The organism is Parasedimentitalea nitratireducens (assembly GCF_057444295.1).
Window position 1 is genome coordinate 396956 of sequence record NZ_JBYAXC010000003.1, and the last position, 109411, is coordinate 506366.

Annotated in this window: 122 protein-coding genes, 6 tRNA genes, 1 pseudogene and 2 riboswitches (2 of these 131 cut by a window edge); of the genes and pseudogenes, 75 read left to right on the plus strand and 54 right to left on the minus strand. The window is 57.8% G+C overall.

Annotated features, from left to right (window positions below; genetic code table 11):
• A protein-coding gene (locus AC2T28_RS12520; protein WP_486749329.1) for a YHYH protein crosses the window boundary here: on the minus strand, positions 1-618 show its 5' portion. 282 nt of this gene lie to the left of the window's left edge; the window shows 618 of its 900 coding nt (coding positions 1-618); it begins with the start codon at positions 616-618; the stop codon falls past the left edge of the window.
• Between the two features lie 151 nt (positions 619-769).
• On the opposite strand from AC2T28_RS12520, the gene AC2T28_RS12525 reads away from it, so the two are divergent.
• From AC2T28_RS12525 to AC2T28_RS12550, 6 genes are all read left to right on the plus strand, one after another.
• Positions 770-844, plus strand: a tRNA-Gly gene (locus tag AC2T28_RS12525).
• A 143-nt stretch (positions 845-987) separates the two neighbouring features.
• Positions 988-1947, plus strand: coding sequence for a DNA cytosine methyltransferase (locus tag AC2T28_RS12530; protein ID WP_486749330.1), 960 nt, complete (start codon positions 988-990; stop codon positions 1945-1947).
• Between the two features lie 105 nt (positions 1948-2052).
• Positions 2053-2955, plus strand: a complete 903-nt coding sequence (locus tag AC2T28_RS12535; protein ID WP_486749331.1) for a NaeI family type II restriction endonuclease — start codon at positions 2053-2055, stop codon at positions 2953-2955.
• 89 nt (positions 2956-3044) lie between these two features.
• Positions 3045-3119, plus strand: a tRNA-Gly gene (locus tag AC2T28_RS12540).
• 161 nt (positions 3120-3280) lie between these two features.
• Positions 3281-3355, plus strand: a tRNA-Gly gene (locus AC2T28_RS12545).
• Between the two features lie 172 nt (positions 3356-3527).
• A complete protein-coding gene (locus AC2T28_RS12550) occupies positions 3528-4883 on the plus strand; it encodes an aminotransferase (RefSeq protein WP_486749332.1) in 1356 nt (451 codons plus the stop codon).
• A 49-nt stretch (positions 4884-4932) separates the two neighbouring features.
• On the opposite strand, the gene AC2T28_RS12555 is transcribed toward AC2T28_RS12550, so the two are convergent.
• A complete protein-coding gene (locus AC2T28_RS12555) occupies positions 4933-5172 on the minus strand; it encodes an Lrp/AsnC ligand binding domain-containing protein (protein ID WP_486749333.1) in 240 nt (79 codons plus the stop codon).
• A 170-nt stretch (positions 5173-5342) separates the two neighbouring features.
• Here AC2T28_RS12555 and hisB point away from each other — a divergent pair, with 170 nt between their 5' ends.
• The 3 genes and pseudogenes from hisB to AC2T28_RS12570 form a co-directional block, all read left to right on the plus strand.
• Positions 5343-5930: an imidazoleglycerol-phosphate dehydratase HisB gene (hisB, locus tag AC2T28_RS12560; protein ID WP_486749334.1), complete on the plus strand. Its 588-nt coding sequence runs from the start codon at positions 5343-5345 to the stop codon at positions 5928-5930.
• Between the two features lie 94 nt (positions 5931-6024).
• Entirely contained in the window at positions 6025-6666 is a 642-nt protein-coding gene (locus tag AC2T28_RS12565) for an imm11 family protein (protein ID WP_486749335.1), read from the plus strand.
• Positions 6667-6701: 35 nt separating this feature from the next.
• Positions 6702-6785, plus strand: a pseudogene (locus AC2T28_RS12570) (imidazoleglycerol-phosphate dehydratase); the annotation flags it as partial.
• A 19-nt stretch (positions 6786-6804) separates the two neighbouring features.
• On the opposite strand, the gene AC2T28_RS12575 reads toward AC2T28_RS12570, so the two are convergent.
• The gene (locus AC2T28_RS12575; RefSeq protein ID WP_486749336.1) at positions 6805-7422 is read right to left on the minus strand and encodes a DUF2306 domain-containing protein; all 618 of its coding nucleotides are present in this window, start codon (positions 7420-7422) and stop codon (positions 6805-6807) included.
• Between the two features lie 86 nt (positions 7423-7508).
• Between AC2T28_RS12575 and AC2T28_RS12580 the strand changes: the two genes are divergently transcribed.
• The 3 genes from AC2T28_RS12580 to AC2T28_RS12590 all read left to right on the plus strand — a co-directional run bounded on the left by AC2T28_RS12580 (position 7509) and on the right by AC2T28_RS12590 (position 9240).
• Positions 7509-8120: a TetR/AcrR family transcriptional regulator gene (locus AC2T28_RS12580; protein ID WP_486749337.1), complete on the plus strand. Its 612-nt coding sequence runs from the start codon at positions 7509-7511 to the stop codon at positions 8118-8120.
• A 55-nt stretch (positions 8121-8175) separates the two neighbouring features.
• Positions 8176-8814, plus strand: coding sequence for an imidazole glycerol phosphate synthase subunit HisH (hisH, locus tag AC2T28_RS12585; protein ID WP_486749338.1), 639 nt, complete (start codon positions 8176-8178; stop codon positions 8812-8814).
• Between the two features lie 192 nt (positions 8815-9006).
• Positions 9007-9240, plus strand: coding sequence for a hypothetical protein (locus tag AC2T28_RS12590; protein WP_486749339.1), 234 nt, complete (start codon positions 9007-9009; stop codon positions 9238-9240).
• A gap of 11 nt (positions 9241-9251) precedes the next feature.
• Here AC2T28_RS12590 and AC2T28_RS12595 read toward each other — a convergent pair whose 3' ends face one another.
• The gene (locus AC2T28_RS12595; RefSeq protein WP_486749340.1) at positions 9252-9989 is read right to left on the minus strand and encodes a helix-turn-helix domain-containing protein; all 738 of its coding nucleotides are present in this window, start codon (positions 9987-9989) and stop codon (positions 9252-9254) included.
• An 86-nt stretch (positions 9990-10075) separates the two neighbouring features.
• Between AC2T28_RS12595 and AC2T28_RS12600 the strand changes: the two genes are divergently transcribed.
• Together AC2T28_RS12600 and AC2T28_RS12605 are read left to right on the plus strand one after the other, a co-directional pair.
• Complete coding sequence (locus AC2T28_RS12600; protein WP_486749341.1) at positions 10076-10612, plus strand: peroxiredoxin-like family protein; 537 nt, start codon at positions 10076-10078, stop codon at positions 10610-10612.
• 78 nt (positions 10613-10690) lie between these two features.
• Positions 10691-10942, plus strand: coding sequence for a WGR domain-containing protein (locus tag AC2T28_RS12605; RefSeq protein WP_486749342.1), 252 nt, complete (start codon positions 10691-10693; stop codon positions 10940-10942).
• A gap of 5 nt (positions 10943-10947) precedes the next feature.
• On the opposite strand, the gene AC2T28_RS12610 is transcribed toward AC2T28_RS12605, so the two are convergent.
• The gene (locus AC2T28_RS12610; RefSeq protein ID WP_486749343.1) at positions 10948-11346 is read right to left on the minus strand and encodes a DUF2147 domain-containing protein; all 399 of its coding nucleotides are present in this window, start codon (positions 11344-11346) and stop codon (positions 10948-10950) included.
• A gap of 132 nt (positions 11347-11478) precedes the next feature.
• Here AC2T28_RS12610 and hisA point away from each other — a divergent pair, with 132 nt between their 5' ends.
• From hisA to AC2T28_RS12635, 5 genes are all read left to right on the plus strand, one after another.
• Positions 11479-12201: a 1-(5-phosphoribosyl)-5-[(5-phosphoribosylamino)methylideneamino]imidazole-4-carboxamide isomerase gene (gene hisA, locus AC2T28_RS12615; protein ID WP_486749523.1), complete on the plus strand. Its 723-nt coding sequence runs from the start codon at positions 11479-11481 to the stop codon at positions 12199-12201.
• Between the two features lie 409 nt (positions 12202-12610).
• Complete coding sequence (locus AC2T28_RS12620; RefSeq protein ID WP_486749344.1) at positions 12611-13069, plus strand: DUF2867 domain-containing protein; 459 nt, start codon at positions 12611-12613, stop codon at positions 13067-13069.
• Positions 13066-13497 (plus strand): YqaA family protein, encoded by a 432-nt coding sequence (locus AC2T28_RS12625; RefSeq protein WP_486749345.1) that lies wholly within the window; start codon positions 13066-13068, stop codon positions 13495-13497. Before AC2T28_RS12620 ends, AC2T28_RS12625 begins: the two co-directional genes overlap by 4 nt.
• A gap of 56 nt (positions 13498-13553) precedes the next feature.
• Entirely contained in the window at positions 13554-14315 is a 762-nt protein-coding gene (hisF, locus tag AC2T28_RS12630) for an imidazole glycerol phosphate synthase subunit HisF (protein ID WP_486749346.1), read from the plus strand.
• A complete protein-coding gene (locus tag AC2T28_RS12635; protein ID WP_486749347.1) occupies positions 14312-14629 on the plus strand; it encodes a phosphoribosyl-ATP diphosphatase in 318 nt (105 codons plus the stop codon). The genes hisF and AC2T28_RS12635 overlap by 4 nt, the downstream gene beginning before the upstream one ends.
• A gap of 68 nt (positions 14630-14697) precedes the next feature.
• Here the strand turns inward: AC2T28_RS12635 and AC2T28_RS12640 are convergent, their stop codons facing one another.
• The 3 genes from AC2T28_RS12640 to rlmB all read right to left on the minus strand — a co-directional run bounded on the left by AC2T28_RS12640 (position 14698) and on the right by rlmB (position 16694).
• Complete coding sequence (locus AC2T28_RS12640; RefSeq protein WP_486749348.1) at positions 14698-15168, minus strand: CoA-binding protein; 471 nt, start codon at positions 15166-15168, stop codon at positions 14698-14700.
• A gap of 186 nt (positions 15169-15354) precedes the next feature.
• Positions 15355-15819 carry a YHS domain-containing (seleno)protein gene (locus AC2T28_RS12645; protein ID WP_486749349.1) on the minus strand — a complete coding sequence of 155 codons (465 nt, stop codon included), beginning with the start codon at positions 15817-15819 and terminating at the stop codon, positions 15355-15357.
• Between the two features lie 98 nt (positions 15820-15917).
• Positions 15918-16694 (minus strand): 23S rRNA (guanosine(2251)-2'-O)-methyltransferase RlmB, encoded by a 777-nt coding sequence (rlmB, locus tag AC2T28_RS12650; protein ID WP_486749350.1) that lies wholly within the window; start codon positions 16692-16694, stop codon positions 15918-15920.
• Positions 16695-16813: 119 nt separating this feature from the next.
• Between rlmB and AC2T28_RS12655 the strand changes: the two genes are divergently transcribed.
• The 7 genes from AC2T28_RS12655 to AC2T28_RS12685 all read left to right on the plus strand — a co-directional run bounded on the left by AC2T28_RS12655 (position 16814) and on the right by AC2T28_RS12685 (position 22011).
• Positions 16814-16897, plus strand: a tRNA-Tyr gene (locus AC2T28_RS12655).
• A gap of 526 nt (positions 16898-17423) precedes the next feature.
• A complete protein-coding gene (gene napE / locus AC2T28_RS12660) occupies positions 17424-17600 on the plus strand; it encodes a periplasmic nitrate reductase, NapE protein (RefSeq protein ID WP_486749351.1) in 177 nt (58 codons plus the stop codon).
• A 4-nt stretch (positions 17601-17604) separates the two neighbouring features.
• Positions 17605-18135 (plus strand): ferredoxin-type protein NapF, encoded by a 531-nt coding sequence (locus tag AC2T28_RS12665; RefSeq protein WP_486749352.1) that lies wholly within the window; start codon positions 17605-17607, stop codon positions 18133-18135.
• Positions 18128-18388, plus strand: a complete 261-nt coding sequence (locus AC2T28_RS12670) for a chaperone NapD (RefSeq protein ID WP_486749353.1) — start codon at positions 18128-18130, stop codon at positions 18386-18388. Before AC2T28_RS12665 ends, AC2T28_RS12670 begins: the two co-directional genes overlap by 8 nt.
• Before the next feature lie 40 nt (positions 18389-18428).
• On the plus strand, positions 18429-20930 hold the full coding sequence (gene napA, locus AC2T28_RS12675; RefSeq protein ID WP_486749354.1) for a periplasmic nitrate reductase subunit alpha: 2502 nt from the start codon (positions 18429-18431) through the stop codon (positions 20928-20930).
• 2 nt (positions 20931-20932) lie between these two features.
• Entirely contained in the window at positions 20933-21412 is a 480-nt protein-coding gene (locus AC2T28_RS12680) for a nitrate reductase cytochrome c-type subunit (protein WP_486749355.1), read from the plus strand.
• A complete protein-coding gene (locus AC2T28_RS12685) occupies positions 21412-22011 on the plus strand; it encodes a NapC/NirT family cytochrome c (protein WP_486749356.1) in 600 nt (199 codons plus the stop codon). Before AC2T28_RS12680 ends, AC2T28_RS12685 begins: the two co-directional genes overlap by 1 nt.
• Positions 22012-22094: 83 nt before the next feature.
• Here AC2T28_RS12685 and AC2T28_RS12690 read toward each other — a convergent pair whose 3' ends face one another.
• The 8 genes from AC2T28_RS12690 to AC2T28_RS12725 all read right to left on the minus strand — a co-directional run bounded on the left by AC2T28_RS12690 (position 22095) and on the right by AC2T28_RS12725 (position 30049).
• Positions 22095-23513, minus strand: a complete 1419-nt coding sequence (locus AC2T28_RS12690) for a pilus assembly protein TadG-related protein (protein WP_486749357.1) — start codon at positions 23511-23513, stop codon at positions 22095-22097.
• An 11-nt stretch (positions 23514-23524) separates the two neighbouring features.
• On the minus strand, positions 23525-23986 hold the full coding sequence (locus AC2T28_RS12695; protein ID WP_486749358.1) for a TadE/TadG family type IV pilus assembly protein: 462 nt from the start codon (positions 23984-23986) through the stop codon (positions 23525-23527).
• A 2-nt stretch (positions 23987-23988) separates the two neighbouring features.
• Positions 23989-24480, minus strand: coding sequence for a TadE/TadG family type IV pilus assembly protein (locus AC2T28_RS12700; protein ID WP_486749359.1), 492 nt, complete (start codon positions 24478-24480; stop codon positions 23989-23991).
• A gap of 137 nt (positions 24481-24617) precedes the next feature.
• Positions 24618-25136 (minus strand): DUF2478 domain-containing protein, encoded by a 519-nt coding sequence (locus tag AC2T28_RS12705; RefSeq protein WP_486749360.1) that lies wholly within the window; start codon positions 25134-25136, stop codon positions 24618-24620.
• Between the two features lie 19 nt (positions 25137-25155).
• Positions 25156-25821, minus strand: coding sequence for an NnrU family protein (locus tag AC2T28_RS12710; protein ID WP_486749361.1), 666 nt, complete (start codon positions 25819-25821; stop codon positions 25156-25158).
• Positions 25822-25984: 163 nt separating this feature from the next.
• Positions 25985-28024 (minus strand): ABC transporter permease, encoded by a 2040-nt coding sequence (locus AC2T28_RS12715; RefSeq protein WP_486749362.1) that lies wholly within the window; start codon positions 28022-28024, stop codon positions 25985-25987.
• Positions 28021-29073, minus strand: a complete 1053-nt coding sequence (locus AC2T28_RS12720) for a quaternary amine ABC transporter ATP-binding protein (protein WP_486749363.1) — start codon at positions 29071-29073, stop codon at positions 28021-28023. The genes AC2T28_RS12715 and AC2T28_RS12720 overlap by 4 nt, the downstream gene beginning before the upstream one ends.
• Positions 29074-29083: 10 nt before the next feature.
• Complete coding sequence (locus tag AC2T28_RS12725; protein WP_486749364.1) at positions 29084-30049, minus strand: ABC transporter substrate-binding protein; 966 nt, start codon at positions 30047-30049, stop codon at positions 29084-29086.
• Positions 30050-30421: 372 nt separating this feature from the next.
• Between AC2T28_RS12725 and AC2T28_RS12730 the strand changes: the two genes are divergently transcribed.
• The gene (locus AC2T28_RS12730; RefSeq protein ID WP_486749365.1) at positions 30422-31057 is read left to right on the plus strand and encodes a hypothetical protein; all 636 of its coding nucleotides are present in this window, start codon (positions 30422-30424) and stop codon (positions 31055-31057) included.
• Positions 31058-31103: 46 nt separating this feature from the next.
• Here the strand turns inward: AC2T28_RS12730 and bioC are convergent, their stop codons facing one another.
• Genes bioC through bioB form a run of 6 tightly spaced genes read right to left on the minus strand, consistent with a single transcriptional unit; the run spans position 31104 to position 36642 of the window.
• Complete coding sequence (bioC, locus tag AC2T28_RS12735) at positions 31104-31895, minus strand: malonyl-ACP O-methyltransferase BioC (protein WP_486749366.1); 792 nt, start codon at positions 31893-31895, stop codon at positions 31104-31106.
• Complete coding sequence (locus AC2T28_RS12740) at positions 31892-32509, minus strand: pimeloyl-ACP methyl esterase BioG family protein (RefSeq protein ID WP_486749367.1); 618 nt, start codon at positions 32507-32509, stop codon at positions 31892-31894. The genes bioC and AC2T28_RS12740 overlap by 4 nt, the downstream gene beginning before the upstream one ends.
• The gene (gene bioA, locus AC2T28_RS12745; protein WP_486749368.1) at positions 32509-33807 is read right to left on the minus strand and encodes an adenosylmethionine--8-amino-7-oxononanoate transaminase; all 1299 of its coding nucleotides are present in this window, start codon (positions 33805-33807) and stop codon (positions 32509-32511) included. Before bioA ends, AC2T28_RS12740 begins: the two co-directional genes overlap by 1 nt.
• A complete protein-coding gene (bioD, locus tag AC2T28_RS12750) occupies positions 33804-34529 on the minus strand; it encodes a dethiobiotin synthase (RefSeq protein ID WP_486749369.1) in 726 nt (241 codons plus the stop codon). The genes bioA and bioD overlap by 4 nt, the downstream gene beginning before the upstream one ends.
• Positions 34526-35668: an 8-amino-7-oxononanoate synthase gene (locus tag AC2T28_RS12755; RefSeq protein WP_486749370.1), complete on the minus strand. Its 1143-nt coding sequence runs from the start codon at positions 35666-35668 to the stop codon at positions 34526-34528. Before AC2T28_RS12755 ends, bioD begins: the two co-directional genes overlap by 4 nt.
• On the minus strand, positions 35665-36642 hold the full coding sequence (gene bioB / locus AC2T28_RS12760; RefSeq protein ID WP_486749371.1) for a biotin synthase BioB: 978 nt from the start codon (positions 36640-36642) through the stop codon (positions 35665-35667). The genes AC2T28_RS12755 and bioB overlap by 4 nt, the downstream gene beginning before the upstream one ends.
• A 234-nt stretch (positions 36643-36876) precedes the next feature.
• On the opposite strand from bioB, the gene AC2T28_RS12765 reads away from it, so the two are divergent.
• Complete coding sequence (locus AC2T28_RS12765) at positions 36877-37788, plus strand: pirin family protein (protein ID WP_486749372.1); 912 nt, start codon at positions 36877-36879, stop codon at positions 37786-37788.
• A 203-nt stretch (positions 37789-37991) separates the two neighbouring features.
• A complete protein-coding gene (locus AC2T28_RS12770) occupies positions 37992-38828 on the plus strand; it encodes a 1-acyl-sn-glycerol-3-phosphate acyltransferase (protein WP_486749373.1) in 837 nt (278 codons plus the stop codon).
• 63 nt (positions 38829-38891) lie between these two features.
• Here the strand turns inward: AC2T28_RS12770 and AC2T28_RS12775 are convergent, their stop codons facing one another.
• Together AC2T28_RS12775 and AC2T28_RS12780 are read right to left on the minus strand one after the other, a co-directional pair.
• A complete protein-coding gene (locus tag AC2T28_RS12775) occupies positions 38892-39392 on the minus strand; it encodes a GNAT family N-acetyltransferase (RefSeq protein WP_486749374.1) in 501 nt (166 codons plus the stop codon).
• Positions 39389-39976, minus strand: a complete 588-nt coding sequence (locus AC2T28_RS12780) for a TetR/AcrR family transcriptional regulator (RefSeq protein WP_486749375.1) — start codon at positions 39974-39976, stop codon at positions 39389-39391. Before AC2T28_RS12780 ends, AC2T28_RS12775 begins: the two co-directional genes overlap by 4 nt.
• 95 nt (positions 39977-40071) lie before the next feature.
• On the opposite strand from AC2T28_RS12780, the gene AC2T28_RS12785 reads away from it, so the two are divergent.
• The 6 genes from AC2T28_RS12785 to AC2T28_RS12810 all read left to right on the plus strand — a co-directional run bounded on the left by AC2T28_RS12785 (position 40072) and on the right by AC2T28_RS12810 (position 45391).
• Positions 40072-40332: a hypothetical protein gene (locus tag AC2T28_RS12785; RefSeq protein ID WP_486749376.1), complete on the plus strand. Its 261-nt coding sequence runs from the start codon at positions 40072-40074 to the stop codon at positions 40330-40332.
• Positions 40333-40639: 307 nt separating this feature from the next.
• Positions 40640-41926, plus strand: coding sequence for a homoserine dehydrogenase (locus AC2T28_RS12790; protein ID WP_486749377.1), 1287 nt, complete (start codon positions 40640-40642; stop codon positions 41924-41926).
• Positions 41927-42069: 143 nt separating this feature from the next.
• Positions 42070-43053 carry a class II fructose-bisphosphatase gene (gene glpX, locus AC2T28_RS12795; protein ID WP_486749378.1) on the plus strand — a complete coding sequence of 328 codons (984 nt, stop codon included), beginning with the start codon at positions 42070-42072 and terminating at the stop codon, positions 43051-43053.
• Positions 43054-43159: 106 nt separating this feature from the next.
• Positions 43160-44902, plus strand: a complete 1743-nt coding sequence (gene recJ / locus AC2T28_RS12800) for a single-stranded-DNA-specific exonuclease RecJ (protein ID WP_486749379.1) — start codon at positions 43160-43162, stop codon at positions 44900-44902.
• Between the two features lie 102 nt (positions 44903-45004).
• A tRNA-Glu gene (locus AC2T28_RS12805) sits at positions 45005-45079 on the plus strand.
• 237 nt (positions 45080-45316) lie between these two features.
• Positions 45317-45391, plus strand: a tRNA-Glu gene (locus AC2T28_RS12810).
• Positions 45392-45611: 220 nt separating this feature from the next.
• Here the strand turns inward: AC2T28_RS12810 and AC2T28_RS12815 are convergent.
• From AC2T28_RS12815 to AC2T28_RS12840, 6 genes are all read right to left on the minus strand, one after another.
• Positions 45612-46694, minus strand: coding sequence for a diguanylate cyclase domain-containing protein (locus tag AC2T28_RS12815; protein ID WP_486749380.1), 1083 nt, complete (start codon positions 46692-46694; stop codon positions 45612-45614).
• Complete coding sequence (locus AC2T28_RS12820; RefSeq protein ID WP_486749381.1) at positions 46684-47277, minus strand: heme NO-binding domain-containing protein; 594 nt, start codon at positions 47275-47277, stop codon at positions 46684-46686. The genes AC2T28_RS12815 and AC2T28_RS12820 overlap by 11 nt, the downstream gene beginning before the upstream one ends.
• A 103-nt stretch (positions 47278-47380) precedes the next feature.
• Positions 47381-49156, minus strand: a complete 1776-nt coding sequence (locus AC2T28_RS12825) for a DUF4153 domain-containing protein (protein ID WP_486749382.1) — start codon at positions 49154-49156, stop codon at positions 47381-47383.
• 77 nt (positions 49157-49233) lie between these two features.
• Positions 49234-50790, minus strand: a complete 1557-nt coding sequence (locus tag AC2T28_RS12830) for a trimethylamine methyltransferase family protein (RefSeq protein ID WP_486749383.1) — start codon at positions 50788-50790, stop codon at positions 49234-49236.
• A gap of 180 nt (positions 50791-50970) precedes the next feature.
• Complete coding sequence (locus AC2T28_RS12835) at positions 50971-51660, minus strand: HAD family hydrolase (protein ID WP_486749384.1); 690 nt, start codon at positions 51658-51660, stop codon at positions 50971-50973.
• Between the two features lie 40 nt (positions 51661-51700).
• On the minus strand, positions 51701-51985 hold the full coding sequence (locus AC2T28_RS12840; RefSeq protein WP_486749385.1) for a DUF3572 domain-containing protein: 285 nt from the start codon (positions 51983-51985) through the stop codon (positions 51701-51703).
• A 93-nt stretch (positions 51986-52078) separates the two neighbouring features.
• On the opposite strand from AC2T28_RS12840, the gene AC2T28_RS12845 reads away from it, so the two are divergent.
• Complete coding sequence (locus AC2T28_RS12845; RefSeq protein WP_486749386.1) at positions 52079-53527, plus strand: diguanylate cyclase; 1449 nt, start codon at positions 52079-52081, stop codon at positions 53525-53527.
• 211 nt (positions 53528-53738) lie between these two features.
• Here the strand turns inward: AC2T28_RS12845 and AC2T28_RS12850 are convergent, their stop codons facing one another.
• From AC2T28_RS12850 to AC2T28_RS12865, 4 genes are all read right to left on the minus strand, one after another.
• Positions 53739-54221: a periplasmic heavy metal sensor gene (locus AC2T28_RS12850; RefSeq protein ID WP_486749387.1), complete on the minus strand. Its 483-nt coding sequence runs from the start codon at positions 54219-54221 to the stop codon at positions 53739-53741.
• Positions 54218-54601 carry a hypothetical protein gene (locus tag AC2T28_RS12855; protein ID WP_486749388.1) on the minus strand — a complete coding sequence of 128 codons (384 nt, stop codon included), beginning with the start codon at positions 54599-54601 and terminating at the stop codon, positions 54218-54220. The genes AC2T28_RS12850 and AC2T28_RS12855 overlap by 4 nt, the downstream gene beginning before the upstream one ends.
• Positions 54594-55175: an RNA polymerase sigma factor gene (locus tag AC2T28_RS12860; protein ID WP_486749524.1), complete on the minus strand. Its 582-nt coding sequence runs from the start codon at positions 55173-55175 to the stop codon at positions 54594-54596. Before AC2T28_RS12860 ends, AC2T28_RS12855 begins: the two co-directional genes overlap by 8 nt.
• Before the next feature lie 67 nt (positions 55176-55242).
• Positions 55243-55728: an EF-hand domain-containing protein gene (locus AC2T28_RS12865; protein WP_486749389.1), complete on the minus strand. Its 486-nt coding sequence runs from the start codon at positions 55726-55728 to the stop codon at positions 55243-55245.
• Between the two features lie 226 nt (positions 55729-55954).
• Between AC2T28_RS12865 and AC2T28_RS12870 the strand changes: the two genes are divergently transcribed.
• Together AC2T28_RS12870 and AC2T28_RS12875 are read left to right on the plus strand one after the other, a co-directional pair.
• Positions 55955-56359: a DUF983 domain-containing protein gene (locus AC2T28_RS12870; protein ID WP_486749390.1), complete on the plus strand. Its 405-nt coding sequence runs from the start codon at positions 55955-55957 to the stop codon at positions 56357-56359.
• 25 nt (positions 56360-56384) lie between these two features.
• The gene (locus AC2T28_RS12875) at positions 56385-57113 is read left to right on the plus strand and encodes an NUDIX hydrolase (protein WP_486749391.1); all 729 of its coding nucleotides are present in this window, start codon (positions 56385-56387) and stop codon (positions 57111-57113) included.
• 64 nt (positions 57114-57177) lie between these two features.
• On the opposite strand, the gene AC2T28_RS12880 is transcribed toward AC2T28_RS12875, so the two are convergent.
• The 3 genes from AC2T28_RS12880 to AC2T28_RS12890 are packed head-to-tail and all read right to left on the minus strand — an operon-like array spanning position 57178 to position 59200.
• Positions 57178-58080, minus strand: a complete 903-nt coding sequence (locus AC2T28_RS12880) for an EamA family transporter (protein WP_486749392.1) — start codon at positions 58078-58080, stop codon at positions 57178-57180.
• A gap of 18 nt (positions 58081-58098) precedes the next feature.
• Positions 58099-59001, minus strand: coding sequence for a fatty acid desaturase (locus AC2T28_RS12885; protein WP_486749393.1), 903 nt, complete (start codon positions 58999-59001; stop codon positions 58099-58101).
• Positions 58994-59200: a DUF2061 domain-containing protein gene (locus tag AC2T28_RS12890; protein ID WP_486749394.1), complete on the minus strand. Its 207-nt coding sequence runs from the start codon at positions 59198-59200 to the stop codon at positions 58994-58996. Before AC2T28_RS12890 ends, AC2T28_RS12885 begins: the two co-directional genes overlap by 8 nt.
• Positions 59201-59307: 107 nt before the next feature.
• On the opposite strand from AC2T28_RS12890, the gene AC2T28_RS12895 reads away from it, so the two are divergent.
• A complete protein-coding gene (locus AC2T28_RS12895; protein ID WP_486749395.1) occupies positions 59308-60171 on the plus strand; it encodes a helix-turn-helix domain-containing protein in 864 nt (287 codons plus the stop codon).
• Between the two features lie 67 nt (positions 60172-60238).
• Here the strand turns inward: AC2T28_RS12895 and AC2T28_RS12900 are convergent, their stop codons facing one another.
• The 5 genes from AC2T28_RS12900 to bcoG form a co-directional block, all read right to left on the minus strand.
• Entirely contained in the window at positions 60239-60994 is a 756-nt protein-coding gene (locus AC2T28_RS12900; RefSeq protein ID WP_486749396.1) for an SDR family oxidoreductase, read from the minus strand.
• The gene (locus AC2T28_RS12905) at positions 60994-62466 is read right to left on the minus strand and encodes a carnitine 3-dehydrogenase (RefSeq protein WP_486749397.1); all 1473 of its coding nucleotides are present in this window, start codon (positions 62464-62466) and stop codon (positions 60994-60996) included. Before AC2T28_RS12905 ends, AC2T28_RS12900 begins: the two co-directional genes overlap by 1 nt.
• Positions 62467-62611: 145 nt before the next feature.
• The gene (locus AC2T28_RS12910; RefSeq protein WP_486749398.1) at positions 62612-62950 is read right to left on the minus strand and encodes a hypothetical protein; all 339 of its coding nucleotides are present in this window, start codon (positions 62948-62950) and stop codon (positions 62612-62614) included.
• Between the two features lie 139 nt (positions 62951-63089).
• Positions 63090-63410 (minus strand): hypothetical protein, encoded by a 321-nt coding sequence (locus AC2T28_RS12915; protein ID WP_486749399.1) that lies wholly within the window; start codon positions 63408-63410, stop codon positions 63090-63092.
• 59 nt (positions 63411-63469) lie between these two features.
• The gene (gene bcoG / locus AC2T28_RS12920; RefSeq protein WP_486749400.1) at positions 63470-64384 is read right to left on the minus strand and encodes a 3-dehydrocarnitine:acetyl-CoA trimethylamine transferase BcoG; all 915 of its coding nucleotides are present in this window, start codon (positions 64382-64384) and stop codon (positions 63470-63472) included.
• Between the two features lie 133 nt (positions 64385-64517).
• On the opposite strand from bcoG, the gene AC2T28_RS12925 reads away from it, so the two are divergent.
• Positions 64518-65501 carry a GlxA family transcriptional regulator gene (locus tag AC2T28_RS12925; protein WP_486749401.1) on the plus strand — a complete coding sequence of 328 codons (984 nt, stop codon included), beginning with the start codon at positions 64518-64520 and terminating at the stop codon, positions 65499-65501.
• A 108-nt stretch (positions 65502-65609) separates the two neighbouring features.
• Here the strand turns inward: AC2T28_RS12925 and AC2T28_RS12930 are convergent, their stop codons facing one another.
• Positions 65610-66653, minus strand: a complete 1044-nt coding sequence (locus AC2T28_RS12930; RefSeq protein ID WP_486749402.1) for an aldo/keto reductase — start codon at positions 66651-66653, stop codon at positions 65610-65612.
• Between the two features lie 131 nt (positions 66654-66784).
• On the opposite strand from AC2T28_RS12930, the gene AC2T28_RS12935 reads away from it, so the two are divergent.
• The 5 genes from AC2T28_RS12935 to AC2T28_RS12955 all read left to right on the plus strand — a co-directional run bounded on the left by AC2T28_RS12935 (position 66785) and on the right by AC2T28_RS12955 (position 71345).
• Positions 66785-67186, plus strand: coding sequence for a rhodanese-like domain-containing protein (locus AC2T28_RS12935; protein ID WP_486749403.1), 402 nt, complete (start codon positions 66785-66787; stop codon positions 67184-67186).
• Between the two features lie 77 nt (positions 67187-67263).
• On the plus strand, positions 67264-67854 hold the full coding sequence (locus AC2T28_RS12940; RefSeq protein ID WP_486749404.1) for a YceI family protein: 591 nt from the start codon (positions 67264-67266) through the stop codon (positions 67852-67854).
• Between the two features lie 83 nt (positions 67855-67937).
• Positions 67938-69161, plus strand: coding sequence for an MFS transporter (locus AC2T28_RS12945; RefSeq protein ID WP_486749405.1), 1224 nt, complete (start codon positions 67938-67940; stop codon positions 69159-69161).
• A gap of 64 nt (positions 69162-69225) precedes the next feature.
• Positions 69226-69684 carry a thiol-disulfide oxidoreductase DCC family protein gene (locus AC2T28_RS12950; RefSeq protein WP_486749406.1) on the plus strand — a complete coding sequence of 153 codons (459 nt, stop codon included), beginning with the start codon at positions 69226-69228 and terminating at the stop codon, positions 69682-69684.
• Positions 69681-71345, plus strand: a complete 1665-nt coding sequence (locus tag AC2T28_RS12955) for a saccharopine dehydrogenase family protein (protein WP_486749407.1) — start codon at positions 69681-69683, stop codon at positions 71343-71345. Before AC2T28_RS12950 ends, AC2T28_RS12955 begins: the two co-directional genes overlap by 4 nt.
• A gap of 142 nt (positions 71346-71487) precedes the next feature.
• Here AC2T28_RS12955 and AC2T28_RS12960 read toward each other — a convergent pair whose 3' ends face one another.
• Together AC2T28_RS12960 and AC2T28_RS12965 are read right to left on the minus strand one after the other, a co-directional pair.
• A complete protein-coding gene (locus AC2T28_RS12960; RefSeq protein ID WP_486749408.1) occupies positions 71488-73170 on the minus strand; it encodes a flotillin family protein in 1683 nt (560 codons plus the stop codon).
• Between the two features lie 35 nt (positions 73171-73205).
• On the minus strand, positions 73206-73937 hold the full coding sequence (locus tag AC2T28_RS12965; protein WP_486749409.1) for an OB-fold-containig protein: 732 nt from the start codon (positions 73935-73937) through the stop codon (positions 73206-73208).
• Between the two features lie 257 nt (positions 73938-74194).
• Between AC2T28_RS12965 and metG the strand changes: the two genes are divergently transcribed.
• The 4 genes from metG (at position 74195) to AC2T28_RS12985 (ending at position 78244) form a co-directional block, all read left to right on the plus strand.
• Entirely contained in the window at positions 74195-75913 is a 1719-nt protein-coding gene (gene metG / locus AC2T28_RS12970) for a methionine--tRNA ligase (protein WP_486749410.1), read from the plus strand.
• Between the two features lie 396 nt (positions 75914-76309).
• Complete coding sequence (gene hemP / locus AC2T28_RS12975) at positions 76310-76474, plus strand: hemin uptake protein HemP (protein ID WP_486749411.1); 165 nt, start codon at positions 76310-76312, stop codon at positions 76472-76474.
• On the plus strand, positions 76471-76947 hold the full coding sequence (locus AC2T28_RS12980) for a hypothetical protein (protein WP_486749412.1): 477 nt from the start codon (positions 76471-76473) through the stop codon (positions 76945-76947). The genes hemP and AC2T28_RS12980 overlap by 4 nt, the downstream gene beginning before the upstream one ends.
• 28 nt (positions 76948-76975) lie before the next feature.
• Positions 76976-78244: an imelysin family protein gene (locus AC2T28_RS12985; RefSeq protein WP_486749413.1), complete on the plus strand. Its 1269-nt coding sequence runs from the start codon at positions 76976-76978 to the stop codon at positions 78242-78244.
• A 152-nt stretch (positions 78245-78396) separates the two neighbouring features.
• Here AC2T28_RS12985 and AC2T28_RS12990 read toward each other — a convergent pair whose 3' ends face one another.
• Positions 78397-79005, minus strand: coding sequence for a hypothetical protein (locus AC2T28_RS12990; protein WP_486749414.1), 609 nt, complete (start codon positions 79003-79005; stop codon positions 78397-78399).
• A gap of 253 nt (positions 79006-79258) precedes the next feature.
• Here AC2T28_RS12990 and AC2T28_RS12995 point away from each other — a divergent pair, with 253 nt between their 5' ends.
• The 7 genes from AC2T28_RS12995 to glpD all read left to right on the plus strand — a co-directional run bounded on the left by AC2T28_RS12995 (position 79259) and on the right by glpD (position 86136).
• Entirely contained in the window at positions 79259-79552 is a 294-nt protein-coding gene (locus AC2T28_RS12995; RefSeq protein WP_486749415.1) for a (2Fe-2S)-binding protein, read from the plus strand.
• The gene (gene bfr, locus AC2T28_RS13000) at positions 79500-79985 is read left to right on the plus strand and encodes a bacterioferritin (RefSeq protein WP_486749416.1); all 486 of its coding nucleotides are present in this window, start codon (positions 79500-79502) and stop codon (positions 79983-79985) included. Before AC2T28_RS12995 ends, bfr begins: the two co-directional genes overlap by 53 nt.
• On the plus strand, positions 79975-81504 hold the full coding sequence (locus AC2T28_RS13005) for a di-heme oxidoreductase family protein (RefSeq protein WP_486749417.1): 1530 nt from the start codon (positions 79975-79977) through the stop codon (positions 81502-81504). The genes bfr and AC2T28_RS13005 overlap by 11 nt, the downstream gene beginning before the upstream one ends.
• Before the next feature lies 1 nt (position 81505).
• Positions 81506-82504: an imelysin family protein gene (locus AC2T28_RS13010; RefSeq protein WP_486749418.1), complete on the plus strand. Its 999-nt coding sequence runs from the start codon at positions 81506-81508 to the stop codon at positions 82502-82504.
• Position 82505: 1 nt separating this feature from the next.
• The gene (locus AC2T28_RS13015) at positions 82506-83585 is read left to right on the plus strand and encodes a DUF1513 domain-containing protein (RefSeq protein WP_486749419.1); all 1080 of its coding nucleotides are present in this window, start codon (positions 82506-82508) and stop codon (positions 83583-83585) included.
• A gap of 180 nt (positions 83586-83765) precedes the next feature.
• Positions 83766-84566, plus strand: a complete 801-nt coding sequence (locus AC2T28_RS13020; protein ID WP_486749420.1) for a DeoR/GlpR family DNA-binding transcription regulator — start codon at positions 83766-83768, stop codon at positions 84564-84566.
• A complete protein-coding gene (gene glpD / locus AC2T28_RS13025) occupies positions 84559-86136 on the plus strand; it encodes a glycerol-3-phosphate dehydrogenase (protein WP_486749421.1) in 1578 nt (525 codons plus the stop codon). Before AC2T28_RS13020 ends, glpD begins: the two co-directional genes overlap by 8 nt.
• A gap of 177 nt (positions 86137-86313) precedes the next feature.
• Here glpD and cobO read toward each other — a convergent pair whose 3' ends face one another.
• Positions 86314-86949 carry a cob(I)yrinic acid a,c-diamide adenosyltransferase gene (cobO, locus tag AC2T28_RS13030; RefSeq protein WP_158979164.1) on the minus strand — a complete coding sequence of 212 codons (636 nt, stop codon included), beginning with the start codon at positions 86947-86949 and terminating at the stop codon, positions 86314-86316.
• A gap of 51 nt (positions 86950-87000) precedes the next feature.
• Positions 87001-87208: riboswitch (cobalamin riboswitch) on the plus strand.
• A gap of 96 nt (positions 87209-87304) precedes the next feature.
• On the opposite strand from cobO, the gene AC2T28_RS13035 reads away from it, so the two are divergent.
• From AC2T28_RS13035 to cobJ, 7 genes are all read left to right on the plus strand, one after another.
• On the plus strand, positions 87305-87679 hold the full coding sequence (locus tag AC2T28_RS13035; RefSeq protein ID WP_486749422.1) for a DUF1636 family protein: 375 nt from the start codon (positions 87305-87307) through the stop codon (positions 87677-87679).
• 4 nt (positions 87680-87683) lie between these two features.
• Positions 87684-88718, plus strand: coding sequence for a cobalamin biosynthesis protein CobW (cobW, locus tag AC2T28_RS13040; RefSeq protein ID WP_486749423.1), 1035 nt, complete (start codon positions 87684-87686; stop codon positions 88716-88718).
• A gap of 157 nt (positions 88719-88875) precedes the next feature.
• Positions 88876-92121 carry a cobaltochelatase subunit CobN gene (gene cobN, locus AC2T28_RS13045; protein ID WP_486749424.1) on the plus strand — a complete coding sequence of 1082 codons (3246 nt, stop codon included), beginning with the start codon at positions 88876-88878 and terminating at the stop codon, positions 92119-92121.
• The gene (gene cobG, locus AC2T28_RS13050) at positions 92118-93278 is read left to right on the plus strand and encodes a precorrin-3B synthase (RefSeq protein ID WP_486749425.1); all 1161 of its coding nucleotides are present in this window, start codon (positions 92118-92120) and stop codon (positions 93276-93278) included. The genes cobN and cobG overlap by 4 nt, the downstream gene beginning before the upstream one ends.
• A 1-nt stretch (position 93279) precedes the next feature.
• Complete coding sequence (locus AC2T28_RS13055) at positions 93280-93909, plus strand: precorrin-8X methylmutase (RefSeq protein WP_486749426.1); 630 nt, start codon at positions 93280-93282, stop codon at positions 93907-93909.
• Between the two features lie 2 nt (positions 93910-93911).
• A complete protein-coding gene (locus AC2T28_RS13060) occupies positions 93912-94628 on the plus strand; it encodes a precorrin-2 C(20)-methyltransferase (RefSeq protein ID WP_486749427.1) in 717 nt (238 codons plus the stop codon).
• On the plus strand, positions 94625-95380 hold the full coding sequence (gene cobJ / locus AC2T28_RS13065; protein WP_486749428.1) for a precorrin-3B C(17)-methyltransferase: 756 nt from the start codon (positions 94625-94627) through the stop codon (positions 95378-95380). The genes AC2T28_RS13060 and cobJ overlap by 4 nt, the downstream gene beginning before the upstream one ends.
• Here cobJ and AC2T28_RS13070 read toward each other — a convergent pair.
• The gene (locus tag AC2T28_RS13070; RefSeq protein WP_486749429.1) at positions 95377-96111 is read right to left on the minus strand and encodes a cobalt-precorrin-6A reductase; all 735 of its coding nucleotides are present in this window, start codon (positions 96109-96111) and stop codon (positions 95377-95379) included. The two genes, cobJ and AC2T28_RS13070, sit on opposite strands and share 4 nt — an antisense overlap.
• Between AC2T28_RS13070 and cbiE the strand changes: the two genes are divergently transcribed.
• The 11 genes from cbiE to AC2T28_RS13125 all read left to right on the plus strand — a co-directional run bounded on the left by cbiE (position 96110) and on the right by AC2T28_RS13125 (position 104300).
• Positions 96110-97297, plus strand: coding sequence for a precorrin-6y C5,15-methyltransferase (decarboxylating) subunit CbiE (cbiE, locus tag AC2T28_RS13075; RefSeq protein WP_486749430.1), 1188 nt, complete (start codon positions 96110-96112; stop codon positions 97295-97297). The two genes, AC2T28_RS13070 and cbiE, sit on opposite strands and share 2 nt — an antisense overlap.
• The gene (locus tag AC2T28_RS13080) at positions 97294-97674 is read left to right on the plus strand and encodes a cobalamin biosynthesis protein (RefSeq protein ID WP_486749431.1); all 381 of its coding nucleotides are present in this window, start codon (positions 97294-97296) and stop codon (positions 97672-97674) included. The genes cbiE and AC2T28_RS13080 overlap by 4 nt, the downstream gene beginning before the upstream one ends.
• Positions 97671-98456 (plus strand): precorrin-4 C(11)-methyltransferase, encoded by a 786-nt coding sequence (cobM, locus tag AC2T28_RS13085; protein WP_486749432.1) that lies wholly within the window; start codon positions 97671-97673, stop codon positions 98454-98456. The genes AC2T28_RS13080 and cobM overlap by 4 nt, the downstream gene beginning before the upstream one ends.
• The gene (locus AC2T28_RS13090) at positions 98456-99772 is read left to right on the plus strand and encodes a cobyrinic acid a,c-diamide synthase CobB (protein ID WP_486749433.1); all 1317 of its coding nucleotides are present in this window, start codon (positions 98456-98458) and stop codon (positions 99770-99772) included. Before cobM ends, AC2T28_RS13090 begins: the two co-directional genes overlap by 1 nt.
• Positions 99769-100491, plus strand: a complete 723-nt coding sequence (gene cobA / locus AC2T28_RS13095; protein WP_486749434.1) for a uroporphyrinogen-III C-methyltransferase — start codon at positions 99769-99771, stop codon at positions 100489-100491. The genes AC2T28_RS13090 and cobA overlap by 4 nt, the downstream gene beginning before the upstream one ends.
• Positions 100488-100823 carry a DUF1636 family protein gene (locus tag AC2T28_RS13100; protein ID WP_486749435.1) on the plus strand — a complete coding sequence of 112 codons (336 nt, stop codon included), beginning with the start codon at positions 100488-100490 and terminating at the stop codon, positions 100821-100823. The genes cobA and AC2T28_RS13100 overlap by 4 nt, the downstream gene beginning before the upstream one ends.
• A 167-nt stretch (positions 100824-100990) precedes the next feature.
• Positions 100991-101210: riboswitch (cobalamin riboswitch) on the plus strand.
• Positions 101211-101243: 33 nt separating this feature from the next.
• Positions 101244-101414 (plus strand): CbtB domain-containing protein, encoded by a 171-nt coding sequence (locus tag AC2T28_RS13105; RefSeq protein ID WP_486749436.1) that lies wholly within the window; start codon positions 101244-101246, stop codon positions 101412-101414.
• Between the two features lie 3 nt (positions 101415-101417).
• On the plus strand, positions 101418-102110 hold the full coding sequence (locus AC2T28_RS13110; protein WP_486749437.1) for a CbtA family protein: 693 nt from the start codon (positions 101418-101420) through the stop codon (positions 102108-102110).
• 61 nt (positions 102111-102171) lie between these two features.
• Positions 102172-102672 carry a hypothetical protein gene (locus tag AC2T28_RS13115; RefSeq protein WP_486749438.1) on the plus strand — a complete coding sequence of 167 codons (501 nt, stop codon included), beginning with the start codon at positions 102172-102174 and terminating at the stop codon, positions 102670-102672.
• A gap of 115 nt (positions 102673-102787) precedes the next feature.
• Positions 102788-103537 (plus strand): precorrin-6A synthase (deacetylating), encoded by a 750-nt coding sequence (gene cobF / locus AC2T28_RS13120; RefSeq protein ID WP_486749439.1) that lies wholly within the window; start codon positions 102788-102790, stop codon positions 103535-103537.
• On the plus strand, positions 103500-104300 hold the full coding sequence (locus AC2T28_RS13125) for a TrmH family RNA methyltransferase (RefSeq protein WP_486749525.1): 801 nt from the start codon (positions 103500-103502) through the stop codon (positions 104298-104300). The genes cobF and AC2T28_RS13125 overlap by 38 nt, the downstream gene beginning before the upstream one ends.
• A gap of 83 nt (positions 104301-104383) precedes the next feature.
• On the opposite strand, the gene AC2T28_RS13130 is transcribed toward AC2T28_RS13125, so the two are convergent.
• Positions 104384-104782 carry a hypothetical protein gene (locus tag AC2T28_RS13130; RefSeq protein ID WP_486749440.1) on the minus strand — a complete coding sequence of 133 codons (399 nt, stop codon included), beginning with the start codon at positions 104780-104782 and terminating at the stop codon, positions 104384-104386.
• A gap of 135 nt (positions 104783-104917) precedes the next feature.
• A complete protein-coding gene (locus AC2T28_RS13135) occupies positions 104918-105757 on the minus strand; it encodes a GNAT family N-acetyltransferase (RefSeq protein WP_486749441.1) in 840 nt (279 codons plus the stop codon).
• Between the two features lie 211 nt (positions 105758-105968).
• On the opposite strand from AC2T28_RS13135, the gene AC2T28_RS13140 reads away from it, so the two are divergent.
• On the plus strand, positions 105969-106373 hold the full coding sequence (locus AC2T28_RS13140; RefSeq protein WP_486749442.1) for a GFA family protein: 405 nt from the start codon (positions 105969-105971) through the stop codon (positions 106371-106373).
• A 15-nt stretch (positions 106374-106388) separates the two neighbouring features.
• Here AC2T28_RS13140 and AC2T28_RS13145 read toward each other — a convergent pair whose 3' ends face one another.
• The 4 genes from AC2T28_RS13145 to pbfA all read right to left on the minus strand — a co-directional run.
• On the minus strand, positions 106389-107168 hold the full coding sequence (locus AC2T28_RS13145) for an MBL fold metallo-hydrolase (protein WP_486749443.1): 780 nt from the start codon (positions 107166-107168) through the stop codon (positions 106389-106391).
• Between the two features lie 87 nt (positions 107169-107255).
• Positions 107256-108185, minus strand: a complete 930-nt coding sequence (locus AC2T28_RS13150; RefSeq protein ID WP_486749444.1) for a fumarylacetoacetate hydrolase family protein — start codon at positions 108183-108185, stop codon at positions 107256-107258.
• Positions 108186-108394: 209 nt separating this feature from the next.
• A complete protein-coding gene (locus AC2T28_RS13155) occupies positions 108395-109234 on the minus strand; it encodes an EamA family transporter (protein WP_486749445.1) in 840 nt (279 codons plus the stop codon).
• Positions 109231-109411 carry the final stretch of a (R)-1-hydroxy-2-aminoethylphosphonate ammonia-lyase gene (gene pbfA, locus AC2T28_RS13160; protein WP_486749446.1) on the minus strand. The gene runs 1178 nt beyond the window's last position, so 181 of the gene's 1359 nt are visible here — the last part of the coding sequence; its start codon lies off the right edge, out of view; its stop codon occupies positions 109231-109233. Before pbfA ends, AC2T28_RS13155 begins: the two co-directional genes overlap by 4 nt.

Sequence of the window (109411 nt, forward strand, 5' to 3'; positions counted from 1 at the left end):
GGCTGTGATAGCATAAATCGGAAACCCATCCGCAGCATAGCCAATCAAAGGCGAGGCCTTGTCAGCCGACCAGCCCACCTGCTGCATCAGCCCCCAGGGCATACCGTGATAGTGGTACGCCCCACCTGGCTGTACATGGGCATAGTTCTGATCCAGCCCCAATGTCACCGCCCCACCCAGGGCCTCGTACTGCCAGCCAGACTGACGGTTGCCTTTCCAAAACTCCGCCGCGCCCGGATCAAATGGCACACCATTGACCGCAACCCCGAACAACCCAGCCAAACCAAAGGCCTGGGCAACGCGGGCGAGTTGATCGGTATCAGCAGAGAACCGGTAATTCTGAGACTTGATCGCGTGCGGATTGCCCCGATTTGGGAACTGCCCAACCGCGTGGTCCGGTATCCCGTTGGCTCTGATCTTCACAGAATCGCCGCTTGCACGCAGCTTGACCTTATTGCCCTGAACGCTGACTTGGGCTGGCACCAGATCCAGCTCTTGCGCCTGGGTTGCGGTATGCTTTCGCATCTTTGGTCGCCCCTGCGCATCACTTTGCAACACAAATCCGGCGGTAATAACGCCCCCCAAAACAACCAGCTTCACTGAATTAGCAACCCGCATAGAATAACCCTCTGTTATCAATTGACGCTTGGAGAGTTCTACGCAGCACCCTGAGCGTTCCGTCGCAAGATTTCAAAAAAAATCAAACTTTGTGGTTTTTGCCCTTGCGGCCACGCCCCGGAATTCCTATTTCAGCGCTCACCGACGGAATGCGGGCGTAGCTCAGGGGTAGAGCATAACCTTGCCAAGGTTAGGGTCGAGAGTTCGAATCTCTTCGCCCGCTCCATCGGTCAATCGGACAGGGTCGCCTTAGGGCGGCCCTTCCGCATTTCTGGCTCAGGCACTAGTGTCCTGCCTTGCGGGGAATCAGCTCAACCGCTAAGAACAGAGCAAGAACGCCACCCATGGCGCCAATAACAACGAGGTAGCATGCTGACATCAGTTGAACTTTGCGCAGGTGCGGGCGGTCAGGCCCTGGGACTGGAAAAAGCCGGATTTGATCACACCGCTCTGGTGGAGATCGACAAGCATTGCTGCGCTACCCTGCGTCACAACCGTCCCAATTGGAATGTGCTTGAAGAAGATGTGCGCCTGTTCAAAGAACGCGCGTCCGATTTTGCCGGTATTGACCTGCTGGCTGGTGGCCTGCCCTGCCCTCCGTTCTCGGTGGCGGGTAAGCAGCTGGGCGAAAAGGACGAACGCAACCTGTTCGATGATGCGCTGGAAATCGTCGCAGCCACCCGCCCCAAGGCGGTGATGATCGAAAACGTGCGCGGCTTTCTGGATGCGGTGTTTCTGGACTACCGCGAAAAGCTGAAAAAGCAGCTCAGCAAGCTGGGCTATACCACCGACTGGCGGCTATTGAATGCTTCTGATTTTGGCGTACCACAGCTACGTCCGCGAGTAATCATCGTTGCCCTGCGCAAGGAATACACCGATCAATTCTGCTGGCCCGAACCACTGCCCCATAATCCGGCCACCGTCGGTGAAACCCTGATCGACCTGATGAAGGAACGTGGCTGGCGTGGCGCAGATGATTGGGCAGCCAAGGCCAACGAGATTGCCCCCACAATTGTTGGCGGATCGAAAAAGCACGGCGGCCCCGATCTAGGTCCAACCCGCGCCCGTAAAGCCTGGGCCTCGCTGGGCGTCGAGGGCCGCACCATCGCGCCCGAGGCCCCGGATCCGTTCCATAACGATATGCCCCGCCTGACTGTGCGCATGGTGGCTCGCATTCAGGGCTTCCCGGACGATTGGCATTTCACCGGAGCAAAGACCAATGCCTATAAACAGGTCGGCAACGCCTTCCCACCGCCGGTGGCACAGGCTGTCGCCACTCAGCTGAAAGCGGCCATTTCCAAACCGAATCTGCATGTCGTGCGGGCCTGACACCTTGTATCTAGGATCGCGCCCGAACTTGGGGAGGTGCAAAGCGCCTTCTCGCGGAGAAGGTCAGGCGCGGCCCGGCCAATCGGCCGGACCAAAGGCTCGGAAATGAAAAAATCCATCCCCCCCAGCCTGGTCCAACCAGGCCACCCCGATTTCGAACTGCTGTCGTTGCTACAAACTGAAATCACCGCCCGCGCTGGTGGGGCGCTTGCTTTGGCTGATGACTTCCCCGCCATGCTGCGCACCTGCATCGACGATGTCATCATGACCCCCAAAACCGGGCGGCGCAGTTATGAAGAGCTGGAAAAGACCGAAAAGACCTATATCGGCACCCGGGTTGAAATCGAGCTGCGCGCCTTGCTGCGCCTGAAACGCGGCAAGCTGGATACCGAAATTCTGGGCCATGACGTGGACATCAAGAACACCATGGGCAGCAATTGGATGATCCCAACCGAAGCGGTAGATCAAGCTTGCATCCTGGTCGCCGCCGACGAGGTCCGCGCCCGCTGTTATCTGGGTCTGATCGTCGCCCGCCGCGACTATCTCACCGCCGGTCAGAACAAAGACGCCAAACGCTCGATCTCGGCCGAGGGGTTCCAGCACATCCTGTGGCTGCTCTGTGATCACCCCTACCCGGCCAATTTCTGGCGCACCATGGACGAACAGGTCGTCGATCAGATCTTTGCCCAAGACACCGGAAACGCCCGCATGGCGTGCCTGTTTCGCGAGGTTCAGAACCAGCCGATATCCCGCGACGTGGTCGAGGCGGTGGCAATGCAAAAGGACTTCATGCGCCGGGTGCGATCCGACAAAGGGCGCGGCGCACGGGATCTGCTGGAACAAGACGGCATCCTATTGCTACAGGGGCAGCTCCACGGCCAGCTGATCAAAGCGCTGGATCTGCCGCATTGTGCGCCAAGTGAGTTCATCTCGTGCCGCCCTACCACCGCCCAACACCACCGCATGGCGGAACAGGCCGGTTTCAATCTGCCCCAGATTGCCGACTAAAAACTAATTCCTCATCCCCGACAGTTTTTTCTGTTTTCCCTCTTGCGGCGCGCGCCGGGAACTTCTATTCAGCGCCTCACCAACGGAATGCGGGCGTAGCTCAGGGGTAGAGCATAACCTTGCCAAGGTTAGGGTCGGGCGTTCGAATCGCCTCGCCCGCTCCAGTTGGCCACCTTACCCAGGGTGGATTTCGAAAGGTCGCCTTAGGGCGGCCTTTTCGGTTTTCAGGGACCATGAAAGCCAACAAAAAAGAATTTCTCCCCACATTAAATTTCCCTCTTGCGGCCCAGGCTTCGTCGGCCTATTCAACGCCCACCAACGGAATGCGGGCGTAGCTCAGGGGTAGAGCATAACCTTGCCAAGGTTAGGGTCGGGCGTTCGAATCGCCTCGCCCGCTCCAGTTGGACCATCCCTACCCCGGATGGAAATCGAAAGGCCGCCTTCGGGCGGCCTTTTCGCGTTTTAGTCCCCAATTTTCAGCCGCACTAAACTTTTGATCAAATTCCTTTGACGCTGCCCCGAAAACCCGTCACTCATTCGACAAAGCAATGCACCACAACAGGAGTTCCGGTATGGCCGCACCCGTCGTTTACCCCTACACAAATTTCACTGCCACCGAGCAACTGTGCCTAGAGCGCGGCGAAGGCATCTATGTCTTTGACAAAGACGACAACAAATATATCGAAGGCATGGCTGGCCTGTGGTGCACCTCGCTGGGCTACAGCAACACCGAATTGGTCGACGCCATCACCGAGCAGCTCAACACCCTGCCCTTCACCCACACCTTTGGCGGCAAAACCCATGAACCGATCATGGAACTGGCCGAAAAACTGCGCGCCATGGTGCCGGTCGAGGATGCCTATTTCTTCTTTGGCAACTCAGGCTCGGATGCCAACGACACCCACTACAAGATGCTGCGCTATTACTTCAACGCCATTGGCAAGCCGGAAAAGCGCAAGATCATCACACGCGAGCGTGGCTACCACGGTGTCACAGTCGCCGCCGGTTCCATGACCTCGCTGCCCGGTAACCTGGCGCATTTCGACCCACCGGTTGAAGCACTGGGCGTGCTACGCGCTGATTCTCCGCACTACTACACCAACCGCAGAGGCAACGAGACCGAAGCCCAGTTTGTTGACCGCATCATCAACAATCTCGAAGATCAGATCATCGCCGAGGGCCCCGACACCATCGCTGCGATGATTGTCGAGCCGATCACCGGCGCATCTGGCGTGATCGTCCCGCCCGAAGGCTACTATGAAAAACTGCAAACCCTGCTGCGCAAATACGACATTCTGATCTGGGCAGATGAGGTCATTACTGGCTTTGGCCGTACCGGCAACGATTTTGGCTCCACCACCATGGGCATCAAGCCCGACCTGATGTCCTTTGCCAAACAGCTCAGCTCGGCCTATTTCCCGATCTCGGCCGCCGTGATCCCCGGCTGGATGTACGAGGCAATGATCGAACAGACCAACCAGGTTGGCGTGTTTGGTCAGGGTTATACCTACACCGGCCACCCGGTAGCCTGTGCTGCCGCACTGAAAACGCTGGAAATCTATGAACGTGACAACCTGTTTGTTCATGCGGCGGATGTTGGTGACTACCTACAGGCACAACTGCGCGAGGCCTTTACCGATCACCCACTGGTAGGTGAGGTTCGCGGCAAGGGTCTGATTGCAGCGCTGGAACTGGTGTCGAACAAAACCACCGGAGCCAGCTTTGAAGGCGGTATCGCCGGCGCCACATCGCAAAAACACTGTCAAGACAATGGTCTGATCCTGCGTGCGGTTGGCGGCAACGCCTTGGCCCTGTGTCCGCCGCTGATCATCACCCGCGACGAGGTGGACGAGTTGATGGGCAAGTTGAAAGCCGCAATCGACAGCACATATGCTGAGCTAAAGGACAAAGGCCTGATTGCAGGTTAACCCAAATCCGACCAATGCCTGACCCTTTCAGCGGGGTCAGGCACGCAGCTTAAAAGACCTTGTAAGTCATCGTGGTCAGTGACCGCTCGATACCCTCGATGACCAACAGGTGGTCATTGATATACTTGCCCACATCCTCGCCCGCCGGGATATACAGCTTCATCAGCAGGTCAAAGTCACCGCTGGTAGAATACAGCTCGGAATGAATTTCCCGCAGAGCGATGTCCTCGGCCACTTTATAGGTGGTGCCGGGTTTGCAGCGAATTTGGATAAAGACACAGGTAGACATGAATCGCCTCGGGTTTTCAGGATCTGTTGCAACCCAAGCTGGCATGCCCAACCGCCGGGCGCAATCCCCTGCCTCTTTTGGCAACACCTCACGACATTCCCGGCAACGCCCTTGAGCCAGCCCCCCGCGATCCCCTATAAGCACCCCGAAAGTCACAAGGATTTGCAGCCATGCGCACAGCCAAGATCAGCCGTTCAACCAACGAGACCTCGATTTCGGTCGAGATCAATCTGGATGGCACCGGAGCCTATGACAACCAGACCGGCGTTGGCTTTTTTGACCACATGCTGGACCAGCTGTCGCGCCACTCGCTGATCGATATGACCATCCGCGCCGAAGGTGACTATCACATCGACGACCACCACACGGTCGAAGACACCGGTATCGCACTGGGTCAGGCCCTGGCCCAAGCCCTTGGCGACAAAAAAGGCATCCGTCGTTACGGCGAATGCCACCTTGCAATGGACGAGGCGCAAGTGCGTTGTGCTTTGGACCTGTCGGCGCGGCCGTTCTTGGTTTGGAACCTAGATATCCCAACCCAGAAAATCGGCACGTTTGATACTGAGCTGGTGCGAGAATTCTTTACCGCATTTGCTACCCACGGCGGCATCACCCTGCACGTCGACCAGATCCACGGCTTCAACAGCCACCACATTGTCGAGGCCGCGTTCAAATCCGTCGCCCGCGCCCTGCGCCCAGCGGTGGAAACCGATCCACGCAAGGCCGACGCCGTGCCGTCAACCAAAGGGGCGCTCTAAGCGCCCTTTTTTAAGAACATGCTCATCAAGCGGCACTTCAATAGTCACCAACCCGATGGCCGCGACCAAATCGATTTTATAAGGGTTTAGAGCAATGAACTATTACTGGCTTAAAACTGCCTTGGGTGCACGGGGTGGTAGTCTGAAATGGTCTGAAACTAAAGAAGAGCGACAGATCGATCCAAATGCCAATCGTTGGTACGTTACAGATGCGGATCGTCCGCCACTTGGGCCTTTCCCAAGCGAAATTCTGGAAGAAATTGCTGAGCATTGGGCGCTAAGCTTTTCACGAAACGATAGCTTGCCGGACACTTTCGGAAGTTTGAAATCCTTCCATTTTACTGGTGCCCCTTTTGCAAAAAAGGCGGTGTGCGATGTCTTTGCGCAGTTCTCTGAGGGGAACTGTGAAGTTGTAGAAATGAAGAAAATTTGGTCGCTACACGACAATGCCAAGGTTCCAGAACAATATTTTGTCGCAAATGTATTCAACGCAGCTGAGATAATAGATTACGCCACGGCGCCTATGGGTGAGGTGAAGAACCCAAAGATAGGCAATCGGTATTCACTGCGCACTTCCAATGTTAAGAAGTTCAAGTTGAAAATCGGCGCATTCGATGGTCACCACCTTTTAAGAGATTCTAAGACCTCTGCATGGTTCTGCGATGATGTGTTTCGTGAGGAAATCGAGAGAACTACCCCCGGAACTTATGAATTCAATGCAGTTGCGACGGTCTAACTAACGTCGGCCTTTTTTGCCCGCACGCTAGACCTGCCGTCGCCCGCACACTGCGCTCAGCAGTTGAGACCGATCCACGCAAGGCAGATGCGATCCCCTCAACAAAAGAGGTGCTCTAAGCGCCCCCCTCCTGCGATCTTAGGCTGCCAGCGCCGCTGATCGGCGCAAGGGCCGCCTAAGGTACCACTCTGCAAACAGCAGGTTCGGCACCCAGCACAGCCAGGACACCAGCGTATAACCTGCTTCTTCGCCCATGCTCATGAACAGAAACGGCAGATAGACCCGCAGGGTAACAGCCGCAAATGTCAGCGCTGCCGAGCGGAACATCCAGCGTTGATGCTCTGCGATGCGTCCCTGTCGCGCCAGCCAGATGCCATAGCCAGTGGTGCCCAGCCAAAAAACCGCCAACGCCCCAAAACCCCAGGCGGCCACCGGCCCCGCAGTGGTACCAAACGCCATCAACAAGCTCCCGACCCCGGCCAGCAGAATGCTGACGCCATAGGCCCGCCCGATCCAGCGGTGCACCTGTGGGCGTCGCATCCTCAGCCCTTTCCAATACTGGAACGGCATCAGCAACAGCGCTACTGGGGCCAGAATGATGTGGGCATAAAACGCCAACTGCCGCTCCACAGCATGATAGGCGACAAACTCCATCGACACCTCAACCCCCAGCGCCATGAACCGCCACGACGCCAAGGCGACCGCGAGACACAGGAACCAAAACAGAAATACCCGGATCCGGGAAACAAATTGCATGATCAATCCTTCTTTCAAGCTCAAACTTGACACTGTAAAGATCAGAGTAACTTGACACTGTCAAGCCAACTGATAATTTCCGCTCAATGACAGATACCCGCCCCCCAAAACCGCACCACCACGGCGACCTTCGAGCCGCCCTGATCCAGGCCGGCATTGCCCTGCTGACCGAAGGCGGCAAAGATTCGCTAACCCTGCGCAAATGTGCGGCCCGCGCGGGTGTGTCCCACGCTGCCCCGGCGCATCACTTTGACGGGCTGGCAGGTCTGCGTGGCGCGATTGCGCAAGAAGGCTTTCGCCTGTTCCGCCTTTCCATGCTAGCGGCCTGTGACAGCAGCAACCCAAGTGATCTGGACCGGCTCAAGGGGATCTGCAGCGGCTATTTGAACTTTGCGATTGCCAATCCTGCTTTGTTCGACCTGATTTTCAGCTCGGCCCCAATGAGCACCTTCGAGGACGGCCTGCAAAAAGGCACCAACTTTGCCTACGAAGTTCTGCGGGATGCCTGTGCGCCCTTTGTCCCCGTCGGCCAAGACCCCATCGTGATCGAAACCCAGGTTTGGTCGCTGATCCACGGCTATACCCACCTGTACATGGCCGGCCGTTTTGGCCCCATCGACTCATCGCAGCAGGCCCGCGGTCCGCTTGATGCAGTAATGTGCCTGCTTGATGGGCTTGCCACCCCGGCCAAGGCTTGACCTTTCACAGCTTTCAAGACAGGTGAAGAGCATCCAAACAAGAGGCCCGTCTTCCATGCTGACCGCCATCATCGACTATGAATCCGGAAACCTGCATTCGGCAGAAAAAGCGTTTCAGCGCATGGCGCGGGAAATGGACGCTGGTGAAGTGGTCGTAACCTCGGATGCCGAAGTCGTTGCCCGCGCCGACCGTCTGGTTCTCCCCGGCGACGGTGCCTTTCCAGCCTGCGCTACTGAACTGCGTGGCCACAAAGGCATCTACGACGCCATGGTCGAAGCCGTCGAGCAAAAGGGCCGCCCATTCCTAGGCATCTGTGTCGGCATGCAACTGATGGCAACCACCGGCCACGAATACGATGAGACCCCAGGCATTGGCTGGATCGGCGGCGACGTGGTCAAGATCACCCCTTCCGACAGCAGCCTGAAAGTGCCGCACATGGGCTGGAACAACCTGGTCATTGACAGCGACCACGCGATTTTTGACGGCATCAAATCCGGCGACCACACATATTTTGTCCACTCCTACCAGTTTCAAGTCAGCGATCCTGCTGAACGTCTGGCCCATGTAGAATACGGTGGCGACGTTACCGCCGTCATCGGTCGCGACACCATGGTCGGCATGCAATTCCACCCAGAGAAAAGCCAAGACGTAGGCCTGCGGATGATCGGGAACTTTTTGACCTGGAAGCCTTAGAGAACCAGCGATGCCAGGCAAAAAGACAGCAACCTTAAGAAATGGGCTAACGCATTAATCGCCATCTGCTTCATGGTTCTCTGGCTATCTGGAATGACGGCGAGTATCACCGCAGGAGCATGTCGAAAGGACAGATATCAGGGTGAGAAAAAGCTTAGGTATTGCAATATCTCACTCACAGCCGACTTCTGGATGGATCACTCATCAGTTGATCGCGCCAAAAGATCGATTCTTCATTTGGAACGCGGCATCGCCTTGTCACAACTTGGTCACGAAGAAGAAGCTCGTAATGAGTTTAATCAGGCAATAATCGATGCCACGATAAAGAATGGTCCTTGGAATGATCGCCTCATCGCAAGAATATCCCAGTTTCAAGACACTCGCGCGCACGAACTATTCAGCCAGGTAACCGGAAGTAAGAAGTAGCCGGTTCTATTCTAGGACCGCGACCCAACCCGCCGCAAAACCACCGGTGCCTCACCATAAAACTTCCGAAACGCGCGGCTAAACCCTTCAGGTGAGCCATAAGCATATCGACGCGCCACAGCCTCGACCCGATCGCCACGTTGCAAGTCCTGTCGCGCCAAGATCAGCCGCCAACGGCGCAGGTATCCCATCGGGGTCTCGCCCACCTGGGCCCCGAACAATTCGGAAAACCGCGACAGTGACAACCCCGCCTCTTGCGCCAGATCTGCAGTCGACCAAAGTCGGCCGGGATGATCATGCATTGCCACTATGGCCCGGCTCAACCGCGTATCCGACAGGCCCGCCAACAGCCCCGGCTCGGTTGCACCGCGTTCAATCTGCTGACGTAACAGCCGCACCATCAGCACCTCGCCTAGCCGGTTGACCACCGATTGCGCGCCACAGCGCCCACCCTGTGTTTCATCCATCATCAGCCGCACCAGCGCCTTTGCCTCGGTAGAATGGCGCAGATCATAATCCACCGCCTCGGGCAGCGCAGCCAAGAACGGATTGCTATGACCAGACCAATCCACCAGTGCCGACAAGACCACCTGCCCGTCCAAACTCTCAGCTCTTGATCCTTTGGAAAAATAAATCAGCTGCGATGGATCCCCGCTCTTATCAGCCAAGGCCAACAGATTGGCCTCCTCTACAGGCGCAGCCCGCACCGACAGGTGAAACCGTTCCATCAATGTTGTCAGCCGGTCCATTTCGGAGTTTCCATCGGTTTTTTCGGATTTTTCAAACCCTAATCTCTGTCACAACTTGTTTCAAGCAAACAAACAGGAGTTCCTCGATGCTGATCCCCCGCCAGAAAACCCCAAATCTGACTGTTCCCACCCTCGACCACGGCACCTTTGATCTCAGCACCGAGGCTGGTGAGCGCGGCACGGTGATCTGCTTTTATCGCGGCCTTCACTGCCCAATCTGCGCCAATTACCTGAAAGAGCTGGAAAAGCGGGTATCTGACTTTGCCGAACGTGGCGTCAACTGCATCGCCATCAGCACTGATGGTGAAGAGCGCACCCGCGCCATGGCGGATAAGATCGAGGCCAAGTCGCTGCGCTTTGGCTATGACCTGCCGCTCAGCGTGGCCAAGGACTGGGGCCTCTATATCTCCACCTCGCGCGGCAAAACATCCATCGGGATCGAAGAGCCCGCCCTGTTTGCTGAACCCGGCCTGTTCATGGTCAGCCCGGATCAGTCGCTCTATTATGGTTCGGTCCAGACCATGCCCTTTGTGCGCCCACATTTTTCGGAACTGGTGGCGGCGCTGGATTTCGCCATCGCCAACAATTATCCGGCGCGCGGCGAATACACCGGCGCGGTTTAAGCCTTTAAGTAGCAAGCGATGGACATGCCTTTCGGTTAAGGGCATACCCGCCGAACCAAATCAAATCAGGTCCGTCGCTTGCATATCCGTCTTGAAAAATTCGACCACCTTCAGGGGCAGCACCGCTATTGCCTGCTGAGTCTTTACCAAACGCTGTTTGGCGATTGGTGTGTCGAACGGGTGTCCGGGCCACTGGGCGCACCGGGCGGGCAGCAAAAACGGCTCTACCTCGGCAGCTATGCCGAGGCGCTCAGCACAGTTGAGGCGCACAGGGACCGGCAGGTCAAACGTGGTTTTGTGCCGATCCCGGTGCAGCTGGGCATGTTGTAACCCGCTTACTTGATCCGCTTCCAGTCCTGACCACGACAGATCAGCCCTCCAGCCACGCAGCCTTTGACCTCCAGTGTATTGCCGCTCAGCGACATCTTAGATGTGTAGGTTTTGTCCGAATCCGGAGCCCAGATCTTGCCGCCGCTGTAATAGCCTGTGCCATCGCCGCTCATGCCCCACAGCATTTTCTTCCCCACGTGCTCATAATCTGCCTGCACCGCGCCGGATTTATCATAAGCCGAGTCGATCTTGCCGCAGATCGCATCGCCGCAGGGCGAAATTGACACGTACAAATAGCCACCGGTATCGCCCGGTGCTGTGCGCCACATGCCTGCCGCCGGATCAGCCGAGGCTACGCCCGCAAACCCCAGTCCCATCGCGAGCCCTAAAACCAGATTTTTCATCATCATTCCTCCCGTTTATGGCGTCACTCTGACCCACCCCGCTCTTTTCAGGCAAGGTTGACCTCGGGTCGCGTTGCAATCCGGCCCGGCCTTGTGCAAAACACCGCCGAGCATTTGCAGAAAGGCACCGCCATGATCCTCTACCCTGCCATCGACCTCAAAGACGGCCAGGCCGTGCGCCTGCTGCATGGCGACATGGACAAGACCACCGTGTTCAACGACAACCCCGCCGCCCAGGCGCTGGAATTTGTCGAGGCAGGCTGCGAATGGCTGCACCTGGTGGATCTGAACGGCGCCTTTGCAGGTGAACCAGTCAACGCCGCCCCGGTCGAGGAAATCCTGAAGCAAACCAAGGTGCCTGCCCAGCTGGGTGGTGGCATCCGTGACATGGCCACGATCGAAGCCTGGATCACCAAGGGCCTCGCCCGCGTTATCCTAGGCACCGTCGCCGTTGAAAATCCCGATCTGGTGCGCGAAGCCGCCCGTGAATTCCCCGGTAAAGTGGCCGTCGGCATTGATGCGCGCAACGGCAAAGTCGCCACCAAGGGCTGGGCGACCGAAACCGATGTCATGGTCACCGATCTAGCCAAGTCGTTTGAGGACGCAGGTGTGGCCGCCATCATCTACACTGACATCATGCGCGACGGCGCCATGAAGGGCCCCAATGTCAGCGCCACTGCTGATTTGGCCAATGCCGTCTCGATCCCGGTGATTGCGTCGGGCGGCGTCTCGTCGCTTGACGACCTTCGTGCGCTGAAATCCTGTGGCGCTCCCCTCAACGGTGCCATCTCGGGCCGCGCACTTTATGACGGGGCGATTGATCTGAAAGAGGCACTGGCGGCGCTGGGAGAATAATGGAGCTGGTTCTTGCCTTCCTGTTTTTGGTTGCTGTCCCTACCGCAATTTGCCTGATCGTGTGGCGGTTTTTCCGCCAACGGTTCCTCAAATTTGCGAACATAGCACTTATAGCTCCGCTCCCGGCAGTGCTGCTTCTTGGAGAAATCACCACAACGGGATGCAATGGAAACGGGTTATCTTTTTCGGCACCAATTTTCAAATGTCCTTATCCAGTTCAAGAGGTACTGTGGTTCACATTTTTACAGCCTCCGATGTCCTTTCTGTTTCTTTTCGGAACTCATATTCTTGCAGTTATCGGTGTCATCTTAGCTGCTTCAATATTTGAAGAAGTGAGATGTCGAAACGGAAGATAGATCAGGGCACAAGCCCGCAACATTCTCGCTAATTCGCAGAACCGAGGAACTCAATGTCCCACACCGCCAAAGCGCAACTCCCGCAAAGCTCTCTATTGCACTGTTACGTTCAGCAGGGCGACTTTCTGGACTGCTATGCCTGCCCCACCAACTTGTCGGTGGATCAGGCCGCAGCCCGCGCCATGGCATTTCCCGGCTGGGCCAAGGGGCTGCTCCGTTTGCGCAATATTTTGGTCGCGCCGCTGGGCCTACGCAATGAATTCCCCGAAGGCGAAAAGATCGGCCCTTTCCCCATCGACCAGCGCAATGAAAATGAGATCATTCTTGGCCTAGATGATTCCCACCTGAATTTTCGGATTTCCATCCTCAAAGAGGGAACGCAGGCCTATTGCGCCACTTGGGTGCATCGCAACAACTGGCTGGGCCGCATCTATCTGGCCGTGGTCATGCCCTTTCACGTGCTGATCGTGCGCAATGCTGTCAGCCAAATCTGGCGCCCCGATACTAAATGATCTGGTCTCTGCCCGGCCTGTTCCTGCTGTCCTTCTCAGCCGCCACCCTGCTGCCCGGCGGCTCCGAGGCCGCCCTGCTGCTGCTTGCCGCTGAGGGCACATACACCACGCTGACACTGCTCATCGTGGCCAGCCTCGGCAACATCCTCGGATCACTGGTCAACTACGCTTTGGGCCGCTACGCCCTGCACTTTCAAACCCACCGCTGGTTCCCGGTTTCCCCCAAGCATCTGGCCAGGGCACAAAGCTGGTTTACCCGTTGGGGCCAATGGTCAGTCCTGGGTGCTTGGTTGCCCCTTGTTGGTGACCCAATCACCGTTGCAGCCGGCGTCATGCGGATGAATTGGCTGACCTTCCTGATCCTCGTCACCTTCTCCAAAACCCTGCGCTACGCCGCCCTGCTCGGCCTGTTCAACACCTTTGTCTGAGCACTGGAAATTCCCCTACCAACCCTTTATGAAAGCGTCGTAACCAGAGGCGAACCATGCTGAAAACCCGTATCATTCCCTGTCTCGATGTCGCCGATGGCCGTGTGGTCAAAGGTGTCAATTTTGTTGGCCTGCGTGATGCCGGTGATCCCGTTGAAAGCGCCAAGGCCTATGACGCCGCCGGAGCTGACGAGCTCTGCTTTCTCGACATCATGGCGACCGAAGAAAACCGCGGCACTATGTTCGACGTGGTGCGCCGCACCGCCGAGCAATGCTACATCCCGCTGACCGTTGGCGGCGGTGTCCGCACCCGCGAAGACGTCCGCGCCCTACTGCTTGCCGGTGCCGACAAGGTCTCGTTCAACTCAGCCGCTGTCGCCAACCCCGATGTCATCGCCCAGGCCGCCGATCAGTTTGGCAGCCAGTGTATTGTCTGCGCCATCGATGCCAAAACGGTCTCACCTGGCAAATGGGAGATTTTCACCCACGGGGGGCGCCGCGAAACCGGCATCGACGCGGTTGAATTTGCCAAAACGGTGGTCGCCAAGGGCGCCGGTGAGATCCTGCTCACCTCGATGGACCGCGATGGGACCAAGGCAGGCTTCAACCTGCCCCTGACGCGCGCCATCTCGGATGCAGTCAACGTGCCGGTTATCGCTTCGGGCGGTGTCGGTAATTTGGACCACCTGGTCGAGGGCGTCACCAAAGGCGGTGCCAGCGCCGTGCTTGCGGCGTCGATCTTCCACTTTGGCGACTACACCATTGCCGAGGCCAAGGCCCACATGCAGGCCGCCGGCATCCCGATGAGGCTGACATGAGCATTCTCCACGACCTCGCCGCCACCATCGAATCCCGCAAGGGTGCTGACCCATCCAGCAGCTGGACCGCCAAGCTACTCGCCAAGGGCCCTGAAAAATGCGCCGAGAAATTTGGCGAAGAAGCCATCGAGGCCATCATTGAAGCCGTCAAAGGTGATCGCGAGAAACTCGCCTCCGAAGGCGCCGATGTGCTCTATCATTTTCTGGTAATGCTGGCCGCCCGCGACGTCGCCCTGGATGATGTCTTAAACGAACTCGCCCGCCGACAAGGCCTTAGCGGCATTGATGAAAAAGCCGCCCGCCCCAAAGCCTGATCTTAATATGGCCAAAAATATCCTTGGGGTTGAGGCCATAGGCCCAGGGGGCAAAGCCCCCTTCCCAACTATAGTTTTGAGCTGATGATCCCGGTGGCAAACCCACCCATGCGCAGCTCGCCATGTAGCCGCTGATATTCGATCTTGGGACAGCGATTCTGCACAACTCTGATCCCACGCTCTTCTGCTTTGGCTGCGGCCTCAGCATGTTCCACACCAATCTGCATCCAGATCGTCTGTAGATCCGGGAAAACAGCCAGCGCCTCATCCACAATTTCCGGCACCGCGTCTGAGCGGCGAAAGATATCGACCATGTCCACAGGCTCGGTAATCGCTGACAAACTCGGTTGCACCACCTGGCCAAACAGGCGCTCACCAGCATGGCGTGGATTGACCGGAAGCACCCGATACCCCTTCAACCCCAAATACCGCGCCACATAGTAACTGGGCCGCACCGGGTTCATCGACACGCCAACAATCGCTACCGTTTTGGTGCGCTGCAGAATTGTTTTCAGAAAGTCATCACTATAGTCACTCATCCCTGCACCCTAGCCAAAGAGCCAAGTATGGAAACCCATAAAAAAGGCGCCCAGGGAATAGCCCGGGCGCTTAGTATGGAACGAGGGACAGTGAAATAGATCTGCGGAGGTTCCGCGCCGCAGTCTCAATTGTTGATATGGGGCAACAACGGCCGAAAAAAAGATCTGATCGCGATTTCGTGAGTTTTATTCCACCCTCAGAACAGCTGGCCAATTGCCTTGCGCCTGCGCAATCAAACCCGCCATTTCTTGGCGCCAAATGTCCTGCACAGCCGGATTGTATAGCAGGTACAACCGCTCATCGACGATCTGCCAAGACTGCGGGTTACCAGACATCAAATACCCCTGCGAAACAGCATAGGCACAATAGCCACCAAACACCGGCGCATAGGCGCGCGGGTTGGATTCAAAACTGTATTGATTGTCTTCTGAAACAAAGTGCCAAATCGCACCTTTCCACATCACAGCATGGTCCGAATGCCCCTGCACCGCACGTCCATCGACAAAAAACGCAACTGTATCATAGCCACCGATGGCCACCCCCTGCTGCGCATGAAATATCGGCTCGTCAGCCAACGCCGGTCGCGGCGGTTGAAACAACAGGGCAAGAACAGCCAATAGGGCAAGGCGCAGCAGCAAGTGAAACTCCATCCGTGGGTTCGGGTTGACCCAATGTGCAAGATCAACCTTTCCCTGCCTAGTGCGGATACGCAGTTGTGATCAGCCTGTGACGACTCCGCGAGCGCGCGTTACCGATCTATCGACGCATAAAGCGCCAGCGCAGCTGCGTTCGACACATTCAGCGAGCCAAAGCCACCAGCCGCATCGATCTTGACAAGCTGATCTACGGTTTCCTTGGTCTTCTGACGCAACCCCGGCCCTTCGGCGCCCAGCACCAAAGCCACCGGGCGATCCTTGCGTCCCTCCAACGAGGCTTCGATGGTCTGCTCGGCCTCACCGTCCAGTCCCAGCACAATGAAGCCCATGTTCTGAAGCTCAACAATGGTGTCCGACAGATTGCGCATCCGCAGGTATGGCTGACGTTCCAGCGCACCACTGGCTGTCTTGGCCAGAGCCCCGGTTTCAGGTGCCGAATGATGGCGGGTGCCAATCACAGCACTTGCCCCCAGCACTTCGGCCGTCCGCAGAATCGCGCCAACGTTATGCGGATCCGTCACCCGATCCAGCAACAACAACCGCGGCACCTCAGCCCCAATACAGTTTTCGGATAATCCCCCCCAGTGCAGAGGCTTCACTTCCAGCACTGCTCCCTGATGTACCGAGTTTGGATCAATCGGTGCTTTGAATTTGCGCGGATCTACAATCTCTGGCTCGATTCCTGCCTCGGCAATGGCATCCGCCAGTTTTCCCTGGGCATTCAACGTCACCATTAGGCGCAATTTCTGGCGCTTTGGATTCAACAAGGCATCGCGCACCGCATGCAAGCCGAACAGCCAAACGGTCTCAGCACCCGCTGCCTTTTTGGACTGCTCTTTTTCGACTACCCACTTAGGTTTCTTGGTCATCTTGCTCTCCGGCAAAAGTAATTTTGAGCCATCACGAAAAACCTGCGATTTTCCTGTTGACGCTCCGTTGGTGCGCTTGTAATCACCCCCCACATCAGGTGCAACAGTCACCTGATAGTGGGCGACAGGCCGCAAGGTGTGGCAGGGGACTGTAACTCCCTCGCGGAGACGCACGCCTGGTTCGATTCCAGGGTCGCCCACCACTTTTCCATCATTTACAACTTGATCGCGGAAAGTGGTGGCCCTTCGGGTGGTTTCTCAACACTCCTTGTTTTGACACAGCAGAAACCAACAACGCATCCCCCAAAAAGCAAGAGTTTACATTGTCTATCCAAGCACTTGCCGACTTGGTTTTACTATGCGCCTTTGTGGTTGACGGTCAAAGCAATCCTTTTGATCAACACACTGCGACCCTCTGTCGCAAGAACCACCGCCCCAACATCAAGCCCATCTTGCCCTTCGATCCGATCACCGCATTCTTTTCGTGGTTTTCCTAAGACAAATGCAAATTTCGAGCCCCACCACCCCCATCCACTAAAATTGTTGAAAAAATAATTCGACAAGGATCAACTCAGCGCCTTAAGCTCACTTAAACACCCGTCAAAAATACATATTTTTTACCCAAATTTCGACTGCTAATAGTGACCACATCAAGATGACGGCAACTTAAAACCCTTTTCGGCGTGGTTTGCTCAATCTGAACTAAGACCCTTTGAAAGGTGTGTGCTCATGTCTAAAACCAGCCCACAAACCCCTAGCGAACCAACACAAACCCGTGCCGAAGAGCGCCGAGCGTTTCTGTTTTTGGCGGTGTTTCTGGCGCCTGCTCTCGCAGTGGCGCTAGTCGGCACATATGGCTTTGCCATTTGGATGCTGCAACTGATCGTGGGGCCTCCAACGGGCTGATCCAATGTCAGAACCACACACCACCACGCGGCGTTCCATGTTCCAGCGTGGGGGTAAGCAGGTCGTGCGCCCCCCTTGGAGTTCCGAACAAAGCATTCATGACGGCTGCACCAGCTGTGGCGCCTGCCTAAAAGTATGTCCTGAATCCATCCTAGTCCCTGGCCCTGCTGGCACACCCAAGGTCGACTTCACCCAAGGCGGCTGCATTTTCTGCGGCGACTGCGCCAAGGCCTGCCCCGAAGTCGAAACCGTGTTTGCCTTGCGCGATGAACAGCCATGGGAGGCACAGGGTGGCTTGGTGGCGCAAATCAGCGACGGCTGCATGCTTGGCTTTGGCATCTCCTGCCAGCTTTGCACCGATAGCTGCGAGGTCGAAGCCCTGCGTCTGGATCTATCAATACGTCCCGTCGGTCGCATAGCACTGAACACAGACACCTGCACCGGCTGCGGCGCCTGCGTTGAGATCTGCCCGGAACAGGCCATATCAACAACGAAACCCAAACCCGCCCCATCCAAGGAAACCCCACATGTCTGAGGACATCCTCCACATCTCAAGCCTGCTGGTGCGTGCCAACCCCGAGCACATGCCACAGGTCCTGGCCGAGATTGCCAAACTCCCCAGCTCTGAGGTGCCAATGACAGACGAGTCGGGGAAAATTATCGTCACTCTGGAAACCCCAAGCGAGAGCGAAATCGTCGACTCGCTGACCAAAATCCAACTCATCGACGGCGTCGTGAGCGCATCCTTGGTTTACCACCAGGCCGATAGCGAAGCCGCCAAAACCTAATACGAAATTCGAATTGAACGCCACCGACAGGAGAACTGATATGGTAGCCATTACAAGACGCGACATGATCAAGGCACAGGCCGTAGCCGCCGCTGCCGCTGCAGCGGGCCTGCCGCTGCCAGCCGCCGCGCAAAACCTTGTCACCGACGCCGAAATCACCGATCTGAAATGGTCTAAAGCCGCCTGCCGGTTCTGCGGCACCGGTTGCTCGATCATGGTCGCCACCAAGGCTGGTCGGGTTGTCGCCACCCATGGCGATGCCGAAGCCGAAGTGAACCGCGGATTGAACTGCGTCAAAGGTTATTTTCTGTCCAAAATCATGTACGGCAAAGACCGCCTGACCCAGCCACTGCTGCGCAAACGCGACGGCAAATTCGCCAAAGATGGCGATTTTGAGCCGGTATCCTGGGACGAAGCCTTTGATATCATGGCCGAGAAGTGGAAGGCCACGCTGAAGGAAAAGGGCCCCAAGGGCATCGGCATGTTTGGCTCGGGCCAGTGGACCGTTTGGGAAGGCTATGCGGCCTCTAAGCTTATGAAAGCTGGCTTCCGCTCTAACAACATCGACCCCAACGCCCGTCACTGTATGGCCTCGGCTGTGGGTGGTTTCATGCGCACCTTTGGCATCGACGAGCCAATGGGCTGCTATGACGATTTTGAAAACGCCGACGCCTTTGTGCTTTGGGGTTCGAACATGGCGGAAATGCACCCGATCCTGTGGACCCGCATCGCCGACCGCCGGTTCAGCCATCCGAATACCAAAGTGGCCGTGCTGTCGACCTTCAAACACCGCAGTTTTGACCTGGCGGATATCCCGGCAATCTTTACCCCGCAGACCGACATGGTGCTGCTGAATGCGATTGCCAATTACATCATCCAGAACGACGCAGTGAATAAGGACTTTGTGTCCAAACACGTGAACTTCCGCAAAGGTGTGACCGACATTGGCTATGGCCTGCGGGACGAACACCCGCTGCAACAGGCCGCCGCGAACCCGAACTCCGGCGCTTCCGACCCCATCTCTTTTGACGAGTTTGCCGAGTTTGTATCCGAGTATACGCTTGAAAAAGCCGAGGAGATGTCGGGCGTGCCAAAAGCCACAATCGAAAAGATTGCCAAGCTTTACGCCGATCCGAACACCAAGGTCATGTCGCTGTGGACCATGGGCACCAACCAGCACACTCGTGGTGTCTGGACCAACAACATGCTCTACAATCTGCACCTTCTGACTGGTAAAATCTCGACACCGGGTAACTCGCCGTTCTCGCTGACTGGTCAGCCCTCGGCCTGTGGTACAGCCCGCGAGGTTGGCACCTTCTCGCACCGCTTGCCGGCCGACATGGTCGTCAAGAACCCAAAACACCGCGCCTTTGCTGAAAAGATCTGGAAACTGCCCGAAGGCACAGTACCAGACTGGAACGGCGCCCATGCCGTTCTGCAGAACCGGCAGCTGAAAGATAGCAAAATCAACTGCTATTGGGTTCAGGTGAACAACAACATGCAGGCCGCCCCCAACATGATGGAGGAAGGTCTGCCAGGGTATCGCAACCCGGACAACTTCATCGTGGTATCCGATGCTTATCCAACCGTCACCGCCGAAGCTGCAGACTTGATCCTGCCAACCGCGATGTGGGTGGAAAAAGAGGGCGCATATGGTAACGCCGAACGCCGCACTCAGTTCTGGCACCAATTGGTCGACGCGCCCGGTGAATCCAAGTCTGACCTGTGGCAGTTGGTTGAGTTCTCGAAACGGTTCAAGATCGAAGACGTATGGGATGCCGAACTTCTGGATGCAAATCCAGAATACAAAGGCAAGACCATGTATGACGTTCTCTATGCCAACGGCAACGTCGATGCCTTCCCGCTCGAGCAAACTTCAAGCGAACACGCCAACCATGAGGCCGAAGACTTTGGCTTCTACATCCAAAAAGGCCTATTCGAAGAATACGCCGCATTTGGCCGTGGCAAGGCCCACGATCTGGCGCCATTTGACACCTACCACGAGGTCCGCGGCCTGCGTTGGCCGGTTGTGGATGGCAAAGAAACCAAATGGCGCTTCAAGGAAGGGTCTGACCCATACGTCACCCCCGGCGCGGACTTTGAGTTCTACGGCAAGCCCGACGGCAAGGCCTGGATCTTTGCCCTGCCCTACGAGCCACCAGCGGAAAGCCCGGATGAAGAATATCCGTTCTGGCTGTCCACCGGTCGTGTACTCGAGCATTGGCACTCGGGTTCGATGACCCAACGTGTGCCCGAGCTGTACAAGGCGGTTCCGGATGCGCTGTGTTACATGCACCCGGATGATGCCAAAGAACTTGGGCTACGTCGTGGTTCCGCAGTCAAAGTCTCTTCGCGTCGTGGTGAAATGAACACTCGTGTCGAAACTCGCGGCCGCAACAAGCCACCCAAGGGCTTAGTTTTCATCCCTTGGTTTGACGCCCGTCAGTTGATCAACAAGGTGACACTGGACGCAACCGATCCTCTGTCCAAGCAAACTGACTTCAAAAAATGCGCCATCAAAATCGAAGCATTGGAGGCCTGATCATGAAACGTCTGAAACACACCGCTCGCATCATGGCCTTGGCGTTGGTTGCGACATTCGCAGCTGAAACTGCTGCGGCACAGGACCCAGTTGCAACCCTGCGCGACGGCACACCACTGGCTGAAAATGCCGTGCCTCATGCCATCGCTCCGGTGCGCAACACCGACCTGCGTCAGGTGCGCAACTACCCCGAGCAACCGCCGTTGATCCCGCATAAGATTGATGGGTATCAGATCGATCTGAACGCCAATCAATGCCTGCTGTGCCACTCGCGCACTGCGATTGAAATCAGTCAGGCGCCGATGGTGTCGATCACCCACTTCATGAGCCGGGACAATCAGTTCTTGGCTTCGGTGACACCACGCCGGTTCTTCTGCACCCAATGTCACGTCACCCAGGCCGAGACTCGAACACTGGTGGAAAACGGTTTTGTCGATATCGATCAGGTGCTCGAATACGTCGCGGGCCAGGAGGGTAACTGATGATGCGCATAATCAAACGCACCTGGGGCATCATTCGCCGCCCCAGTGTCCACTACTCGCTTGGGTTTCTGACCTTTGGCGGCTTCCTGATGGGGATCGTTTTCTGGGGTGGTTTCAACACTGCCCTGGAAGTGACCAACACCGAGGCCTTTTGCACCAGCTGTCACGAAATGCGGGACAACGTGTTCGAAGAGCTGAAGCCAACGATCCACTACTCCAACCGATCAGGCGTCAGGGCCACCTGCCCCGACTGTCACGTGCCACATGAATGGTCCAGCAAGATCGCCCGCAAAATGCAGGCCTCGAAAGAGGTCTGGGGCAAGATCTTTGGCACCATCAACACACGTGAGAAGTTCCTGAACCATCGTCTCACCCTGGCGCAAAACGAGTGGACCCGCCTTGAGGCGAACAACTCGTTGGAATGCCGCAACTGCCACAGTGCGGAATCGATGGACATCACCCGCCAAAGCCCACGCGCGGCCGAGGCCCACGAGCGGTTCCTGTTCACCGGTGAAAAGACCTGCATCAGCTGCCACAAAGGCATCGCACACGAGCTTCCCGATATGGGACAGGCTCTGCTTGCCCCAGCGGGTCATTGATAGGGTCCCGATCAATATCAAACTACCAAACGCGCCCCACGGGGCGCGTTTTTGTGTCAGATCAATGGGTCGTCTACCATTCGTTATTGAACCAACCTGAGCGGCTCGCTAGCGGGCGTATCAGAATAGTCAAGAAACAGATTGGCACCGCCACAACCGCGAATATCCCACTCTGATCCAAATTTCAGCGACCCCGCTGAAAACACCGACACAGCGCCAACGGAGCTGTTGGTTGATCCCCAATCCACAAAATAACCAGCAAACACCTGCAAATTGAACATCTGCAGATCAGAGCCAAATTTAACCTCCTCAGCTCCAAGGATGAAATTCTGGGAATCATCCGGAGAATCGCAATAGCTGCTAGACCCAATTCTGACGTTTGAGCCGATCTCAACATTCTCTTTCGCCAAAAGAATAACGTTGTTCATCACCACATCCGAACCGATTTTGATCTTCTTGCTCGACACAACCAGGGTGTTCTGAAAATTGTCATCCAGATCCACATCATCGTTGCTAAAGATCACATTTGAAATTCCGGGTGGAAACCCCGCTGGGTAATCGCCGTAGATCGTGTCGATCATACTCTTTGCTGCGGTAACATGCGATGAATGCTCTGCTGGTCGACTAAGATCAAAAATAAACGGAACCGACGGGTTCAGATAGTCGGATATTGTCGCCGCCTGAGCAATATGGCGCAGGTTGTTGTTGGCCCACCTTCCATCGTCAAACAACTCTTCTGGTACAACCTCATTGTCGCTGCCAAAGTCGTAACCACCCTCCCCATAATCTCTCCTGGGATTTGACATACTGATGGTTGGCTGCGTGTCTGCATCTGGGCCACCCTCAATACTGTTCTGAGAACCGAACTTCACCCCCTCTTCACCATGGAGACACCAGCCATCACGAATTTCGTTGGTACTGCCGCCCTCGGCAGTTCCCAGTGCAAAGAACCCATGGGAAATACATCCCGGCGCTTCGGGCGGTGGAGCAATCGCAACCGCACTGGTCGAGATATCAAGCGTATCAGCCGCAACCATGCCAATCAGGAACATGTCGTGTTCATTCCCGTTGGCCGAGGACTTGCGCGTTGTTGCTGAGACAGAGTTAATCATCGAACCACTTGGCAATGAGCCTTCGGCATAAAACGTCCGTGCTGGTCCGAACTCTCCTGTGGTGTCCCAGAACCCCAGTTCGACATCCACCGCAAGCAACACGTCGCCATGCGTTGCGGTGGTCATGTTTTTCTGCGCAAACGACCGAGCTTCGGCAACAATTGCGTCTTTGTCACTCGACGAAACCGAGCCGGTATTTTCCGGGATCAGAGCCGCCCCGGCTAAGGACGCAGAATCCGCTGCATTTTGCAACCGTGCACGGGTGTAGATGACATTTGATGAATCGATGGCAAAGCCAACAACAATCAGTAATCCCATGAACACCAACAACGCATAGACCATCGCCACACCCGATGTGTCCCTTCGAAATGCAATGATCGATCGAAGCATCCGCAGATCCTCTACTCCTTTATATGTCTCGCTTGCACCGAAAAACTGCCAAACCTTGCAGCCATGCCCACCACGTCGACCGGCACCAGATCGCTTGTCTGTATTTGCAACGACACCAAGATCGGGTTGCCAGGCAAAGCCGGTCCAGTGGCCACTGTGTCACTTGCAAGAACCGAGAACTCTCCGGCCAAACCGCCCATCAAATCGCAGGCCATCTTCTCGGCACTTTCCAGGCCATCCGTCGACACCCCGGATAACGAGCTACAAGGGGAAAAAACCCCATTTGTCTCATCATCCGCGCTGCCAACTGCAATCTCGCGCGAAACATGTTGCGAGACATGGATTTTCGTGGAGGAGACAAAAAATGCATAGCCAATCTGCACAACAAAGAACGTGAACAACACCAGAATGGGCACCGCAATCATGGTCTCCACCAACACTGACCCGGCTTCGTCTTTCAGAAAGCGACGCATTCTCAGCTCCCCAAATTCTGCATACGCAAGGTGCTTTGGGTCTCAAAAATCGAAGCGTCATCAGGTGACGGTGAGACCCCAATTGGCAGCAGGCTGAGTTCGGGCACGACCAAGCGCACAAAGGCATCTGCCCCCTCGCTGCCAAAGCCGCCATTGGTCCCATCCGACGCCATGACAAAATGCTCTCCCAGCGATTGGGAGGCGATGTCGCAGGCAATTTGTTCAACACTGGTACCCCCACCAGCCGCAACGCCTGTAATCGATGAGCAGGCGGTCAGCACACCGTTGGTTTCATCATCGGCACGCCCCAACGACAGCTCGCGCGAGGCGATGCGGGTGGCACGCTCTAGATGGGCCATGGTGTGGAAAATTGCGGCAAAATAGATGATGATCAGCGAAATTGTCACCAACAACGGCACAACAAGAAGTGTTTCAACAAGAACCACTCCCGCGTCATCCCGAAGAAATCGCCGGACGCTAATACATCGAGCCATAACACCTCAAACATCGCAAACAAAGCACAGTTGGTGCCTGACTAGTTAGCGCGAATGGCAGTGTATCAATTCAAAGTAGCAAAATAGTACGGGCCAGGCACAGGGCACGTTTGCCTGTGCACTGGCTGAATGCAGTTTTATGCGTCGTCAGATTGGGCCTTGGCCAGCCACTGCATCATGGCCTCAACCGTCGGCTCGACCTCTACAGCCATACCCTCGGCAAAGCTCTGGAATGCTTCGACATTCAGCAGATTCACACCTGAGATCACCGGCACACCCAGCGCCAGGGCTTCACCAATAACGGGCCGCATGCCGCGCCCGTCGGCTTCATGCTTGCCAAATTTGTTGACAATCATCACATCCGGCAGCGCCTCACCATGCAAAGAATTTGTCACTTGCGCCACAGCCTGTTCCAGCGCCGCCGGGTCCAGCCGACAGCCACGCGATTCCGGGCCCAATGATTGCGAAATACGAATGGTGTCACCGCTGGGCAGCACCCGCACGTCCATGTCACACAACGCATTGTCGTGGCATTCCGTATTGGTCTGAACGATTCCGGCCAGTGCCGTGCCCTGCTCGGCCAGCCGCTCTGCCAGTTCGCTCAGCAGCTTGTCAGTTGCGCCGCGATCTTGGGTCATCACATAGGCCAGATGCATGTCGTCTCTCTTTCAAAGTCTACCAGGGCAGTGGAACATAACCGATGATCGGTTCATGCAGCAAGATCAGACACAGAAAAACCGCCGTCGCAATTGCCGCAGGCCCAGGTTTAAGCGGCAGGCACAGCAGGTTCAGGCGGGCGGTGTGTCCCGCCAGCCGCTGCCACTCTGCCAGCCCCAATTGGCGCCGCTTGCGACGGTCAATCAGCATCATTCCCAGTACCGAGAACCCCAGGAACAGGCCAAACAGGATCACATGCGCCAGATCGCCATTGGCCAACAGATGTGCCCCCGCCCAAAACGCCATGGCCACAAGTAACGGATGGCGCGTGCAGGCCAGAATGCCGGGCGTCTCAGGGCTAAAGGGCTGCTTACCCAGCCCGCCAAAGCTGAGCGGGTTTTGTACCATCATACCTGCCACAGCGATCAGACAAGCCAATGGCATTAATACCAACGGTGCCCAGCGGAAAATTTCCAAGGGCGGCAGAACGCCGATATAGGGTGCCCGATCGGCGGCAACGATCAACCAAGCCAGAACCACAACTGACAGCAGGCTATAGCTGATGAAATAGCCTTTTAGCCCCAGTCGCTCGACCAACCAAGTGCGCACCGGGGGGCGAATGGGAAACATGTGGCTAAGCATAAACGCGGTCAGGGCCGCTACGAATTCGAGCCAGTCGGCCATTTGGGCTTCCAACTAAATTTGGTTTACTTGGCAGTGAATTAAACAAGTTGCCAATCACCGTCTAGCACGCGAGGGCGGGCAAAAACCTTGCGATAAAACAAACCGTCTTTGCGATTAACTGAAAGAACCGGGGTGGCTGAAGTGAAACAGCCACCCCTCTTGTTTATAGGCCCAACACCTTGCGGCGCTCGTCGGCAAAGCCCTGCACCATCCGGTCAGCTATCAATGCCAGGATCGCCATCGCAGCCCCCGCAGAAATGCCCAGCCCTACATCTGCCTGCCCGATGGACAGGTAAATAGACTGACCCAGCCCCGTGGTACCAACCAGTGCGGTAATCACCAACATGGCAAAGGCATACAGGATGGTCTGGTTCAGCCCCAACAGGATGGTCGGTGCCGCATAGGGCGCACGCACATCGCGCAGGATCTGCCAGGTGGTCGCACCTGATGCTGTAGCCGCTTCGATCATCTCGTCCGGAGTGTCGACCAGCCCATGGTGGCTGTAGCGGATCATCGGCACGATGGCATAGGTGATGATCGCCAGAAATGCCGAGAACTCGCCAATCTGGAACAGCATCAGCACCGGGATCAGGAACACAAACAGCGGAATGGTCTGCAGCATGTCACAAATCGGCCGGGTGATCTTCCACGCCAGAGGTGACACAGAACACAACAGCCCAATGCCACCCCCCAAGATGACGCAAGCAAATACCGCTGCACCACTTAGATACAGCGACAGCAAGGCAGGTTCCCACAATCCCGATACCAGAATGGTCGACAACAAGCCTACCGATAGCAGCGCCAAGCCGCGCCCGGATGCCACCCAGCCCAAGGCCGCAGTGCCAATCAGAACAAACGGCCAAGGCAGATTGGTAATCCCGGTTTCAAGCATACCGATAAAGATCAGCACCATGATGCCCCAAGTCACCTGTCCGCGCGCGGCCATAATCAGCCCAACAACTGCACCAAAGGCAAACAGCCATAGGCTCATCGCTGTGGTCCACTGGAAGCCCCAGGTAAACGGCAACACAGCCTGATCCAGGCCAATGCGCAGCGGCAACAACCCATAGAACATCGCGTTGTTCTTGAGCGCCGCCAACCACGCACCATTGGCAGTGGTAAAGGCGCTAAGGCCGGTGTCCAGAGACCCAGCCACCCTTTCAAACATCGCATATTCTGATGTGTCCGGCAGGCTGTTCCATGTCAGGCCAGTGACAACGATGCCAAAGCCAAGAATGGCCCAGGCCACGCGCGGGTCGTACCGACGGCGCGACTCTTGCGCCAAGGTGCCGCTCATCCGGTCGATGATCACAGCAAATACCACGATGACCATACCAGCCACCAAGCTTGGCCCAAACCAGGCCTTACGCATAGCCAGCAGTACTTCCCAGCCGATATCGTTGAAGCCACCAATGATGGCCGCAATGATCACCATCGACAGCGCCGCCATCAAACACTGGTTGACGCCAACCATGATCTGCGTTGCGGCCGATGGGATCTCAACCTGAAACAACTGTTGCATGCGGGTGCCCCCCGCCATGATCGCAGCCTCTTTGATTTCCGGCTCAACCCGTTGCAGGCCCAACAAAACGTTTCGGGCCATCGGCGGCGCTGCATAGATGGCACTGGCGATCAGCCCCACAACAGGACCAAAGCCAAACAGCACCAGCAGCGGAGTAAGATAGGCAAAGGTCGGCACCGTCTGCATCACATCCAACATCGCCTGCACCGGCTTGCGAAACCGTGGGTACTCATTGGCCAACACGCCAATGGCGCCACCCAGAAACAGCGCCAAAGGCACCGATACCGTGACCAACGACAGGGTGTTCATGCCCTTGTCCCAATAGCCCGAAGCCACAACAAACCCCAAACCAACCGCGCCCAACAAGGCCATCGGAAACCCGCCAAGCACCCATCCCAGAGCAGCCACGGCGCAGATCAACAGGGGCCAGGGCGTGCTGCCCAAGACAAAATTGGTTGCTTCCATCGGATAAGACATCAGGGTTGAAAACACCCGCGCCGCTGGTTTGATCAACAGCAAGAACGACTCCACGCCGCCGCCAACCCAGTCGGTAGCTGGTAGAACGTAGTTTGCAGGAAATTTCACCAACCACGGCATACTGCTCTCAAGCAGCAGACACACAGCGCCTACGACCAAAACCAGCAGCGCGGCCAGACTTCCCTTGCTCAGTCCCGCCATCATCCGGCTTCCACATGCAGCGCAGCGGCTAGGTCCGCCGGGTTCACAACCCCTAACAGCTTGCCATCTTCAGCCCGCACAGGCACCGGCTCATACAGATCCATGCAACGCGCCAATGCCGCATCCAGTGTCATGTCTACCCGCAAACCGGGATCATCAGCTCCGTATACATGGCCCTCTCCGGGTTCCATGACCGAAGACACATGCGCATGACGCCCCTTGGCCACGTCCTTGGAAAATTCGCGCACATAGTCATCTACCGGGTTCAAAATGATGTCCGACGGGGTGCCGATTTGAACAACCTTGCCATCGCGCATGATGGCAATACGGTCGGCCAACTTCAGCGCCTCGTTGATGTCATGGGTGATGAAGACAATGGTGGTTTTTAACTCGGCCTGAATTTGCAAGAATTCGTCCTGCAACTGCCGCCGGATCAAAGGGTCAAGCGCCGAAAACGGTTCATCCAGAAACCACACCGAACAATCCGCCACCAGCGAGCGCGCAATGCCAACCCGCTGCCGCTGCCCGCCGGACAACTCACGCGGATAATGCTTCTCGCGACCAGCCAGACCAACCAGCTCGATCACTTGCTGGGCTTTTTCCAACCGCGCCTTGCGCTTAACTCCCTGCACTTTCAGCGGATAGGCGACATTGTCGGCCACGCTCATATGCGGGAACAGGCCAAAATGCTGGAACACCATGCCCAGTTTCTTGCGCCGCAACTCGATCAACCGCGCAGGCGTTGCTTCGACGATATTCTCACCATCAATGCGGATTTCACCATGGGTGGGGTGCAGCAAATGCGAGATACAGCGGATCAGGGTAGACTTACCCGAGCCGGACAACCCCATGATGACAAACAGTTCGCCCTCTGCGACCTCGAAACTTGCATCCTGAACAGCAGGAACCAACCCCTTGTCGCGCAGCGCAGCCGCCGCATCATCCGGGTTGGAATGGGCTGAGAGCGCCTCGCTCAAGGCGCTCTCAGCGTTCTGACCAAACACCTGCCAGACATTCTGGCAGGTGATGGCAGCTTGCGGGCTATCGCTCACGTTTGACAGCTTACTTGGTGGCTGCGTCTACAACGGGGCGCCATGTGGCCTCGTTCTCGGCCATCCAGGCAGCAACCACTTCTTCGACCTTGCCGCCGTCCACATCGATCGCACCCATCATTGGCTGTTGATCACCAACGGCCAGAGTGTAGTTCGACAGGATTTCGCTGGCAGCTGGCCATGTTTCAGCCAGACCAGACCAACCCGCCTTGAAGATGCGCGACGCGGCAAAATCACAGTCGTTGACCGCATTGGGGTTTGGACCCCAAGCCGGATCGCTAAAGCAAGCTTCTTCACCGGCAGGCAGATCGACAAACTTCACGTCATAGGCCGACATCGCCCAGTGCGGCTGCCAGAAGGTAACCAACAGCGGCGTTTTCTGCTCAGTTGAAGCACGCAGTTCAACAATCAGGGCCGCCTCGGAGCCAGCAGGAACAGCTTTGAACGGCAGATCCAGACCAGTCATGCGGTCCGCACCGGGTGTGCCCCAATCGGCAGGGTAATCAACCAGACGACCCGCAGGCAGGGTTTCAGCCGAAGCAAACATTGGCGCACAGGCTTTCAACGCTTCCCAAGCTGGTAGACCAGGGCACAGATCAGCTACGTGGGCCGGATAAGCAATGCCTTCACGGGCAGCCAATTCCAGATCACCTAGCTCAACTACAGTGCCTTCGGCGATTTTCTTGGCATAGTCGTCAGACACGTTCGACGACCAGATTTCCAATGTCGCGTGGATGTCACCGTCGGCAATCGCCTGGAACTGGTTCATCATACCAGCAGTGACATATTCAACTTGATATCCGGCAGCCTTGAGCATCTCGCCAGCAATATGGGTGGTCACGTGCTGACCGGTCCATTCATTCACCGCCAGGCGAATTGGCTTATCCACTGCACCCATATCCGCTGCGCTGGCCATCCCAGCCGTTACCGCAAATGAAACAGCACCGAATGTTGCGGCATATCCCGTCATTTTCATGAACTTACTCCCAGTTTTTTATGTTTGGCGCCGCCGTTAACGTGCTGACGCATTATTGAATTCTGTTTATCAATTACAAATTGATAGTCGCCCGTTTGGCTTCGCTGTCAAGCAATCCCATCAGGCGCGGTCTTAAGATTAGACTGAACGCAGATGAGCTCAGATTTTGACCAGATAGCGACACTTTGTCGAGCATCTGCGGCAAGTTTCGCTATTTTTTGTTTGACTGTTCAAGTTTTAAACTGACTGCTCAACTTTTTTTAGCTGTTGCGTCACCAAATGAGCACGTTCTGGCATCCGTTAGGTCAAGCAGACAGTTGGCACATCGCAAAAACGCGATATAGTCATCCCAACAAAATTCAGGGGACATTCATGAACTTAAAATCAGCGTTTAACTCAACACTTTTTACAGGTGTCACGGCTGCTCTGCTGACACTTGGCACCTCAGCCGCCGCCGAAACTATTGATTGGAAAACGGTCGGGGGCTGGGACATTTCCTTTTACCCCGCATCCGAGGGTTGCCAGGCCTTTGCCCTATTCGAAGAAGACACCGCTTTCTTTATTGGCTTTGACAATACGGATGGCGAATTAAGCTTGGATATCACTTTGCTGGATCAACGCTGGCGGTCCATTGAAAGTGGCAACGAATATTCGATCACCGCTCGATTTGGCAACGAAAGCCCCTGGACCTTGGCAATGGACGGTATTCGGGTAGATGACCATCCCGGACTGACAATGATGCTAGACGCCAATTCCGACCAGGCCGATTTGTTCATTGACGAATTTCAGCGCACAACCGCAATGAGCTGGAGTTTTGGCAATAACACTCTGGGGAAGTTCACCCTACGCGGATCACGCGCCGCCTTTAACGAGGTTGTGGCCTGTCAGAAGTCTTATATCGAAGCGTTGAATGGCGGATCAGATCCGTTCTCGTCAGGCTCATCTTCGGGGTCTTCCTCGTCCCCCGACCCGTTTTCTTCCGGACCAAGCATGAAGAGAAAGAAGTAGCGCGGCGATAGCCGGAGAATTCAAATTTTCCGGCTACCTTTGCGACTTACCGCCTTTTGCGGGCGATCATCCACACCGGGTCATAGGTCAAGGGCAGTTTGCTGTCCTGACCAAACTCACTCCGATAGTTGTCTTCAAACTCTTGTAACCGCCCACGGTTCCAACGTTGCTTGGCCTGTGCGTTGACCCCGGTGTTACGCAAGTGACGCAAAAGGTCGGTGGCGGTGTTAAACATCAGATCGACCGGCTCTCGGCTCACATGCAGCAACTCAATATCCTGAGGCAACAAACCTGCCCAGTCAGATGGATCAGCATAGCTGGGCGCCGCAGCAGACGAGCCAAGACTGCGAAGCTGGTGAAACTGATCCTTGCCAAAACCAGATATGGCCATCCAGCCTCCGGGGCACAGCCGTGACGCAAGCCGTGCCATCAGGGCTGCAACATCATCAATCCACTGCACGGTCGAGGCCGACGTGATCAGATCCAGTTCCCGAGGCAAAGGCAGCGTTTCAATCGGTCCAAAGGTGAAATCTGTCCGCTCAGCCCGGTCCTGGGTCAGACTGCTCAGTCCTATCGCGGCCTCAGGCACCAAATCGTTCAGGGTCAGGTGGTGCATATCGAACTGCTTTATCAGCGGCTGGGTCAGATGCCCGGTGCCACAGCCAAATTCCAGCACGTTTTCAAAGCAGTCCGGTGCGCCATGCTCTTGCAACAACCGCACCAAATCTGCCGCGATATCCGCTTGGGCCTTGGCGTGCTGGTGATAACTCTCCAACCCGCGCCGAAAGCTCTGGCGCACACGGTTCTGGTTCAGGTTCGACAGCAGGCTATCTCTCATGCCAGCACCTGTTGCCAGGTTGCAAACTGCGCGAATGGCGCATGAGGAGCCGTGATCTGCTGCACATTGGTTTGTGGCCAAGCGCGTGTCTGGTTCACCGCCGGGAAAATCTTATCCTCGGTGCTGATCCACACCCGATCAAAGTCGGTATCGGGCGCGTCGCCCCGCGCCTCTATCGCCAACAACTCATCACGCCGCGCGGTCACGTCGATTTCTGCTTGGGGTTGGCGGGCGTTAAAGACACGCGCCAGGAAGAGCTGATAGGCTTTGTCACTCAGGGTTTCGATGGTTTTGGACATGGCCACCGGAGGAATGCCGGTTCGGCGGCTGACTGGGGTCAGGGTGCCGTTCACAGCAATTTTCCGGGTAAAGGGATCGTCCCGGCCCTGCTGCCAATGTGCATAAGAGGCGACACCAAAGGACCAAGCCACAAGGTTGACGCCTTCATAGACCGACAGGTCTGGAAGATCGCAATTGAGATCGCGGTAATCGCTGGCAAAAAGAACATCAAAGTCGCCTGTCAGGTGGTCGAACACCTGCGCGCCCACCGCCCAGCCGCCAAAGACAACGATGGCGTCGTGCCCCTGTCCTTTTTTGAGCCAGCGAAACGCCATTACAGCTCTCGCGCCAGTCGCAGCATGCCGTCAGTGATCTGTGTCAGCTGGTCCGGCGTGGTGACAAAGGGGGGCATGGTATAGATGTTTTTGCCAAAGGGACGAAGGAACACGCCCATTTCGCGGGCCAGCCCATGCGCCTGATCAGCCGACACGCGATGCTTCATCTCGATCACGCCAATTGCGCCCAGCACCCGCACATCAGCCACATTTGGCAAGGCGCGAGCCGGTTCCAGTTCGGCTGTCATCTGGTTGGCGATGGCAGAAACGGTTGCGCGCGAGTCTTGTTCAGTCAGCAATTCCAGCGAGGCAAGCGCCGCGACACAGGCCAATGGGTTCGCCATATAGGTGGGACCATGCATGAAGATTCCGGGATTGCCACCACCAATCCCCTCGGCCACCCGGTCGTTGGTCATGGTACTAGCAAATGAGATATGCCCTGCAGTTAGGCCCTTGCCCAGGCTGATGATATCCGGCTCAATGGTGCAGAAATCGGTGGCGAACATTTCACCCGTGCGGCCAAAACCGGTGGCGATTTCGTCAAAGATCAGCAAAATCCCCAGTTCATCACAGATCGCACGGGCTTGATTGAGGTACTCGGGGTGGTAGAAATACATCCCCCCCGTTCCCTGCACCACGGGTTCAAGGATGAAACCGGCTATCTTATCCTTGTTGCCTTCCAGCACGCTGCGCAATTCAGCAAGACCGTTTTGCGCAGGATCGTCATTCCAGTCCTCGTTCAACCGGATCGGTGGACGATTGACAAAATGCTGCACACTTAGTGCGCCCTGGAACAGGTGGTGCATGCCAGTATCCGGATCACAGACGCTCATCGCCTTCCAGGTATCGCCGTGATAACCGGACCGTACCGTGGCGAATTGCGACCGCCCTTGAAATCCCATAGCATGTTGATATTGCACAGCCATTTTCATCGTCACCTCGACCGAGACCGAGCCGGAGTCGCAGTAAAAAATGCGGGTCAGGCTGTCTGGTGTGATCTCGAGCAGCTTGCGGCCAAGATTGATCGCCGGGTCGTGGGTTAGCCCGCCAAACATCACATGGGGCAGCTTGTCCAGCTGGTCATGCATCGCCTGGGTAACCCGTGGGTTACGGTGCCCGTGCATCATGCACCACCAAGACGACATCGCGTCGATCAATTGGCAGCCGTCATCCAGTGTCAGATGAACTCCTTGAGATTCCCTTACCACAAAGGTCGGTCCCGGTTGCGTGACGTTTGTGTAGGGGTGCCACAGGTGCTGTTGGTCGAATTCCAGCTGGGTCAGTTCAGATGCGCTCATGACTGGATCGCCTTTTTGATCGTGTCGAGGTCGATGTGTTGGGCGAATGCAGCGGCGAGGAGTTCATTGCACTTCTTATCCCGACCGCCAGGTCGGCCCGCGCCTGACCTTCCCCCCGGGAAGGCGCGGTGCGCCTCCCCAAGGTCAGGCGCTTCTGTTTCGTCGTTTAGTCCGTTGATCATCGGCAGACGCCCCAAATGCGCGACATTGCCGAACTGGCAAATGGTGTCCTCGACCGCCTCTTCAGCCTCGCCTATGAACGCCACGCCAACCACATTACATCCCGCACTGCGCAGAGCCCGCAGCGACAAAAGCGTATGATTGATTGTGCCCAACTGTGTCCGGGCACAGAGGATCACCGGCGCCCCCCAGCGGGCAAAGAGGTCAAGGTACAGAACCTCGCGGTTCAGCGGCACCATCAGGCCACCTGCACCTTCAGCCACCAGAACGCCGTCAACCTGCGGCAGGTCCAATGTGTCGGGATCAATTTCGACGCCTTCGGCCTCGGCCGACAGATGTGGCGAGGCTGGCAGTTGCAGCAGATAGCCCTCGGGCAAGGAGGGGCGACCAGACAAGCGACTGACGATCTGGCTATCGGTCTCCTCTTCCTGACCGGATTGCACCGGCTTCCAGTAGGTGGCATTGAGCGCGGCAGTTAGGCCGGCGGAAAACACGGTTTTGCCGATCTCGGTATCGGTTCCTGTAACGACAATGGCGCTCATGCCGCGGCCTCCAGTTCTTGGGCGAGATCAGCAAACAGCGCGGAAATCACCTGCTTTGATGTGTTCAGTGTGACCGAGATCCGCAGGCGCGAGGTGCCGCGTGGGACGGTGGGTGGACGGATGCCGCGAATATCATAGCCGCGTTCCTGCAGAGCGCTGGCCACAGCCATGGTGCGTTTGTCATCACCCATGACAACGGGCAGGATCTGGCTTTGAAAGCCGCTGAGCCCACAGTGTTTTTCGGCCTCAGCCTGAGCGTGGTGGATCAGCTCCCAAGCCTGCTGCTGGCGCGCTGGGTTATCGCGCAGCTCTTGCAAGGCGGCACGCACAAGGGCGGCGTTCAGCGGGGATGGTGCGGTGGCAAAGATAAAGGCGCGGGCCTTGTTGATCAGGGTTTCGATTAGGGTCGAGGCCCCACAGATCAGGGCCCCTGAGACACCCAAAGCCTTGCCGCAGGTGTGGAGCGACAGCATGTTGGGCAAATGGGCGATGGCATGGCCCAGCCCCCTGCCCTGATCACCAAACACGCCGGTTGAATGGGCCTCGTCCAGCACCAGAACGGCATTTTCGCGGGCCGCCAGGTCAGACAGTTCCGCAATCGGGGCACAGTCGCCATCCATGGAGTAAACCGCCTCAACCGCGATCCAGATCTGGCCGGTGCCGCCCTCGGCGCGCCACTGGGCGATGGCGTCTTGGGCAGCGGACACATCGTTATGGGCAAAGCTGCGGGTCTCGGCCCGGCCCAGACGCATGCCGTCATGGGTGCTGGCGTGGATCAGCGCATCGTAAAGCACCAGATCGCCGTGCTGCGGCAATGCCGAGAAAATCGCCATATTGCCGGTAAAGCCACCGTTGATGAACAGCGCACTTTCTGTGCCGAAAAACGCGGCAGCTTCACTCTCCAACAGTTGATGTTCATTGTCATTGCCGCGCAGCAAACGAGAACCGCCTGCCCCCACTTGAACGCCACGCGCCAGCGCAGCGGCACCGGCGTCGCGCAGCAGGTCAGACCCGGCCAGACCAAGGTAATCGTTTGAGGCAAAGTCATGCCCGACGCGGGGCATCAGGCTGCGATAGCGGCCCCGCGACCTGAGTGCGTCCAGCGCCTTTTGATGGCGCGGGAAAGCGCCCGTGCTCATTTAGATCCGTCGCAACCAACCGCCATAGGCGTAATGCCAAGACGGGCAAACAGCGCGCTGTCTTTATCTTCTTCCGGGTTGTCGGCGGTCAGCAGGGTTTCACCGACAAAGATCGAGTTGGCACCGGCGAAGAAGCACATGGCCTGCATCTCGTCGCTCATGTCGGTACGACCAGCGGACAGACGCACGTGGGACTTAGGCATCAGGATACGGGCCAGAGCCACGGTGCGGACAAATTCGATCGGGTCCAGCTTGGCCACATCGGCCAACGGAGTGTCGTCGATTGGGATCAGCATGTTGACCGGCACCGAATCCGGGTGTTCTTCAAGCGTGGCCAGGGCCAGCATCATGTCGATGCGGTCCATCTGCTGCTCACCCATGCCAACAATACCACCAGCACAGACCTTGATACCAGCCTCGCGCACCTTGTTCAGGGTGTCGATACGATCCGCAAAGGTGCGGGTCGTGATGATTTCTGAATAGTACCGCTCGGATGTGTCGATGTTGTGGTTGTAATAATCGAGGCCGGAATCGCGCAGCCGGAACACCTGTTCCTCGTCCAGCATGCCCAGTGTCATGCAGGTTTCCATGCCCAGATCTTTGACACCTTTGACCATCGCCTCCAGCGCGGCCATGTCACGGTCTTTGGGGGAACGCCAAGCAGCGCCCATACAATAGCGTGTCGCACCGCCTTCTTTGGCCTTGCGGGCCTCGGAAATCACACGTTCAACTTCGATCAACTTGCTAGCCGACAGTTGCGCACCGTTGCGGGCCGACTGCGAGCAATAGGCGCAATCTTCGGCGCAGCCACCGGTCTTGATGCTCAGCAGTTTGGATTTCTGCACTTGATTGGGGTCGAAATTCTCGCGGTGCACAGTCTGCGCGCGGAACAAAAGATCCATGAAAGGAAGGTTGTAGATCGCCTCCGCTTCCTCGCGGGTCCAGTCATTGCGGATAGGGCTAGCGTCCAACATGTGATCTCCCACAGGAAAATTATAGATAATTTATCGACCGGACCTCTCCGATTTCCGAGATTAATAGATAATTCGCCGCATAGGTTTCAAGCCCCTTTCCAAAACTGCCGCAATAAGCCGCAGATTTCAGCGAATAGCTGCGCACAAGCGCACAGGATCCGCGCCCTGACGCCAATTGCCACGCACAGCTGCACACTTACATGTAGGGCAACGCAAGTAATCAGGAGACCACCCATGTCGCTCAGACCCGTTTTGGAAACCCGCAACGCTGTTCCAACCATGGAGGGCGCAGGCGTCAAGCTGCACCGCGCCTTTGGATTTCAGGACCCCAGCGAGTTGGATCCTTACTTGCTGTTTGATGATTTTCGCAACGAACGCCCCGAGGACTTTGAGAAAGGGTTCCCCTGGCATCCCCACCGCGGCATCGAAACCATCACATATGTGCTGTCCGGTAGCGTCGAGCATACGGACTCTCTTGGTAACTCGGGCACCCTGGGCGCTGGCGATGTGCAGTGGATGACCGCTGGGTCCGGGATCATGCATCAGGAAATGCCAAACGGCAACGCGGCGGGCCAGATGCATGGATTCCAACTGTGGGGCAACCTGCCCAGTGCACAAAAAATGACAGCGCCGCGTTATCAGGATGTCGCCAGCCAAGAGATCCCCGAGGTTATTGATGATGACGGCACCCGTGTGCGGGTGATCGTTGGTGAGTTTTGGGGTAAACGCGGGCCCGTGGACGGCATCGCGGCTGATCCGCAGTATCTGGATGTCTATGTGCCAGCCGGGGTCAAAAAGACCTTTAAAATCGATACCTACCGCCGCGCCTTTGCCTATGTGTTCGAGGGTCAGGCAGCGTTTTCCGATGCATCTGTTCCACAAGGGGTGCTGCTGGAGAAAGAAGTGGCGGGCGAAGAGCTGCACATTCGCGATATGTCTGGTGACCGTACATTGGTCCGTTTTGGCAGCGGGGATGAGGTTACGGTGATGGCAGGCCCCGAAGGCGTGCGGTTCCTGCTCATCTCAGGTGCGCCGATTGATGAGCCGGTTGCGTGGCACGGGCCAATTGTGATGAACACCCAAGCCGAGCTGCAACAGGCCTTTGCCGAGCTGCGCAACGGCAGCTTTATCCGACCCGCCCACTGACACACGAACGGCCTGGGGAAATAGCGCAAAGGTGAATTCACTGGAAATCGCCGAAACAAACTGCCATGCTCACCTTCAACAGGGGTGAGCATTCTCATTCCAGCAGGTCGGAATATTTCTCCGGGCCTATGTGACTGTTTTTATGTATTGGGATTTTTCCTGTGAAGCGACAAGTTGCAGTCAATCGTCCGTTGGACCGCGCCATGAAAGAGCGGCTCCACCTTCAAGGCGACAACCCGCTTGTAATCAAACTCATCCGCGGGCTGATACATTCCAGTGACGCCTTGGGCCGGGGCTTATTTGGACGCCCGTTTCTTGCATTACGAGAAAGCGAAGACTGCCTTGAACAACTGGATGGGCTGAATGGGCAAGATCTGATTGAGGCTCTGTTGTCGCTCGAAGGCGGGACCACGATCAAGGCCCAGGGTTTGCAGCATATTCCAGAATCAGGTCCTGTTGTTATCGCATCCACCCACCCAACCGGGATGTTTGACTTTGTCGCTCATGCCGCTGCTCTGAGCAAAAAGCGACCGGATCTAAAAGTGGTTGCCAATCGCGAAGCCGAGAAATTTCTTGGCCCTAAAAGCATCATTCCGGTAACGATCAACAAAACCAACCGGGCCATATCTGGCAGTCAGACACGGCAGGACATGCTGGACCATGTGCAAAACGGGGGCGCTCTGTTAATTTTTGGCTCGGGCAGGGTTCCCGACTGTCATGATGGGCGATTGATTGAACCAGCTTGGCGCCGGGGGGCCAGCCAAGTCTCAAAGATCAGCCAGGCCCCTATTATTCCTGCCGCGCTCAACTCGATGAATTCCAGCGCCTATTATCGACTTCGCGCCTGCGCCCGTTTTGTCAGCGGCCGCAACGATCATTTTGGTGCGATGATCGCATCACTTCGCTATTTTGCTGAGGTGCTGGAGAAACTGGGTGGACAATATGACGTACTGTACGGGCCGATGCTACCCGCAGGTACGGACCCGGCTACGCTAAAACGATCTGCTGAAACCCTTGTACCAGATCTCTATGGCAGTTGAGCTCTCGGGCTCTTCTGTGCCACCTAGGGCGTTCCTGAACTCAAGTTTTCGAGTGTTGAACTCTTAGACCTGCGGGCCTGCCTTATCATCAGGGTCTGACCACCGATAGATGACGTCCTCGCCGCTATCCTCTTTGTCAAAACCCGCCCGTTGCAACAAACGCGCTGAAGCCGTGTTGCCCTTCATCACGCCGCCGCTCAATCTGGTGCCGGTGTGACGGAAAATGGCTTGCAGTCCGGCAATCATTTCGGTGGCCAACCCTTGCCCCCAACTGTCTTGCGCAAACAGATACCCAAGGTGTCGCTCGGTGTGATCACCAGGAGCCCCCGACAGGACAAGCAGACCAACCCCAACGTTCTGCATATTATACAGGGCAAAAACCTCGGCCTGTTGTGACAAGCCGGACAGGAAGGCCCGCTGGTCTGTCTCGGTTGTACGTGATTGGAAACTGTTGGGGAGAAACTCAACAACCACAGGTGCAAACAGCGCAGCCAATTCAGAAGATGTGAGATCGCGCCAATCACCGCTATGGAGCCGGTCGGTGATCAGCACAGTGGGCTTCATGCCGCCATCGCCCGGCGCACCATGTCCCAATAGGTGGTCTCGACCTGATCAAGCGACAGGCGCCCCTCGGACCGGTACCAGGTATTGATCCCATTCAGCATCGCAATTACAGCCAGCGTTGCAATTTTGGTGTCCGAGATTGCAAACGTCCCCTCGGCCACCCCCTGTTTCAAGATTGCTTCGAGGGTATCTTCATACTCGCGCCGCAGGGATTCGACGGCGGTGAAATTGTCGGGCGACAGGTTTCTCAGCTCCATATAGGCGATGAAAACCGCATCGGGCCTTTGCATGTGAAAGCGAATGTGAAACCGAGTGAAAGCTTCGAGCTGGGTCAGTGCATTGCCGCTGCCGCGCTGTTCAGCCCAAGTTGTCAGCAACTCGGTCATATGGCCTTCCATCAGGCGAAACAGCAGGCTTTGTTTGTCTGGCGTGTAATTATACAAAGCGCCCGCCTGCACCCCTACTTCGCGCGCAATCTGGCGCATCGAGACCGCGGCAAACCCGTGCTGGGCAAACAGCTTTAGCGCCGCGTCCTGAATACGCGGGCCTGTTATGCCGGAATGAGAACCCTGAGTACGTGCCATGCCCTATTGTATCTGAACAGATGTTCAGAAAAAACCCCTGCTTGCGCCTTTTCCCGTTACATTGCATCAAAGGCGAAGCAAAAGGATCCGGTATCATGACCCGCTCAAAAGTTTTGACGCTTAGCTTGACCGTTGTGGCATTGACCTGCACCGCCTGCACCCGCGTGCCCGAGCTGGAAGAGCAGCTGACCCCCGACCTGAGATCCACCGACTACCCAAAGCTGGTCCCGTTGGATCAAGCCCTAGCGCCATTGCCTTTGCCAGGCGCACAGAGTGAAGAGTTGCAACAGGACTTGGCTGCGCGCAGCTCGCGTCTAAAAAACCGTGCAAATGCCCTTAAGGCAGCGGCAAACTAACCGCGCCCCAATCCTGCTGCACGCACACTTCAGTCCCCAAAAATCCTAACAAGCGCTCCAGCCCGTCGTCTGGCATCTTTGATGCCCTCCTCCCGTTGGGCCCGGCACCGCTATGCGGTGCCGGGCCCAAAAGCCAATGGTAGCCTCGGCTTTGCCGAGGGTTCTGTTGGGTACGGGAGCCGCTCGAATAGGAGTACACCTGTTAGAAATTGCTCCCCAGTAGCTACAGTGCAGCTGAGCGCCGTTGCGTAGCGGCTAAGTTCCAGATAATGCGGAGCCTGAAGTATTGAACAAGGGATCACCAGCTATGACTACGCCGCTTCGTCTTGGGATTGCAGGTTTGGGCACCGTCGGTATTGGTGTGGTTAAAATCATCCGCCGCCAGGCTGCCCTGCTAGAGGCCCGCACCGGGCGTCCGGTGGTAATCTCGGCTGTTTCTGCCCGCGACGCCAACAAGGATCGCGGCATTTCGCTGAGCCAATATGCCTGGGAAACAGATCCGGTGGCGCTGGCTGTGCGCGACGATGTGGATGTCTTTGTCGAACTGATGGGTGGCCACGAAGGCCCAGCCAAAACCGCAACCGAGGCCGCACTGGCTGCGGGCAAGGATGTGGTCACCGCCAACAAGGCACTACTGGCCATTCACGGCCAGGCATTGGCTGAACAGGCTGAGGCCAACGGACAGGTCATCCGGTTTGAGGCTGCCGTTGCAGGCGGTATTCCGGTGATCAAGTCGCTGACCGAAGGTCTGGCAGGCAACGAGATCACCCGCGTCATGGGCGTGATGAATGGCACTTGCAACTATATCCTGACCCAGATGCAGGCCACAGGTCAGGGCTACAATGCCCTGTTCGAAGAATGCGGCCGTTTGGGATATCTGGAAGCGGACCCCAACCTGGACGTGGGCGGCATTGATGCCGGACATAAACTGGCGCTGCTGGCCTCTATCGCGTTTGGATCGAAGCCTGCGTTTGACCGGGTTCAACTGGAAGGCATTCAGCGCATCACCCTGGAAGACATCAACCAAGCTGCTGATATGGGTTTCCGCATCAAACTGCTGGGCGTGGCCCAGCGGACAGCGCGCGGGCTGGAACAGCGTATGTCGCCTTGCCTGGTGCCGGCCAATTCACCACTTGGGCAGCTGGAAGGCGGCACCAATATGGTGGTGATCGAAGGCGATGCCGTAGAACAGGTAGTGCTGCGTGGCCCCGGTGCAGGCGAAGGCCCTACCGCCAGCGCCGTGATGGGCGATGTCTGCGACTTGGCACGCGGCCTGCGGATCGCGACCTTTGGCCAGCCTGCAACAGGGCTGCAAGACATCCCAGCAGCCCAAACCGGCCTGCCTGCACCTTACTATCTGCGCATGAACCTGCAGGACAAACCCGGTGCCTTGGCCAAAGTTGCCGCCGCCTTGGGGGATGCCGGGGTCTCCATCGACCGGATGCGCCAGTATGGCCATTCTGAACCCACTGCTCCGGTACTGATCGTCACCCACAAGGTGACACGGGCCACTTTGGATGTGGCACTGGACGCCCTGGAAGTCAGCGATGTGGTGGACGGCGCCCCGGTTGCCCTGCGCATTGAAGAGCTCTGATTTCGGCCCAAACGGCTAAAATCAGTGCAAATCCTCAACGCACGGCCAATATCGGCCGCCGTGATCGCTATCGGCCCTTGCCCGCCCTGCCCTGCACAGGGTATGCGACGGGCGACCCTCTATGATTGAGACAGGATATTTACATGACCTCGAACACCCCTGACGTTGCTTTTAACGACCGGATGTTGTCGCTGGGCCTGGCCCGTGTTGCCGAGCAAGCGGCTCTGGCCTCGGCCTCGCTGGTAGGACGTGGCGATGAAAAGGCAGCTGACCAAGCGGCGGTCAACGCCATGCGCGAGCAGTTGAACCTGCTGGACATCGCCGGTGTTGTGGTCATCGGTGAAGGTGAGCGCGACGAGGCTCCAATGTTGTTCATCGGCGAAGAAGTTGGCACCGGCAAAGGCCCCGGCGTGGACATCGCGCTGGATCCGCTGGAAGGCACCACACTGACCGCCAAGGACATGCCCAACGCCCTGACCGTGATTGCCATGGGCCCTCGCGGTTCGATGCTGCACGCACCAGATACATACATGGACAAGCTAGCCATCGGTCCAGGTTTCCCCGAGGGTGTTGTTAATCTGGACATGTCCCCTCGTGAGCGGGTTGAGGCCCTGGCCAAGGCCAAAGGCTGTGCCACCGGCGACATCACAGTTTGTATTCTGGAACGCCCACGCCACGAAGCGATGATCGCTGAAGTGCGTGAAACCGGTGCTTCGATCCGCCTGATCACCGATGGTGATGTGGCTGGCGTTATGCACTGCGCCGAAAGCGAAACCACTGGTATCGACATGTACATGGGCCAAGGCGGCGCACCCGAAGGTGTTCTGGCGGCTGCTGCACTGAAATGCATGGGCGGACAGATCTTTGGTCGCTTGTTGTTCCGCAACGACGATGAAAAAGGCCGCGCAGCCAAGGCAGGCATCACCGATCTGGACCGTGTCTACACCCGCGATGAGATGGTCACTCAGGATGTGATCTTTGCCGCCACTGGCGTGACTGGTGGCTCGCTGTTGCCCGAGATCAAGCGCAGCCCGGGCTGGGTTGAAACCACCACCCTGCTGATGCGCTCGCGCACCGGTTCGGTACGTCGGATGTCTTACCGCACTCCGCTGGCGCCACACCAGTAAGACTGCAGCAGGAAGCACCTTGCACCCCAGATGGGCGCAAGAGTACGCTACAACTAAGAAGGGCCGGGTCCGCATGGGTCCGGCCTTTGTGCATTGGGAGCAAATCATGAGCTTTTTGGGTGTTGAACAGTCGCTGACCGGACGGCGTTGGCTGGGACCGGGAATTGATGTTGAACGGGCCGCCGAGATGATGGCCCAGCAGAGCGAGATCCCTGCCCCGGTCTGTCAGGTGCTGGCGCGACGCGGCGTACCCGCGCATGAGGCCCAGGGCTTTTTGACACCTCAATTGAAGGAATTGCTACCTGACCCGCGTCGCATGAAGGACATGGAAGTGGCGGCACAGCGTTTCATTGCCGCCGTACAAAAACGCGAACGCATTGCGGTTTTTGCAGATTATGATGTGGACGGCGGCAGTTCAGCCGCTTTGTTGCTGGTTTGGTTGCGGCAGATGGGGCTGAACGCAACACTCTATGTGCCCGACCGGATCGACGAGGGCTATGGCCCCAATGACGAGGCGATGGCAGCCCTGGCGCGGGATCACGACCTGATCATCTGCGTCGACTGCGGCACCCTAAGCCATGGGCCGATTGCTGCCGCCAAAGGCGCAGATGTTGTGGTGCTGGATCACCACCTGGGCGGAGAGACCCTGCCCGACTGTGTGGCAGTGGTGAACCCAAACCGTCAGGACGAAGATGGCGAACTGGGCTATTTCTGTGCCGCTGGTGTTGTGTTTCTGATGCTGGTCGAGGCCCGACGCCAACTGCGTGAAGCTGGCCATGACACAGGCCCCGACCTGATAGCTTTGTTGGATCTGGTGGCGCTGGCAACCGTTGCGGATGTTGCGCCCTTGATTGGCGCAAACCGGGCACTGGTGCGCCAAGGACTAAAGGTGATGGGCGGGCGGCAACGCCCCGGCCTGGTGGCGCTGGCCGACGTGTCGCGGATGGATTCGGCACCCTCGACCTATAGCCTGGGCTTTATGCTTGGCCCTCGGGTCAATGCCGGCGGGCGGATTGGCAAGGCGGATTTGGGCGCGCGGCTGTTATCGACTGATAACCCGGATGAGGCCGCGTCTATTGCCGAGAAGCTGGATCAGTTGAACACCGAACGCCGCGAGATTGAAAACGCTGTGCGCGCAGCTGCAATGGAGCAAGCCGAAGCGCGCGGGTTGGACGCGCCGCTGGTTTGGGCCGCTGGTGAGGGCTGGCACCCGGGTGTGGTGGGTATCGTCGCCTCGCGCCTGAAAGAAGCCGCTGGCCGCCCAGCTGTGGTGATTGGCCTAGAAGGCGGCGAAGGCAAAGGATCGGGCCGGTCCGTGAGCGGCATTGACCTTGGGGCCTCGATCCAGCGGTTGGCCAGCGAGGGACTGCTGAACAAGGGCGGTGGTCACAAGATGGCGGCCGGGTTGAGCGTGGAACGCGAACAACTGGAACCGGCGATGGCGCGGCTAACCGAATTGCTGGAGAAGCAAGGCGCTGGAGATCTCGGGCCTGCGGATCTGAAGCTTGATGGCATGTTGATGCCCGGCGCAGCCAGTGTTCAGATGATTGAACAGATCGAACAGGCTGGCCCCTTTGGAGCAGGTGCCCCGGCACCGCGGTACGCGCTTCCCAACCTTCAGATCCGATTTGCCAAACGGATTGGGGAATCACATCTAAAACTTTCGCTGAGCGACGGTTTGAGCGGCGGTATCGATGCGATCTGCTTTGGCGCATTTGACACCCCCCTGGGCCCAACATTGTTGGATCATGGTGGCGCCAAATTCCATTTTGCCGGCCGCTTGGAGATAAACACGTGGGGCGGGCGTCAATCTGCGCAATTGCGCCTTGAAGATGCGGCATCTGCCTAGAATTGGTTAGGATCGCAGCCCTGAGAAAATAATTTCTTTTTGCTGCATTTTACCACTTGCGGCGCAGGGCGGGATTTCCTAATACCCGCTCACACCAAGCGTGGCCCGTTCGTCTATCGGTTAGGACGCCAGGTTTTCAACCTGGAAAGACGAGTTCGATTCTCGTACGGGCTGCCATGGTGAACTCTCCAATACGCTAGTATTCGACAAAGCCCGACCCGGCTGACTGTCGTTGTGCTGTTCGATCCAGATCAACTCTGAACACTGCAACAGCTATGTAAATAAATGACATTTTGACTGGCATGGGGACTAATCGGCGCTCCCCCACCCGATTGCAAAAAGATTTTCACTTTCGTCAAATACCCTCTTGCGTCTGCGATGCCTGTTATTTAAATACCGGCTCACACGCTAAGTGGCCCGTTCGTCTATCGGTTAGGACGCCAGGTTTTCAACCTGGAAAGACGAGTTCGATTCTCGTACGGGCTGCCATTTCCCCCAATCGTTTGCAAACATTCGACGCACTGCGGGCCATTGCTGGATTTTTAGGGCATCACCAGTTCAGTCACATCAAGGCCGCCTCTCGGCCCGACCTGCTGAAAGTGCCATCGCCGGAAGCGCTTTGGAAAAGCGACAGCAAAAACGAACAGTGGCAGCGAATTGCCCTGCTACCTAGCTGTTTTGAATCAGAGCAACACAGGCGTTGCCCAGCTTAACCAGCCGGGCGCTGTTCGGGCTTTACGACCGTCTCGTCAGGGGCTGATACGACGCCATTGGCAGAATCTGGCTCTTCCACTTCGCCAAATCCTTCACTGTCCATTCCCTGCTTGTAGAATAGGTGGCAAGCCCGCCCTGCGCGTTTGGCGGCATAAAGCGCGACGTCTGCTTCGTGCAGCAAACGTGCCGCATCGACCTCAACCCCGACAGGCGCCAGTACCGTTCCGATACTTGCAGAAATTCGGCACAGCTGACCTTCGTATGGAATCGGCTCTTCTAGGTTCTCGATCAACCGGTTTGCAATATTTTCCAGCCGCGACTGATTCACCAGCCCATCAAAGATCAACACGAACTCATCACCACCGATGCGCGCAACGGTGTCGGTTGAACGGGTACAGTCAACCATGACTCTGGCGACCTTTTGCAGCACGACATCGCCCGCCGCATGACCCAAGGTGTCGTTGACCGCCTTGAAGAAATCCAGATCGACTTGCATCAATGAGAAATTGCGCTGCGTCCCGATCATACGCGACAAGATATGATCCATTGCCCGGCGGTTTTTGAGCCCGGTCAACGTATCGGTAAAGGCTTGTTCTTCGGCGGCAATTTTTGCCCCCTGCAGACGGGTATTCAGCTGCCGTGACGCCTCCATCGCAGCCGACTTGGCCTCAACCAGATAGAGCATCTCGATGGTCAGGTCTGTGGCCGAGAAATCGGCGCTTGTAAGATCATAATCTCGCACAGCGTCCAGAACGGAAATCCCAAAGGACAAATTGACAAAAGCCCCTTCACCGTTTGGCAAAGGTGCAAGAACGCCCTTGAGCCCGGTTTGAGGCTCATCCCGGAATTGCATGTGCAGCTTTACGCCCGATGTCCGCAGCAAATCAGACATGCTCTGAACGGAACGTGGGCGCTTTAGTTCAAGCACCTCAAGAAACGGCTTGCCGATCCAGTTTTGATCGGGGCGCAGTTTCTGCAGTGTTGGCCCAACATGCACAATGTTTCCACCCGCGTCCAACATGACATACATGGGTGCGATTTTCGACGCAATATCAGCGAGCTGGCTATTACTTATCATAGTGTGCGCCCCCCAGGTCAAAGGCGCGACCCTCGGCAAAGTCGGTCTCGACCAACATGACCGAAATCACTTCGGCACCATCCTGGCTTCCGGAATGTTCCAGAATAACCAGATCGCCGTAGTCATCGGCCATTGCACGCAGCACACCCATCATGACGCTGCCATAGCCGGGCAACCCATCCTGACACAACAGTTTAAACTGACCTGGCGCGATTTCGATGAGTTCAAGCGCTGGCAGATGCAGATCTGAAACAGCAAGACGCACCCGATCTGGCAAATCGTCCAACGAATGCAGAAATTCCACATAGTTCACCCCACCAAACCGCAATAGTCGGCGCAGGGCTTCAACTTGAGGATTGGAGACTAGAAATGTTCCCATATCCTCAAGCATTTCTGGCAACGGGCGTTCTAATACCTGCACCATCGACTTAAGAAGTTTCTGGGATTGTTCGTCTGTGTAAATAAGCATCGCTTCGAACTCGGTAAACCCGAGTTCAGCCGCATCTGTCACTTCGCGCCAGCGCGTGTCACCGTAAGTGCTGCAGACAAAGGCCTGAATTGCCCTGTTAATCAGCCCATGCATAAGATGGCCCCTCGTTTTAAAGTGACTAACAGTTGACATGTGAACCTTAAGAAAGACCCTACATTTAAAATGTTATCTGTTTTGGGACGGAATAATTTGAGGCCTAGGGCCGTGGCAGGATTTCGATACCGCCAACATGCAGTGCTCTTAGGGAGCTGGGGCCAATTGAATAGTTACCGTCGAGTATTGCCTCTAAGTCGGATGTTTTCAAGGTTATGCCTTCGCTTGCATTTAACATCAGTGCGCGTTTCCAACTTGCGTCACCGGTGTCATCAAATGTTAGTGCCTCAATATCAACTCGTTGCCCTATACCGCCCCTTCGGTACAGCAGTACCCCGCTGCGAGCTGTTTCCGGGGTAAATTGGCCCATTACCAGAACACAGCCTGGGCGACCATCAGCAAGCAGCCTTTGACAGCCCGAAAGCCACGTTTGAACTTCATAGAGGCGTAATCCCTCCAAATCTTCAGCCTCAAGCTTTTGCCCCAATGGAAGAACCTGCAAAAGCTCGACCAGCTCTGTGGCGACCTGCGCTAACGTCCGGTTGCGGACTTCATTGTCAAAGCCCCATTTACTGTTTGAGTTGCGCATATCGGCCAGTCGCTTGATCAATTCGGGGTCCTGCCCCTTGGGGCCATTCTCAAGACCCGCAAGTGCGGCATGGCCCGCCTGCCCCCAGTCGTGCTCGAGTTCCCAGACCGGCAGTTCCAATAGCTGTAGGCGCCCATCAACATAGCGTGCGATCTGGCTGTTAGCAGAAATCCGTTCGGCATTTAGCAGCGGGGTCAACAACGCCGCCGAAATCGCAATTGTCACCAAGGCCATAGACACATTGATTTTCCGGATCCGAGCTGACCAGCCCTGCCCCCGCATGACCGACAGAGGATAGAGCAGCCCATAGGCCAACAAAATTGCACTGACACAGGCGGCCAGCACTCGGTCTGGGGTCCAGCCATAATCGGCAACCCGAACCCAGATCGCCCAGGCCGCCAGCCCAGTGACCATCAGCAACAGGATGGCCATGATCCGGGTAGAGGTGATGATGGTAAAGCTGGGTCGCATTTCGGCGTCATCGCGCTCCAGTACCACAGCAATCAAGGTCAGCATTACCATGGCAACGCTCATCAAAAGGGTCGCAGCAGAGAAGTCTCCAAAGACCTGCGACAGGCCCTGTAGTGGGATCGCTGCCAGGAACAGAGCAATAACCGCCAGAACGGGCACCACAAACAGGCGCAGCAGGCGCAGTAGCAGGTATGGAGACACCGTGTCTCGCAGCTCAAACACCACGGCCATGGCCAGCCCAAGAACGCCTCCGCTCAGCGCAAACACCAGCCAACCGGTATCAAAGATCCGTTCGATCACTTCGATATTGACCAAGGACAACAGCGCATCTGACAGCGCCATCATAAGCCAGAACAAACCAACAAAGACCCAAGCCGCCAAATAGCGCACAGTGAGCGCCCAGGCCGCGTCGAACAACGCACCGTAGTCTCTCCAGGCCTGTCTGTTCTGCAATGTTACAATCAAAAACGGGATCGATAGATGCAGGAACAAAAGACTGAGGCTGACCAATACCGGCTGCTCTAGCACCTCCATGGCACTCTCGTACCGCAGTCCCGCAATCGAGGTGAGAACGGTGAAAGGCACCGCCAGCAACAGCGCGCTCATCAAAGCGCGTTTGACCGTAACCGGCCCAGATAACGCCAATGCAAGACTGGCATAGCTGCCGATGAAACTAAGCAGCGCCAGAAACAGGGATGGCGGAATATCCGGGTTGTCTGCGTTGTCGACCAAGACCCACATGGCCAAACCTGAAACAGCGCCCAGAGCAAACAACAGGCTTCGGCGTTGACCAATTTGAATTGCAGAGCTGGTGGGCATGGGGAAATTCCTGGTGATTAAAATTGCTGCGCTACCTACAGCTTTCTCCCCATGCTCCGCAAATTGTTTGTGTGACGTCAAAAGTCGGTGGGTGCACCGCCCTCTTCTTTGCGCCGGGCCACAAACTCTTGCAGGTCACCACGAATTGCGTCCTTCATCGGCGGCTCCTCAAAGTTGGCAACAATGTCTTTGAACACTTTATGCGCCCGCTGTGGCGTCCACTCACCTCCGGCTTGCTCCCAGGCCTCGTAGTTGCGCCAGTCGCTTAGGAAAGGCTGATAGAACGCCTCGGTATAGCGGTCTTGGGTGTGCTGAATACCAAAGAAGTGGCCGTCGTTGCCGACCTCTTTGATGGCATCCAGCGCGATGTTGTCAGCTGTGGTGGCATAGGTCGCAGGCTGCATATAGCGCTGGATCTGCTGTAACACCTCGCAGTCCATGATGAACTTCTCAGGGCTGGCGATCAGCCCGCCCTCAAGCCATCCGGCTGCGTGGTAAACCATATGGGTGCCTGACTGCACCGCCGCCCAGAGCGAGTTCGAGGTCTCCCACATCGCCTGCCCGTCGGGCACATTGGCGGTGCAAACACCGCTGGAGCGCATAGGCAATCCATAGAACCGCGCCATCTGCCCGGTCATCTGGGTCGAGCGCATATATTCCGGTGTACCAAAGGCCGGCGCACCGCTTTTCATATCGACGTTTGAGGTGAAGGTGCCGATCATACAGGGCGTCCCCGGTGCCACGTATTGGAACAGGGCAATTGCGCAGAGCGCCTCGGCAATGGATTGCGCCACAGCACCTGCCATGGTGACGGGGGCCATCGCCCCGGCCAAGGTAAAGGGTGTGACCACAATGGCCTGCCCCCGACGTGCCATCCGAAGACAGCCGTCGATCATCGGATAGTCGTGTTTCAACGGCGAGGTCGAGTTGATGTTGGTGTACATCCGTGGCTTGGCCTGAAATTCTTCTTCGCTCAGCCCGCCCGCAATCTTGACCATCTCCATCACATCTTCGACGCGTTCCGCCCCCAGCGAGTAGGCATGCACCACCTTGTCGCACATCGTCAGCTTGTCATAGAGCACATCCAGGTGCCGCACCGAGGCATGGATATCCACCGGTTCAACCGGGTAGCCACCGGCAAAGTGGATGCAGTTGAAATACTGGGTCAGCTTGAGCAGGTCCTGGCATTGGGCACGGGTGCCAGTGACTTTTTTACGCAGCTCCAGATCCCAATAGTTGGGCGGCGACGAGACATTGCCAAACAGCATGTGATTGCCACCAATCGGCAGGGTACGATCAATGTTGCGCGGCGTCATGGTAAAAGTGCTGGGGGCCTTGCCCACCATCTCCATCACAAAATCGCGGTCCATCTTGACCAGATCGCCGTCTACCTTGCAGCCTGCCTGTTTAAAGATCGCCAGCGCTTCGGGGTTCAGGAACACCACACCGATCTCTTCGAGGATGCGCAAGGCGCCTTCGTGGATCGCGGCTATACCCTCGGGACCCAGCGGTTCGGTTGGACGGTCTACATTGACAGGGATTTGCCATGGCATTTGCTCAATAACAGCCTTGCCACGCCGGGCTGCCGCCCCTGCCCGGCCTCCGCCACGCCGCCTACGTGCTCCATCCGCCATAATCGCCTCCCTGGTCATAGTAACATAACCAGCAGGCCCAATTCTTAGTATTTTCGCCGCTTCAATCACGACATCCCATGTCGTTTTTACAGCGCAATCCGGCGCAGAAGACGAATTCTGGACAGAAGTGCCCAGTTCTCGAAAAACCGCAGGCGCAGAGGCGAATCTCTGCGCCTGTCTTTAGCTGTCCAACCAGGTGGGGATGTGACCGATATTGGGGAGAACCACATCAGCGTGCGGGGCCAGATCTTCGTGCAGCGCCATACCGGTCAACACACCGATTTTGCGCATACCGGCAGCTTCACCAGCCTCCAGATCATGGCAGCTGTCTCCAACCATCGCCGTGCGGTCGGGTTCAACACCCACCGCCTTGCAAAAGGCCAACAACGGATCCGGATCCGGTTTGGCCCCATGGCCGCTGTCAAACCCGGCAACAAAGGCAAATCGCTCCAGCACCCCGGCCCGCTGCAATTGGCTACGCGCCGACATTTCAGCGTCGTTGGTCATCACACCCAATACCTTGCCACGGGCCAGAAGATCATCAAGGAACGCCGCCAACGGCACCGCCTCGGCCAGATTTGCATCAGCGGCGCTGACGGCTAGAAAATGCTCTAGGCCAGCCACATCCATGTGATCCACATGTGGCGCCAGCGCTTCGGAGATCTCGCGGTTGGAACAGGCAATGGCGATACTGTCGCGGCCGAACTCGCCCGTTTCAAGGTCATAGCTCAGCACCCGCGCCAGTGTCGCAGCCACATTTGGCTGCCCCTTTGCAAGCTCTTGAATGACATCCGCGGCCCAGCCATTCCAGGTGGCGGCAAAATCGAACAGGGTTCCGTCCTTGTCGAACAGAAGAGCATCAACCGGCATGTGAGGTCCTTGGTGAATCGCTGTGGTCAGGCGCTGTCTATCAGGTCCAGTTGACCTGCGCACCACCCGGCAGCGACATCCGCGCCTGCATCGGCGTCTCATAGGCAACACCCTGCGCATCGCAAAAGGCGATCACCCAGGCGTCATCCATCATCAGGAAATCCAGAACCGAGCCCAAGAACTCGGGCTCGGCGGCGCGTTCGCGCAGATCAGATTCGCTGGCGCCTGAGGCGCCTAGGAAAACGGGCAGTAAATCCTGGTTCCCCACCAACCAGGACAGCGCCTGAAGAGCAAGGGTTTCGGCAGAGTGAGCGGAAACTGGCATTTAATGACACTTTTACGGGGTTGGGAAAGGGTTTGTTAACTCCTGTCATAAAGACTCTGGGAAAGTCGAGATGCAAGGGCGAAAGGCGATCACGTGCAAGGCACCATACTGATCATAGACGGCGTTGCGACCAACCGCATCATGTTGAAAGTTCAACTTTCGGCCGCTTATTATCGTGTGGTCCAGACTGACTGCGTAGAAAACGTACTCCAAGTGGCACAGCGATGTCGCCCAGATCTCGTTTTGACCTCCATGTCTCTGCCTGACGGTGATGCAATCGACATTCAGCGTGCCATCGCATCCGATGAAACTCTCGCCAATGTACCCGTTATCGCAATTTCCGCACAGAATGATGGCGCCAGTCGCATCGCAGCTTTGTCAGCCGGTCTTGATGATGTATTGGTTCAACCCGTAGATGATGTAATCCTTCAGGCCCGCATACGCAGTTTGGTTCGCAACCGCAGTAACAGCGAAGACCTGCAGAGTGTCGCGGCCCAATCTCTGGATTTCCCCCTGTCTGACGGGGACCTCATGACCGAAATTCGCGGTGCCAAAATTGCACTTGTTGCGCATGATCTCCATACGGCAAACCAGTGGACTGCTCGCCTGCAGTCTCTTGTCCCTTATCACTTGCACCCCCATCAGATTGGCGACATCAAACTGCTGATGACGGAACCTGTGCCGGACGTCATTGTAGTCGAGCTAAATGAAGCAGAAGTCGGGCCAGGCCTGAGACTGATCGCCGATCTTCGTGCCCGGGCGGCAACCCGAAACTCGGTAGTGATTGCAATCCCAAGTCCCGCCAACTCACATGTCGCGGCCGAAGCTCTTGATCGGGGCGCCCATGATGTTCTGCAATCGGGGTTCAACGTTCAAGAACTGGCCATCAGACTGTCTACGCAGCTATTCTATAAGGTGCGCAGCGATCGGCTACGCGACACCGTGCGCAGCGAAATGCGTGCTGCTAACGAAGATCCGATGACCGGCCTGCACAATCGCCGCTATGCACAGCCATTTTTGGACAGAGTGGCCCGCAATGCATCGAACTGTGGCGAAAACTTTGCATTGATGATCGTTGATCTTGATCACTTCAAACAGATCAACGACAGCTTTGGCCATCCTGCTGGGGATGCTGTCTTGATCGAGGCCTCAAAGAGAATGTTGAAACAGGTCCGCCCAGTCGATCTTCTTGCGCGGGTCGGCGGTGAAGAGTTCATGATTGTCATGCCCGGAATAGGCGAAGCCACTGCCTGCGAAGTTGCTGATCAGCTACGCCAAATTATCAACGCTACGCCTTTTATCGCACCGGGCATTGACCAGCCTATTCATCTTACCGCCAGTATCGGAGTGATCATTGGCGGCGGAAAGCCCAACGGTGGTTCAGCGCTTGATGAGCAAACCAACGTGCCAAATCTGATCGCTGGCGCTGACCGAGCCTTGTACGACGCAAAAAACGCAGGCCGCAATCAGGTCACCCTTTGCCCGATGGCTGCGGAATCCCTCAGCAACTCACCAGTTCCCGAATGTCTTCCTGGCGCCTAGAACACCAGCGATCTAACAGGAACGCAGGTCCAGTAGCTTTAACAACTCTGATTGCCAGAGCCTGCCAAAAATGCCCAACCTAGAAGTAATCGAATTTCTGCCCGGCCTCTTGGCCGGGAAAAATATATGTAGCCAAGGTGCTGCAGGAATTCTTGATTAGCGTTGCCGTCTTGGCCAGCAATGCAGCACTCAAACTGAAACCCGTGAATAGTTACGGCGCATTGCGCCGCCGCTTTCCACCATGGGGACGTTGCATTTTCTCTTGCAGGTGGTCGGCATACTCGACCCGTTCCTCGGCATCCATCCCGCTGATCCGCGCCACCCAGGCCTGTTGCACCGACATTTGGAATGCATGCCCCGAAGCGGCCTGCTCTTTGATAAACCCTGACAAAGCTTCGGCATCAAAGGGATCCGCGCGCAAAAGGTTCAGCACCGTTTCGGATTCAGCGCGCCGTCTTTCGTGAAAATTCCCGTGGTCCCCACCCGCTTTGCGACGCAGCTCGCGGCGGGTTTCCTTGTCCAGCTCCCGAAACAGCGTCGCCCCAAAGGATGGCCCCGGCCTCGGCTTTGCGCCATCGTGAAAGCGGAGCATCGCCCCCACGGCCAGGCCCGCCACAACCAGGTTCAAGCCAAGAGAGCCAGCCAATACGATCCGCAGCCATGTTTTCATTTTGGGGGTTTCCTCAGTGCTCATTGCACCTCCTCACCCAGCAAAGATGCCAGGTCGTAACTGTCATAGGGCACCGAAGTGCTGTCTGAATATCCGATCAACTGTGCCGGGTCTGGCAAAAACGAGGGCGGCGCAAATCCGATCCAAACCCCGACCAAGCTGGCCATTGCCAATCCGCCCAAAGCTGGCAATCCGCCAATCGCCATGAACAGATGACGCCAGATGCTCTGTGGCTGGCCGGGCTTGGAGGTTTGTTTTTCCCCCTCCGCCACGGCCTCGGCCCGTGCGGTCACCGCATCTGCCAGAATGGCTGAGGTCAGGTGATCCGGTGGTGTTGCAGGGGATTTGCGCGCAGTGGCGAACAGATCGTCCAACTCTTGCATGTCCTTGTCAAACTCAGCCATTGCTATACCCCAGTTCTTCGCGTCGTCCGGCCAGGATGGCCGCCAGCGCCCGTTTGCCCCGCGCGGTCAAACTCTCAACCGCCTCGACGCTGATGTCCATGATCCCCGCAATTTCGGGGTTAGGTAACTCTTCGATGTGTCGCAACACCACCGCTTGACGCTGCCGTTCGGGCAATTGCATCAGGGCCACCTGCAATGCGTCCTGCCGGGCACCGTCTTGCAATTGCTCGGCCGCACTGCGGGTGGTATCCGCCGGTTCCGGCACCGCGTCCAGATCCACATATCCACCGCGTTGACGGCGTTTAAGATCAATGCACAGGTTCATCGCCACCCGGTACAGCCAGGTCGACAACTGCGCCTGCCCCGGCTGCCAGTTCGGGGCCATCCGCCACAGCCGCATCATCGCCTCTTGGGTGACATCCTCGGCCTCGGCCTGATTACCAAGAACCCGCATCGCAACACCAAAGCAACGGGGAGACAGGCGCGTCGTCAACTCTTGTGCCGCGCGGCCATCGCCATTGGCATAGAGCACCAGCAAGGCGTCGTCGCTCAGTGTTGGGTCCGGCTCTCCCATCAACAGCAGCCCCGGTTCCGGGGGCCACTGTTCAGATATGTCAGCGTTATGAAACACGTCAGGCCGATCAGTTCTGCTCCGTTTCCGTATCAGGCTGCTGCCCTGGTCTAGGTTTACCTTTGCCACGCATATGGTTGCGTGCTTCTTCAAATTCTTCTTTCGAGATCGAACCGTTTCCATCGGCATCCATCCGTTGCAGCATATGGCCCGATCGGCGGGGTTTAGGCAACTCATCCTGGCTCAGGACACCATCGCCATTGGCATCATGCTTTTCCAGCATCCGCGTTGCACGCTCTAGGGCCTTCTTGGCCCCCTGCGCCTGCATTTCTTCCAGCGAAAGTGCGCCATCGCTATTGGTGTCGGCCGCGGCAAATCGGGCGGCCTTCAGCGCATCGATTTCGGCCTGGGTAATTTCACCATTGCCATCTGCATCGATGTCTTCAAATGACATGTTCATCCCCTGGCGACCAGGACCTCCCTTGGCAAGCACGGTACTGGCTCCAACAACTCCGGCCGAGGCAACGATGACTGCAATGATAGCTGCTCTGTTCATGTCAATTTCCTTTGCTTGTGGCGACCCCGTGTCGCCGATCATGCAAGTCAAACGCGCGGGCTAGCGCATTCCGTCGCAAAAAACTGAAAAATGTTAGATTTTAATTCACAGTCAAATGCTTGTGCGGATTGCAAACATTTGCGGCATCCGGACGCAGCGTTTGCATACCCTCTTTCCCCCGGGGCAAGAAAGGCGCAAACATGTGTCGCAAACACAGGAATTAATCATGACCGAATCTCAGGCTATTCCCGATTCAGAAATCGAAAACGATCGCCCTACGATGCCTGCGCTGCTGAACGGCTGGCGCCGTAAGTGCCCCTGCTGCGGTGAGGGCGAGCTGCTGCATTCCTATCTCAAGGTCAATGACACCTGCGAGAGCTGTAATCTAAAACTGTCCCACGCCAAGGCCGACGATGGCCCGGCTTATCTGACCATTCTGATTGTTGGCCACCTGCTGGCACCATTGCTGCATATTGTCTATGTGATGTGGCGCCCCGAGCCGCTGGTTATGTTTTCCGTTGTAACGGTTGGCGTTGTCGCCCTGTCGCTGTATCTTCTGCCCAGAATGAAGGGGATTGTTGTTGCCTATCAATGGGCAAGACGTATGCATGGATTCGACAAGGATTCCTGAAATCTTTGGCAAACAGTGAGGCCGCATGAGCAACCAAGCACCCACCCCACCCGCGATTGATAAAACAGCTGTGCGCAATGCAGCAACTGTGATTGTGGTGCGGGATCGTATGGGGGCTGACCCCTCAATCCTGATGGGTCAGCGCGGTGCCAAAGCGGCCTTTATGCCGAACAAGTTTGTCTTTCCCGGCGGTGCAGTTGATGCCGAAGATGCCGACGTGCCGCTGGCCCATTTCGTTTCTGACCTCTGTCACCAACGATTGGCCGATCAAGCCCCGGACGGGCTACAATCCGCTCTGGCCGCTGCCGCGGTTCGTGAATTGTGGGAAGAAACCGGGCTGATCCTTGGGGTTCCGGGCGTTTGGCCCGAGCCAGCGCATGCGGACTGGCGGGATTTTGCGGCCACCGGGCACCTGCCCTCGGCCCAGGGCTTGCAATACGTGTTTCGGGCTCTGACACCACCCGGTCGGCCCCGTCGCTTTGATGCGCGATTTTTTCTGGCTGATGCAGATCAGATTGTTGGCGATTTGGACGATTTTTCCCGAGCCTCAGACGAACTGTCCCATTTGCAGTGGGTCAAGCTCTCCCAGGCCCGCCAGTTTGACCTGCCGTTTATTACCGAAGTGGTGCTGGCCGAAGTCGCCGCCCGGATCACCGATCTGACGCCGCCAAGCTCGGTGCCCTATTTCCGCAATAACGACGAGGCCAGTTTGTTCTTGCGATTGCATGGTCGCGAAATGCCTGTTTCCGGTTAGAAACAGTTCTGCGCGCTCCGGAATTTACAAAAATTCCGGGGCGGAAAATTTGAATTTTCCGGGCTCAGATCGCCAGCACCAACGCCAAAATCGACGCAACAAGCAAGCCCATACCCAGCACTTCACGCCCGGTAATCTTCTCTTTGAAGAACAGTACAGTTGCTAGAATGGACAGGATCAATTCGACCTGCCCCAGCGCTTTGACATAGGCCGCGTTTTGCATCGAAAACGCCCAAAACCAACAGAACGAGCCGCCAAGACTGGTCAGCCCAACCCAGACCGCAACCCGACGTGCGGCCCAAACCCGAGAAATCTCTACCCGATCGCGCCAGCCCAACCAGACCAGCATCATCAGAGTTTGCATGCTGACCACGACCGCCAAGGTAATGCCTGCCCGAAACGCTGGATCCAGATCGCCCAATTGCAGGGATGCCCCACGATAGCTAACGGCGGAGAAGGCAAACAAGACGCCCGACCCCAGCCCTAGCTGCGCAGCCCGGTTGGTCAGATGAGTCCACCATGCACCGTCACTGTCCGGACTCTTGGACAGCACCAGCACCGCACTCAGACCCAAGGCGATGGCAACCCAGCCCCAGTTGCTGATCTGGTCGCCCAGCACCAACAGCCCGACAATGGCCGTCTGAATCACCTCGGTCTTCTTAAAGGTGATCCCCACTGCAAAGTTTCGCTGTTTGAACAGGGCCACCACACAGATCGTTGCCAGGATTTGGGACAGCCCACCAATGGCCGAAAACACCCAGAACAGGGTCGACAGTGGCGGCAAGGATTGCCCTGACAGCCAAAGGTAGGCCGCAAGTCCGGCCAGAATAAACGGTGCAGAATAGACAAAGCGGGAAAACGTTGCACCAGCCGGTGACAGCGTCACACTGCTCAGCACTTTTTGCAGCATAAACCGCACCGTCTGGAACGATGCGGCGGCGATTGTGACAGGGATCCATAAACTCATGAACCGGCTTATGGCCTGTTATTCCCCGGGTTGCCAGAGCGGATGCGGCACCGGGTCTTTGCCCCGGAGCAAGTAGCGCCGAAACACCTGGCCATAAGAGGCGTAGACGTATTTATCGTTAGCCTCCTGATACTTGGCCTTTCGCTGGCGATACAGGTTGGGCAGCGCATACCAAGGCACGCCGGGGTGCAAATGATGCACAACATGAAAGTTGTTGTTCAAAAACAGCAGCGCCAATGGGCCGCGGTCTTCAACAACGACAGTCCGCGCGTGCATGTCTTCATGCGCTCGATGTTCCAGGAACGTGCGGATCTTGACCAGCCCCAGCCCCAGATAGGCGGCAATGCAATAGGCCCAGACCGGCATCGGCGATTGCACCACCAGCCACAGGATCAAAGCCAGTCCCGGCAGGTGCAAAACCCACCCCCAGATCACCGAGCGGTCGCCTTCACCGACGGCCCGTGCTTCGCTGGCAAAGAAACACATCTGGCCAATCAGCGGCCCCAACAGGATCCGCCCCAGCAGTGTATTGTTCACCCGATACAGACGGCGCATCCACAGCGGCATCTGGTGCCACTTGCCCGGATCCTGAAAATTACTTTCGGGATCATCATAGGGATCGGTCAGGTTCTCATCCCTGTGATGCGCCAGATGGGTGTCGCGAAACCGATTGTAAGGGATCACCATGTTCAGCTGTGGCGCCATCAGCAGTTCGTTCAGCGCACGGGTGCGGAACGGATGCCCATGCAGCGCCTCATGTGTCAGCGAGGAATGAAAGGCCACCAGTACAGCGATTGCGGCAATGGCCAGCGGCAGGCTCAGCATGGGTAGATACCACAGCCCTGCCAACCACAGCCCATAACACAGTAGGATCAGGGTGAACGTTCCCCACTCAGGGCCTTTGGGCAGCGGTTCAGACATGGCTGCGCCCCCAATGTATCCGCGCCCACAGGCGTTCATAGCCGATGTACATGGTGAACCCGATAGCGCTGTTGATCAGCGAAATGGCGCCTCCCACGGCAATGGATCCGGTTGCGGCAAAGCCAACCAGCGCCATGACCAGCAGCCCCAGAATGTTCCAAATCACCGCTTTGACCAGCGACCGCCTGCGCGTTTCCATATTGCCCTCAGCTCTGTTTTCTTTTGTCCAGAGTAGCGAGGATCAGCACCTGTGCAGAATTCCGAATATGATTAACAAGAATCAGCATCTGTGATATTAATCACCTCATGAGTGAAAAACTGGACAAACGTATCCGCGCCGAGCAGTTCCGCAGCCGCCTGCGCCGCGCACTGGATGAAAGCGGCAGCAATCAAAGCGCCTTGGCCCGCCAGATCGGCGTGGATCGTTCAACGATCTCGCAACTGCTGACCGGCGATGGGGCCCGCCTGCCCAATGCCCATGTGGTGGGCGCCTGCGCCGCCGCTCTGGGTGTCTCTGCCGATTGGCTGCTCAGCCTGTCTGACCGCCCCGAAAGCGCCGCCGAGCTTCTGGCCGGTGCCCTGTCCCTGTCCAAAGCCCCACGCGCCCTGGTGGATGAGCGCATATTCGACTGGCACCGCGAGGCCGCCGGTTATAAAATCCGCCACGTGCCTGCCGCCCTGCCCGACATGCTGAAAACCCGCGCATTGCTGGAATGGGAGTATTCCCCTCATCTGGGCAAAACAGCTGATCAGGCCATTGGCGCGTCTGAGGACCGATTGTCCTGGATGCGCCAATCGCAATCAGACTATGAAATCGCCATGCCGATCTACGAGCTCGATAGTTTTGCCCATGGCACTGGCTATTACCACGACCTGCCGCTGGCGGCCCGGATTGAACAGCTCGACAATTTTGAACGTCTCTGCACTCAGCTCTATCCGCGTCTTCGGGTCTATCTGTTTGATGCCAAGCGGCTGTATTCTTCACCACTTACGATATTTGGCCCGCTTCTCTGCGTGTTTTACGCCGGCAGCCATTACATGGCGTTTCGTGACAGCGATCGGATTGAGACCTTCACCCAGCATTTTGACACTCTGGTGCGCGAGGCGGACCTCACGGCACGCCAATTGCCTGACCGCTTACGCGCGCTCAAAGCCGAGATTACCAGCTGAAAGCCACACGCCGCCACAGGGCGGCGTTCAGGCTCAAGTCATGGCAATGACTTGAGCCGCCGTTGTTTTACACCTTGGGGTCCGGGTTTTCGGTATGACCATCCACCGCGATCACCTGCCCCGACACCAGCCGCGCCTTATCTGACGCCAGAAACACCGCCATATCGGCAATATCCCGCGCTTCAACAAACCGCCCCATCGAGGTCCCCGCGGCATAACCCTGGTACACCTCATCGCGGGTCATGCCCTTGGCCGTAGCTTCGCGTTCCAACACGCCCTCCATCCGCGGGCCTTCGACAGCGCCAGGGCAAATGACATTGGCGCGAATGCCGTGTGGCCCCAGCTCCATCGCCAGTGTCTTGGTCAGGCCGATCACTGCCCATTTCGCCGCCGAATAGGGCGCGCGGTTTGGGTAACCATATTGCCCCGCTGTGGATGACGTCACCACAATCGCCCCGGCCCCTGCGACTTTCATCAAGGGCGCAGCATATTTCGCCGCCAAAAACGCGCCTTCCAGATTGACGCTGACGCAGGCCTGCCAGTCGGCCAGCTCCACGTCCTCAACCTTGGCCGTTGGTCCAGCCACCCCTGCATTTGCGCAGAGCACATCCACCCCACCTGCATCAGATATGGCCGCAAAGACAGCCTGCATGTCCCCTTCGCTAGCGGCATTGGCGCGATGTTTCACCCAATCAGAGGGCAACGCGGCCAGTCCAACCTCGTCCACATCGGTGACCCAGACCTCATAGCCAGCTGCAGCAAAGCCCTCGCCCATGGCGTGGCCGATGCCGGATGCGCCTGCGGTGATCAGAACCCGCGCCATTACCGCGGCGCTCCGATTGCGCGGCCCAGACCATCAGGCGCAGGCAGTGCCGCATGGGCCTCGGCCAGTTTCACCAAAGCAGCCTCAACATGTTCAGCAGGCGGAGCGGACCGCCGGGTTGCCAAATCCACATGCAGCAACATGTGCTCACCCGTCGCCAACAACCGGCCGCCCTCATACATCTCATGCCACAGGTGCATCTTCTTACCTGCCCCCATGATCACCTGAGTTCTGACCTGAATGGCATGGCCGGCGTGCACCTCGTCGATATGGCGGATATGGGTTTCAGCGGTGAAATAGCTGCCGCCATTGGCGATATATTCAGCGTCACAGCCAATCAAGATCATCAACCGGTCGGTCGACTGCGCAAAGGCATCCAGATAACGGCTCTCGGTCATGTGGCCATTATAGTCGGTCCAATCCAGTGGCACCGTGCGGTTCAAGGTGAGCACCGGCTTTGACAGATCCTCGATTTGGTCGATATGGCTCAGCAAGCCCGCCTCGCCTTCGCGCGCCTTGTCCTGCGCGTTCTGCAAGGCACCCGCGCCCCAATCATTGGCCGACATCGCCCGCATCATGCCCACCAGATTGTTGTCGCGGATCCGCTCCAGCTCGCGGATGGAATGCTGGCCCGACTGTTCGTCAGATTGATCCGCGATCAGATCCACCAGCTCCTCGGTGAACTCGGGCACATCCATCAGCTTGGTCCAGGGCAGTGTCAAACATGGGCCAAACTGCGCCATGAAATGCTTCATACCCGCCTCGCCCCCGGCAACGCGATAGGTTTCAAACAACCCCATCTGTGCCCAGCGGATGCCAAAGCCATAGCGGATCGCATTGTCTATTTCCTCGGTGGAAGCGATACCATCCTTGACCAGCCACAGCGCCTCGCGCCAGACAGCCTCAAGGAAACGATCTGCAATATGCGCATCGATCTCCTTGCGCAGATGCAGCGGGTACATGCCGATTGAAGTCACGATTTCTTTGGCGCGCGCAATCACTTCGGGCCGGTTGGCCTCGGTCCCTACCAGCTCGATCAGCGGCAGCAGGTAGACCGGGTTAAACGGATGCGCCACCACGATCTGCGCTGCGTTGTCAAAGCCCTCCTGCAACTGCGAAGGCTTGTAGCCAGATGTTGACGAGCCAATGACAGCATCTGGCGCACAGTGTTGCTGCAGCTCGCCATAAACCTTCTGCTTCAGATCCAGCCGCTCGGGCACGCTTTCCTGCACCCAGTCAGCACCATCAACAGCCTCGGCAATGGTCGCATGAAACGTCAGACTGCCCTCAGTCGGCAATGCCACATTGCCCAACCCCGGCAGGCTGCGGCGTGCATTGTCCAGCACCTCACCAATCTTGCGCTCAGCCTCGGGATCTGGGTCAAACACCCGCACGTCCCAGCCATTCAGCAAGAACCGCGCGGCCCATCCGCCGCCAATAACACCACCACCGATGATTGCTGCTGTTTTCATAGTACTTCCTTCTCAGATGGTATCTGACCCGCGCACAGCTCGGGCGGCGCCTGCTTCAAAGCAAACGCAACTGGTACACCGCTCTCTCGAACGGCGCATTTGATTTTAGTTTGATGAACAGTTGGCCTTAAACCGAGGCTCTGGTTTATCCGGCCAACACAAGTTGCAGCAGGCTGAACAGCAGCCAGCCGCATAAGAACGTCACGCCTGCGATCCGACCGGCTGTCCAGAACTGGCGCAGCACCAAAGCTGCCAGTGCCCCCAGCCCGATCACAACCGCGCAAAGCCAAGCCGCTGCAGCCAGACCAATCACCGGCGGCAACATGGTATTCTCCAAGGCTTCTTCTGGTAGTGCTGCTAAGACCACGAACCCAAGAATAACCAGTGCCAAGGCCGAGAGCGGCCCTTTCCACCAAGCGGATTCGGATTGCAGGAAAGCAGTCAGAGAAAATATCGAAGCGGCGAAAAACGGAAATAAGATCATGCATGTACTCTATCCTCCCCTGTCCTGTTTGCAACTCAAAAGAAGCATGCTTTCGTGCCTCCCAACTCGAACTCGAACCTTTGCTCCTCAAAGCGTAAGCCACTACTGGCCACAGCCACCGATTAGGTCATTTGATTTCCTAATACCCTTCCCAAGTGACAACTTTTCCGTCTTCATCAAGTTCCTGCCATTTGCCAAATATCGGTGCGTTTGCAGAGCAAGTCCGCGTCTCCGCCATGCATGAAGCGCTGCAATCCGAGGCACGCGAGCACACCTTCCCTGCATCAGGGGAAGGAACTTCACACTGATAGGAAATGTGAGGGTGCCCAACATAATAGCGCCCCCCTTGCTCCTCACATGCCTTTGCATCCTTGGCATCATAAACCGGATCAATAACTTCAACCTCTGGCTGGCAAGCAGCCACAAGAACCACCATCAATCCTGCAATGAAATAGCGCATCAAAATTCCCTTTGTTTCGACAATTCGATGACGCTATCCCCTGTGCGGTCTTTGTCAATTCAGCCTTTGGGCGCTCGTTTCACCAGCCCCAGCTTCTCGCGCACCGCATCCGGCCCGATTACCCGCGCACCCATGTTCTCGATGATGGTGCCTGCACGCTCAACCAGCTGCCAGTTTTCGGCCAACTGCCCTTTGCCCAACCACAGGTTGTCCTCCAGCCCCACACGCACATTGCCGCCGGCAAGCACGGACGCCGCGACATAGGCCATCTGATCCCTGCCCAGCGAGAATGCAGACCAATTCCAGTCATCAGGCACATTGTTGACCATCGCCATAAAGGTGTTCAGATCGTTCGGCGCCCCCCATGGCACCCCCATGCACAACTGCACCAGTGCCTGGCTTTCCAACACGCCTTCTTTCACCAGTTCCTTGGCAAACCAAAGATGCCCGGTATCAAAGGCTTCAATCTCGGGCTTGACCCCCAGATCGGTCATCATCTGACCCATCGCCCGCAACATGCCCGGCGTGTTGGTCATCACGTAATCAGCCTCGGCAAAGTTCATGGTGCCGCAGTCCAGCGTGCAGATCTCGGGCAAGCATTCCGCGACATGCGCCATGCGTTCGGTTGCGCCGACCATGTCGGTACCGGCTTCACTCACTGGCAGCGGGTTTTCGACATCGCCAAACACCATGTCGCCGCCCATGCCAGCGGTCAGGTTCAGCACCATGTCTACCTCCGAGTCGCGAATGCGGTCGGTCACTTCGCGATACAGCGCCAGATCGCGGCTTGGCGCGCCGGTCTCAGGATCGCGCACATGGCAGTGCACAATGGCCGCCCCGGCCTTGGCCGCAGCTATGGCGCTGTCGGCGATTTGCGCCGGTGAACGGGGCACATGTGGGCTGCGATCCTGAGTGCCGCCAGACCCGGTCACTGCGCAGGTGATAAAGACGTCTTTGGTCATATTCAGAGGCATTTTGCTTTTCCCCGTGATGTACAGGGTTTTGCCTAGGGTTATCCCCAGGCTCTTCCCCAGATTCCTGTTTGATTTGATCCCCACTGTGGCTCAGCCTTGGGGTCTGAACTTTACAAGATGCGAATCGTACTTGATGAAATACGCAAAAAACATACTGCAGCCCGAGAACAGACCGCTGAAAACCGCGGTGCTGGTGCTCGACGAATGCAACACGCTGTCCTTTGCCGCCACGGTAGATCCGATGCGCGCCGCCAACCGGCTGGCCGGGCGTCATGCCTTTGACTGGGATTATGTCACCCCAACAAATGAGCCGTCGATGCTGACCAGCGGGTTGAGCGTCCCCGGCATTCCGCTGGCCCGATTGCAGGACTGCGAGCTGTTGATTGTTGTGGCTGGCTTCCAGCTTGCGCGCCAAGCCACCCCCAGCCTGTTGGCTGGACTGCGTCGCATCGCAGCCACCGGTGCCACAATCGCCGGCATCGACGGTGGCCCCTGGCTGATGGCCGAGGCAGGTCTGCTAGACGGTCACGCCGCGACCACCCACTGGGAAGATCTGGAAAACTTTGCCAGCCGTTTCCCGGATGTCGACACCCGTCAGGATCGTTTCACCCTGTCCGAGGGTCGCCTGACCTCGGGCGGCGCCACCCCCGCGATTGAAATGATGTTGCACATCATCGGCGCGCGCCACGGACACGGCTTTGCATCGCGCGTGGCTGGCCTGTTCCTGTATGACGGCCCCGCTGCCCCAACCCGGCCCCAAAGCCGTCTGGGCAGCCAGAAACACAGTGCCCTGACCGCCAAGGCCAATGCGCTGATGGAGTCGTCGCTGGATGAACCTCTGCCGCTGAGCTATATCGCCGAAAGCCTGGGCACCAGCCCGCGCAGCCTGCAACAGCAGTTCCGCCTGCGCCTGAACACCACGCCACAGGATCACTACCTGCAACTGCGCATGGCCGAGGCCCGCCGTCTGGTCACCGATACCAAGCTATCCCTGATGGATGTGGCGCTGGCCACCGGCTTTACCTCGCAATCCACTTTTGCGCGGGCCTTTCGTACGGCCCATGGCAGCACGGCCCGCGACCTGCGCCAGGACAGCTCACAGCCCTTTCAACACTAAGCGGCTGTTCTTCTGACCCGGACCCAGCTTCATCTGGCTAGAACTATCCCGGGGGTGAATGGGCCATCAGGCCCAGAGGGGGCTGCGCCCCCTCCCCCAGTTCATTACTTAATACGGCATTGGATTGGCGCGATGCGCCTGGTCGATCTCCCGCAAAACCTCACCCGATAACTCCAGATCAACTGCGCCCAGCGCGTGCTGCAACTGCGCCATCGTGGTTGCCCCAAATATCGCTGACGCCATGAACGGCCGTGTCCGACACCAGGCCAGCGCCATATGCACCACGTCCAAACCGTGACGCGCCGCAATGTCCAGATATGTGTCCACCGCATCATAGACCCGTGGCACATCGCGTCCGCCCAGCTCAGGGCTTAGTGACTTGCGCGAACCATCGGGCACCGCGCCTTTTTGGTACTTGCCAGTCAACAACCCAGTCCCAAGCGGCGAAAATGCCAGCAACCCCACATCCTCGTTTACACTCAGTTCGGATAGGTCGGTGTCATACATCCGGCACAGCAGCGAATACTCATTCTGGATCGAGGCCACCCTTGGGCCTTTGCCCTCTTCGGCCAATCGCAGCCACTGTGCCGTGCCCCAGGCACTTTCATTGCTCAAACCAAAGGCGCGAATATTGCCCCTATCCACCTGCTTTTGCAGCGCCTCCAAGCATTCAGCCATGTTATCCAGCGTTTCCTCGCGGTTCTGCGACGACGGGTCAAAGCTCCAGTTCTTGCGGAACATATAGCTGCCCCGATTGGGCCAATGGAACTGGTACAGATCGATGTATTCGGTCTGCAGGCGCTTCAGCGACCCCTCGATGGTACTAGCGATGGTCTTGGCCGAGATTGGCGCGCCATCCCGCACAATCCCCAGCCCCTCGCCCGAGTGCTTGGTGGCCAGGATGTAGTCGCCCCGGCGGCCGCTTTTGGCATTCCAATTGCCGATGATCTCTTCACTGCGCCCCACCGTCTCGCGGCGGATCGGATTGACCGGATACATCTCGGCCGTGTCGACAAAATTAATACCAGCCGCCAGCGCGTGATCAATCTGCGTGTGAGACTCGGCTTCCGAGGTCTGAGTGCCAAAGGTCATGGTGCCAAGGCACAGCTCAGAAACCTGCATTCCAGTGCGGCCCAAAGGGTTCATTTTCATGTCGCGCAATCCTTTTATTCGTCGGTCGCGACAGTACCCCCTCGAGTGATAAGCGCAAGCACCGCGCAGTCGCCGCTTGAGCCTGGGGGCAAAATCGGCAAGTCTTATACGTGAGAACGGGGGGGGAAACCATGCCACAGAACATTACCAAGGGTATCAAGTCTCTTCTGGCCGAGGCCAACAATGTTGCTATTGCCCTGCCAGTGGCCGAAGCAAAGCCCCTGGCCGAAGATGAAGGCCATGTGTTTATTGACCTGCGCGACATTCGCGAAATACAGCGTTTGGGGATGATACCCGGCGCGCATTCTTGCCCGCGTGGCATGCTGGAGTTTTGGATCGACCCAGACAGCCCCTATCACAAACCGCTGTTTAATCAGGACAAGATCTACGTGTTTTACTGTGCCAGCGGTTGGCGATCAGCCTTGGCCGCCAAAACCGCAATGGAGATGGGACTGGCACCGGTTGTTCACCTTGAAGGCGGGTTTTCGGAATGGGTCAAACAGGACGGCCCGGTGGTGAACCGCGAAAAGTAGCCGCGAATGGTCAAAGCCAGCCAAAGACAAGTGCATCAAAATGCAAATCGGTTTAGGCTATGCGTCCGGAGGCGATGATGATCCACAGACGAGACGCCATTTGCGGGCTTGCCAGCGCCTGCCTGTTGCCCAGTGCCGTGGTAGCAGTGCCCAAAAGCTATGGGTTGGATCTGTCCAAATCCCGCGTTGAATTTCAGTTCAGGTTGAACGGTATTTCCCAGACCGGCACAATCCCGGTTGATCACGTCGAGGTCACCGTTGATCCGGCAAACCTGTCGAAGTCGCAGGTTGATGTAACGCTGGATGTGACAAAGGCCAGAACCGGATTGGTTTTCATCACCCAAGTGATGACAGGGCCCGAGGTTCTGGATGCAGCCCGGTTTCCAACCATACGTTTTGTGTCCCGTCGCATCATTTTAGGGGCCGCCGGGCGTATATCTGAGGGCGCGCAGATTGTGGGTGATCTAACATTGCGCGGCGTAACCCACCCCATCACACTTCAGGCTGCCCTGTATCGGCCACGCGGCACCCCAGCCAACGACCTAAGCCAACTGGATGTCAATCTGCGCGGAAGCCTGAGCCGCCGGGCCTTTGGCGCTTCGGGGTATCCTGATTTGGTCGACGATATCGTCTCGTTAGACATTCAGGCCCGGATCAAAGAGACTTGATAGCCCCAGATCATAAGTCATATGCGACATTCCTGTCGAAAACAGTGGCGCTCAGTGGCTTTGTCTGAGCATCTTAGGCAGTTATGCGCCTGATCATTTCTTTTGCCGCCCTTCTTTTGTCTGTTGTCCTGCTGCAGCTGTCGACCGGAGGCGTGGGCCCGCTGGATGCCATCTCGGGGCTGACGCTCAATTTCACCAATGAGCAGATCGGTTTGCTGGGCTCGGCGCACTTCATGGGTTTTTTCATTGGCTGCTGGTGGTCTCCAAGGCTGATGGGATCAGTCGGACACTCACGTGCCTTTGCCGCCTTTACCGCTCTTGGGGCTATCGGGTTGATCGGTCACACATTGACCGACAATCCACTGGCCTGGGCCGCGATGCGCATTGCGTCGGGTGTCTGTGTGGCGGGCTGTTACACGGTGATCGAGGCCTGGATGAATGCCAAGGTCACCAATGAAAACCGCGGCCGCGCGATGGGCAGTTATCGCATTGTCGATATGGGGGCCTCGTTGGCGGCGCAGTTGCTGATCGCGGTGCTGCCCCCTGCGGCCTATGTCTCGTATAATCTGCTGGCCATTTTGTGCTGTGCCGCGTTGCTGCCACTGACCCTGACCCGGGCCAGCCAGCCTGAAACCCCATCGGCCCCCCGTTTGCGCCCCGCCCTAGCCTGGCGCTGTTCGCCGCTAGCGGTCGCAGGGGTGCTTGTTGCCGCACTCGGGTCCGCCTCGTTCCGAATGGTTGGCCCACTGTATGGCCAAGAGGTTGGACTGGAGATTGACCAGATCGCCTTCTTCCTGGCGGCCTTTGTATTGGGCGGCGCACTGGCGCAATACCCCATGGGATGGCTCGCCGATAAATACGACCGTCGCTGGGTGCTGATCTGGCTATCGGTCGCTGCGATCGTGTCCAGCGGCGTGACCGTCGCCATTGCTAATTTTGGCACACTGGCGGTGATGCTGTCAGCTGGCGTCTTTGGTTTTACCACCTTCCCGATCTTCTCGGTTTCGGCAGCCCATGCCCATGACTTTGCCAATTCCAGTGAAAGGGTCGAACTTTCGGCAGCGCTGATGTTTTTCTTTGCCTTAGGCGCCATCGCCAGCCCCTTTGCCGCCTCGACCCTGATCGACAGCTTTGGACCAAGCGCGCTGTTTGCAATGATTGCTCTGGGCCATCTTGCGCTGATTGTCTTTGGCCTAAGCCGGATGCGCGCCCGTCCAACCCCAGAAGAACGCACCAGCTATGTCTACGCACCGCGCACCTCGTTTGTCATTGGCCGACTACTTAAACGCGCCCGTGAACGCAAATAGCTGCGACACTGACACCGGGTTTACCGGGTTGAACTTGGCCTGATCCCCCGCTTAGGGTCCGGTCATGTATTTGAACCACCCCCTTTACTCATATCAAAGCGATGATGCGGTCCCAGCCTTCAACGACACCGGCCCGGTCTGCGTGATGGACGCTCGCTGTTCGCTCTGTGCACGCGGGGCGGCGTGGATTGCTCATAATGACACCCAGTCAGCCTTCAAGATCGTCCCCCTGCAATCACCGCTGGGCGGCGCGCTGATGACCCATTTCGGCATGGACCCAAGTGATCCAACATCCTGGCTCTATCTTGAAAATGGCCAGGGCTATGCCTCGTTGGATGCCGTCATGCGGGTTGGCAAACGTCTAGGCGGTGTCTGGAGAAGACTTTCCATTCTACGCTTACTGCCCCGGGGGCTGCGCGATGTGTTGTACCGAACCGTCGCTAGAAATCGCTATCGCTGGTTTGGCACGGCGGATCTATGTAGCCTGCCGGATCCTGAAGTCCAGAAACGGCTGATGACATGAGAATTTTAATTCTGGGCGGCTATGGTGTCTTTGGTGGGCGTCTGGCCGAGCTGCTGTCGGATACCCCCAATCTTGAACTGCTGATTGCCGGTCGCAACCTGTCTCGTGCAACCGCGTTTTGCAGCGCTTTTCAGGGCGTCGCAACGGCTGAACCCGTACAACTGGATCGCCTGTTGCTGGATCAGGCCCTTGAAGATCTTACGGTAGATCTGGTGGTCGATGTCTCGGGGCCATTTCAGAACTATGGCGCGGCGCAATATACGGTGATCGAGGCCTGTATCCGCCACCGCGTCAACTATCTGGACTTTGCCGATGCCGCCGACTTTGTGTTTGGCGTTTCGCAATTTGATCAAGCTGCCCGCGATGCAGGTGTCTTTGTTCTCTCGGGTGTCAGCAGTTTCCCGGTTTTAACCTCGGCAGTGCTGCGCGAGATGTCCAGGGACATGACCATTGAGACGGTCAAAGGCGGTATTGCCCCAACCCCCTATGCCGGGATCGGTCAAAACGTTGTGCGAGCCATACTGGACTATGCCGGGACCCCAATCAAACTCACCCGCAACGGCCAGAAGACAGCTGCCATCGGCCTTGCCGAAAGCCTGCGTTACACCATCGCCGTTCCGGGCAAACTGCCGCTCAAAAACACCCGTTTCTCGCTTGTTGACGTCCCTGAGTTGCAGGTGCTCCCAGCTGAATTTCCCACCCTGTCCGATATCTGGATGGGCGCGGGCCCACGCCCCGAAATCTTGAACCACATGTTGACCCTGCTGGCCAAGATCCGTCACCGGCTGAACCTGCCCAGCCTTGCGCCACTTGCGCCGCTGTTTCACTGGGTGTTGAACCTGATGCGGTTTGGTGATCACCGCGGCGGCATGTTTGTTCAGGCAACCGGCCTGCAAAACGGCCAGCCTATTGAGCGATCCTGGCACTTGTTGGCCGAAGGCGACGATGGCCCCTACATTCCATCGATGGCCACCGAGGCCATCATCCGCAAGGTGCTGGACAACAAGCCTCCGCAAGCCGGCGCTCGGGCTGCAACTCAGGAGTTGGATTTATCCGATTATGAGCAACTCTTTGAAGGACGCTCCCTTTACATGGGATTTCGTACCGAACCCACTGGCCAGCTGCCCCTGTACCGGCAAGTTCTGGGCGACGCCTTTGATCAGTTGCCGCCGCAGGTCCAGGCCCTGCATGACGACGCCAACGCCCGCACTTGGGAAGGCACCGCCCGTGTCCAGCGCGGAGATGGCGTAATTTCAAAGATCCTGGGCAAACTGATCGGCCTCCCGCAAACCACCGACAACATACCTGTCCGGGTGCAGTTCACGCCTCAGGATGGCGGTGAAAAATGGACCCGTAGATTTGGCGAGCAAAGCTTTTCGTCCATTCAGACGCCAGGCACCGGCCTTAGTAACCATCTAGTCAACGAACGGTTTGGTCCTATCACGGTTTCCCTGGCGCTGGTGATCGAAGGTGAGAAACTGTTCCTGATCCCTCGCAGATGGTCGCTGCTTGGCCTGCCACTACCGCAGTTCTTACTGCCCCAGGGGCAAAGCTTTGAATCCCAGGCCAAAGGTACCTTCCGCTTTGATGTGGAAATTTCATCCCCCTTGATTGGTCTCATCGCGGCCTATCAGGGAGAGCTGCGCCCAGCTGCAAGCTAAGCACTCAATAGTCGAGCCCTGCAGGTGCCGCTGGACCAAAATTCTTCTAAGAATTTTGACCGGAAAATTCGAATTTTCCGGGTTAGATATGGAAAGGGCCGGTTTAACCCGGCCCCTTTGCAGTATGTTGTGAAGTCAGAGGTTACCCTTCGATAATCTCACTTTCAGCGTCAGGTTCACCCTCTGCAACCTGCGCGGCGGGCTTTGGCGCCAACGCACCATTGGTCAAACCACTCACGCCATCTTCCATCGACAGCCCCAGCTCTTCGCCCAATTTCTTGAGCGCAGGCATCTGCACCGCCATGCCCATGATCGAATCCAGGGCTTGGTTGACCACCGGCTTGTCGCCACCGCCCACACCACCAGCAGCACCCGAAGCAACGCCACCCACACCGCTGACCTGGTGGATCTTGATTGAGTCGATCTTCTCGGCGGGTTTGACCATCTCTGCAATGATTGACGGCATCGCCTCAATGCGGGCCAGATCAACTTTCATGCCGACCTGCTCACTCGACAACACATTAGAGGCCTCGACAATGGCCCGCTTACCTTCCGCCTCGGCCAGCATGTCGTTCTTCTTGGCTTCAGCCCGGATGTTCAGCGCATCGGCTTCAGCCTGGGCTTCTTCACGGCGCGCCTCGGCACGGTCGGCAGCGGCCTCTTTCTCGGCTTGGGCTGCCAGACGGATCCCAGTAGCCTGACGTTCCGCCTCACGGGTGGCCTCAATCAGCACAATCTGCTTCTGGCGTTCCGCCTCGGCCACCTGACGGGCGGTTGCCACTGCCTCGGTGGCCTTGGTGGCTTCGGCACGCGCCAGATCGGCGGATGCACGGGCCCGGCTTTCCTCTTCGGATTTCTGCGCCACAATCACCTGACGCTCCTGCTCTGCCACTTCCAGCTCGCGCTCTTTGGAAATCTCGGCATCACGGATCTTGCGCTCCCGCTCAATTTCGGCAGCACGAATGCTCTCCTCGCGGGCAATCCGAGCACGTTCAGTTTCGCGCATCGAATCTTCACGGCGTGCGGCAATCTCAGCCTCTTGCGCCGCCTTCAACGTCTCAATCTCCTGCGCCTGGGCAATCTCGGCTTGCTTTTCGTCCTGCTCAATCGACAAACGCTGACGCTCAGCCTCCATATGGGCGCGACGCACCGCAACTTGCGCTTCCGCCTCGATCTGAGCGCGCTCTTTCTTCGAATTTGCAATAACCTCGGCAAGCTTGCGCATACCCACTGCGTTAAAGGCGTTATTTTCGTCCAGCGCCTCAAACGGTGTCTGGTCCAATGCGGTCAACGAGACGGATTCCAGCGAAAGGCCGTTTTTCAACAGATCCTCAGACACCGCATTCTGTACTTCCTGAACAAAGTCAGCGCGTTTTTCATGCAAGCCGTCCATGGTCATCTGCGCCGCAACGGCCCGCAGACCATCCACCAGCTTACCTTCGATCATCTCGCGCAACTGGTTCACATCAAATGTCCGGTCCCCCAGCGTTTGTGCTGCGCGAGCAATGCCTTCTTCGGTGGCATTAACCGAGACATAGAATTCGACCCCCACATCAACACGCATCCGGTCTTGCGTAATCAAAGCTCCGTCACCGTTGCGGTGAACCTCCAGACGAAGGGTTTTCATATTGACTGGACTGACCTCGTGAAACAACGGAACAACGACGACGCCACCATCCATGATCACCTTTTTGCCCCTAGCCCCAGTCCGAACCAGGCTAATTTCGCGAGACGACCGGCGGTAAACGCGCTTCATCACCAGCCCCATAAGAATAAGGAACACCAGAACACTGGCAACGGCGATCAACAAGAATTGCAACTGCATGAGTTACCTCCCTAAAAGTTTGAATTTATAGTCTCTTAGTCGGACAAGCCGACCAGTACATAGGTGCCGCTGCGACGGTCGCGCAGCACCAATACCTCGGTTCCCTGGGTCAGGGTCTCACCATCCTTTAGCGGCTCTGCCCGCAGGTGATGTTGATTGCCAAACCGATCAGTGACCCGCACCTCGGCCGCGCGGCCACGTGAGGCGGTGCCTTGTGAGATCACCCCGCGGCGACGACCCAATTGGCTTAGCGACGAGGCCTCGGTCTCGGTCTGTGGCAATAGACGTGCAAACATGCCGCCAAACCCACGTGCAAACCACAGGGCAAAAGCACCAGCGGGCAAGGCCGCAAGTGTGGCAGGTGCCAGCAAGCCAAACAGCTCTTTCAAGGCCACCTGCAGCCCCAAACCACTTAGACCAAACCCCATTAAAACCGTTGCCAACCAGATCAGCATTGGCATCTTGCCCAGCCCCAGCCAGCTGGCCAGACCATCGCTAGCTTCAACGCCGCTGTCGACATCGACCTCCGGCTCAAACTCAGCTAACTCCAGATCACCCGGATCCACCAGCAATCCCTCGGGATCAAGATCCAGATCAAAATCCCCCAGATCCGGCGCATCGCCAATGTCTGGGGCAACCTCATTGTCGCCGCCCATCAAACTGCCACCCAGCAACAAGGCCACCAGTTCAAGCCCCATCAGGCCAAACAAAAGTGCCAGAGCAAAGGAAAAAGGTGCAAATGCACCTTCGAGCAGGAAGTCAAACATATATGGGCCGCCAATCAGTTGGTATGCAAAGGTATACAATTCAGTTAAGAAGCACAGTGTCTGTTTTCAAGGGGTTAAACCAAATTAATCCACACCCGAACGTTCTGCGCTCCTCAATTGCGTCAACTTATACAGGAACACAGTAGTGCAGTCAGCCGTCAAAGCAGGGGGAAATTTCCAGAACCGTTCGCTGGGGGATTTCTAACCGCCAAAACTTACGTTAGACGGATCGTCAGACAGCTAGGCGGAAAAGTGATATGGCACGAATTCTCATTACCTCGGCACTTCCCTATATCAATGGGATCAAGCACCTGGGCAATCTCATCGGCAGTCAGCTGCCGGCGGATCTGTACGCCCGTTACAATCGCGGTCGCGGCAATGAAGTCATGTTCCTCTGCGCTACAGACGAGCACGGCACCCCGGCTGAACTGGCTGCTGCAAAAGCAGGCAAGCCGGTCGCCGAGTACTGCGCCGACATGCATGGCGTACAGACCGACATTGCCAATCGCTTTGGCCTGTCGTTTGATCATTATGGCCGTTCCTCCAGCCCACAGAACCACAAGCTGACTCAGCATTTTGCCAGCAAGCTGGCCGATGCAGGTCTGATCACCGAAGTGTCTGACCGTCAGGTCTATTCCAATGCTGATGGCCGATTCCTGCCCGATCGCTATGTCGAAGGCACCTGCCCCAATTGCGGCCATGACGGCGCGCGCGGTGACCAATGCGAAGAATGCACCAAGCAGCTGGACCCAACCGATCTGATCAATCCGCGCTCGGCGATTTCCGGCTCCACCGATCTGGAGGTCCGCGAGACCAAACACCTGTTCCTGCGCCAGTCCGAAATGCGCGATCAGCTGGACCAGTGGATTGATTCCAAAGCCGATTGGCCGGTGCTGACCACCTCGATCGCCAAGAAATGGCTGCATGACGGTGATGGGCTGCAAGATCGCGGCATCACCCGCGATCTCGACTGGGGTGTTCCGGTCAAGAAAGACGGCGAAGATTGGCCCGGTATGGAGGGCAAGGTCTTCTATGTCTGGTTCGATGCACCTATTGAGTACATCGCCGCCGCTGGCGAATGGGCTGAGGCCAATGGCAAAAGTGACGCCGACTGGGAGCGCTGGTGGCGCACCGACAAAGGCGCGGATGATGTGAAATACGTCCAGTTCATGGGGAAGGACAACGTGCCGTTCCACACCCTGTCCTTCCCGTCGACCATCCTAGGCTCGGGTGAGCCGTGGAAGATGGTCGATCACCTGAAATCGTTCAACTACCTGAACTATGACGGCGGCCAGTTCTCGACCTCTAAGGGTCGCGGCGTGTTCATGGATCAGGCGCTGGAAATCCTGCCTGCCGATTACTGGCGCTGGTGGCTGCTGAGCCACGCACCTGAAAGCAGCGATTCCGAGTTCACCTGGGAAAACTTCCAGCAATCCGTGAACAAAGACCTGGCCGATGTACTGGGAAACTTTGTCTCGCGCATCACCAAATTCTGCCGCTCCAAGTTTGGCGAAGCGGTGCCCGAAGGCGGCGAATATGGCGAGCAGGAACAGGCCCTGATTGGTGAACTGACCACCCGCATCCGCGCCTACGAGGGCCACATGGAGGCAATGGAGGTCCGCAAATCGGCTCAGGAGCTGCGCGCCATTTGGGTGGCAGGCAACGAATACCTGCAAAGCGCAGCCCCCTGGTCAACCTTCAAGACAGACCCAGAGAAAGCGGCCACACAGGTGCGCATGGGGCTGAACCTCATCCGCCTCTACGCTGTACTTAGTGCGCCATTTATCCCAACAGCCACGGCCAGCATGCTCAGCGCAATGAACACGCTTAATACCAGCTGGCCCGATGACGTGGCCGAAGCGCTGAACGCCCTGCCGGTTGGACATGAATTCTCGGTCCCCGAAGTGCTGTTTGCCAAGATCACAGATGATCAGCGCGAAGATTGGCAAGAGCGTTTCTCTGGCAAACGCGACTAAGCAATTGCCAACAATAGTTTTTAAACGCGCTCCTAGTGGGGCGCGTTTTTTGTTTCAGCCATGCGGCCTATGCTTTGCCAATCCCGGTGACCCACTGATTTCCATAAAAAATTAATCCCGACTAAAAAACTCAGGTTGACTATCCTGAGTAATTAAATCAGGTTAGCGACATTCTAGCCAACCTGACGACTCAGGTCAGCCCGAGCAGCATCAATTTAGATCAGAGCGCCCCATGTCGCACAGTGTTTCAACAGTTCAAAAGCCGCAGCCAGATGCGCCTGTTCAGTCCAAGCTGAACACGTTTTGGTCCCAGGCCGTATCCGAACCCGAAACCCTGTCTGGCTTTTGTCTGGAATGGATCCAGGACCGGGCGGCTATCAGCAAAGGGCGACCCTCATGAACATGCACGTATCCCAAGTGAAAACTCCCTCACCAGAAGTGTTCCCGACCTACCACGCCGAGGAACTGACCAAAGGCGGCAATCAGGCCCGGATCCTTTTGAACGGTCAGATCTACAGCCTGCGCATCACCCGCGCTGGCAAGCTTATCCTGACCAAATGACCCAAGCAGCAGCACGTCGGGGGGGCGCCACTGTTGGCGTCCTCTCTGATCTATCCCCGATCGAAGCCACAGCCGTGCGCCACCTGCGCCAGTGGTTCAGCAGCCCTGAAACACGGCTCGACATGCGTGATGACGTGAGTGATCGCCTGGGCCCCGAGCTGTGCGAGATCGCGCTCGAGACCTTTGGTCAGCTCTGCATGCTCTGCGTTGAACACGGCCGCCGCCCGCTGTTGCGTCACGGGCTGACCTGCGATTGCCTTGGCGCCGATGAAAACTGTTTTGCCAATATGATCGCCGCCGCTGCGGATGGCCAAGTCGACGACACAATGTTGTTTGCCTCGCTGATCGTGCGGCCCTCCTTGGCGCGGGAAATTCTCCCCCTCGCCTCCGAATTTGGTCACTTGCTGCGGCAGATGACCACCGCAACGCCGCCGCCCGTTTTGGGTCGGCCTTGCTCTGCAACTCTTCACTAATTTCAAACACTGACAAGGATATTCCTTTATGAAAACCCTGCTCCAAGCCAGCACGGCGCTGACCGTATTTGCAGCCAGCGCCACAGCCACACTGGCCGCTGACAAAGCCGCTGTTCTGACCAACTATTCGAATATTGCCGAAGCAAAATATCAGGACAGCCTGGAAACCGCCAAAGTCCTGCAAGCGGCTGTTGACGCGCTGATCGCAGCCCCTTCGGCTGAAACATTGGAAGCCGCCCGTACCGCATGGATCGATGCGCGCGTGCCATACCAGCAGTCCGAAGTTTTCCGCTTTGGCAACGTCATCGTCGATGACTGGGAAGGCAAGGTAAACGCTTGGCCGCTGGACGAAGGTCTGATCGACTATGTTGACGCATCTTACGGCGGCCCATCCGACGAAAACGCTCTGGCAGTTCTGAACGTAGTGGCCAATCCATCGTTTGAACTGTCCGGCAAATCCATCGACGCATCTGACATCACACCCGCCCTGCTCGAAGGTGCGTTGCACGAGGCTGAAGGCATCGAATCCAACGTCGCAACCGGCTACCACGCCATCGAATTCCTGCTCTGGGGCCAGGACCTGAACGGCACCAACCACGGCGCTGGCAACCGCCCCTTCACCGACTATGCCACTGGCGCTGATTGCACCAACGGAAACTGTGACCGTCGTGGCGCCTATCTGAAGGCGGCAACCGAGCTGCTGATTTCCGATCTGGACTGGATCGCCGCCCAGTGGGCCACCGATGGCGAAGCCCGCACCACCCTGCTGAGCGATGAAAACGCCGGCATCTCGGCGATGCTGACCGGCATGGGCTCGCTGTCGTATGGTGAAACCGCTGGTGAGCGTATGCGCCTTGGCCTGATGCTGAACGATCCAGAAGAAGAGCATGATTGCTTCTCGGACAACACCCACAACAGCCACTACTATGACGGCATGGGCGTTCAGAACGTATACTTGGGTGAATACACCCGCGTAAACGGCGACGTTGTTTCCGGCGCTTCGCTGTCTGATCTGGTCATGGCCGTGAACAAAGATCTGGACGCTGAAATGCGCGGTAAACTGACCGCGACTATGGAAGCCCTAGGCGCTATGAAAGCAGCTGCTTACGGTGGGTTCTCCTACGATCAGATGCTGGAGCAAGGCAACGCCAAAGGCGAGGCCCTGATCATGGGCGGCATCAACGGTCTGGTGGATCAGACCAAATCGATCGAGCGCGTTGTGTCCACGCTGAAGCTGGACGGCATCGAGTTCGAGGGCTCCGACTCTCTGGATAACCCATCGGCTGTTTTCAACTAAGTCCTGTCCAATGACCTGTTCTTCCGTATAGGTCTAAGGGGCTGTTCTATAACCAGTACATTTTCCATCGAAAGTATTTTCGAACAGCCTCAAGGGGCGCGATATCTCTCGCGACCCTTTTCAATTCAGATTGCCTGCGCCCAGCGCTGTGCTCACCGGCCAGCCTGCTTCACAAGTTCTGTCATCATGGTTTCAAGTTTCGGCTTCAGATACTTGGCCAAATTGAACGTCGCTCTGTTCAAACGGCCCGGCTTTCGAACCCGTCCACCCCAAAAATTACTTTTGCCACGACCCGGTGCTGCGGTTTCGATGCTCGCGTAGGGATAGCCGCTGCCCACATCAAGAAAGACAGCCTCGGCGCTATTACCGTACAGACCATAAGACAAGACCAGCACGTAGTCCAAATGACGGGACGCGGCGAGCTGTCGGATTTCCAGTTGCTCCATTTTTCCGTATCTTGACGTATCCAGCAGCTTTGCTTCCAACGGCCCAAGATGCACCAACTCACCTAGTTCCTCTGACATACCGTCAAAATACATGGCCCGCTCTTTTTCCGGCATAGAGGTAATATCGCCGTATACCAAACGAACTACCCCCGTTCTTGCAGGGAACCGAAGATCAGGCTCGTAAGCTGCGAATTTTGCCACTTCGGCATCCTTGATGCCACGATCCGCTAAATAGGCGGCCCCCGACGTACTTTGATGTTCCGAGGAACAGGCGGCAATCAAAAGCGAAGTTACAAGAATTGAAGCACGAAACATTGCTGATCTCCATAAATGTGTTTTTTGCACATTTAAAGAATCCAACAAACATGTCAAGTAAATGTGCAAAACGCACATTTCCACACCAATCCAAGAACCTTCGCCGAGCCGACCTGTTCCACCAGCTACCACCCCGCTGATGGGCGACTCGCCGCATTCCCGACAATTAAACTTGGCGAACACTTGTAATCCGATAGTTTTTGTCGGAAATAACTTCTACGGAATCAAAGCGCCCCTTCGGCAGGACTAAACTATGATCATTTGCCACTGCACCCGGATCTCGGATCACGACATTCATGCAGCAGTGGACTGGATGCGAAGTTCTGATCCTGACACGATAATTACCCCCGGCAAGGTCTATCATGCGCTTGGCAAGGCGGCAGATTGCGGCGGATGCATGCCTCTCTTCCTCGACACGATGCGCGCGAACACTAACCTAAAGGTACCTGCTCAGCTGGCAAATCTGCGCAGCGGGATATCCAAGGAGAGTGATGATGAAGGGCGACGCCAAAGTACTCGACTATCTCAACAAAGCACTGCGCCATGAACTGACCGCCGTAAGCCAGTATTGGCTGCACTACCGGCTGCAAGACGACTGGGGTCTCGGCAGCATGGCCAAGAAAAGCCGCGAAGAAAGCATCGAAGAGATGGAGCACGCGGACAAACTGATAGAAAGGATCATTTTTTTAGAAGGCCATCCCAACCTGCAAAAGCTGGATCCGCTGCGTATTGGGCAAACGCCCAAAGAATGCATGGAGGCTGATCTGGCGGCCGAACGCTCGGCCCGCGAGCTGTACAAAGAAGCCCGGGATGTCTGCAAAGACGCCGGCGACTATGTGACGATGATGCTGTTTGAGCAGCTGATGAAAGACGAAGAGGGTCATATCGATTTCCTCGAAACCCACCTTGAACTACATGACAGAATTGGTGCCGAACACTTTGCCCATCTCAACGCGACCAAATTGGAAGATGCAGATTAAGGCAACAACGGTTGCCGCTTTTGCGGCGACTACCCCCGCTCAGGCGCTAGACCTGACGGCCCTGCAATTAGGCGATCCCCATCTCAACATCACGCCGCGCACCGAGGCCGAACAGGCCCGGATCACATCTGTGACCGCGCCGACCAGTTCATTTGATGAAGCAGAAAAATTCGAACAAAATCAGGCAGGTGCCGCCACCGTTCGGGCCCGGATCGATGACGAGGCGTTTTCTCAGCACTCAGCCAATATCAGCTTTGAACAAGAGTTGGAGTTCAAACTGGGCAACGGGTTGTTCAAGAAACTCTGGGTGTTCTCCCCGGCTTCCACCCTCGCCTCCGATGGGCTTGGCCCCCTGCACAACGCGCGCTCTTGCCAGCGTTGCCACATCAAGGACGGCCGCGGCCACCCGCCCCAGGGCCCAGACGACAGCGCGGTTTCGATGTTCATGCGCATCTCGATCCCCAGCGCGGCCCCTGAAGAGATGGCGGCGGTACATGACTACATCGGCACCGCGCCTGACCCCAATTACGGCAACCAGCTACAGGACTTCTCTCCACCCGGCGTCCCGTCGGAATATGAGTTCGCAGTCACTTACAAGGATGTCGAAGTTGCCCTCTCCGGCGGCGAAACCGTCACTCTGCGCCAGCCCACTTACGAGGCCCGTAACCTGGGCTATGGCCCGCTGCACGCAGACGCCATGCTGTCCCCACGTGTCGCGCCACCAATGATCGGCCTTGGCTTGCTCGAGGCGATCCCTGCCGCCGACATCCTTGCCAATGTGGACGAGGATGACGCCGACGGTGACGGCATTTCGGGCCGCGCCAATCTGGTTTGGTCGCTGGAGTATGACGAGGTCATGCTAGGCAGGTTCGGCCTCAAGGCGGGCATGCCCACCGTGCACCAGCAATCCGCTGCGGCCTTTTCTGGCGACGTCGGTATATCCACCCCGCTTTATCCAACTCCCTGGGGCGAATGCACCGACGCACAAACCGCCTGTCAGGAAGCCCGCCACGGCGACGGTGATGTGCGGGTGACAGAAATCGACCAACCCAACATGGATCTGGTCACCTTCTACAGCCGCAACCTTGGTGTGCCCGCCCGCCGTGATCTGGATGACCCGCAGGTCCAGCGCGGCAAACAGGTGTTTTACGACACCGGTTGCACCAGCTGCCATACGCCCAAGTTTGTCACCCACCGACTGACCAACCGCCCCGAGCAGAGTTTTCAGCTGATATGGCCCTACTCGGATCTATTGCTGCACGACATGGGCGAAGATCTGGCCGACAACCGACCCGAAGCCCGCGCCACTGGTCGCGAGTGGCGCACACCACCACTATGGGGGATTGGCCTCACCAAACAGGTCTCAGACCAAGCTGGATATCTGCACGACGGTCGCGCCCGCACCTTGACCGAGGCCATCCTTTGGCACGGTGGCGAAGCCCAAGCCGCCCGTAATACCGTGGTACTGCTCCCACCTGAGGACCGCGCCGCTCTTATTCGTTTTCTGGAAAGCCTTTGATATGCGCTCATTTGCCCTGGCCCTTGGCCTGACCCTCACCCCGTTGATTGCTCAGGCTGATATGGTTGACGATATTCTCGATCAGCAGATCCTGCCGGGCATGGACGAGCTTGCTTTTACCTCGGACCTATTAGCAGAGGCAGTACGCGCAGACTGCCAGCCCGACTCGGCATCTTTGCACGGCGCCTATAGCGACGCCTTTGACGCCTGGATCACCGTCAGCCATTTTCGTTTTGGCCCAACGGAAACCGACAACCGCGCCTTTGCTCTGTCGTTCTGGCCTGACAGCCGAGGCAAGACCCCCAAGGCGCTGGCCGCGCTGGCTCGCAATCAGGACCCCGTCATCAACACACCCGAAGAATTCACCAACGCCTCCATTGCGGCGCGTGGGTTCTATGCGATGGACTATCTGCTCAATAACTCCGTAATCACCGGCGCCAATACAGCCGAATACCGCTGCCAACTGCTCCAGGCCATCACCGCCGACATTGCCAATACAACGCAGCAAATCCGCGACGACTGGCAAACCAGCTATGTCGATCAACTGCGTACACCGGGCGATCACTATCAGTCCGAGGCCGAGGTCAAACAAGAATTTTACAAGGCCTTGAACACCGGCCTGCAAGCCACCGCCGACTTGCGTCTGGGCCGCCCACTTGGCACATTCGACAAGCCCCGCCCCAAACGGGCCGAGGCCCGCCGGTCAGGGCGCAGCCAGCGCCATGTTGAGCTGTCCCTGCAAGCGCTGGAACCCCTCGCCATCGCCCTATCAGGCGACGATACCGAACTGGCTAATAAGTTCCGGGTGGCATTCGGCAAAGCACACAAAGCTGTTGCGCGCCTGAATGATCCCAGCTTTGCCGGGGTAGCCCAGCCCACCAGCCGACTCCGGGTTGAGGCACTGCAGCAACTGGTGAATGACATCCGCGCCCTCTCTGATACCGAGCTTGGCCCGTCACTGGGTGTCGATGCCGGCTTCAACTCTCTCGACGGAGACTAAAGTGACCTCACGTCGTGGATTTCTGGCCGGATTGCTGGCCACAGGCCTAGCTCCACAGGCCAGTTGGGCCGATCTGGGCTGCCCGGCCTTTCTGTCTGCCGCCAAGCAACCGGACGGGTCATTCATTCTGGCCGGTCTAACTACGCAGGGCGAAATCCTATTTCGCTGCCCCCTGCCCGATCGTGGACACGCCGCCAGCGCCCATCCAAAACGCCCCGAGGTGGTTGCCTTTGCCCGCCGCCCCGGTTTGTTTGCCGACGTGGTCGACTGCAGAACCGGCGCGCAACTGACCCGACTGACACCTCCTGCCGGGCATCACTTTTACGGCCACGGTTGTTTCACACCGGATGGAACACGACTGTTCACAACTGAAAATGAGTATGACACCGCGCGTGGTAATATCGGCGTCTGGGATTGTTCTGAGGGCTACCAGCGCATTGGCAGCTACAACTCGGGCGGCATCGGCCCACATGAAATGTTGCTACGTCAAGACGCGCCCGGCCTAGTCATCGCCAACGGCGGCATCCAGACCCACCCGGACAAGGGCCGTGAAAAACTGAACCTTGATACCATGCTGCCCAACCTCACCTATATACGGCTTGACGGTACGGTCGAGGATCAGATGCAACTGCCCGAAGATCTGCACCAAAACTCGATCCGCCATTTGGCAATGCACCCCAACGGCACCGTCGGCTTTGCCATGCAGTGGCAAGGCGAAGCAGGTGCTGGTGTCCCCATCGTTGGCCTTCACCGGCCCGGCACCGCGCCCCGGCTCATGGCCGAGGATGACCCCCGCACCCGCAATCTGAACGGTTATGGTGGTTCGATCTGCTTCTCTATTGATGGAGCAGATATCGCCGTCACCTCCCCTCGCGGCGGTGTTGTGCAAATTCTGTCGGTTGAGTCGGGCGAGATACTGCATCAACACCACCTCGACGATGTCTGCGGTCTGATCGCAAACCAAACCGGCTTTGTCGCCAGCACCGGGCGCGGCCAGTTTCTACACCTGACCCCATCCAAGGTATCCCCTCTTTCACAGCATGACCTGCGCTGGGACAACCATATGTTTGCCTTGGGTTAAGCCCTTCTATTCAAATCACACTTCCCTGCATTGCGTGCCCTTCAAAGCGCGCGGTGTAGTTTTGTGCAGGGTGCAATTACTGAGCCAACCGCGCCAGATCGATTAACTCGAAAGCATAACGAAATTGAATCGTGACATCACGAAAGCAATTCGCTAAGAGTGGGTCGAAAGGACTTCCCCATGGACGCTGACACTCGCCAAACCGAAATTCTGAAACTTCTGGAACAAAAAGACCGGGTCGAGGTTGAAGAGCTTGCCGACCGTTTTGACGTCTCTTTGCAGACCATTCGCGCCGACCTGCGCGAGTTAAGCGCTCGCAACGCCTTGTCCCGCGTGCACGGCGGCGCGGTCCGTATCAGCTCTGCCGCAACCCGCGCCTATGGCGACCGGCGCAAGCTGAACGCCAAGGGTAAACTTGAAATGGCCACATTGGCCGCTGATTTGATCCCCGAAAACTGCTCGATCACCTTAAATATCGGCACCTCGACAGAAAAGGTTGCCCGCGCTTTGACCGGCCACCGCGGACTTACCGTATTGTCAAATAACATAAACATTATCAATATGATGATGGGAAGTGCTGTCATGGGTGGGCAGATAAAGAACTTGATCCTTGTTGGCGGCAAGGTACGGCAAAGCGATGGTGCTATTGTCGGCGAAGACGCGGTTGAATTCATCTCGCGATACAAAGTGGATTACGCCGTGATCGGCGCCTCGGCACTGGACGCCGACGGGGCGGTGATGGACCACGATGTCAGCGAAGTATCCGTCGCCCGTGCCATTCTCAAAAACGCTCGCACCAAGGTTCTGGTTTGCGATGGCAGCAAATTCGAACGCACCGCGCCGGTTCGCATATGCTCGGTCGAAGACCTAGATGTGGTCGTCACCGACCGCCCTGTCCCCGAAGAATTTGCCCAAGCCGCACAGCGTGGTGAAACCCGCATCATCACCGCCGCAAAAAACGAAAGCAGCGAAAATGACTGATCATCCGATCACCGACCTATTCATCATTGGCGGTGGTATTAATGGCTGTGGCATTGCCCGTGACGCCGCTGGTCGCGGTATGTCCGTCACATTGGCCGAGATGAATGACCTAGCCTCGGCAACCTCCTCGGCTGCGACAAAGCTATTCCACGGAGGCCTACGTTATCTGGAGTACTTTGAATTCCGTCTAGTCCGCGAGGCGCTGATTGAACGCGAAATCCTGCTGCAAGCGATGCCACATATCTCTTGGCCGATGCGATTTGTGCTGCCCTATCACGCCGACATGCGGTTTGAGAACGACACCCCCACGTCGAAACTGCTGTCGGGCATTATGCCTTGGATGAAGGGGCGCCGACCCGCCTGGCTGATCCGTCTGGGCCTGTTCATGTATGACACATTGGGCAAACGCGGTATTCTGCCAGGCACAGCCAAGCTGGACCTAGCCAGTGACACGACTGGCAAACCGCTGAATTCCAAATTCAAAACTGCCTTTGAATATTCTGATTGCTGGGTCGAAGACGCCCGTCTGGTGATGCTCAACGCTCGCGATGCCCAGGCCCGTGGTGCCACAATCCTCCCCCGCACCAAGGTCATCGGCACCAAGCGCCTGTCAGACCATTGGGAAATTACCCTTGAGGACCGAGACAGTGGAGAAACCCACACCCACCGTGCCAAAATGCTGGTCAACGCCGGAGGCCCGTGGGTTGCTGACCTTCTGCAAAAGCAGCTGAACATCCAAAGCAATGAAACTGTGCGGCTGGTCCGTGGCAGCCACATCGTCGTGCCCAAACTGTATGATCACGACCGCTGTTACTTCTTCCAAGGCACCGATGGGCGGATCATTTTCGCTATCCCCTATGAGGAGGACTACACCCTGATCGGCACCACCGATGCCGACCACACGGATGTCGACTCCCCGCCGGAATGCACCGAGGATGAGCAGGACTATCTGGTTAAATTCGCATCTGACTACTTCGACACCCCGGTGACGCGGGATCAGATTGTCTGGACCTATTCAGGCGTGCGCCCTCTATATGATGACGGCGCCAGCTCGGCCACGGCAGCCACCCGTGAATATGTGCTGTCTCTAAACCAAGACGCAGCACCACTGCTGAATGTATTTGGCGGTAAAATCACCACATACCGCAAACTGGCCGAGGCCGCGATGGATAAGATCAGCACAGCCCTGCCCAACTTGACGTCCAACTGGACCGCAGGCGTACCGCTCCCCGGCGGCGACTTCGCGGTCGAGGATGTGAAAACCCTTCAGGCCAAGCTTGCCACCGACTATCCCTTCCTCTCCCCCTATGCCACCCGCCGCCTGATCCGTGCATATGGGACCGAGGCGTGGGAGGTGCTGGGAGAGGCCAAGTCAGCCACTGATCTGGGACAGGATTTTGGTGCCACCATCACCGCGCGCGAGCTAGACTGGGCGATTGAGCGGGAATGGGTCCGTACAGGCGAGGACTACCTGTGGCGGCGCACCAAGCTGGGCCTTCGGCTGAGCGAGGAAGAGCGTGCTGCGGTGGATGGATATATCACGCAACAACTGGCCAAGTTAGCCGCATAATCCCAGCGCGCGGAACAAGGCCGCAGGCCGCCGCGCAATCGCCTGCCCGTCCCGGCGGGTCGGCGATTTGGTTCAGGCATGCGCTTTAATGTGATCTCGTACGGATTTTGCAGAGATAAACTGCCCAAACCAGTGTTGGATCGCCCACCCACGGGCAGGCGATCACTCGTCTACGCTCTAAAACTCAACACCCTTCTGCGCCTTGATCCCGGCGCGGAACGGGTGCTTGATCTGCCCCATTTCAGTCACCAGATCGGCAATCTCGATCAGCTCTTCCTTGGCGTTACGCCCAGTCAGAACCACATGGGTCATCGGTGGCTTTTCGGTCTCCAAAAACTCCACCACCTCGGCCAGATCCAGATATTCATAGCGCAGCGCGATGTTGATCTCGTCCAACAACACCATGGTGTTACGCTCGTCCCGGATCATCTCCTTGGCCTTTTCCCAGCCAGCCTTGGCCGCCGCAATATCGCGCGCTTTGTCCTGCGTCTCCCAGGTAAAGCCTTCGCCCATGGCGTAAAACTGACACAGATCCGAGAAATTCTCTTCTATCAGGGTGCGCTCGCCGGTCTGCCAGCCCCCCTTGATGAACTGCACCACGGCCGATGGCATTTTGTGGGCGATACAGCGCATGATCATGCCAAAGCCCGAGCTGGATTTGCCCTTGCCCGGCCCGGTGTGAATGATGATCAATCCCTTCTCACCATCCTTGGTCGCCATCATCCGATCACGCGCCGCCTTTTTCTTGGCCATCTTGGCCGCATGGCGGGCCTCATCATCGACGGGCGCTTCTTTTTTGGGGGTGTCACTCACGGCGAGTCTCCTGCTGATTCCAGCTATGACTTGACAAGGACCGGGGGGATGACGCAAGGGGGTTTTGTTGGTTCCTGTTTTTGACAGGCGAAGAGGGAATGTGATGCGCCCAATTGCGCAAGCACAGCCGCCCCCGCGACCGTGACCGGAGAGGTCTCTGATGCCACTGGCCTAGGCCGGGAAGGCAAGAGAACCGCAAAAAGGCCCAACGCCTTTTGACTCCGCAAGCCGGGAGACCTGCCAACATGATGATCAACGGGCGAACGGGGTGTTTCGCAACCGGTTGAGGGTTCCTCACGTTACGGGTCCCCCTTCTGGCCTTACCCTTTTTGTCACCACAAGGAGATGGCCCCCTATGGGTGATGTAACACTAACTGTCTGTACAACCTGCCGCCGCGCAGATGTTGACCCCGACGCCACGCGCCCAGGGTCCATCCTGCTCGAAGCGCTCAAAGAAACCGGCGTCCCCGAAGGCGTGAACATTCGCGGCGTCGAATGCCTGTCCGCCTGCAAGCGTGGCTGTTCCATGGTGCTCAGCGGCGGCGACAAGCGCTGGACTTATGTCTACGGCGACCTGGACCCTAACGAACATGTCGACGACATCATCGCAGGCGCTGCCGCCTATGCCGCAACCGAGGACGGTCTGGTCCCATGGCGCGAGCGCCCCGTCGTTTTCCGCAAACAATCCATCGCCCGCATTCCGCCGGTCGACACCGCTTCTCAGGAGTAATTACATGAGCGATCTCAACAAGATCCCCGTCACAGTCGTCACCGGATTTCTGGGCGCGGGCAAAACCACACTGATCCGCCACCTGATGCAGAACCCACAGGGCAAGCGTCTGGGCGTACTGGTCAACGAATTTGGCACCGCCGGTGTGGATGGTGACATCCTGAAATCCTGCGCCGATGAAAATTGCCCGGAAAACAACATCGTCGAGCTGGCCAACGGCTGCATCTGCTGCACCGTGGCCGATGATTTCATCCCGACGATCGAGGCGCTGATGGCCCTGCCCCAGCCGCCCGAGCATATCCTAATCGAAACCTCAGGTCTGGCGCTGCCCAAGCCGCTGCTCAAAGCCTTTGAATGGCCCGCGATCCGCTCCCGCATCACTGTTGACGGTGTGATTGCCCTCGCCGATGCCGAGGCTGTGGCCAAAGGCCAGTTCGCCCCTGATCTGGACGCCGTCGCCGCCCAGCGCGAGGCCGACGAAAGCCTTGACCACGAAACGCCTTTGTCAGAGGTTTTCGAAGATCAGATTTCCTGTGCTGACATCATCCTGCTGTCCAAGGCTGATCTGGCGGGGGCAGACGGAGTTGCGACCGCCCGCGCCGTGATCGAAAAAGAAAGCCCTCGCAAGCTGCCAATCCTGCCGATGACCGAAGGCGTGATTGATCCCCGCGTTGTGCTGGGCCTCAATGCGGCGGCCGAGGACGATCTGGACGCGCGCCCCAGCCACCACGATGGCCACCACGATCACGAGCATGACGATTTTGAGAGCATTGTGGTCGAAATGGGAGAAGTTGCCGATCCGCAGGCATTGCAAGATGCGATCATCAAATTGGCCCAAGAGCGCAATATCCTGCGCGTCAAAGGCTATGTGGCGGTCGAAGGAAAACCAATGCGGATGCTGGTACAGGCCGTAGGCGAACGCCTACGCGCGCAATATGACAAGCCCTGGGGCAGCGACACTCGCCGCACCCAGCTTGTGGTGATTGCCGAGCACGACAACATCGACTCCGCCGCCATCCACGCCGCACTGGGAGCCTAAACTCCGGCCCGGCACCGCCGGGCCGCGCCTGACCTTCCCGTCAAACCGCAGGTTTGCCTGCGGCAAAACGGGAAGGCACTACGCACCTCTCCAAGGTCAGGCACCCCCCTTTGTGGCCCTCGTCACTGTTCGTTAATAATGGAAACAACTTAATCTCATGCACGTCGTCTTCCGCGAAAGCCACGGTCTCGAAGAAAGTGAGACCCCACAGGATCTGGGCCAGACCCCGGCTGATCTGGTGGTGCTGTCCTTTTCCGACAGCGACCTTGGCGCCTTTGCGGCAGGCTGGCACCGGGCTGATGGTTCTTTACCCTCGCTGCGTCTGGCCAATCTGGTTGCCCTGAAACACCCGCTGTCGGTCGATGTCTACGCCGAGCAAACACTCGAGGGCGTCAAAGGCATCCTCGTCCGTCTGATCGGTGGCGAGAGCTACTGGTCCTATGGTCTTGCCACCCTGCAGGATCTGGCCCGCCGCTATGGCATTGCGCTGGCCATCCTCCCCGCCGATGGCCGAGAAGACCCGCGTCTGGACGAGCTGTCGACCCTGCCGATTTCAACCCTGCGCCGCCTGCAATCCCTGTGCGACGCTGGCGGAGCCGTCGCCGCCCAGGCCGCCCTCGCGCAACTCTCCCTAGCCGCCGGTCTCTATGCCAGCCCGGTCCTAGGTCTGAAATCAACGCCCGAGCATGGCTTCTATGACCCGGACCAAGGCGTGTTGTCATCGCTCCCCGAAGATAACAAACCTCTGTTTTTGGTCAGCTTCTACCGCTCTTATCTAACAGCCGCCGACACCGCCCCAGTCGACGCCCTGATTGCTGAACTGCGCAGCCGAGGTCATGCCGCCTACGGTCTCTTCGCCGCCAGCCTCAAGGCCCCAGCCACAGCCAAATGGCTACGCGAAGCCCTGCCACGTCTGGCCCCATCCGCCATCATCAACGCCACAGCCTTCTCAGCGATCGGCAGCGACGGCAAGGCCTCTCCGCTCAACACCACCGGCTGCCCGGTCTATCAGGTCGCCCTGTCCACCGCCCGCCGCAAGGACTGGGACAGCGCCACCCGCGGCCTCTCCCCGGCTGATCTGGCTATGCATGTGGTCCTGCCCGAGGTTGATGGCCGCGTGTTTGGCGGCGTCGTCAGTTTCAAATCACCGGGCCGCAAAGATCCCGACCTGCAGTACTCCCGCTTTGCCCACCAAGCTGACACCAACCGCATCACGGCTGTGGTCAACCGGGTCATGGGCTGGCACCAGCTGTCGACCAAAGCAAACGCAGAAAAGCAACTCGCGCTGATCCTGTCCACCTATCCCGGCAAAGACTATCAACTGGCCCATGCGGTGGGGTTGGATGCCTTGGCCTCGGCCGAGAACATCCTGAGTTCTCTGTCAGAGACAGGCTATACCGTAGAACTCCCCGGCGATCTCGCCCCGCGCCTAATGTCCGAAACCCTGAGCTTCCCGCTCACCGACTATCAGTCCGCCGTCTCTCGCCTACCGCAATCGCTACAAGATGACCTGGCCCAAGCCTGGGGCGACCCGCAGTCAGACCCCGATTTCGCCGACGAAGCCTTCCACTTCCGCGCTCTGCAATCGGGCAACGCCCTAATCGCCTTGCAACCCGAACGCGGCGATGTCGCCACCCGCATCGACGACTATCATGATGTCGAACGCACGCCCCGTCATGCCTATGTCGCCTTTTACCTCTGGCTACAGACACAGATGGACGCCGTCGTCCACATCGGTGCCCATGGCACACTGGAATGGCTCCCCGGCAAGTCCGTCGCGCTCTCCGCCGCCTGCTGGCCCGAAGCCCTGACCGGTACGCTGCCCGTCATCTACCCTTTCATTGTCAACGACCCCGGCGAGGCCGCCCAGGCCAAGCGTCGCATCGGGGCAGTCACCCTTGGCCACTTACCGCCGCCACTGGCCCAGACCTCCCTGCCACAAGGCATGGGACGACTAGAAAGCCTGCTCGACGAATACTCCACCGCCGAAGGTCTGGACCCCGCCCGCCGCGATCGCCTGATTGATGACATCCGGTCAGAGGCGCAGGCCACCGGAGTCGAGGCCGATCTGGGCCTAAACGACGACAGTTCAGCCGCCGAAGCGCTAACCCGCATCGACTCCTTTGTCTGCGACATCAAGGAAAGCCAGTACGGCGAGGGCCTGCATATCTTTGGCACTGGCGACTGTGGCGAGGCCGAAAAAACCGGTCTGCTGTCGGCTCTCAACGGCCAGCTTGTGGCCCCCGGCCCCTCCGGCTCTCCGTATCGTGGCCGCACCGACGTGCTGCCCACCGGGCGCAACCTCTTTACCACCGACCCACGCGCGGTGCCCTCGCGGGCGGCGCAGGCCCAAGGGGTCAAGCTGGCGGAAGAGCTGCTGCGCCGCCATCTTCAGGATCACGGCGATTGGCCACGCGGGTTGGTGATCGACCTCTGGGGTTCCGCCACCATGCGCACCGCAGGCGAGGAATTTGCCATGGCCCTGCATCTTGCAGGCCTTGCACCCAAATGGGACGATAATTCCGAGCGTGTTTCCGGCTTTGAAGTGATCCCGCTGGCCCTGCTTGGCCGCCCCCGCATCGACGTCACCCTGCGCGTCTCCGGCCTGTTCCGCGATGTCTTCCCCGGTCTGGCCCAGATGTTCGAATCCGCCGCCGCAACTCTTGCAACCCGTGAAGAAACCGCCAGCGACAACCCCTACCTAGCCCAAACCCCCCGCGTGTTTGGCCCCAAACCGGGGCAGTATGGCCTCAACATGGGCGCACATCTGGAAACCTACAGCGACACGGCCCGCGAGGCCGCAGGCGAGGCCTGGCTCAACGCCTCCTCCCACGCCATCGACGCCAAGGGTGATATCATCCCCGCCCGCGAAGCGCTGGAAACCCGCCTTCAAACCGCTGACAGCTTTGTCCACCTGCAGGACCTGCCGGAAACCGATCTGCTGATAGCCTCGGACTATGCCGCGCACGAGGCTGGCTTTGCCGCCGCCATGGCCCGTATCGGCCAACCCACCCCAGCGCTCTATCACATGGACGCCACCCGCCCAGATCAGCCCAAGGCCCGCTCACTGGGCGAAGAAATCGCCCGCGTCACCCGCGCCCGCGCCGCCAACCCCGACTGGGCCACATCGATGATGGAACATGGCTTTCGCGGCGGGGCCGAGATTGCCGCCACCCTCGACCACATGGCCGCCTTTGCCCATCTGGCGCAGGTGGTGCAGCCGCATCTGTTTGATCTCTATTTCGAAGCCACCCTGGGCCGCGAGGATCTGGTCGAATTCATGGAGGCGGAAAACCCGCAAGCCCTACAAGCCATGCGCGACCGCTTCCGCGCCTTGTTTGATGCCGGCCTCTGGAGCACCCGCCGCAATTCCATCATGGCAGACCTGGAGGGCGCCGTATGAGTGCTGATGCGCCAAAAGTTTACGGCTGGTGCCCCGGCGCCCTACGTCCGATGATGTCAGGTGACGGGCTTGTGGTCCGCATTCGCGCGCCCCTCGGTCGGCTCAGCTCTGAGCAAGCGCAGGCAGTGGCAGATCTGTCCCAACGCTATGGCAACGGGTTGCTCGACCTATCTGCCCGCGCCAACCTGCAAATGCGCGGCGTGAGTGAGGAAAACCACCCAGCCCTGATCACCGCGCTTCAAGATTTGGGACTGGTCGACACAGATCCCACGACCGAAGCCCGCCGCAATGTGCTGGTTGCCCCTTTCTGGAACAAAGGCGACGAAACCTATACGCTCGCCCATCAGCTCAACGAGGCCTTGACCGAGGCCACTGACCTCAACCTCCCCGGCAAATTCGGCTTTGCCGTGGACACCGGCCCCGCCCCGGTTCTGCGCGACACCGCCGCCGACATCCGCATCGAACGCAACGCTGATGGCCTGATCCTGATCGCAGACGGCGCTAAATCCGGCGTCCCCGTGACAACCGACACCGCAGTCGAAGAGGCGCTCGCGCTCGCCCGCTGGTTCCTTACCCATGGCGGCGCACCAGACGGGCGTGGCAGAATGAAAGCCCTCATCGCGCGCCGCGGGCCACCCTCGGCACATGTGGCTCCCCTAGGCGCCCCCGCGAAACACCCAACTCTGGGCCAAACCGCCACCGGTCAACTTGTGGGGCTGGAATTCGGCCAGATCCCCGCCACCAGCTTTGCAAAACTGGCAACACACGGTGCCCTGCGACTCACCCCATGGCGCGCGCTGCTGGTCGAAGACGCCAGCCACTTGCCGCCCATACCCGGCCTGATCCTTGACGCAACAGATCCCCGCCTGCGGGTGAGCGTTTGTACCGGCGCACCCGGCTGTACGCAGGCGCTTTCTTCCACCCGGCAACTGGCCCGCGATCTTGCCCCGCATATACCACCAGGCACCACCCTACACCTCTCAGGCTGCGCCAAGGGCTGCGCCCATCCTGCCCCGGCGCCGCTTACCCTGACGGCCACGGAACCCGATACATTCAACCTGATCCGCAACGGCACAGCCTCGGATCATCCCGCCAAAACACATCTGAGTGCCGCCCAACTGCGTGCCTCTCCCGACATTCTGACAAAGGGCAGCTGACATGCTCCACACCTACCAAACCAACGGCGCCGCCATCTACGCCGAAAGCTTTGCCACCATCCGATCCGAGGCCGACTTGTCACGCTTCAACAAAGATGAGGAAAGCGTCGCCGTTCGCATGATCCACGCCGCCGGCATGGTCGGGCTCGAGGAACACATCCGTTTTTCCGAAGGTATGGCTGAAACCGCCCGCGCCGCGCTGGCCGCTGGCGCACCGATCCTCTGTGACGCCTATATGGTCTCCGAAGGCATCACCCGCCCGCGCCTGCCCGCCGAGAACGAGGTGATCTGCACCCTGCGCGACCCGCGCGTGCCCGACATGGCCAAAGAAATGTCCAACACCCGGTCTGCTGCCGCGCTGGAACTGTGGCGTCCCAAACTGGACGGCGCCGTGATTGCCATCGGCAACGCCCCCACCGCGCTGTTTCACCTGCTGAACATGCTGCAAGACCCATCCTGCCCCCGCCCCGCCGCCATCATCGGCTGCCCGGTTGGCTTTGTCGGCGCCATGGAATCCAAGGACGCGCTGATGCAGGACTTGCCTGTCCCCTCGATGATCGTAAAAGGTCGACTGGGCGGATCCGCCATCACCGTTGCCGCCGTCAACGCGCTTGCCAGCTGGAAAGAGTAACCATGGGTAAAATCATCTGCGCAGGCCTCGGCCCCGGCGACCCCGACTTGATGAGCCTGCGCTCATATCGCGCCATTCAGGCTGCACGCCACATCGCCTATTTCCGCAAGGCCGGGTACGAGGGACAGGCCCGCCGTCTGGTTGACGGCATGCTGCCCGAGGGCGCAGCGGAATACCCAATGGAATACCCGGTCACCACCGAGATCCATTTCACCGATCCGGAATACAACCGCATCCTCGGCGCTTTCTATGATGAATGGGCCGACACCCTGGCCGAGATGGCCAAGACCGACGATGTGGTGGTGCTCTGCGAGGGCGACCCCTTCCTCTATGGTTCCTTCATGCATCTTCATATCCGGCTAGAGGACCGCGCCGAGGTCGAGATTATTCCCGGCATCACCGGCATGTCCGGCTGCTGGACAGCCACCGGTCAGCCCATCACCTGGGGCGACGACGTGCTGACCGTCGCCATGGCCACCCTGTCCGAGGACGAACTGGCCAAACGCGCCGCCGAAACCGATGCCCTGGTGGTTATGAAGATCGGCCGCAACCTGCCCAAGTTGCGCCGCGCCTTGGAGCGCGCCGGACGTTTGCAGGACGCATGGCTGGTTGAACGCGGCACAATGACAGACCAAACCGTGCAAAAACTAACCGAGGTCACCGGCAAAGTGCCCTATTTCTCGATTGTCATCCTGCACGGCCAAGGACGCCGCCCATGACCCAGACAGCAGCAGGATGGGTCAAGATCGTAGGCCTTGGCCCCGGCAATGAAACCATGGTCACCGCGCAGGTGCAGGAGGTTCTGGCCGATGCCACCGACGTGGTTGGCTATATCCCCTATGTCAAACGCATCCCCGAACGCCCCGGCCTGACCCTGCACGCCACGGACAACCGGGTTGAAATCGAACGTGCCACCCATGCACTGGAAATGGCCGCCTCAGGCAAGCGCGTCGCAGTCGTCTCCTCTGGCGATCCCGGCGTTTTTGCTATGGCTTCGGCCGTGTTTGAGGCATTGGAGGCAGGCAAGCCCGACTGGCTGGATCTCGACATTCAGGTGCTGCCAGGTATCACCGCCATGCTCGCCGCCTCGGCCCGTATCGGCGCCCCCATGGGCCACGACTTTGCCGCCATCAATCTGTCGGACAATCTCAAACCCTGGTCCCTGATCGAAAAACGCCTGCGTCTGGCCGGTGAGGCTGGCTTTGCCATGGGGTTCTACAACCCACGTTCCAAATCCCGCCCACACCAGTTTGGCCGGGCGCTAGAAATCCTGCGCGAGGCCTGTGGCGGCGGGACTCTCATCTCCTTTGCCCGCGATGTGTCCAAGCCGGGCGAGACGATCACCACTGTCACACTAGATGAAGCCACACCCGAGATGGCAGACATGCGCACGGTTGTAATCGTCGGCAACGCCGACACCCGCCGCATTGGCCGCCATGTCTACACCCCACGCTACGCAACTGAAGGCTAAGAATGCTCCAGCCAGGTCATAACCTCGCCAACGCTGCGCAGGATCTTCCGATCCGGAACCTGTGGTCTGTCGATCATCACGATCGGCACCCCCAGCGCCCGTGCAGCCTGCAGCTTGGCCTCGGCGCCCACACCACCTGCATTCTTGGCCACCACATGGGTGATCCCATGCTCTGCCACCAAGGCCTGATCACCGGCGGCATCAAACGGCCCTCGCGCCACAACAACCGAACAATCGGGCAACGGCAACGCGCCTTCGGGCGCATCCACCAACCGCAGCAGGTAATGGTTGCCCGGCTTGGCGGCAAAGACATCCAGGTTCTGCTTGCCAATCGCCAGAAACACCCGCGCGTCTTCCTTGGGCAGCACATCCACAGCGCCCTGCATATCGGTGACGCTAACCCAATTGTCACCCTCACCAGCCTCCCACGGCTGCCGCTCCAGCGCACAAAGCGCCACGCCAGCCTCGCCGCAAGCCGCCACCGCATTGGCACTCATCTGCGCGGCAAAGGGATGGGTGGCATCCACCACATGGGTGATCCGCTCACTGCGCAGATACTCGACCAATCCAGCCACGCCGCCAAACCCGCCCAGCCGCATGGGCAAAGGCTGCGACGCCGGGCGCGCGGTTCGGCCGGCGTAGCTGAACACCGCGTCCCGCCCGGCCATGGCCAGCTGTTTCGCCAGCCCCGAGGCCTCGGTTGTGCCCCCCAGCAAAAGGATACGTGTCATGTCTGAACCCTGGCTTTCAATCATCGGTCTGGGCGAAGATGGACTGAGCGGCCTGCCAGATGCAAGCCGATCTGCACTGGACAAGGCCGAGATCATCTTTGGCGGCCCCCGCCATCTGGAATTGGTGAATGCGGGCGACCGAGCCCACCCTTGGCCCGTCCCATTCTCAATTGATCCAGTGCTTCAATCGCGCGGCAAACAGGTCGCCGTTCTCGCCTCGGGTGATCCCTTCTGGCACGGCGCGGGCGGCTCTCTCGCAACACATCTCGCGCCGGGCGAATGGGTCTCTTACCCGGTGCCTTCCACTTTCGCGATGGTGGCCAATCACATGGCCTGGCGGATCGAGGATACACTCTGCCTTGGCCTGCACGCCGCGCCCTTTGAACGCCTGCTGCCCGTGCTCGCCCCTAATACTCAGCTGATCTGCACCCTGCGCGATGGCGCGGCCGCAGCCGAACTCGCCGCATGGCTCACCCAACAGGGCTTTGGCGAAACTCAGATGGCGGTGATGGAACGCCTCGGCGGGCCAAACCAGCGTGTGCGCAGCACCCGCGCCGATGCCTTTGATCTCGACGATGTACAGGCTCCGGTAGCCGTGGCTCTTGCAGCCCAAGGCAACCCCGGCCTGCCCCACACCTCGGGTCTGCCAGACGATCTGTTCCACCACGACGGCCAGATCACCAAACGCCCGATCCGCGCCCTGACCCTATCGGCCCTAGCCCCGCGTCCCGGCCAACTCTTGTGGGATATCGGCGGTGGCTCCGGCTCAATCTCGGTCGAATGGTGCCTTGCGGCCCCCGGTGCCCGTGCACTGATATTCGAGCAGCGTACGCACAGGTCTGAAAATATTAACCTCAACGCGACAAAGTTTGGCCTTACCCATCGCATGAGCCTGGTTATCGGACAGGCCCCACAATCGCTAAAGACCCAGGAACTGCCAGACACCGTCTTTATCGGCGGCGGCGCTTCGCAGGCGCTGCTGGACCAGTTGTGGCACATCCTGCCCCCCGGCACCCGCATCATCGCCAATGGCGTCACTTTGGAAACCGAGACCCTGCTTATGATGGCCCACGCCCAACACGGCGGCCACCTGCTAAAGGCCGAGATTGCCGAGGCAGGCCCCTTGGGCACCATGCGCGGCTGGGAACGTGCCCGCCCGGTCCTGCAATGGAGCATTACCCGATGAAAATCGCCGGTATCGGATTTCGCCAATCGGCCAGCACCGCCGACCTGCGCGCCGCAATTAGGCTGACCGGCTGCACCCAGCCCGACGCGCTGGCCTCGATCACAGCCAAGGCCAGCGCCCCGCAGATGCAGCAACTGGCGAAAGACATGAACTTGCCAGTGGTCGCACTGGCCGAAGATGACATTCTGGGCATTGAAACGCCCACCCAATCCGACCGGATCCAAGCCCGTTTTGGCACCGGATCCTTGGCCGAGGCCACAGCCCTCGCCGCCGCTCAACAGGGCCAGCCAGATGCAACCGTGCAGCTGCTGGCCCCCCGCGTTATCACAGACAATGGCCTTGCCACCGCGGCAATAGCCCAAAGGACGACAACATGACCGTACATTTCATCGGCGCCGGCCCCGGTGCCGCCGACCTGATCACCCTGCGCGGCCGCGACCTGATCGCAGCCTGTCCCGTGTGCCTCTTTGCTGGCTCGCTAGTACCCGAGGCCTTGTTGCAGCACTGTCCCAAGGGCGCCCGCATCATCAACACCGCCTCGATGTCGCTGGACGAGATCATGACTGAGATCCAATCGGCCCATGACGCCGGTCACGACATCGCGCGTCTGCATTCCGGCGACCTGTCGGTCTGGTCCGCCATGGGCGAGCAACTACGCCGCCTGCGCGCGCTGGATATTCCCTACGACGTCACCCCCGGCGTTCCTGCGTTTGCCGCTGCATCGGCTGCGCTTGGCGCAGAACTCACCCTGCCCGGCGTGGCCCAGTCGCTGATCCTGACCCGTACCTCGGGCCGCGCGTCATCCATGCCAGACGGCGAAACACTTGAAAACTTCGCAAAAACCGGCGCAACCCTGGCCATTCACCTCTCGGTGCATGTGCTAGAGGAAGTCATCTCCCGCCTGACACCCCACTACGGCGGCGACTGCCCCGTGGCTATTGTCTGGCGCGCCACCTGGCCCGACCAGCGTGTGGTCAAGGCAACGCTTGAAACCCTGGAAGACGCCACCGGCGGCGAACGCGGCCGCACCGCACTGATCCTGGTGGGCCGCGCCATCGGGGCCGAGGAGTTTGACGAAAGCTGCCTCTATGCGGGCGACTATGACCGCCGCTATCGCCCCGTCGGCACCGATCCGCGTTTTCCGGAAGGAACCGAGTAATGTCCCAAAACCCACCCGGCCTGATGATCTCTGCCCCCTCCTCGGGCACTGGCAAAACCACTGTGATGCTCGGCCTGCTCCGCGCCCTAGCCGAAGACGGCCTGTCGGTGCAGCCCTTCAAATCCGGCCCCGATTACATCGACCCGGCCTTTCACCTTGCGGCCGCCAAACGTGCCTCGTTCAACCTTGATACCTGGGCGATGGATAGCACCCTGCTGGATGCTGTCGCTTCACAGGCAGAAGGCGCAGAAATCTGCATCGGCGAAGGCTCCATGGGCTTGTATGATGGCGTCGCCACGCGAGGCCAAACCGCCTTTGGCACCAGCGCCGAAACCGCCAAACGCATGGGCTGGCCAGTCGTTTTAGTGGTCGATGTGGGCGGTCAGGCGCAGTCTGCCGCCGCAACGGCACTCGGTTTCAAGAACTACGACCCCGAGGTGCCATTTGCCGGCGTCATCCTCAACCGCGTCGCCAGCCCGCGGCACGAACGGCTGACCCGGCTGGGCATGGAAAAGGCTGGCATCAAGGTGCTCGGCTCGCTGCCTCGTCGCGGCGACCTGACCCTGCCCGAACGCCACCTTGGCCTGATCCAGGCGGTTGAACACCCTGATCTCGAAGAAGCCATTTCAGGCTACGCAACCTTCTTGCGCGAAAACGTCGACCTCGACGCGATCAAGGCTGCAGCCCTATCTGGCCCAGCCCCAACCGCTCAACCGCTACCCACTCCACCTGTCCAACGCATCGCGCTTGCTCGTGATGCAGCATTCTCGTTCACCTACCCGCACTTGCTGACTGGTTGGCGCAACGCTGGGGCCGAGATCCTGCCGTTCTCGCCTCTGGCTGATGAAGCGCCAAGCCCAGACGCCGATCTGGTCTGGCTCCCCGGCGGCTACCCTGAACTCCACGGTGGCACGCTGGCCGCAGCAGAGACTTACCGCGCGGGCCTGCGCAAACATGCCGAGACCAAACCGGTACACGGCGAATGCGGCGGCTACATGGCCTTGGGAGAGGCGCTGATCGACAAGCAAGGCAACCGTCACCAGATGGCCGGGTTACTAGGGCTTGTGACCTCTTACGAGAAACGCAAATTTCACCTCGGCTATCGCCGCGCGGTGCTGGATGCTCCTATGCCCGGTTTTGACGCAGGTGCTGCTCTGCGCGGGCACGAGTTCCACTACTCGACCATTCTGGACGAACCCGACGCCCCGCTGGCGCAAGTGTTTGACGCCGACGGCAACCCAGTGCCTGAAACCGGATCGATCAAGGGCAATGTCAGCGGCACCTTCTTCCATTTGATCACCGGAGAACGCAGATGAGTGGCTTTGTCAGCTTTGTCTCCTCTGGTCCCGGCGATCCGGAATTGCTGACCGTTAAGGCGGTGAAAAGTCTGGAAGCCGCTGATGCGGTGCTGTTTGACGATCTGTCCTCCGGTCCGATCCTGGACCATGCCCGCGAAGATGCCGATCTGGTTGGTGTTGGCAAACGCGCCGGTCGCCCCTCGCCCAAGCAAGACCACGTCAGCAAACTGCTGGTGGATTACGCCCGGTCTGGTGCCAAGGTTGTGCGGCTAAAATCCGGTGATTCTGGTGTCTTTGGTCGGCTCGAAGAAGAAATCACAGCCCTGCGCGAAGCAGGTATCAAATACGAGGTCATTCCCGGCGTTACCGCAGCATCCGCAGCAGCTGCGGCGGCAGGTATCCCGCTGACCCGCCGCCTGACCGCCCGGCGGTTGCAGTATATCACTGGCCACGACGTGACTGGAGAGCTGCCCGAAGACCTGAACCTGACCGCGCTGGCTGATGCCAATGCAACCACTGTGGTCTATATGGGCAAACGCACCTTTGCCGCGCTGGCGGAACTGCTGATATCCCATGGGTTACCCTCGGAAACCCCAGCTATGCTTGCACTGGCCATTTCGACACCGGAACAAGAGCTGTCGCATCACACCGTTGGTGAGCTGCCAACCCTACTGCGTGAACTCCAAACCACCGCCCCGGTGCTGATCCTTTATGGGCCTTTGGCTGAGTCGGAATGAGCGTGCCAACCCTGACCCTGTGCCGTACTTGCCGCGACGCCGATCCGACCCTGCCGGATCAACTGCGCGAGGCCGTTGCAGTTGCTGGGCTGGAGGTCAAAGTGCAACAGGTGGACTGCATGTCGGGCTGTAAACGCCCGCAAACCCTGTCGGTGCGCCAAAGTGGCAAAACCGCCTATTTGTTTGGTGAGGTTTCAACAGCGGATATTCCCGACATCCTAACCTTTCTGAGCCTGTTCAATGACAGCACGGACGGCAACCTTGCCGACGCCCGTCCACTGGGCGGGTTGCGGTTCAAGGCCCTCGCGCGAATCCCTGCGGATATTGACTAAATCCGAGGGCAGCGCCTGACCTTGGGGAGGTGCAAAGCGCCTTCCCGGGGGGAAGGTCAGGCGCTGCCCGTCCTCACGTCCGGGCTAAATGCCCGGTAATGGAAGGATAAGTCGCAACAACCCTCCCAAACCGTCGGTTTCAAACTTGACCCTGCACCACCCCATCGGGCACATTGGCGTGATATGGTGTCCGCACAGCGCAAAGCGTTAGGACTGAAACGGGAATGAGGAACGGCGGACCCAATCGCGGCGCCGAGACCTCAACCGCCCCCGCGACTGTGAGTGGCGAGCGGCTTTCCAAACCACTGTCGGGCAACGGCCCGGTGGGAAGGGGAAAGTTGGCTGTGACCCACGAGTCAGGAGACCGGCCGTATGGAACGCAAATTGATGCCGTCGGGTGTGACGGTAAGGAGAGAAAATATGACGACTAAAACACTGAACGCTGCCGCCGCCGGATCCCGTTTCCTGCCAGCTGTTTTCGCAATTGTTCTGGGCCTGGGTGTGATCACCCTAACCGGCCACGTACAGGCAGCCGCCCTGCATGACGCCGCACATGACGTGCGTCACGCAACTGGCTTCCCCTGCCACTAACCAATGTATAGCCGCATTTTAACCAGCGCGTTGTTCGCTGGTGCTGCAGCAGGGTTGATTGCCGCCCTGCTGCAGTTGGTATTCGTGCAGCCTGTTCTGCTCCACGCCGAGCTTTATGAGACCGGTGAGTTGGTGCATTTCGGCGGTACACCTGTGTCCGCACATCCCGAGCTGCCCGGCTTTGACGCCATGCGCGACGGGCTAAGCATCGTGTTCACCATGCTGACCTATACCGGTTACACGCTGGTTTTGGTGGCGCTGATGTCCATGGCCGAAACGCGAGGTGCCGAGATCAATGCCCGCACCGGGCTGCTCTGGGGCCTGGCTGGCTTTATCGCCTTCCACCTGGCACCAGGCTTTACGCTTGCGCCCGAAGTTCCAGGCGTTGCCGCAGCGGATGTTGCCGACCGTCAGGTTTGGTGGGGCGCAACGGTGGCAACCGCAGCTGCTGCCATGTGGTTGATTGCCTTTGGCACCAACAAGATCAGCTACCTGATCGCAGCAGCCCTGTTGATGGCACCGCACCTGGTTGGTGCACCTGAGCCTGATACCTTTGCTGGTCCGGTTCCAACCGAGATCGGTGCCCTGTTTGCCGCCCGCGCCTTTGGCGTTGGTCTGGCCGCCTGGGCCCTGGTTGGCACCTTTGCCGGATACTTCTGGCAAGTCGAAGGTCAACGCGCCGAGGCCTCAGCCTGAACAAGCTTACCTCCCCCTTCGCCAGAAACGGCGGAGGGGTTTTACTTTATGGAGGACGAAAATGTCCCGCCCACTCGCACTTTTTGCCATTGGTCTGATCTTTGGTGGCGGCGCTGGTTTTGTGATTGCCGCTGGCAATGGCGTGACCTTCGAAGGTCATGATCACAGCGATCCGTCGCAACACGCCGGCATGGAAATGCAGGCCGAAATGGCCAGCCACGATCACGCTTCGGCTGTAAACCTGCCCGCCGGGGAGGATGCCCCAGGATTGGAAGTCAAGCTCACCAAAGACCCGATGGCGGGTTGGAACTTGCACGTCATGCCCAAGAACTTCCACTTCTCGCCCGAGAACGCCTCGAAAGAGGACGCCGACGGTGAAGGCCACGCGCATGTCTATATCAACGGCACCAAGCTGGGTCGCCTGTACGGCAACTGGCTGCACATCGGTGACCTGCCCAAGGGTGACGTCGAAGTGAAGGTTTCGCTGAACGCCAACAGCCATAGCCCGCTGATGGTCGATGGTGCGCCCGTCGAGGCCTCGGTTTCGCTGCAAGTCGAATAAGATCATGGTCAGCGCCTGACCTTGGGGAGGTGCACAGCGCCTTCCCCGGGGAAGGCGCTGCACGGCGTTGCCGGACACAACTCCTAAAACATCTTCCCACATTTGGAGCCTAACAATGATCGACCTCACCCTAATTGGTATCGGCACCGGCAACCCACAGCACCTAACGTTGCAGGCCATAGACGCCCTGAACGCGGTTGATCTGATCCTTATCCCCAACAAAGGCGCGGGCAAAGATGATCTGGCCGGTTTACGACGTGAGATCTGCGATCAAGTCATTACCAACACCGATGTCAAACTCGTCGAGTTCGGCTTGCCCACCCGCGACCCTAAGACCGTCGACTACCACCAGAGGGTCGACGACTGGCACGATGCGATTGCGCTGGTCTGGGCGAAAGAAATTCAGACGCACCTGCCCGATGGTGGCAAGGTTGGTTTTCTGGTCTGGGGTGATCCATCGCTGTACGACAGTACCATGCGTATTGCCGATCGTTTGCAGCGCCAGCAAGACATCAACCTGACTGTGATCCCCGGCATCACCTCGATCCAGGCTCTGACTGCATCCCACGCGATCCCGGTCAACGAAATCGGCGCGCCGTTCACAATCACCACAGGCCGTCAACTGCGCGATCACGGCTGGCCCGACAGTGCCAATACTCTGGTTGTCATGCTGGATGGCGAATGTTCATTCCAGAGCATTGATCCTACTGGCGTACAGATCTGGTGGTCGGCCTATGCTGGCATGAAAGAAGAGATCCTGATTTCCGGGCAACTGAGCGATGTCTCCGAGCAGATCATCAAAACCCGTGCCAGAGCCCGTGCAGATCATGGCTGGATCATGGATATCTATCTGTTGCGTCGATAATTATTCGTACCGCAAACTCACGCTGACGCGCGTTGCATTTCTGTTAATAGGCCGCAATACCTACATAAGACATTACAAACGAAACGATAATTGGCGCGGTTTATTAGTACCCATGGATAATACTGAGAACAAAAAAGTAAGAACGTCCGTCCGCGAGCGCTCGGACGCGATCAAGGATTTTCGCTGCAAAAATCTAATTGCAGTGATCGAAGATCCAGCGGACATCAAAAATATCGGCACCGTCATCCGAAACGTAAATGCTCTGGGTGCAGAGAAGGTTTACATTGTGGACCCACGCAAGGCGCTTCCTGATGACTGGCAAGAAATGCGCGAGCGCAAATCCCTTTCAAAGACCTCGGTCTCTGCGGTCAAATGGACCTTTGTAAAGCGGTTTGACAGCACCCAGGCTTGCCTAGACCATTTGGAAGAACAGAACTTCGCTTCAGTGGTTACGTCTCCTCATATCAAAGGCAGAACCAACGTCTATTTGCACGAAGGAGATTTTACCAAACACACCAAACTCGCGGTTTGGTTTGGCAACGAAAAACGCGGCATCAGCGAGATGGCCGTTGAGCGCAGTGAGATGTGTGTTGCAATCCCTATGTTTGGAATAATCGAAAGCTTCAATTTGGGAACAAGTTCGGGAATTGTTCTGTATGAGATCACCAAACAGAGACGTGATTACCAGAGCAAATACAGACGAGGACGGCAAAAAGGCAAGCGCAGCGAACCCCTCCCAACCGTCATGCCACGTAACGAATAGCCAGGCATTTGTTCCGCGATTGAACACGTTCTAGATGGACGTCGTTTCGTTCTACCAAAGTGGGCGTCTTGAGATTGGTATGTCTAGCACGACAAGTTTACCATCAGCCGTTCGAACATACCGTCAAAGGCCTGCACTTCGCGGGACCAGTGGTCTAGGTGCCCTTCTGCCTGAAGCCGGTTGGCGGCCTCGGCTCCGACCATGTCTGCGACAGAGTTTTTGTCGCCCATATGGTGCAGGACGTCTGAGACCATCGGCAGAACTTCCTGTGGAGCCTGGCCTCCATAGGTCTGGCAAAGCAGTTGTAGTCTCTGACTACCACGATCCAGGTCCTGTTTGGAATACTCACAAAGATCTTCGGCCCCAAACGACAGCGGAGTCATCCAATAGGACAGATAGGCCAAGTCGCGAGTGCGAGGTCCGGGGCCGCAGAGGTCGAAATCTACAATGGCCTTGGGCACACCCTCGTGGGGCTGGAACATTCTTCTGCTCTAGGTGCAGCAGAAACTGGTGAATGGTGTCGCTCTGGGGCCCCGTAAATCGCCGCACCGAGTCGCCAACCCGAACAACCGAGTTGATATTGCCGCCGTCCAGAACCTGTTCGTGTGTGTCGGAACTCATTGCAATGTCATTTGCAATTCATACTGCCCAGCAGTCTCGGTTGCGCCAAGGGATGCCATAAGCCCCTGAAACACCCGATCTTCCTGCTGCACATTGATCAGCCGCAAGGGTGTATCGGGCAATTGGCGTTGAACCGCAGTAAGCAAGGGTTTTCCTAGCCCTTGTCCACGCGCAGAAGTATGAACTGCCAGCTGATGAACCGTCCCCGATTGGGCGCCGACCACGGCATAGGCCTGCAGCTTTGCCCCGTCATACGACGCAAGGCAAATTAGCTGATCCCCAATGGCCAGCATCGAGTCATCGTCGTTTTGCCACGACGGTGTCCAGTCCCGAACCTCAGCAACCTGCGCGGCGATGTCTTGCCAGTGGGTCTTGGTAAAACCGTTTGCGGCTGGCGTATCCTGTTGCAAAATCGGCAGGCTATAACAATCCAGCAGTCGGTTCTGTGTCATACCCAGTGAGTAATACAACCCTGCTGCGGCTTCATTATCGCGCAGGACTTCACACTGGAATGAACAAATGCCGAGGCCACGCAAATGGCCCAGACAATCCTCAGCCATAGCGCGTGCCAAGCCACGAGACCGGAACTGCGGTCGGGTTCCACTCGAGATCAAGTACCCCTTATCCCCCCGTATCGAGGTCAGCCAGACGGCGGCAACCTCGCCATCGACAATTGCAACGCGTGAGCTCTCCAGATCCAGCCCGCGCTGACGCATCATCATCTCAAAATCCTGAAGGCTCAGTTTCATCGGCACCGAATAATCCGAGAAGGCATCCAGCATGGTCAGGTGTAGCTGGTCAAAGCTGACCTGGGTGGCGGGGCGTATTTCAAACATCTCGGACTTCTTTGTTCACGGTGGCAACAGGTAGGCCTAAATTCTGCGGTCGGCGTTGCACACTTGATGCCATCCCCGGCCACTCTTCAAGGGCTTTTGTGTGTTGAAAATCATTTCTCGCACCTTGGTGCCAGTTCATGCTCGCAGCTCTTGCGCAAGATTTTTGTTCACTATATGTTCCCATCCAAACCCACCAACTTTAGGACAGAAAATGATCAAGGGAAGCTGCCTGTGCCAAGGCGTGAAATTTCAGATATCGGGCGAGCCATCGTCGCTGAGCTATTGTCATTGCTCCAGATGTCGCAAATCAACAGGCGTGTTTTCTGCGTTTCTGATTGGTAAAGCTGATGATTTGGAAATCACCGAAGGTCACGATCAAATCGCCAAGTATGGTGCAGGTCCTGATGCAAAGTTTGATCGGTGTTTTTGTAAGACCTGTGGCACGGCTCTGGGAGACCTGGCAACGGGTGATATCTATGTCATTGCTGCCTCGGCTTTGGATGATGACCCCAAAGTGCGGCCTTCGATCCATATTCACACCACCTCTAAGCCAGATTGGTACAAGATAGCCGATGATCTGAAAAAGTTTGAAGGCGATTACATCCCCCCGGAATAAAGCGCGCTCCCTACCTCAGATCATTCCCTTGCCTTTGCCATACCAATCCCCCTGTTCGGCCTTAATTGCACTGTCGAGCAATTTGGCAAAGGCAAGCGGATCCTGGGTGCCACCGTCCTTGCCGCGATAGTGGTAAGGGATCACCACCGAGGGTTTGAATTCGTTCACCGCGCTGGCGGCGGCGGTGATATCCATGGTGAACGGCAGGTTCATACACAATAGCGCGATATCGATATCCCGGAGTGCGCGCATTTCCGGCACGTCTTCTGTATCGCCCGACAGATAGATCTTTGCCCCGCCCAGCGTCAGCACATAGCCGTTATCACGGCCTTTGGGATGATATTTCAAACGGTCCGACGTTGTGTTGTAGGCGGCGATCGCCTCGATCCCGATGTGGCCAAAGCGGGCTTTCTCGTCATTGCCAATCACCTGCGCACGCGGGGATAGGTCAAAGTTCATCTTGTCCCGCGCGCCTTTGTTGGAAATCAGAGTTGTGGTGTCGGTCATCACCGCTTTTAAGGTGTCGTTGTTCAAATGATCGCCATGATGATGGGTGATCAGAACCAAATCCGCATCAGGCAAGCCAGCGTATTGAACTGGGTCCCCAACTGGATCCACATAGACCACGCCCATCGGTGTATTCAGAACCAAGGAGGCATGGGAAATTGGCGTCAGTGTGATCGCGCCAAAGACAAAGGAAAACACGTGATTGTCAGCGGCGGCGACAACAGGCGTGACAGCTAGGCTTCCAGCTGCGGCAATAGTTGTTTGCATGAATGTACGGCGTGAGAACATATTTTCCTCCGGGCATGAAACTATTCTGCTCAGCTAAGAAAATAAGGCAAACTCAGCAAATTCCACCCCAAGCCCTGAGAGATCCGCCTAGACGTCTTTGACAATCCTGTTGGCCAACACCCCGATGCTTTCGATTTCAAGCTCGAAGTGGTCGCCGGGGCTCAGGCGTTTGCCCACCTCAATCCCGCTGCCAGTGCCCACGGCACCAGACCCGATCACCTCACCCGGATAAATCGTTTCCGAGGCTGAGATATGGGCCAGAATGGCGCCAAAGTCATGGTGCATGTCGCGGCTGTTGCCACTGCCCCAGTGCTCCCCGTTGACCCGCGCCTGCATCATCAGCGCCGCCGGATGTGGCACCTCGTCTGCCGTCAGGATAAAGGGGCCCAGAATATTGCCGGTGTCAAAATCCTTACCCTTGGCCGGGCCCAGCTGTCCGGCCATTTCTGCCATTTGCGCATCGCGAGCAGACATATCGTTGAGGATGGTATAGCCAAATATGTGATCCGCTGCTGTCTCGGCGCTGATATCTTTGCCCTGTGTACCAATGACAATGGCCAGTTCCAGCTCGAGATCCAGATGCTCGGCATAGCTGGGCCAGATCACATCAGCACCATGGCCGATGAACGACATCCGGTTGCCCTTGTAATAGATCGGTTGGCGATACCAAACTTTGGGAATGTTAAAGCCGCGCCCTGTTAGGCGTTCGGCGGCAGCAAAGCTGTTTTCCAAGTGCTCCTTGAACACCAGACAATCGCGGTATTGCACAGGCATGATCGGCGGTCGAAACGAGACTTCTTCGTCGTGTAGGCAGGCGGCACCCGGTGCCAGTTTCAGCAACTCAGCCGCTTGATCCAAACCAGCGGCGCCGCTGTTGATCAGCGACAGCATGTCGGTAAATGCAGAGGCGTCCTGCCCCAAAAAGCTGGCGGATTGCGCCAGATCCAACAGTGTTCCGCGCTCCATTGCGGCGACCACGCGGGGTTTGCCATCAAACATCACTGTTGCCAAACGCAAGGGCGGGTCTCCTCGGCCATTTCAGATCGCTGGTCGGCTCCCTTTTGAAACTACAGTGATTTTTGGGGATTTCGACTCTTTTTAACTGAACAAGCCACATTCCAGCATCCAGTTTGGCGAGAGATCATCACCAAGGGCAGCGCCCGACCGAGGTGGGTGCTGCCCGGCGTGCCGTCGGGGGAAACGTCTTAGACTAGACAGGCTGTGATTTAGCGGGTCAGCCCGATGCAGATGATGCCAATGGCCACGACAATCGCCGACAGCAGGCGGCGACGTTTGGGGCCTTCGCCAAACCACATCACACCGATCATCGCGGCAAAGATGACCGAGGTTTCGCGCACAGCCGAGACTACGCCCAGTGGGGCCACGGTATTGGCATAGAGCACCAGCCCATAGGCCACGCCTGACAGCACGCCACCGGCATAACCCAGCATGCAGTTCTTGAGCGGCATATGCAGCAGACGCCGCCAGCGGGTTGCAAAGACAAACAATACTACTGTCAGCTCGGAAATGTAGAGCCAGCCAATATAGCCCAAGGCATTGTCGGCCAGCCGCACACCTGCGCCATCGACCAGTGAATAAGAGGCTACGATCACCGCAACCCCCATTGCAGCCATCACCCCTGTGCGCGACATGCCACCGCGCACGATGCCCTTGGTCAGGATTAGAACGCCCAGCGAGGTGATGACCACGCCGATCCAAGCCAGCACAGGCAGGGTTTCACCCAGCCAGAACTGTGCCCCAAGTGCGATCAGCACCGGCGACAGCCCTCGGGTGATGGGGTAGATCATGCTGAGATCACCCAGCCGATAGGCCACGTTCAACAGGAAATAGTATCCCCAGTGGATCACTGTTGACGCAATCACATAGGGCACCACATCCCAGCCCGGTGAGGGAAACATCGTCACCAGGAAAATGCCGGGCACCACATGGCCCAGTGCGATCAGACCCAGAGTGATTGTTCTGTCCCCTGCCCCTTTGACGACCGCGTTCCAGAATGCGTGGAGAAATGCTGCACTCAGGACGATCAGGACAGTGGTTGTGCTCACTCAGGGACTTCCTTGATGGCGGAGATGACGATATCCAGCGCGCGATCCAGATCAGCGCGCGAGATGGTTAGTGGCGGAGATAGCGTCAAAACGCAACCCTGTGAGATCTTGTAGCTAAGCCCGGCCTCAAGGCAGGCATAATAGATCTGCTCGGCGCGTTTGTTGCCCGGTGTTTTG

Coding starts and splice junctions, on each gene's coding strand:
- AC2T28_RS12825 (WP_486749382.1), bottom strand. CDS start 49,156: ATGCCCACCAGCTCTGCAATTCAAATTGGTCAACGCCGAAGCCTGTTG.
- cobG (WP_486749425.1), top strand. CDS start 92,118: ATGAGTGCTGATGCGCCAAAAGTTTACGGCTGGTGCCCCGGCGCCCTA.
- AC2T28_RS12700 (WP_486749359.1), bottom strand. CDS start 24,480: ATGGCTCGATGTATTAGCGTCCGGCGATTTCTTCGGGATGACGCGGGA.
- cbiE (WP_486749430.1), top strand. CDS start 96,110: ATGTCTGAACCCTGGCTTTCAATCATCGGTCTGGGCGAAGATGGACTG.
- recJ (WP_486749379.1), top strand. CDS start 43,160: ATGAGCTTTTTGGGTGTTGAACAGTCGCTGACCGGACGGCGTTGGCTG.
- AC2T28_RS13135 (WP_486749441.1), bottom strand. CDS start 105,757: ATGTTTGAAATACGCCCCGCCACCCAGGTCAGCTTTGACCAGCTACAC.
- AC2T28_RS12550 (WP_486749332.1), top strand. CDS start 3,528: ATGGCCGCACCCGTCGTTTACCCCTACACAAATTTCACTGCCACCGAG.
- AC2T28_RS12710 (WP_486749361.1), bottom strand. CDS start 25,821: ATGGCCGACTGGCTCGAATTCGTAGCGGCCCTGACCGCGTTTATGCTT.
- AC2T28_RS12915 (WP_486749399.1), bottom strand. CDS start 63,410: ATGCGCTATTTCATTGCAGGATTGATGGTGGTTCTTGTGGCTGCTTGC.
- hisH (WP_486749338.1), top strand. CDS start 8,176: ATGCTGACCGCCATCATCGACTATGAATCCGGAAACCTGCATTCGGCA.
- hisB (WP_486749334.1), top strand. CDS start 5,343: ATGCGCACAGCCAAGATCAGCCGTTCAACCAACGAGACCTCGATTTCG.
- AC2T28_RS12590 (WP_486749339.1), top strand. CDS start 9,007: ATGGATCACTCATCAGTTGATCGCGCCAAAAGATCGATTCTTCATTTG.
- AC2T28_RS13140 (WP_486749442.1), top strand. CDS start 105,969: ATGATCAAGGGAAGCTGCCTGTGCCAAGGCGTGAAATTTCAGATATCG.
- AC2T28_RS12965 (WP_486749409.1), bottom strand. CDS start 73,937: ATGTTTGACTTCCTGCTCGAAGGTGCATTTGCACCTTTTTCCTTTGCT.
- AC2T28_RS13110 (WP_486749437.1), top strand. CDS start 101,418: ATGTATAGCCGCATTTTAACCAGCGCGTTGTTCGCTGGTGCTGCAGCA.
- AC2T28_RS12900 (WP_486749396.1), bottom strand. CDS start 60,994: ATGGCGCGGGTTCTGATCACCGCAGGCGCATCCGGCATCGGCCACGCC.
- AC2T28_RS12995 (WP_486749415.1), top strand. CDS start 79,259: ATGATCATTTGCCACTGCACCCGGATCTCGGATCACGACATTCATGCA.
- AC2T28_RS13055 (WP_486749426.1), top strand. CDS start 93,280: ATGCTCCACACCTACCAAACCAACGGCGCCGCCATCTACGCCGAAAGC.
- AC2T28_RS13060 (WP_486749427.1), top strand. CDS start 93,912: ATGGGTAAAATCATCTGCGCAGGCCTCGGCCCCGGCGACCCCGACTTG.
- AC2T28_RS12930 (WP_486749402.1), bottom strand. CDS start 66,653: ATGAAAATGAACCCTTTGGGCCGCACTGGAATGCAGGTTTCTGAGCTG.
- AC2T28_RS13100 (WP_486749435.1), top strand. CDS start 100,488: ATGAGCGTGCCAACCCTGACCCTGTGCCGTACTTGCCGCGACGCCGAT.
- AC2T28_RS12785 (WP_486749376.1), top strand. CDS start 40,072: ATGACCCGCTCAAAAGTTTTGACGCTTAGCTTGACCGTTGTGGCATTG.
- AC2T28_RS12705 (WP_486749360.1), bottom strand. CDS start 25,136: ATGCATCTGGCCTATGTGATGACCCAAGATCGCGGCGCAACTGACAAG.
- AC2T28_RS12695 (WP_486749358.1), bottom strand. CDS start 23,986: ATGCGTCGCTTTCTGAAAGACGAAGCCGGGTCAGTGTTGGTGGAGACC.
- AC2T28_RS12835 (WP_486749384.1), bottom strand. CDS start 51,660: ATGCCGGTTGATGCTCTTCTGTTCGACAAGGACGGAACCCTGTTCGAT.
- hisA (WP_486749523.1), top strand. CDS start 11,479: ATGATCCTCTACCCTGCCATCGACCTCAAAGACGGCCAGGCCGTGCGC.
- AC2T28_RS12950 (WP_486749406.1), top strand. CDS start 69,226: ATGTATTTGAACCACCCCCTTTACTCATATCAAAGCGATGATGCGGTC.
- AC2T28_RS13010 (WP_486749418.1), top strand. CDS start 81,506: ATGCGCTCATTTGCCCTGGCCCTTGGCCTGACCCTCACCCCGTTGATT.
- AC2T28_RS12780 (WP_486749375.1), bottom strand. CDS start 39,976: ATGGCACGTACTCAGGGTTCTCATTCCGGCATAACAGGCCCGCGTATT.
- AC2T28_RS12555 (WP_486749333.1), bottom strand. CDS start 5,172: ATGTCTACCTGTGTCTTTATCCAAATTCGCTGCAAACCCGGCACCACC.
- AC2T28_RS12565 (WP_486749335.1), top strand. CDS start 6,025: ATGAACTATTACTGGCTTAAAACTGCCTTGGGTGCACGGGGTGGTAGT.
- AC2T28_RS12925 (WP_486749401.1), top strand. CDS start 64,518: ATGAAATACGCAAAAAACATACTGCAGCCCGAGAACAGACCGCTGAAA.
- AC2T28_RS13125 (WP_486749525.1), top strand. CDS start 103,500: ATGGCTGGATCATGGATATCTATCTGTTGCGTCGATAATTATTCGTAC.
- AC2T28_RS12680 (WP_486749355.1), top strand. CDS start 20,933: ATGAAACGTCTGAAACACACCGCTCGCATCATGGCCTTGGCGTTGGTT.
- napA (WP_486749354.1), top strand. CDS start 18,429: ATGGTAGCCATTACAAGACGCGACATGATCAAGGCACAGGCCGTAGCC.
- AC2T28_RS12635 (WP_486749347.1), top strand. CDS start 14,312: ATGAGCATTCTCCACGACCTCGCCGCCACCATCGAATCCCGCAAGGGT.
- AC2T28_RS12730 (WP_486749365.1), top strand. CDS start 30,422: ATGAACTTAAAATCAGCGTTTAACTCAACACTTTTTACAGGTGTCACG.
- glpX (WP_486749378.1), top strand. CDS start 42,070: ATGACCTCGAACACCCCTGACGTTGCTTTTAACGACCGGATGTTGTCG.
- cobM (WP_486749432.1), top strand. CDS start 97,671: ATGACCGTACATTTCATCGGCGCCGGCCCCGGTGCCGCCGACCTGATC.
- AC2T28_RS13105 (WP_486749436.1), top strand. CDS start 101,244: ATGACGACTAAAACACTGAACGCTGCCGCCGCCGGATCCCGTTTCCTG.
- cobF (WP_486749439.1), top strand. CDS start 102,788: ATGATCGACCTCACCCTAATTGGTATCGGCACCGGCAACCCACAGCAC.
- AC2T28_RS12870 (WP_486749390.1), top strand. CDS start 55,955: ATGACCGAATCTCAGGCTATTCCCGATTCAGAAATCGAAAACGATCGC.
- metG (WP_486749410.1), top strand. CDS start 74,195: ATGGCACGAATTCTCATTACCTCGGCACTTCCCTATATCAATGGGATC.
- AC2T28_RS12610 (WP_486749343.1), bottom strand. CDS start 11,346: ATGAAAAATCTGGTTTTAGGGCTCGCGATGGGACTGGGGTTTGCGGGC.
- AC2T28_RS12595 (WP_486749340.1), bottom strand. CDS start 9,989: ATGGACCGGCTGACAACATTGATGGAACGGTTTCACCTGTCGGTGCGG.
- hemP (WP_486749411.1), top strand. CDS start 76,310: ATGAACATGCACGTATCCCAAGTGAAAACTCCCTCACCAGAAGTGTTC.
- AC2T28_RS12740 (WP_486749367.1), bottom strand. CDS start 32,509: ATGGCGTTTCGCTGGCTCAAAAAAGGACAGGGGCACGACGCCATCGTT.
- AC2T28_RS13130 (WP_486749440.1), bottom strand. CDS start 104,782: ATGTTCCAGCCCCACGAGGGTGTGCCCAAGGCCATTGTAGATTTCGAC.
- AC2T28_RS12580 (WP_486749337.1), top strand. CDS start 7,509: ATGACAGATACCCGCCCCCCAAAACCGCACCACCACGGCGACCTTCGA.
- AC2T28_RS12855 (WP_486749388.1), bottom strand. CDS start 54,601: ATGGCTGAGTTTGACAAGGACATGCAAGAGTTGGACGATCTGTTCGCC.
- hisF (WP_486749346.1), top strand. CDS start 13,554: ATGCTGAAAACCCGTATCATTCCCTGTCTCGATGTCGCCGATGGCCGT.
- AC2T28_RS13020 (WP_486749420.1), top strand. CDS start 83,766: ATGGACGCTGACACTCGCCAAACCGAAATTCTGAAACTTCTGGAACAA.
- AC2T28_RS12665 (WP_486749352.1), top strand. CDS start 17,605: ATGTCAGAACCACACACCACCACGCGGCGTTCCATGTTCCAGCGTGGG.
- cobW (WP_486749423.1), top strand. CDS start 87,684: ATGAGCGATCTCAACAAGATCCCCGTCACAGTCGTCACCGGATTTCTG.
- AC2T28_RS12600 (WP_486749341.1), top strand. CDS start 10,076: ATGCTGATCCCCCGCCAGAAAACCCCAAATCTGACTGTTCCCACCCTC.
- rlmB (WP_486749350.1), bottom strand. CDS start 16,694: ATGACCAAGAAACCTAAGTGGGTAGTCGAAAAAGAGCAGTCCAAAAAG.
- AC2T28_RS13080 (WP_486749431.1), top strand. CDS start 97,294: ATGAAAATCGCCGGTATCGGATTTCGCCAATCGGCCAGCACCGCCGAC.
- AC2T28_RS12840 (WP_486749385.1), bottom strand. CDS start 51,985: ATGCCAGTTTCCGCTCACTCTGCCGAAACCCTTGCTCTTCAGGCGCTG.
- bioB (WP_486749371.1), bottom strand. CDS start 36,642: ATGTTGGACGCTAGCCCTATCCGCAATGACTGGACCCGCGAGGAAGCG.
- AC2T28_RS12625 (WP_486749345.1), top strand. CDS start 13,066: ATGATCTGGTCTCTGCCCGGCCTGTTCCTGCTGTCCTTCTCAGCCGCC.
- AC2T28_RS13070 (WP_486749429.1), bottom strand. CDS start 96,111: ATGACACGTATCCTTTTGCTGGGGGGCACAACCGAGGCCTCGGGGCTG.
- AC2T28_RS12935 (WP_486749403.1), top strand. CDS start 66,785: ATGCCACAGAACATTACCAAGGGTATCAAGTCTCTTCTGGCCGAGGCC.
- AC2T28_RS12990 (WP_486749414.1), bottom strand. CDS start 79,005: ATGTTTCGTGCTTCAATTCTTGTAACTTCGCTTTTGATTGCCGCCTGT.
- bfr (WP_486749416.1), top strand. CDS start 79,500: ATGAAGGGCGACGCCAAAGTACTCGACTATCTCAACAAAGCACTGCGC.
- AC2T28_RS12815 (WP_486749380.1), bottom strand. CDS start 46,694: ATGATAAGTAATAGCCAGCTCGCTGATATTGCGTCGAAAATCGCACCC.
- AC2T28_RS12985 (WP_486749413.1), top strand. CDS start 76,976: ATGAAAACCCTGCTCCAAGCCAGCACGGCGCTGACCGTATTTGCAGCC.
- AC2T28_RS12880 (WP_486749392.1), bottom strand. CDS start 58,080: ATGAGTTTATGGATCCCTGTCACAATCGCCGCCGCATCGTTCCAGACG.
- bioC (WP_486749366.1), bottom strand. CDS start 31,895: ATGAGAGATAGCCTGCTGTCGAACCTGAACCAGAACCGTGTGCGCCAG.
- AC2T28_RS13005 (WP_486749417.1), top strand. CDS start 79,975: ATGCAGATTAAGGCAACAACGGTTGCCGCTTTTGCGGCGACTACCCCC.
- AC2T28_RS12770 (WP_486749373.1), top strand. CDS start 37,992: ATGAAAGAGCGGCTCCACCTTCAAGGCGACAACCCGCTTGTAATCAAA.
- AC2T28_RS12910 (WP_486749398.1), bottom strand. CDS start 62,950: ATGATCTTATTTCCGTTTTTCGCCGCTTCGATATTTTCTCTGACTGCT.
- AC2T28_RS12790 (WP_486749377.1), top strand. CDS start 40,640: ATGACTACGCCGCTTCGTCTTGGGATTGCAGGTTTGGGCACCGTCGGT.
- AC2T28_RS12755 (WP_486749370.1), bottom strand. CDS start 35,668: ATGAGCACGGGCGCTTTCCCGCGCCATCAAAAGGCGCTGGACGCACTC.
- AC2T28_RS12715 (WP_486749362.1), bottom strand. CDS start 28,024: ATGATGGCGGGACTGAGCAAGGGAAGTCTGGCCGCGCTGCTGGTTTTG.
- AC2T28_RS12875 (WP_486749391.1), top strand. CDS start 56,385: ATGAGCAACCAAGCACCCACCCCACCCGCGATTGATAAAACAGCTGTG.
- AC2T28_RS12945 (WP_486749405.1), top strand. CDS start 67,938: ATGCGCCTGATCATTTCTTTTGCCGCCCTTCTTTTGTCTGTTGTCCTG.
- AC2T28_RS12530 (WP_486749330.1), top strand. CDS start 988: ATGCTGACATCAGTTGAACTTTGCGCAGGTGCGGGCGGTCAGGCCCTG.
- AC2T28_RS12850 (WP_486749387.1), bottom strand. CDS start 54,221: ATGAGCACTGAGGAAACCCCCAAAATGAAAACATGGCTGCGGATCGTA.
- AC2T28_RS12980 (WP_486749412.1), top strand. CDS start 76,471: ATGACCCAAGCAGCAGCACGTCGGGGGGGCGCCACTGTTGGCGTCCTC.
- AC2T28_RS12775 (WP_486749374.1), bottom strand. CDS start 39,392: ATGAAGCCCACTGTGCTGATCACCGACCGGCTCCATAGCGGTGATTGG.
- AC2T28_RS12865 (WP_486749389.1), bottom strand. CDS start 55,728: ATGAACAGAGCAGCTATCATTGCAGTCATCGTTGCCTCGGCCGGAGTT.
- AC2T28_RS13115 (WP_486749438.1), top strand. CDS start 102,172: ATGTCCCGCCCACTCGCACTTTTTGCCATTGGTCTGATCTTTGGTGGC.
- AC2T28_RS12890 (WP_486749394.1), bottom strand. CDS start 59,200: ATGGAAACGCGCAGGCGGTCGCTGGTCAAAGCGGTGATTTGGAACATT.
- AC2T28_RS12685 (WP_486749356.1), top strand. CDS start 21,412: ATGATGCGCATAATCAAACGCACCTGGGGCATCATTCGCCGCCCCAGT.
- AC2T28_RS12895 (WP_486749395.1), top strand. CDS start 59,308: ATGAGTGAAAAACTGGACAAACGTATCCGCGCCGAGCAGTTCCGCAGC.
- AC2T28_RS12940 (WP_486749404.1), top strand. CDS start 67,264: ATGATCCACAGACGAGACGCCATTTGCGGGCTTGCCAGCGCCTGCCTG.
- AC2T28_RS12860 (WP_486749524.1), bottom strand. CDS start 55,175: ATGGGAGAGCCGGACCCAACACTGAGCGACGACGCCTTGCTGGTGCTC.
- bcoG (WP_486749400.1), bottom strand. CDS start 64,384: ATGCCTCTGAATATGACCAAAGACGTCTTTATCACCTGCGCAGTGACC.
- AC2T28_RS13090 (WP_486749433.1), top strand. CDS start 98,456: ATGTCCCAAAACCCACCCGGCCTGATGATCTCTGCCCCCTCCTCGGGC.
- AC2T28_RS12690 (WP_486749357.1), bottom strand. CDS start 23,513: ATGCTTCGATCGATCATTGCATTTCGAAGGGACACATCGGGTGTGGCG.
- AC2T28_RS12905 (WP_486749397.1), bottom strand. CDS start 62,466: ATGAAAACAGCAGCAATCATCGGTGGTGGTGTTATTGGCGGCGGATGG.
- glpD (WP_486749421.1), top strand. CDS start 84,559: ATGACTGATCATCCGATCACCGACCTATTCATCATTGGCGGTGGTATT.
- AC2T28_RS12725 (WP_486749364.1), bottom strand. CDS start 30,049: ATGAAAATGACGGGATATGCCGCAACATTCGGTGCTGTTTCATTTGCG.
- AC2T28_RS12885 (WP_486749393.1), bottom strand. CDS start 59,001: ATGTCTGAACCGCTGCCCAAAGGCCCTGAGTGGGGAACGTTCACCCTG.
- cobN (WP_486749424.1), top strand. CDS start 88,876: ATGCACGTCGTCTTCCGCGAAAGCCACGGTCTCGAAGAAAGTGAGACC.
- AC2T28_RS12640 (WP_486749348.1), bottom strand. CDS start 15,168: ATGAGTGACTATAGTGATGACTTTCTGAAAACAATTCTGCAGCGCACC.
- bioA (WP_486749368.1), bottom strand. CDS start 33,807: ATGAGCGCATCTGAACTGACCCAGCTGGAATTCGACCAACAGCACCTG.
- AC2T28_RS13035 (WP_486749422.1), top strand. CDS start 87,305: ATGGGTGATGTAACACTAACTGTCTGTACAACCTGCCGCCGCGCAGAT.
- cobA (WP_486749434.1), top strand. CDS start 99,769: ATGAGTGGCTTTGTCAGCTTTGTCTCCTCTGGTCCCGGCGATCCGGAA.
- cobJ (WP_486749428.1), top strand. CDS start 94,625: ATGACCCAGACAGCAGCAGGATGGGTCAAGATCGTAGGCCTTGGCCCC.
- napE (WP_486749351.1), top strand. CDS start 17,424: ATGTCTAAAACCAGCCCACAAACCCCTAGCGAACCAACACAAACCCGT.
- AC2T28_RS12820 (WP_486749381.1), bottom strand. CDS start 47,277: ATGCATGGGCTGATTAACAGGGCAATTCAGGCCTTTGTCTGCAGCACT.
- AC2T28_RS12830 (WP_486749383.1), bottom strand. CDS start 50,790: ATGGCGGATGGAGCACGTAGGCGGCGTGGCGGAGGCCGGGCAGGGGCG.
- AC2T28_RS12765 (WP_486749372.1), top strand. CDS start 36,877: ATGTCGCTCAGACCCGTTTTGGAAACCCGCAACGCTGTTCCAACCATG.
- AC2T28_RS12955 (WP_486749407.1), top strand. CDS start 69,681: ATGAGAATTTTAATTCTGGGCGGCTATGGTGTCTTTGGTGGGCGTCTG.
- AC2T28_RS12575 (WP_486749336.1), bottom strand. CDS start 7,422: ATGCAATTTGTTTCCCGGATCCGGGTATTTCTGTTTTGGTTCCTGTGT.
- AC2T28_RS13145 (WP_486749443.1), bottom strand. CDS start 107,168: ATGTTCTCACGCCGTACATTCATGCAAACAACTATTGCCGCAGCTGGA.
- AC2T28_RS12670 (WP_486749353.1), top strand. CDS start 18,128: ATGTCTGAGGACATCCTCCACATCTCAAGCCTGCTGGTGCGTGCCAAC.
- bioD (WP_486749369.1), bottom strand. CDS start 34,529: ATGAGCGCCATTGTCGTTACAGGAACCGATACCGAGATCGGCAAAACC.
- AC2T28_RS12960 (WP_486749408.1), bottom strand. CDS start 73,170: ATGCAGTTGCAATTCTTGTTGATCGCCGTTGCCAGTGTTCTGGTGTTC.
- AC2T28_RS12535 (WP_486749331.1), top strand. CDS start 2,053: ATGAAAAAATCCATCCCCCCCAGCCTGGTCCAACCAGGCCACCCCGAT.
- AC2T28_RS12645 (WP_486749349.1), bottom strand. CDS start 15,819: ATGGAGTTTCACTTGCTGCTGCGCCTTGCCCTATTGGCTGTTCTTGCC.
- AC2T28_RS12620 (WP_486749344.1), top strand. CDS start 12,611: ATGTCCCACACCGCCAAAGCGCAACTCCCGCAAAGCTCTCTATTGCAC.